At 37.9% G+C, this 112,940-nt stretch carries 125 protein-coding genes, 3 pseudogenes and 3 riboswitches; of the genes and pseudogenes, 26 read left to right on the forward strand and 102 right to left on the reverse strand.

Annotated elements, in window-relative coordinates; translation table 11 throughout:
• Positions 1–118 precede the first annotated feature (118 nt).
• The 3 genes from MLOOGBEN_RS12035 to MLOOGBEN_RS12045 all read right to left on the reverse strand — a co-directional run bounded on the left by MLOOGBEN_RS12035 (position 119) and on the right by MLOOGBEN_RS12045 (position 1,800).
• The gene (locus tag MLOOGBEN_RS12035; protein ID WP_179158505.1) at positions 119–784 is read right to left on the reverse strand and encodes a GntR family transcriptional regulator; all 666 of its coding nucleotides are present in this window, start codon (positions 782–784) and stop codon (positions 119–121) included.
• A 93-nt stretch (positions 785–877) separates the two neighbouring features.
• Positions 878–1,486 carry a spore protease YyaC gene (gene yyaC, locus MLOOGBEN_RS12040; RefSeq protein ID WP_179158506.1) on the reverse strand — a complete coding sequence of 203 codons (609 nt, stop codon included), beginning with the start codon at positions 1,484–1,486 and terminating at the stop codon, positions 878–880.
• Positions 1,487–1,617: 131 nt separating this feature from the next.
• Positions 1,618–1,800 carry a hypothetical protein gene (locus MLOOGBEN_RS12045; protein WP_179158507.1) on the reverse strand — a complete coding sequence of 61 codons (183 nt, stop codon included), beginning with the start codon at positions 1,798–1,800 and terminating at the stop codon, positions 1,618–1,620.
• 349 nt (positions 1,801–2,149) lie between these two features.
• Between MLOOGBEN_RS12045 and MLOOGBEN_RS12050 the strand changes: the two genes are divergently transcribed.
• Complete coding sequence (locus MLOOGBEN_RS12050) at positions 2,150–2,617, forward strand: GreA/GreB family elongation factor (protein ID WP_179158508.1); 468 nt, start codon at positions 2,150–2,152, stop codon at positions 2,615–2,617.
• A 78-nt stretch (positions 2,618–2,695) separates the two neighbouring features.
• Here the strand turns inward: MLOOGBEN_RS12050 and MLOOGBEN_RS12055 are convergent, their stop codons facing one another.
• A complete protein-coding gene (locus MLOOGBEN_RS12055; RefSeq protein WP_179158509.1) occupies positions 2,696–3,487 on the reverse strand; it encodes a DUF2935 domain-containing protein in 792 nt (263 codons plus the stop codon).
• A gap of 166 nt (positions 3,488–3,653) precedes the next feature.
• Complete coding sequence (locus MLOOGBEN_RS12060) at positions 3,654–5,780, reverse strand: glycoside hydrolase family 3 protein (RefSeq protein ID WP_179158510.1); 2,127 nt, start codon at positions 5,778–5,780, stop codon at positions 3,654–3,656.
• A gap of 191 nt (positions 5,781–5,971) precedes the next feature.
• Here MLOOGBEN_RS12060 and MLOOGBEN_RS12065 point away from each other — a divergent pair, with 191 nt between their 5' ends.
• Positions 5,972–6,880 carry a helix-turn-helix domain-containing protein gene (locus MLOOGBEN_RS12065; RefSeq protein WP_179158511.1) on the forward strand — a complete coding sequence of 303 codons (909 nt, stop codon included), beginning with the start codon at positions 5,972–5,974 and terminating at the stop codon, positions 6,878–6,880.
• Positions 6,881–6,940: 60 nt separating this feature from the next.
• Here the strand turns inward: MLOOGBEN_RS12065 and MLOOGBEN_RS12070 are convergent, their stop codons facing one another.
• The 10 genes and pseudogenes from MLOOGBEN_RS12070 to MLOOGBEN_RS12110 all read right to left on the reverse strand — a co-directional run bounded on the left by MLOOGBEN_RS12070 (position 6,941) and on the right by MLOOGBEN_RS12110 (position 15,783).
• Positions 6,941–8,101: a DUF4317 domain-containing protein gene (locus MLOOGBEN_RS12070; RefSeq protein ID WP_179158512.1), complete on the reverse strand. Its 1,161-nt coding sequence runs from the start codon at positions 8,099–8,101 to the stop codon at positions 6,941–6,943.
• A gap of 74 nt (positions 8,102–8,175) precedes the next feature.
• Positions 8,176–9,675, reverse strand: coding sequence for a DHA2 family efflux MFS transporter permease subunit (locus tag MLOOGBEN_RS12075; protein WP_179158513.1), 1,500 nt, complete (start codon positions 9,673–9,675; stop codon positions 8,176–8,178).
• A 246-nt stretch (positions 9,676–9,921) separates the two neighbouring features.
• Complete coding sequence (locus MLOOGBEN_RS12080) at positions 9,922–10,371, reverse strand: MarR family winged helix-turn-helix transcriptional regulator (protein WP_179158514.1); 450 nt, start codon at positions 10,369–10,371, stop codon at positions 9,922–9,924.
• Positions 10,372–10,430: 59 nt separating this feature from the next.
• On the reverse strand, positions 10,431–11,525 hold the full coding sequence (locus tag MLOOGBEN_RS12085) for an MBL fold metallo-hydrolase (RefSeq protein ID WP_179158515.1): 1,095 nt from the start codon (positions 11,523–11,525) through the stop codon (positions 10,431–10,433).
• A 199-nt stretch (positions 11,526–11,724) separates the two neighbouring features.
• On the reverse strand, positions 11,725–12,831 hold the full coding sequence (locus tag MLOOGBEN_RS12090; RefSeq protein ID WP_179158516.1) for a D-TA family PLP-dependent enzyme: 1,107 nt from the start codon (positions 12,829–12,831) through the stop codon (positions 11,725–11,727).
• Between the two features lie 48 nt (positions 12,832–12,879).
• Positions 12,880–13,404 carry a GNAT family N-acetyltransferase gene (locus MLOOGBEN_RS12095; protein ID WP_179158517.1) on the reverse strand — a complete coding sequence of 175 codons (525 nt, stop codon included), beginning with the start codon at positions 13,402–13,404 and terminating at the stop codon, positions 12,880–12,882.
• 101 nt (positions 13,405–13,505) lie between these two features.
• Positions 13,506–13,574, reverse strand: a pseudogene (locus tag MLOOGBEN_RS29795) (shikimate kinase); the annotation flags it as partial.
• Positions 13,575–13,764: 190 nt separating this feature from the next.
• The gene (locus tag MLOOGBEN_RS29210) at positions 13,765–14,508 is read right to left on the reverse strand and encodes a hypothetical protein (protein WP_256989065.1); all 744 of its coding nucleotides are present in this window, start codon (positions 14,506–14,508) and stop codon (positions 13,765–13,767) included.
• A gap of 212 nt (positions 14,509–14,720) precedes the next feature.
• On the reverse strand, positions 14,721–15,290 hold the full coding sequence (locus MLOOGBEN_RS12105; protein WP_179158518.1) for a YitT family protein: 570 nt from the start codon (positions 15,288–15,290) through the stop codon (positions 14,721–14,723).
• 133 nt (positions 15,291–15,423) lie between these two features.
• Positions 15,424–15,783, reverse strand: a complete 360-nt coding sequence (locus MLOOGBEN_RS12110; RefSeq protein ID WP_179158776.1) for a phosphatase PAP2 family protein — start codon at positions 15,781–15,783, stop codon at positions 15,424–15,426.
• A 166-nt stretch (positions 15,784–15,949) separates the two neighbouring features.
• On the opposite strand from MLOOGBEN_RS12110, the gene MLOOGBEN_RS12115 reads away from it, so the two are divergent.
• Positions 15,950–16,276, forward strand: a complete 327-nt coding sequence (locus tag MLOOGBEN_RS12115; RefSeq protein ID WP_179158519.1) for a hypothetical protein — start codon at positions 15,950–15,952, stop codon at positions 16,274–16,276.
• A gap of 115 nt (positions 16,277–16,391) precedes the next feature.
• A complete protein-coding gene (locus MLOOGBEN_RS12120; RefSeq protein ID WP_483296390.1) occupies positions 16,392–16,754 on the forward strand; it encodes an aminotransferase class I/II-fold pyridoxal phosphate-dependent enzyme in 363 nt (120 codons plus the stop codon).
• Between the two features lie 97 nt (positions 16,755–16,851).
• Here MLOOGBEN_RS12120 and MLOOGBEN_RS12125 read toward each other — a convergent pair whose 3' ends face one another.
• The 4 genes from MLOOGBEN_RS12125 to MLOOGBEN_RS12140 form a co-directional block, all read right to left on the reverse strand.
• On the reverse strand, positions 16,852–17,043 hold the full coding sequence (locus MLOOGBEN_RS12125; protein ID WP_179158520.1) for a hypothetical protein: 192 nt from the start codon (positions 17,041–17,043) through the stop codon (positions 16,852–16,854).
• Between the two features lie 142 nt (positions 17,044–17,185).
• A complete protein-coding gene (locus MLOOGBEN_RS12130) occupies positions 17,186–18,142 on the reverse strand; it encodes an alpha/beta hydrolase (protein WP_179158521.1) in 957 nt (318 codons plus the stop codon).
• A gap of 115 nt (positions 18,143–18,257) precedes the next feature.
• Positions 18,258–18,653, reverse strand: coding sequence for a hypothetical protein (locus MLOOGBEN_RS12135; RefSeq protein WP_179158522.1), 396 nt, complete (start codon positions 18,651–18,653; stop codon positions 18,258–18,260).
• Positions 18,654–18,715: 62 nt separating this feature from the next.
• Complete coding sequence (locus MLOOGBEN_RS12140) at positions 18,716–19,402, reverse strand: N-acetylmuramoyl-L-alanine amidase (RefSeq protein WP_179158523.1); 687 nt, start codon at positions 19,400–19,402, stop codon at positions 18,716–18,718.
• A gap of 177 nt (positions 19,403–19,579) precedes the next feature.
• On the opposite strand from MLOOGBEN_RS12140, the gene MLOOGBEN_RS12145 reads away from it, so the two are divergent.
• Positions 19,580–19,897: a hypothetical protein gene (locus MLOOGBEN_RS12145; protein WP_179158524.1), complete on the forward strand. Its 318-nt coding sequence runs from the start codon at positions 19,580–19,582 to the stop codon at positions 19,895–19,897.
• Between the two features lie 84 nt (positions 19,898–19,981).
• On the opposite strand, the gene MLOOGBEN_RS12150 is transcribed toward MLOOGBEN_RS12145, so the two are convergent.
• The 5 genes from MLOOGBEN_RS12150 to MLOOGBEN_RS12170 form a co-directional block, all read right to left on the reverse strand.
• On the reverse strand, positions 19,982–20,281 hold the full coding sequence (locus MLOOGBEN_RS12150; RefSeq protein ID WP_179158525.1) for a BC1872 family protein: 300 nt from the start codon (positions 20,279–20,281) through the stop codon (positions 19,982–19,984).
• Between the two features lie 93 nt (positions 20,282–20,374).
• The gene (locus MLOOGBEN_RS12155) at positions 20,375–20,986 is read right to left on the reverse strand and encodes a hypothetical protein (RefSeq protein ID WP_218781158.1); all 612 of its coding nucleotides are present in this window, start codon (positions 20,984–20,986) and stop codon (positions 20,375–20,377) included.
• Between the two features lie 311 nt (positions 20,987–21,297).
• The gene (gene pabB / locus MLOOGBEN_RS12160; RefSeq protein WP_179158526.1) at positions 21,298–23,040 is read right to left on the reverse strand and encodes an aminodeoxychorismate synthase component I; all 1,743 of its coding nucleotides are present in this window, start codon (positions 23,038–23,040) and stop codon (positions 21,298–21,300) included.
• Positions 23,041–23,436: 396 nt separating this feature from the next.
• Positions 23,437–23,967, reverse strand: coding sequence for a cupin domain-containing protein (locus MLOOGBEN_RS12165; RefSeq protein ID WP_179158527.1), 531 nt, complete (start codon positions 23,965–23,967; stop codon positions 23,437–23,439).
• Positions 23,968–24,056: 89 nt separating this feature from the next.
• Positions 24,057–25,082 carry a threonine aldolase family protein gene (locus tag MLOOGBEN_RS12170; protein WP_179158528.1) on the reverse strand — a complete coding sequence of 342 codons (1,026 nt, stop codon included), beginning with the start codon at positions 25,080–25,082 and terminating at the stop codon, positions 24,057–24,059.
• Between the two features lie 191 nt (positions 25,083–25,273).
• On the opposite strand from MLOOGBEN_RS12170, the gene MLOOGBEN_RS12175 reads away from it, so the two are divergent.
• On the forward strand, positions 25,274–26,620 hold the full coding sequence (locus tag MLOOGBEN_RS12175; RefSeq protein ID WP_179158529.1) for a TrkH family potassium uptake protein: 1,347 nt from the start codon (positions 25,274–25,276) through the stop codon (positions 26,618–26,620).
• Between the two features lie 47 nt (positions 26,621–26,667).
• Here MLOOGBEN_RS12175 and MLOOGBEN_RS12180 read toward each other — a convergent pair whose 3' ends face one another.
• From MLOOGBEN_RS12180 to MLOOGBEN_RS12200, 5 genes are all read right to left on the reverse strand, one after another.
• Positions 26,668–27,105 (reverse strand): SRPBCC family protein, encoded by a 438-nt coding sequence (locus MLOOGBEN_RS12180; protein WP_179158530.1) that lies wholly within the window; start codon positions 27,103–27,105, stop codon positions 26,668–26,670.
• 6 nt (positions 27,106–27,111) lie between these two features.
• Positions 27,112–27,885, reverse strand: coding sequence for an SRPBCC domain-containing protein (locus tag MLOOGBEN_RS12185; protein WP_179158531.1), 774 nt, complete (start codon positions 27,883–27,885; stop codon positions 27,112–27,114).
• 723 nt (positions 27,886–28,608) lie between these two features.
• Positions 28,609–29,274, reverse strand: coding sequence for an LbetaH domain-containing protein (locus MLOOGBEN_RS12190; RefSeq protein ID WP_179158532.1), 666 nt, complete (start codon positions 29,272–29,274; stop codon positions 28,609–28,611).
• Positions 29,275–29,395: 121 nt separating this feature from the next.
• Positions 29,396–29,899 carry a hypothetical protein gene (locus MLOOGBEN_RS12195; RefSeq protein WP_179158533.1) on the reverse strand — a complete coding sequence of 168 codons (504 nt, stop codon included), beginning with the start codon at positions 29,897–29,899 and terminating at the stop codon, positions 29,396–29,398.
• Positions 29,900–30,070: 171 nt separating this feature from the next.
• Positions 30,071–31,072: an LLM class flavin-dependent oxidoreductase gene (locus MLOOGBEN_RS12200; RefSeq protein WP_179158534.1), complete on the reverse strand. Its 1,002-nt coding sequence runs from the start codon at positions 31,070–31,072 to the stop codon at positions 30,071–30,073.
• A gap of 479 nt (positions 31,073–31,551) precedes the next feature.
• Here MLOOGBEN_RS12200 and MLOOGBEN_RS12205 point away from each other — a divergent pair, with 479 nt between their 5' ends.
• On the forward strand, positions 31,552–32,163 hold the full coding sequence (locus MLOOGBEN_RS12205) for a cell wall hydrolase (RefSeq protein WP_179158535.1): 612 nt from the start codon (positions 31,552–31,554) through the stop codon (positions 32,161–32,163).
• Between the two features lie 205 nt (positions 32,164–32,368).
• Positions 32,369–32,806, forward strand: a complete 438-nt coding sequence (locus MLOOGBEN_RS12210) for a DUF2383 domain-containing protein (protein ID WP_368737784.1) — start codon at positions 32,369–32,371, stop codon at positions 32,804–32,806.
• A 176-nt stretch (positions 32,807–32,982) separates the two neighbouring features.
• On the opposite strand, the gene MLOOGBEN_RS29215 is transcribed toward MLOOGBEN_RS12210, so the two are convergent.
• From MLOOGBEN_RS29215 to MLOOGBEN_RS12230, 5 genes are all read right to left on the reverse strand, one after another.
• A complete protein-coding gene (locus MLOOGBEN_RS29215) occupies positions 32,983–33,114 on the reverse strand; it encodes a hypothetical protein (RefSeq protein ID WP_256989066.1) in 132 nt (43 codons plus the stop codon).
• A gap of 136 nt (positions 33,115–33,250) precedes the next feature.
• Positions 33,251–34,078, reverse strand: coding sequence for a GNAT family N-acetyltransferase (locus tag MLOOGBEN_RS12215; protein ID WP_179158537.1), 828 nt, complete (start codon positions 34,076–34,078; stop codon positions 33,251–33,253).
• 164 nt (positions 34,079–34,242) lie between these two features.
• A complete protein-coding gene (locus tag MLOOGBEN_RS12220) occupies positions 34,243–35,280 on the reverse strand; it encodes a DUF3231 family protein (RefSeq protein ID WP_179158538.1) in 1,038 nt (345 codons plus the stop codon).
• A 229-nt stretch (positions 35,281–35,509) separates the two neighbouring features.
• On the reverse strand, positions 35,510–36,013 hold the full coding sequence (locus MLOOGBEN_RS12225; protein ID WP_256989067.1) for a CBO0543 family protein: 504 nt from the start codon (positions 36,011–36,013) through the stop codon (positions 35,510–35,512).
• A 194-nt stretch (positions 36,014–36,207) separates the two neighbouring features.
• Positions 36,208–36,633 (reverse strand): VOC family protein, encoded by a 426-nt coding sequence (locus tag MLOOGBEN_RS12230; protein ID WP_179158540.1) that lies wholly within the window; start codon positions 36,631–36,633, stop codon positions 36,208–36,210.
• Between the two features lie 158 nt (positions 36,634–36,791).
• Here MLOOGBEN_RS12230 and MLOOGBEN_RS12235 point away from each other — a divergent pair, with 158 nt between their 5' ends.
• Positions 36,792–37,178 (forward strand): tellurite resistance TerB family protein, encoded by a 387-nt coding sequence (locus tag MLOOGBEN_RS12235; RefSeq protein ID WP_179158541.1) that lies wholly within the window; start codon positions 36,792–36,794, stop codon positions 37,176–37,178.
• A gap of 43 nt (positions 37,179–37,221) precedes the next feature.
• On the opposite strand, the gene MLOOGBEN_RS12240 is transcribed toward MLOOGBEN_RS12235, so the two are convergent.
• From MLOOGBEN_RS12240 to MLOOGBEN_RS12265, 6 genes and pseudogenes are all read right to left on the reverse strand, one after another.
• Entirely contained in the window at positions 37,222–37,707 is a 486-nt protein-coding gene (locus MLOOGBEN_RS12240; protein ID WP_256989068.1) for an SRPBCC domain-containing protein, read from the reverse strand.
• A gap of 90 nt (positions 37,708–37,797) precedes the next feature.
• A complete protein-coding gene (locus MLOOGBEN_RS12245) occupies positions 37,798–38,328 on the reverse strand; it encodes a hypothetical protein (protein ID WP_179158542.1) in 531 nt (176 codons plus the stop codon).
• The gene (locus tag MLOOGBEN_RS12250; protein WP_179158543.1) at positions 38,255–38,827 is read right to left on the reverse strand and encodes a tetratricopeptide repeat protein; all 573 of its coding nucleotides are present in this window, start codon (positions 38,825–38,827) and stop codon (positions 38,255–38,257) included. The genes MLOOGBEN_RS12245 and MLOOGBEN_RS12250 overlap by 74 nt, the downstream gene beginning before the upstream one ends.
• Positions 38,828–38,853: 26 nt before the next feature.
• Positions 38,854–39,222, reverse strand: a complete 369-nt coding sequence (locus MLOOGBEN_RS12255) for a VOC family protein (RefSeq protein ID WP_179158779.1) — start codon at positions 39,220–39,222, stop codon at positions 38,854–38,856.
• Positions 39,223–39,351: 129 nt separating this feature from the next.
• A pseudogene (locus MLOOGBEN_RS12260) lies at positions 39,352–40,173 on the reverse strand (catalase); the annotation flags it as partial.
• Positions 40,174–40,227: 54 nt separating this feature from the next.
• The gene (locus tag MLOOGBEN_RS12265) at positions 40,228–42,330 is read right to left on the reverse strand and encodes a transglycosylase domain-containing protein (RefSeq protein ID WP_179158780.1); all 2,103 of its coding nucleotides are present in this window, start codon (positions 42,328–42,330) and stop codon (positions 40,228–40,230) included.
• Between the two features lie 215 nt (positions 42,331–42,545).
• Here MLOOGBEN_RS12265 and MLOOGBEN_RS12270 point away from each other — a divergent pair, with 215 nt between their 5' ends.
• Positions 42,546–43,556: a DUF3231 family protein gene (locus MLOOGBEN_RS12270; RefSeq protein ID WP_179158544.1), complete on the forward strand. Its 1,011-nt coding sequence runs from the start codon at positions 42,546–42,548 to the stop codon at positions 43,554–43,556.
• Between the two features lie 62 nt (positions 43,557–43,618).
• Here the strand turns inward: MLOOGBEN_RS12270 and MLOOGBEN_RS12275 are convergent, their stop codons facing one another.
• The 4 genes from MLOOGBEN_RS12275 to queC all read right to left on the reverse strand — a co-directional run bounded on the left by MLOOGBEN_RS12275 (position 43,619) and on the right by queC (position 45,894).
• Complete coding sequence (locus MLOOGBEN_RS12275) at positions 43,619–43,816, reverse strand: Fur-regulated basic protein FbpA (RefSeq protein WP_179158545.1); 198 nt, start codon at positions 43,814–43,816, stop codon at positions 43,619–43,621.
• 215 nt (positions 43,817–44,031) lie between these two features.
• Entirely contained in the window at positions 44,032–44,760 is a 729-nt protein-coding gene (gene queE / locus MLOOGBEN_RS12280) for a 7-carboxy-7-deazaguanine synthase QueE (RefSeq protein ID WP_179158546.1), read from the reverse strand.
• Positions 44,757–45,236, reverse strand: coding sequence for a 6-carboxytetrahydropterin synthase QueD (queD, locus tag MLOOGBEN_RS12285; protein ID WP_179158547.1), 480 nt, complete (start codon positions 45,234–45,236; stop codon positions 44,757–44,759). Before queD ends, queE begins: the two co-directional genes overlap by 4 nt.
• A complete protein-coding gene (gene queC, locus MLOOGBEN_RS12290; RefSeq protein ID WP_179158548.1) occupies positions 45,223–45,894 on the reverse strand; it encodes a 7-cyano-7-deazaguanine synthase QueC in 672 nt (223 codons plus the stop codon). Before queC ends, queD begins: the two co-directional genes overlap by 14 nt.
• A 214-nt stretch (positions 45,895–46,108) precedes the next feature.
• A riboswitch (PreQ1 riboswitch) is annotated at positions 46,109–46,155 on the forward strand.
• A gap of 127 nt (positions 46,156–46,282) precedes the next feature.
• Between queC and queF the strand changes: the two genes are divergently transcribed.
• The gene (gene queF / locus MLOOGBEN_RS12295) at positions 46,283–46,783 is read left to right on the forward strand and encodes a preQ(1) synthase (protein ID WP_179158549.1); all 501 of its coding nucleotides are present in this window, start codon (positions 46,283–46,285) and stop codon (positions 46,781–46,783) included.
• Between the two features lie 109 nt (positions 46,784–46,892).
• Positions 46,893–47,423, forward strand: coding sequence for a J domain-containing protein (locus MLOOGBEN_RS12300; protein WP_179158550.1), 531 nt, complete (start codon positions 46,893–46,895; stop codon positions 47,421–47,423).
• Between the two features lie 15 nt (positions 47,424–47,438).
• On the opposite strand, the gene MLOOGBEN_RS12305 is transcribed toward MLOOGBEN_RS12300, so the two are convergent.
• The 4 genes from MLOOGBEN_RS12305 to MLOOGBEN_RS12320 all read right to left on the reverse strand — a co-directional run bounded on the left by MLOOGBEN_RS12305 (position 47,439) and on the right by MLOOGBEN_RS12320 (position 50,517).
• Positions 47,439–47,864: an OsmC family protein gene (locus MLOOGBEN_RS12305; protein ID WP_179158781.1), complete on the reverse strand. Its 426-nt coding sequence runs from the start codon at positions 47,862–47,864 to the stop codon at positions 47,439–47,441.
• Positions 47,865–47,954: 90 nt separating this feature from the next.
• Positions 47,955–48,950, reverse strand: coding sequence for an aliphatic sulfonate ABC transporter substrate-binding protein (locus MLOOGBEN_RS12310; protein WP_179158551.1), 996 nt, complete (start codon positions 48,948–48,950; stop codon positions 47,955–47,957).
• A gap of 30 nt (positions 48,951–48,980) precedes the next feature.
• Complete coding sequence (locus MLOOGBEN_RS12315) at positions 48,981–49,742, reverse strand: ABC transporter permease (protein ID WP_179158552.1); 762 nt, start codon at positions 49,740–49,742, stop codon at positions 48,981–48,983.
• Positions 49,675–50,517: an ABC transporter ATP-binding protein gene (locus MLOOGBEN_RS12320; protein ID WP_179158553.1), complete on the reverse strand. Its 843-nt coding sequence runs from the start codon at positions 50,515–50,517 to the stop codon at positions 49,675–49,677. Before MLOOGBEN_RS12320 ends, MLOOGBEN_RS12315 begins: the two co-directional genes overlap by 68 nt.
• Before the next feature lie 330 nt (positions 50,518–50,847).
• Between MLOOGBEN_RS12320 and MLOOGBEN_RS12325 the strand changes: the two genes are divergently transcribed.
• Positions 50,848–51,033 carry a hypothetical protein gene (locus MLOOGBEN_RS12325; protein ID WP_045515772.1) on the forward strand — a complete coding sequence of 62 codons (186 nt, stop codon included), beginning with the start codon at positions 50,848–50,850 and terminating at the stop codon, positions 51,031–51,033.
• Positions 51,034–51,109: 76 nt separating this feature from the next.
• Here MLOOGBEN_RS12325 and MLOOGBEN_RS29595 read toward each other — a convergent pair whose 3' ends face one another.
• Positions 51,110–51,385 (reverse strand): aspartyl-phosphate phosphatase Spo0E family protein, encoded by a 276-nt coding sequence (locus MLOOGBEN_RS29595; protein ID WP_179158554.1) that lies wholly within the window; start codon positions 51,383–51,385, stop codon positions 51,110–51,112.
• Between the two features lie 292 nt (positions 51,386–51,677).
• Here MLOOGBEN_RS29595 and MLOOGBEN_RS12335 point away from each other — a divergent pair, with 292 nt between their 5' ends.
• Positions 51,678–51,962, forward strand: a complete 285-nt coding sequence (locus MLOOGBEN_RS12335) for a hypothetical protein (RefSeq protein ID WP_179158555.1) — start codon at positions 51,678–51,680, stop codon at positions 51,960–51,962.
• Positions 51,963–52,034: 72 nt separating this feature from the next.
• Here MLOOGBEN_RS12335 and cysI read toward each other — a convergent pair whose 3' ends face one another.
• The 16 genes from cysI to MLOOGBEN_RS12415 all read right to left on the reverse strand — a co-directional run bounded on the left by cysI (position 52,035) and on the right by MLOOGBEN_RS12415 (position 70,307).
• The gene (gene cysI / locus MLOOGBEN_RS12340; RefSeq protein ID WP_179158556.1) at positions 52,035–53,753 is read right to left on the reverse strand and encodes an assimilatory sulfite reductase (NADPH) hemoprotein subunit; all 1,719 of its coding nucleotides are present in this window, start codon (positions 53,751–53,753) and stop codon (positions 52,035–52,037) included.
• A gap of 28 nt (positions 53,754–53,781) precedes the next feature.
• Positions 53,782–55,584, reverse strand: coding sequence for an assimilatory sulfite reductase (NADPH) flavoprotein subunit (locus tag MLOOGBEN_RS12345; protein WP_179158557.1), 1,803 nt, complete (start codon positions 55,582–55,584; stop codon positions 53,782–53,784).
• Between the two features lie 423 nt (positions 55,585–56,007).
• Complete coding sequence (locus MLOOGBEN_RS12350) at positions 56,008–56,733, reverse strand: sirohydrochlorin chelatase (RefSeq protein ID WP_179158558.1); 726 nt, start codon at positions 56,731–56,733, stop codon at positions 56,008–56,010.
• 24 nt (positions 56,734–56,757) lie between these two features.
• A complete protein-coding gene (gene cobA, locus MLOOGBEN_RS12355; RefSeq protein ID WP_179158559.1) occupies positions 56,758–57,534 on the reverse strand; it encodes a uroporphyrinogen-III C-methyltransferase in 777 nt (258 codons plus the stop codon).
• Positions 57,535–57,564: 30 nt separating this feature from the next.
• A complete protein-coding gene (gene cysC, locus MLOOGBEN_RS12360; RefSeq protein WP_179158560.1) occupies positions 57,565–58,164 on the reverse strand; it encodes an adenylyl-sulfate kinase in 600 nt (199 codons plus the stop codon).
• 13 nt (positions 58,165–58,177) lie between these two features.
• On the reverse strand, positions 58,178–59,326 hold the full coding sequence (gene sat, locus MLOOGBEN_RS12365) for a sulfate adenylyltransferase (protein WP_179158561.1): 1,149 nt from the start codon (positions 59,324–59,326) through the stop codon (positions 58,178–58,180).
• Positions 59,327–59,408: 82 nt separating this feature from the next.
• On the reverse strand, positions 59,409–60,467 hold the full coding sequence (locus tag MLOOGBEN_RS12370; protein ID WP_179158562.1) for a sulfate permease: 1,059 nt from the start codon (positions 60,465–60,467) through the stop codon (positions 59,409–59,411).
• Between the two features lie 15 nt (positions 60,468–60,482).
• Positions 60,483–61,199, reverse strand: coding sequence for a phosphoadenylyl-sulfate reductase (locus tag MLOOGBEN_RS12375; protein WP_179158563.1), 717 nt, complete (start codon positions 61,197–61,199; stop codon positions 60,483–60,485).
• A gap of 68 nt (positions 61,200–61,267) precedes the next feature.
• A riboswitch (SAM riboswitch) is annotated at positions 61,268–61,369 on the reverse strand.
• Positions 61,370–61,528: 159 nt separating this feature from the next.
• Positions 61,529–62,302: a uroporphyrinogen-III C-methyltransferase gene (gene cobA / locus MLOOGBEN_RS12380; protein WP_179158564.1), complete on the reverse strand. Its 774-nt coding sequence runs from the start codon at positions 62,300–62,302 to the stop codon at positions 61,529–61,531.
• A 15-nt stretch (positions 62,303–62,317) separates the two neighbouring features.
• The gene (locus tag MLOOGBEN_RS12385; protein ID WP_368737785.1) at positions 62,318–63,154 is read right to left on the reverse strand and encodes a formate/nitrite transporter family protein; all 837 of its coding nucleotides are present in this window, start codon (positions 63,152–63,154) and stop codon (positions 62,318–62,320) included.
• A gap of 57 nt (positions 63,155–63,211) precedes the next feature.
• The gene (nirD, locus tag MLOOGBEN_RS12390) at positions 63,212–63,538 is read right to left on the reverse strand and encodes a nitrite reductase small subunit NirD (protein ID WP_179158782.1); all 327 of its coding nucleotides are present in this window, start codon (positions 63,536–63,538) and stop codon (positions 63,212–63,214) included.
• A gap of 18 nt (positions 63,539–63,556) precedes the next feature.
• Positions 63,557–65,950, reverse strand: a complete 2,394-nt coding sequence (gene nirB, locus MLOOGBEN_RS12395; RefSeq protein ID WP_179158566.1) for a nitrite reductase large subunit NirB — start codon at positions 65,948–65,950, stop codon at positions 63,557–63,559.
• Positions 65,951–66,168: 218 nt separating this feature from the next.
• Positions 66,169–66,369: a CLC_0170 family protein gene (locus tag MLOOGBEN_RS12400; RefSeq protein WP_179158567.1), complete on the reverse strand. Its 201-nt coding sequence runs from the start codon at positions 66,367–66,369 to the stop codon at positions 66,169–66,171.
• Between the two features lie 12 nt (positions 66,370–66,381).
• The gene (locus MLOOGBEN_RS12405) at positions 66,382–67,599 is read right to left on the reverse strand and encodes a Ger(x)C family spore germination protein (protein ID WP_179158568.1); all 1,218 of its coding nucleotides are present in this window, start codon (positions 67,597–67,599) and stop codon (positions 66,382–66,384) included.
• Positions 67,580–68,692: a GerAB/ArcD/ProY family transporter gene (locus tag MLOOGBEN_RS12410; protein WP_179158569.1), complete on the reverse strand. Its 1,113-nt coding sequence runs from the start codon at positions 68,690–68,692 to the stop codon at positions 67,580–67,582. Before MLOOGBEN_RS12410 ends, MLOOGBEN_RS12405 begins: the two co-directional genes overlap by 20 nt.
• Positions 68,640–70,307: a spore germination protein gene (locus MLOOGBEN_RS12415; protein ID WP_464868627.1), complete on the reverse strand. Its 1,668-nt coding sequence runs from the start codon at positions 70,305–70,307 to the stop codon at positions 68,640–68,642. The genes MLOOGBEN_RS12410 and MLOOGBEN_RS12415 overlap by 53 nt, the downstream gene beginning before the upstream one ends.
• Positions 70,308–70,523: 216 nt before the next feature.
• Between MLOOGBEN_RS12415 and MLOOGBEN_RS12420 the strand changes: the two genes are divergently transcribed.
• Both MLOOGBEN_RS12420 and MLOOGBEN_RS12425 read left to right on the forward strand, forming a co-directional pair.
• Positions 70,524–70,949 (forward strand): DUF6220 domain-containing protein, encoded by a 426-nt coding sequence (locus tag MLOOGBEN_RS12420; protein WP_218781160.1) that lies wholly within the window; start codon positions 70,524–70,526, stop codon positions 70,947–70,949.
• Positions 70,946–71,149 carry a DUF5957 family protein gene (locus tag MLOOGBEN_RS12425; protein ID WP_179158570.1) on the forward strand — a complete coding sequence of 68 codons (204 nt, stop codon included), beginning with the start codon at positions 70,946–70,948 and terminating at the stop codon, positions 71,147–71,149. The genes MLOOGBEN_RS12420 and MLOOGBEN_RS12425 overlap by 4 nt, the downstream gene beginning before the upstream one ends.
• Positions 71,150–71,168: 19 nt before the next feature.
• On the opposite strand, the gene MLOOGBEN_RS12430 is transcribed toward MLOOGBEN_RS12425, so the two are convergent.
• The 4 genes from MLOOGBEN_RS12430 to MLOOGBEN_RS12445 all read right to left on the reverse strand — a co-directional run bounded on the left by MLOOGBEN_RS12430 (position 71,169) and on the right by MLOOGBEN_RS12445 (position 74,746).
• Entirely contained in the window at positions 71,169–71,723 is a 555-nt protein-coding gene (locus MLOOGBEN_RS12430; RefSeq protein ID WP_179158571.1) for a competence protein ComK, read from the reverse strand.
• 29 nt (positions 71,724–71,752) lie between these two features.
• Positions 71,753–71,890, reverse strand: a complete 138-nt coding sequence (locus tag MLOOGBEN_RS12435) for a hypothetical protein (RefSeq protein ID WP_179158572.1) — start codon at positions 71,888–71,890, stop codon at positions 71,753–71,755.
• Positions 71,891–72,297: 407 nt separating this feature from the next.
• Positions 72,298–73,155, reverse strand: coding sequence for a gamma-glutamylcyclotransferase family protein (locus tag MLOOGBEN_RS12440; protein ID WP_179158573.1), 858 nt, complete (start codon positions 73,153–73,155; stop codon positions 72,298–72,300).
• Between the two features lie 220 nt (positions 73,156–73,375).
• The gene (locus tag MLOOGBEN_RS12445) at positions 73,376–74,746 is read right to left on the reverse strand and encodes an MATE family efflux transporter (protein ID WP_179158574.1); all 1,371 of its coding nucleotides are present in this window, start codon (positions 74,744–74,746) and stop codon (positions 73,376–73,378) included.
• A gap of 197 nt (positions 74,747–74,943) precedes the next feature.
• Between MLOOGBEN_RS12445 and MLOOGBEN_RS12450 the strand changes: the two genes are divergently transcribed.
• Positions 74,944–76,158, forward strand: coding sequence for an MFS transporter (locus MLOOGBEN_RS12450; RefSeq protein WP_179158575.1), 1,215 nt, complete (start codon positions 74,944–74,946; stop codon positions 76,156–76,158).
• A gap of 153 nt (positions 76,159–76,311) precedes the next feature.
• On the opposite strand, the gene MLOOGBEN_RS12455 is transcribed toward MLOOGBEN_RS12450, so the two are convergent.
• Positions 76,312–77,133, reverse strand: a complete 822-nt coding sequence (locus tag MLOOGBEN_RS12455) for a histidinol-phosphatase (protein ID WP_179158576.1) — start codon at positions 77,131–77,133, stop codon at positions 76,312–76,314.
• A 214-nt stretch (positions 77,134–77,347) separates the two neighbouring features.
• Here MLOOGBEN_RS12455 and MLOOGBEN_RS12460 point away from each other — a divergent pair, with 214 nt between their 5' ends.
• Complete coding sequence (locus MLOOGBEN_RS12460) at positions 77,348–77,782, forward strand: hypothetical protein (protein WP_179158577.1); 435 nt, start codon at positions 77,348–77,350, stop codon at positions 77,780–77,782.
• A gap of 29 nt (positions 77,783–77,811) precedes the next feature.
• On the opposite strand, the gene MLOOGBEN_RS12465 is transcribed toward MLOOGBEN_RS12460, so the two are convergent.
• Entirely contained in the window at positions 77,812–79,638 is a 1,827-nt protein-coding gene (locus MLOOGBEN_RS12465) for an APC family permease (RefSeq protein ID WP_179158578.1), read from the reverse strand.
• A gap of 137 nt (positions 79,639–79,775) precedes the next feature.
• A riboswitch (cyclic di-AMP (ydaO/yuaA leader) is annotated at positions 79,776–79,916 on the reverse strand.
• Between the two features lie 81 nt (positions 79,917–79,997).
• Here MLOOGBEN_RS12465 and MLOOGBEN_RS12470 point away from each other — a divergent pair.
• Positions 79,998–80,126, forward strand: coding sequence for a hypothetical protein (locus MLOOGBEN_RS12470; RefSeq protein WP_179158579.1), 129 nt, complete (start codon positions 79,998–80,000; stop codon positions 80,124–80,126).
• A 133-nt stretch (positions 80,127–80,259) separates the two neighbouring features.
• Entirely contained in the window at positions 80,260–81,579 is a 1,320-nt protein-coding gene (locus tag MLOOGBEN_RS12475) for a YheC/YheD family protein (protein WP_179158580.1), read from the forward strand.
• A 25-nt stretch (positions 81,580–81,604) separates the two neighbouring features.
• On the opposite strand, the gene MLOOGBEN_RS12480 is transcribed toward MLOOGBEN_RS12475, so the two are convergent.
• Both MLOOGBEN_RS12480 and MLOOGBEN_RS12485 read right to left on the reverse strand, forming a co-directional pair.
• Positions 81,605–81,847, reverse strand: a complete 243-nt coding sequence (locus tag MLOOGBEN_RS12480; protein WP_179158581.1) for a glutaredoxin family protein — start codon at positions 81,845–81,847, stop codon at positions 81,605–81,607.
• A 132-nt stretch (positions 81,848–81,979) separates the two neighbouring features.
• Positions 81,980–82,312 (reverse strand): metallophosphoesterase family protein, encoded by a 333-nt coding sequence (locus MLOOGBEN_RS12485; RefSeq protein WP_306430739.1) that lies wholly within the window; start codon positions 82,310–82,312, stop codon positions 81,980–81,982.
• A gap of 279 nt (positions 82,313–82,591) precedes the next feature.
• Here MLOOGBEN_RS12485 and MLOOGBEN_RS12490 point away from each other — a divergent pair, with 279 nt between their 5' ends.
• A complete protein-coding gene (locus MLOOGBEN_RS12490; protein WP_179158582.1) occupies positions 82,592–83,143 on the forward strand; it encodes a phosphatase PAP2 family protein in 552 nt (183 codons plus the stop codon).
• A gap of 32 nt (positions 83,144–83,175) precedes the next feature.
• Here the strand turns inward: MLOOGBEN_RS12490 and MLOOGBEN_RS12495 are convergent, their stop codons facing one another.
• The 7 genes from MLOOGBEN_RS12495 to MLOOGBEN_RS12520 all read right to left on the reverse strand — a co-directional run bounded on the left by MLOOGBEN_RS12495 (position 83,176) and on the right by MLOOGBEN_RS12520 (position 91,178).
• Positions 83,176–83,940, reverse strand: coding sequence for an alpha/beta fold hydrolase (locus MLOOGBEN_RS12495; protein WP_179158583.1), 765 nt, complete (start codon positions 83,938–83,940; stop codon positions 83,176–83,178).
• Positions 83,941–84,071: 131 nt separating this feature from the next.
• Entirely contained in the window at positions 84,072–85,355 is a 1,284-nt protein-coding gene (locus tag MLOOGBEN_RS12500; protein ID WP_256989077.1) for a YjiH family protein, read from the reverse strand.
• A 16-nt stretch (positions 85,356–85,371) separates the two neighbouring features.
• Positions 85,372–85,509, reverse strand: a complete 138-nt coding sequence (locus tag MLOOGBEN_RS28915) for a hypothetical protein (RefSeq protein ID WP_218781161.1) — start codon at positions 85,507–85,509, stop codon at positions 85,372–85,374.
• A gap of 30 nt (positions 85,510–85,539) precedes the next feature.
• Positions 85,540–86,547, reverse strand: coding sequence for an agmatinase family protein (locus MLOOGBEN_RS12505; RefSeq protein WP_179158585.1), 1,008 nt, complete (start codon positions 86,545–86,547; stop codon positions 85,540–85,542).
• Positions 86,519–87,817 (reverse strand): imidazolonepropionase, encoded by a 1,299-nt coding sequence (gene hutI / locus MLOOGBEN_RS12510; protein ID WP_179158586.1) that lies wholly within the window; start codon positions 87,815–87,817, stop codon positions 86,519–86,521. Before hutI ends, MLOOGBEN_RS12505 begins: the two co-directional genes overlap by 29 nt.
• Before the next feature lie 12 nt (positions 87,818–87,829).
• The gene (gene hutU, locus MLOOGBEN_RS12515) at positions 87,830–89,503 is read right to left on the reverse strand and encodes a urocanate hydratase (protein WP_179158587.1); all 1,674 of its coding nucleotides are present in this window, start codon (positions 89,501–89,503) and stop codon (positions 87,830–87,832) included.
• 190 nt (positions 89,504–89,693) lie between these two features.
• Positions 89,694–91,178 carry a helix-turn-helix domain-containing protein gene (locus tag MLOOGBEN_RS12520; protein ID WP_179158588.1) on the reverse strand — a complete coding sequence of 495 codons (1,485 nt, stop codon included), beginning with the start codon at positions 91,176–91,178 and terminating at the stop codon, positions 89,694–89,696.
• Between the two features lie 186 nt (positions 91,179–91,364).
• Between MLOOGBEN_RS12520 and MLOOGBEN_RS12525 the strand changes: the two genes are divergently transcribed.
• On the forward strand, positions 91,365–91,775 hold the full coding sequence (locus MLOOGBEN_RS12525) for a VWA-like domain-containing protein (protein ID WP_179158589.1): 411 nt from the start codon (positions 91,365–91,367) through the stop codon (positions 91,773–91,775).
• A gap of 170 nt (positions 91,776–91,945) precedes the next feature.
• Here the strand turns inward: MLOOGBEN_RS12525 and MLOOGBEN_RS12530 are convergent.
• The 14 genes and pseudogenes from MLOOGBEN_RS12530 to MLOOGBEN_RS12595 all read right to left on the reverse strand — a co-directional run.
• A pseudogene (locus MLOOGBEN_RS12530) lies at positions 91,946–92,227 on the reverse strand (gas vesicle protein); the annotation flags it as partial.
• A gap of 21 nt (positions 92,228–92,248) precedes the next feature.
• The gene (locus tag MLOOGBEN_RS12535; RefSeq protein WP_179158591.1) at positions 92,249–92,512 is read right to left on the reverse strand and encodes a gas vesicle protein K; all 264 of its coding nucleotides are present in this window, start codon (positions 92,510–92,512) and stop codon (positions 92,249–92,251) included.
• Complete coding sequence (locus tag MLOOGBEN_RS12540; protein ID WP_179158592.1) at positions 92,493–92,723, reverse strand: gas vesicle protein; 231 nt, start codon at positions 92,721–92,723, stop codon at positions 92,493–92,495. The genes MLOOGBEN_RS12535 and MLOOGBEN_RS12540 overlap by 20 nt, the downstream gene beginning before the upstream one ends.
• 2 nt (positions 92,724–92,725) lie before the next feature.
• A complete protein-coding gene (locus tag MLOOGBEN_RS12545; RefSeq protein ID WP_179158593.1) occupies positions 92,726–93,544 on the reverse strand; it encodes a GvpL/GvpF family gas vesicle protein in 819 nt (272 codons plus the stop codon).
• A 21-nt stretch (positions 93,545–93,565) separates the two neighbouring features.
• The gene (locus MLOOGBEN_RS12550; RefSeq protein WP_179158594.1) at positions 93,566–93,799 is read right to left on the reverse strand and encodes a gas vesicle protein GvpG; all 234 of its coding nucleotides are present in this window, start codon (positions 93,797–93,799) and stop codon (positions 93,566–93,568) included.
• A complete protein-coding gene (locus MLOOGBEN_RS12555) occupies positions 93,796–94,554 on the reverse strand; it encodes a GvpL/GvpF family gas vesicle protein (RefSeq protein WP_179158595.1) in 759 nt (252 codons plus the stop codon). The genes MLOOGBEN_RS12550 and MLOOGBEN_RS12555 overlap by 4 nt, the downstream gene beginning before the upstream one ends.
• Positions 94,551–95,453, reverse strand: coding sequence for a gas vesicle protein GvpN (gene gvpN, locus MLOOGBEN_RS12560; RefSeq protein WP_179158596.1), 903 nt, complete (start codon positions 95,451–95,453; stop codon positions 94,551–94,553). Before gvpN ends, MLOOGBEN_RS12555 begins: the two co-directional genes overlap by 4 nt.
• A 90-nt stretch (positions 95,454–95,543) precedes the next feature.
• Complete coding sequence (gene gvpJ / locus MLOOGBEN_RS12565) at positions 95,544–95,777, reverse strand: gas vesicle protein GvpJ (RefSeq protein ID WP_179158597.1); 234 nt, start codon at positions 95,775–95,777, stop codon at positions 95,544–95,546.
• A gap of 249 nt (positions 95,778–96,026) precedes the next feature.
• Complete coding sequence (locus MLOOGBEN_RS12570; RefSeq protein WP_179158598.1) at positions 96,027–96,833, reverse strand: hypothetical protein; 807 nt, start codon at positions 96,831–96,833, stop codon at positions 96,027–96,029.
• A gap of 255 nt (positions 96,834–97,088) precedes the next feature.
• Positions 97,089–98,393 carry a UDP-glucose dehydrogenase family protein gene (locus MLOOGBEN_RS12575; protein ID WP_179158785.1) on the reverse strand — a complete coding sequence of 435 codons (1,305 nt, stop codon included), beginning with the start codon at positions 98,391–98,393 and terminating at the stop codon, positions 97,089–97,091.
• A 1-nt stretch (position 98,394) separates the two neighbouring features.
• A complete protein-coding gene (gene galU / locus MLOOGBEN_RS12580) occupies positions 98,395–99,303 on the reverse strand; it encodes a UTP--glucose-1-phosphate uridylyltransferase GalU (protein WP_179158599.1) in 909 nt (302 codons plus the stop codon).
• A 137-nt stretch (positions 99,304–99,440) separates the two neighbouring features.
• Positions 99,441–100,217: a HipA family kinase gene (locus MLOOGBEN_RS12585; protein ID WP_179158600.1), complete on the reverse strand. Its 777-nt coding sequence runs from the start codon at positions 100,215–100,217 to the stop codon at positions 99,441–99,443.
• Positions 100,210–101,307 (reverse strand): glycosyltransferase family 4 protein, encoded by a 1,098-nt coding sequence (locus MLOOGBEN_RS12590; RefSeq protein ID WP_179158601.1) that lies wholly within the window; start codon positions 101,305–101,307, stop codon positions 100,210–100,212. Before MLOOGBEN_RS12590 ends, MLOOGBEN_RS12585 begins: the two co-directional genes overlap by 8 nt.
• A gap of 73 nt (positions 101,308–101,380) precedes the next feature.
• On the reverse strand, positions 101,381–102,463 hold the full coding sequence (locus MLOOGBEN_RS12595; protein ID WP_179158602.1) for a hypothetical protein: 1,083 nt from the start codon (positions 102,461–102,463) through the stop codon (positions 101,381–101,383).
• A 438-nt stretch (positions 102,464–102,901) separates the two neighbouring features.
• Between MLOOGBEN_RS12595 and MLOOGBEN_RS12600 the strand changes: the two genes are divergently transcribed.
• Positions 102,902–104,170, forward strand: coding sequence for an MFS transporter (locus MLOOGBEN_RS12600; protein WP_179158603.1), 1,269 nt, complete (start codon positions 102,902–102,904; stop codon positions 104,168–104,170).
• A gap of 56 nt (positions 104,171–104,226) precedes the next feature.
• Here the strand turns inward: MLOOGBEN_RS12600 and MLOOGBEN_RS12605 are convergent, their stop codons facing one another.
• Entirely contained in the window at positions 104,227–105,267 is a 1,041-nt protein-coding gene (locus tag MLOOGBEN_RS12605; RefSeq protein ID WP_179158604.1) for an ATP-grasp domain-containing protein, read from the reverse strand.
• A 159-nt stretch (positions 105,268–105,426) separates the two neighbouring features.
• Here MLOOGBEN_RS12605 and MLOOGBEN_RS12610 point away from each other — a divergent pair, with 159 nt between their 5' ends.
• On the forward strand, positions 105,427–106,104 hold the full coding sequence (locus tag MLOOGBEN_RS12610; RefSeq protein ID WP_179158605.1) for an SOS response-associated peptidase: 678 nt from the start codon (positions 105,427–105,429) through the stop codon (positions 106,102–106,104).
• A gap of 42 nt (positions 106,105–106,146) precedes the next feature.
• On the opposite strand, the gene MLOOGBEN_RS12615 is transcribed toward MLOOGBEN_RS12610, so the two are convergent.
• The 6 genes from MLOOGBEN_RS12615 to MLOOGBEN_RS12640 all read right to left on the reverse strand — a co-directional run bounded on the left by MLOOGBEN_RS12615 (position 106,147) and on the right by MLOOGBEN_RS12640 (position 111,192).
• Positions 106,147–106,641 (reverse strand): flavodoxin domain-containing protein, encoded by a 495-nt coding sequence (locus MLOOGBEN_RS12615; RefSeq protein WP_179158606.1) that lies wholly within the window; start codon positions 106,639–106,641, stop codon positions 106,147–106,149.
• 244 nt (positions 106,642–106,885) lie between these two features.
• Positions 106,886–107,554 carry a YfjL-like protein gene (locus MLOOGBEN_RS12620; RefSeq protein WP_179158607.1) on the reverse strand — a complete coding sequence of 223 codons (669 nt, stop codon included), beginning with the start codon at positions 107,552–107,554 and terminating at the stop codon, positions 106,886–106,888.
• 124 nt (positions 107,555–107,678) lie between these two features.
• The gene (locus MLOOGBEN_RS12625; protein WP_218781162.1) at positions 107,679–108,026 is read right to left on the reverse strand and encodes a metal-sensitive transcriptional regulator; all 348 of its coding nucleotides are present in this window, start codon (positions 108,024–108,026) and stop codon (positions 107,679–107,681) included.
• Positions 108,027–108,147: 121 nt separating this feature from the next.
• Positions 108,148–109,611 (reverse strand): alanine/glycine:cation symporter family protein, encoded by a 1,464-nt coding sequence (locus MLOOGBEN_RS12630; protein ID WP_179158608.1) that lies wholly within the window; start codon positions 109,609–109,611, stop codon positions 108,148–108,150.
• Positions 109,612–109,765: 154 nt separating this feature from the next.
• Positions 109,766–110,485, reverse strand: a complete 720-nt coding sequence (locus MLOOGBEN_RS12635; protein WP_256989069.1) for a GTP pyrophosphokinase — start codon at positions 110,483–110,485, stop codon at positions 109,766–109,768.
• A 47-nt stretch (positions 110,486–110,532) separates the two neighbouring features.
• The gene (locus MLOOGBEN_RS12640; RefSeq protein WP_179158610.1) at positions 110,533–111,192 is read right to left on the reverse strand and encodes a TetR/AcrR family transcriptional regulator; all 660 of its coding nucleotides are present in this window, start codon (positions 111,190–111,192) and stop codon (positions 110,533–110,535) included.
• A 260-nt stretch (positions 111,193–111,452) separates the two neighbouring features.
• Here MLOOGBEN_RS12640 and MLOOGBEN_RS12645 point away from each other — a divergent pair, with 260 nt between their 5' ends.
• Positions 111,453–111,614 carry a hypothetical protein gene (locus MLOOGBEN_RS12645; RefSeq protein WP_165979054.1) on the forward strand — a complete coding sequence of 54 codons (162 nt, stop codon included), beginning with the start codon at positions 111,453–111,455 and terminating at the stop codon, positions 111,612–111,614.
• 283 nt (positions 111,615–111,897) lie between these two features.
• Positions 111,898–112,074: a YuzK family famiily protein gene (locus tag MLOOGBEN_RS12650; RefSeq protein WP_179158504.1), complete on the forward strand. Its 177-nt coding sequence runs from the start codon at positions 111,898–111,900 to the stop codon at positions 112,072–112,074.
• Positions 112,075–112,113: 39 nt separating this feature from the next.
• Here MLOOGBEN_RS12650 and MLOOGBEN_RS12655 read toward each other — a convergent pair whose 3' ends face one another.
• Positions 112,114–112,851 (reverse strand): protein-glutamine gamma-glutamyltransferase, encoded by a 738-nt coding sequence (locus tag MLOOGBEN_RS12655; protein ID WP_179158611.1) that lies wholly within the window; start codon positions 112,849–112,851, stop codon positions 112,114–112,116.
• Between the last annotated feature and the right edge of the window lie 89 nt (positions 112,852–112,940).

A 112,940-nucleotide genomic window follows, 5' to 3' on the forward strand; every position in this document is an offset into this window, starting at 1 on the left:
ATTATATCAAATTAACGCGGTGAATCATTAAAGTTTATGAAAAAATAAAAGGCTGTCGAGAGTTTCTCGACAGCCTGGAAAGAGCTAGAATTAGCTCTTTCTTTATTTGTTTAGTTTCTTATCCCTTTTTAACAGATTCAATGTACGCCTTTCTAGCATTTTCAATATGAATTTTTGTAAGAAATTCTGCCATTTCTGTTTCTTGATTCACAATGGCTTCCATAATTTTAATATGCTCTTCCATTGCCTGTTCTGCTCTTCCGGTTTTTTTATGGCCAAGCTTTGCAAATGCTTTTATATAATCCGACAATCCACTTAGAATCTCAAATAATTTAGTGTTCTTAGCAGAACTATATAATAAATGATTTATTTCAAAGTGGATATCTGCGTAATCCGATTCTCTCTTATCCTGCAAGGCGGCTTCCACTTTTTTAATACATTCATTGAATTTACTTTTTGATACGTCATCTAACTTCTGAACAGCTAATTTTGCTGCCAAGACTTCAAGGGATGCAAGAATTGTAAATACCTCAATGATTTCTTTCTCAGAGATATCTGCAACAATTACACCTTTTCTAGGTACGGTTTTCACAAACCCTTGTGATTCTAAACGAAATAATGCTTCACGAATAGGAGTCCGACTAATATTCAGTCTTTCTGCCAGCTCTCTTTCCACCAATCGATCGCCTGCTTTGAACTCTCCTTCTAAAATAAGATCTTTAATGTGGATATAAACCCTCTCTCGAATCGAGATTAAATTATCCTCCGTCCAGTTACTTACCATTTTGACTCCCTCTTCCTACTCGGTATTCTTTATACCAATTATAACATTTTCTTGGAATTTTTCCCTAGCAGGAAGAATTTCAGATACACTTCTTTACGTTACTCGGTCATTTTGAAGGTTCTTACCATCAAATGCAGCCTTGATGATAATCTCCGTTACTATTTCTGCAAGAATCTTAACGGTATACAAACGAGTGCTATTTAAAGATTGTACCGGTGAGAGTGGGTCTAGATAATTGACGATTGCCTTCAAATGATAATTACCCACACTTGGTAATACGTTATTTACTGCGTTTCCAGGGATAAAGGCTCCCTCTTTAATAAAAACGGAACCTATTTTCCCTTCATCCCCCAAACAAGCGTCAATGCCAAAAATAAAAGGTTCATCATATGTTTTATGGATATCCTTGATAATTTTCTTTATATTTAGTGCATGAACGGGCTGTTCTAGTGTTCCATAAACTGGAAAAGGAATATTCTTTTCCTTCAGCATTGTGCCCACCATTGGACCGAGTGAATCGCCTGTGGACCGATCTGTTCCAACACATAAAAAGACTATTTCCTTAGAAGTTTGGCAAAGTACTTCCTTAAGAGTATTGGAAATTTTTTCAATTTCAGCTTCTTTCGTAGCTTTTCGTAGGGACATAATATTCGAACTTTCTATCCTGTCTTTATTTTTCCTTTTGAAAATATATGACCACATCTACATCCAACTCCTAAATTTTAGGATAGAGTGTCGATAAATACATTCTAAGGTAATTTTAGCTGAAAAATAAAAATATTTCATATGAAAAATATATTTTTTACTAAAGAATAATTTATTTTCTGGATTAATTAATATAATTGCCTAAAGTAATTTTTCAGTTCTTTTTCAGAAAGAATGATTTTCCCGTCTAATTTCATGGTTTGTAATACAAATTCTTTAACACCGATAAACTCTGATTCTGCTATAAGAAAGAAAATAGTGCCTTTCTTGTGAATACCTCTGTAGTTTTTAATTAATTTGTATCTTTTCATTAAATACCTCAATCAGTTTGATTGTAGTTATTTTACAATCTGTCGTTGAATCATACAAGGGATAGAGGCTGTATTTCTCGTTTGATATCCTTTGATGTAAATACCAAGTAACAAATGATTGGTATTCATGATATTTCCATGAATATATGTTAAAATAATACTAATATCTTCCATTCAGTAAAGGGGCTATAGTCCTCTCTATTGTACAGAAACAGCTGTGCCAATATTACTGTTGGCCTATCTGCTTTCTTTTTTGGAAGGTTTCATTTTTTTATTTAGGAGGATTTTATAATGAAAAATTTAATGAAGTTTTGCAAAAGGTTAAATCCTAGCTTGGGGGTTATCTACTATGAACCATAGTGCATATCAAGGTAGAGACTACTTCATTCAACAGTTAGTTTATATTGATGAAAACATCAAGGAGCTAACGAACCTTTACCTCTCATCCACCCCTATACCTGACCGTTTAAAACACTTTTTTAATTTATATGTATTAGAAGTTGAGGACTTATTAAAAGTACATCAAAAAAATAATCATATTTCATTTTTCCCTAAGGTATTAATTGGGACAAAGGTTACGGTACTGTATAACGAGGATAACGAAGCAGAGGATTATGTCATTTGTTACCCAGAACAATCGGATCCGGATACTGGTTATATTTCCTTCTTATCTCCAGTGGGCAGACAGCTTCTTTTTAAAAACATTGGTGAAAAGATTTCGTTAAAAATTCCAACCGGAGAACTTTCAGTAACGATTCAAGAAATTTCGTTTGTTGGCCACCTTTTAGATCAAGAAATACGAACCAAAGAGGCTTAAAAAATCGAAAGCGCTTCCAAATCACTAAAAACACAAACCTTCCACCTGTGCTAGGGGAAGGTTTGTTTTTATCGTTTGTTAAGCTTTAGTCAGACTAGCCTCAAACATATCAATGATTTCTAGGAATCTCGAAGCTTCCCTAAATGTATGGTCAGCTAAGAGCGGGTGAATGTTGCTCTTAATCCGACATTCTTCTATTAAGTCTCTTGCTGTTTTCTTGAAATCCCTTAATGAAGCAACAGATACTTTATTTTGGTTTAAAAATTGACTCAGTAATGGTTGGGTTTCAGATTGTGGCCGCATATAATCTAAATCAACTGCTTGGAACAACAATTTATCAAAATCATTACTAAACTCTCTCGCCTGCTCCACTAACTTTCTTTCAGAAGGATCTAAAAGGTGCCCGATAAACTTTGCATGGTCTGCCATAATCTTTAAGAAAAATACATTTTCTTCAATAATTGAATCAGGTGTCGGGGCTAATATACCTTCATTTAATTCTTTTAACCGATTCGCAAAATATGCCGCTTCTCTGCTAATATGGTCAATTAATAAAGGAAAATTGTTATGCCTGATTTGACAGCGAAGTGTTAAATCTAATATCTTCCTTTTATAGCCGTAAATTGATGCCGCGGCTTGATAAACCTCGGTATTAAAAGCTTGAACTTGACGTAAATCCGAATTGACCGTAAATCTAGAGAGCTTCTCCTCAATTCTTTCGAATAAGGCCATAAATTGCTGGGCTTCTTCAATTAATTGCTTCTGTTCATAGGTAAATCCAAGACTTAAAAATAAAGAATGTTCCTTCATAATCCTAGACCAAAATTTGATTTCGTCTAATGATCTAGCAACAATCGGATTTGCTGCCATTTTGTCCCTCCTCTTAAATACACTTCCTTCCCATATATATGAAATGAATGTTAGTCCTTATTCCCTAAGATCCCAACGGTAAAATTTTCCTTATGTTTATCCCTAATCAATCTGGCAAATAAAAAAGCTAAGGCAAGAAACCCTAGCTAGATTTTTTCCATTAATATTATTTATATGTTAAGCCATGACCAAGTTTATAAACATTACCATCACTGTCTTTATAAGCATAGGAAAGTCCTTCAGGCATAAATTTGTCCTTGTCATAGCCAGGTACATCATTTGGCGACACACAATCACCATTTTCATCGACAGCAATGACCTCTTCACTTGCTGGCAATGATAGTGGTAATACGCCCACTGGTTTGAATTGGCCAGCGATAACCTCAAATTGTGGCTTAAAGAAGGTATCATAACCCGCAATTAATGCATCTGCTAACGGTTCTGCATTTCCAACAATCCATGGCAATGTAACATTCACACTAATCACCACTTTACCGCCACTATTATGAAGGCTATCACACACTTCTTTTAGATGTTCGATTCCACTCAAAGTTGTTTCTTGATACTCACTACCATCTAAAGCTTTAATGGTTTTATCCTCGCATAATTCAAGTTCTAAAAGTCCAGGTGTTGCATTGAAATAGGATCCGGATTTTGGCTGCAAGAATAATATAGCTACATCTGCTTCATCATGGTTCTCCGTTAAAGTAAAGGTTCCAAGTTCTTGACATTCTTTCCTTGCTTGTTCTGTATAAGTAGCTGCAAGTTTTTGATCCTTATGGAAAACTTCTACATAAACCTTCTTATTATTCAGCTTTTCAGCACTTAAAGGCAATGTCTCATTTGAATTTTTAAGAACGGTTACAGATTTTTTATGCGCTGCATAAGCTGCTTCCCAGTGCTTTGGATTACTAACAACTTCAGTGGCTTGGTCAGGATATACATAAGTACGATCATCAAATATTCCTAATATAAACATTTCAGTAAGTAGTCGTACATTCGCTTCATTAATACGCTTTTCACTAATCCAACCTTTTTCAATTGCAATTTTCAGGTTTTCAATATCATTGGTATCTGCAACAAGATCTGTTCCGGCATTGATTGCTTTTGCAAAACGCTCCGCTTCACTCTTATCTTCAACGCCCCAGCTCATTTTATTTGTGATGCCACTATCACTATTGATATAGCCTTTAAACCCTAGTCCTTCTCGAAGAATACGTTGTAAGAAATAATGATTAAACGTAAAGCCGACCTCTTCGAATGGAATGTCTTCAGCTTCGAATTCTTGTACCACACTCTTACTTATACTTGGTATTGAATAATATGGCATTATGGAGGAAGTTCCATGTTCGACCGCTGCTCTAAATGGCGGTAAATGATATTTATCTAAACTTCCTGGAGTTGGGTACAGATTCCACTTTCCTTCAGCATAGTGAGGGTCAAATCCATTTTCCCTTGCACCACCGCCAGGGAAATGCTTCGTTGTCATGGCAATACTGTGTTTCCCTAATTCTTTTCCTTGGAATCCGTCTATGATACGGCCAATTGCATCTGATATAAACTCGGGATCTTCCCCAAATGTACCATATGTCCGCTGCCATCTTGGATCTGTAGCAGTATCGGCCATATACATGTAACCTTTTCTAATTCCAACGGCATCCCACTCATCGTGTGCAATTTGAGCAAATTCGCTAATAAGAGATGCATCCCCGCCATTTTTGATATCACCTTTCGCTGCAGCAGCAAGCCCTAACGTTCCTGGCCATGTTGAAAAAATCCCAACTGCATCATTCATACCAAAGATGGATTCACCATTTTCATTTCGTGAATTGGATGTGATTAAGCAAGGAATACCAAGACGAGTTCCCTCAGCAACTTCATTCATTTTATTAATCCATTCTGCCATTTGTGCTGGACTATGATTGTCTCTATGAATAAAGTGACGTAAATGCATATTTTCAATCGTATGTGTCGTTCCATATATTTTGGAAACGGCAAAGATATTTTCACCTTTTTCAACGATTGCCTCATCAAGCACACCATCATGACTTGTCTTACTCTTATCTTCTTGAGATAAACCCATTTTACGAGTATTAATCAGCATCATACCGATCTTTTCATCAATATTCATCAATGAGACCAGGTTCTCCGCCCGTTCTTTCGGACTTAAACGCCAATCTTTATAAGGTTCTAATTTCCCACTATTATTCAAATCCTTAAATTTTAACCCATCAACTTCAATGATTTTTTTGACCCTGACTTCTAATTCAGGTTGTTTGTGGTTCTTTTCCACATTAACGCCTCCTAAAATGGATCCATGACTATTGATTCAACAAAAAATACCCTTTTAATAGGGTGCTCAATTTTGGAATTATCATTATATCAATTACCTTAACAATGTTATAATAACAACAAAAAATGATAAATAAATATCATTTATTGCTAAAAACATTGTAATTGTTGCTATTAGAGAGGGCGACCTAAATGAAGCAGTCGATACATATCCCAGTAGTCAATCAGGCTTTTGAAATTTATAACTTTAGTCAAAAAAATCAATCCTATGATTTACTCAAAAAATATAACGAATCCGCAGAAAGATTTTATCAATTGGATCCTTTATTTCGCTTACACACTCACGATTGTTTGGAGATTCTGGTATTTTTAGGAGGAGATTGTGACTTTTTTTGTGAAGGAAAGACCTACACCCTTAGGAGAGGAGATATAGTAGTGGTGCCTCCTAATGCGGTTCATCAAGCAATCGTTAAGAATATCGATCACTATGAACGTATCATCATAAACATTAGTAATCGGTTAATGGCAGATTTTGAAACAGTTTCACCAGCTATGAATGAGAATATTGTTTTTCAAAAGACCCAAGGTTCTTATGTGCTACATCTGAATGAACCGAATTTTCAAGATATCATATCTTTACTCCATGAAATAACTCATAGAATAAAAAATGGTGAAGAAAAAGTTTCCTTCACCTTACAATATCTATTATTTCAAGTGCTTCAAGTCATATTTAATCCTGCAAGCAGGTTGCCAAACCTTAGTGACAAGGAAGAGCACAATGAAAGGTTACTGTCGATACTAGATTTCATTGAAGGACATTTAACAGAGCCAGATCTAAGTTTAGACAAGGTATCGAGCTATTTTCATTTAAATAAATACTATTTTTCTCATTATTTTAAAAAACACATGAACCTGCCCTTTTACCGGTATGTATCATTAAAACGGTTATCATTTGCGGTAACGATGATCAAACAAAAGCAGATCCCAATAGAGAAAATTGCTTTAAAATGCGGTTTTCCTGATTATTCAAGTTTTTACAGACTCTTCAAGAAAGAATACAATCTTTCTCCTAAGAATTTGCAAAAGGAATATAAAAATTAGGAATACGTCAATCCCCCATTGCGTTTACGCAGTCATTCACTGGGGGACTGACCCGCTGCATTAGTGTATTTCTGATTCTAATCTGAATCCTTCAACGATCACATCATCTTCGATTTCCAACAGTAAGCACCGTTTTCCTTGGAACATAATATATTTTACATGTTTCAAATCCATCGGGCTAAGGGATAAATTTGCAACCTTTGTTTCAATTTTTATCGATTTAGGAACTAAGTTGTTCGCTTTTAGCTCATGTTTTTCATCATCTACGACCGCTTTAAATGCATGTTCCACTTTAGCAGTATCTACATTTTCAACGCCGCTGACTGTTAAAATCCGTTCGATATCCCGAGAATCCAACATAGGTGCTTCACTTTCTTCATTTTCTTTATTCTCCTGGACCACCCTGTCTATTTCCTCATAGACGTTAGAAATAACCTGGGAATCTACTGAATCTCCGATTACTTTATTCAAAATTAATTCAAAGCTATCCTTTTCTTCCAAAGCGGTAATGATTTCTTCGCAATTAAGTACCTGTTCGATAAATGTCTCATCTGGTTGATTCGCTTTTCCTGCACAATAAAGGATATGGTTCACATCTGCCGCATTGTCATTAAAGGCAGGGAACAAAAATCCTGACAATGGCTGTGCTAAATTAATAATCGGATCAAAGGCGTTATTTGATCTAAATTCTCTTTCAATATAATCAAAAACTAACGCTTTTTTCGGCTGATCGGTTTTATTAAGGCTGCAAAGGATAAACTGGTTGGAATAAACCTCGTCATCTCCGCCTTCTCCGGATTCTGGATCCCGTTTTTTTGTCGCTTTTCGATATTCACCTCGGATAAATGTCACCACGGTATCAAATTCATAAACCGTATGCGCAAACATTTTCCCAACGATTTGTTGCATATTTTCTATCCAATCATCGGTTGTATCACTTTGCAATCCATCAAAGAGGATCATTTGGGTACTATCTTCTACATCCCGATGAAATTTCAGCTCAAATAGCTTGGCATCGAGAGCCCCTGTCAAAACCTTTTTGAAATTCATTAAAAATAATTCTTGTGACTCCTGATCTACCATTTCAAATGGTGAAATGACGGAGTGGTAAATCTCACCTGACTCTTTCTGAACATAAACATTTAAGATTTCTCGAATTTTCATTAGATCATTGTTTAATTTAAACTGCTTTCGGATATTAGCTATATCTTTTGCATTCATTTTCTCAACTCCCATCCCTGATTATACTGTTCAAAAAGAAAAATAGGAATACTTGACAATTTCTACACTTAAAATCAGTGCAACTGTTCTAAAATAGCATCAGATTTCTTTGAAATTGGCAAACTGTTTACAGTTTCTGTTGTTATTACTGCAACAGGAGATTTTTCTGTTACTGCACTTGGTTTTTTTACAAAGAAAGAACCTATTAACCCAACTATTGAGATCCCTGTAATAAAGTAGAAAGCATATTTAATTCCAGCCGCTAAAATTTCAGGCTGCGATGCATTAGGGAAATCCATTACATAACTGTTTTGTCCGCTAGTAAAAACAGTGATTGCAATCGCTGTACCAGCTGCCCCAGCTACTTGATTCAACGTATTCATAGCTGCTGATCCGTCAGCATATAACTCATGTGGCAGTTGATTCATTGCATTTGTTTGGGCTGGCATCATGACCATCGTTAAACCAAAGAATAAAATCATAAACGCTACAACCACTTGCCATGCCGGTGTTTGACTTGAAATAGTGGTAAGAAAAACAATATTTCCTATCAAGACGAAGATAAAGCCAATAATAGTAAAACGGCGTGCTCCGACTTTATCGAATAATGCTCCTACAATCGGTGACAAAATAAAGTTGACTGCATTACCCGGAAGTAATAAAAAACCAGCCATCGCAGCACTAAATAATAATGCTCCTTTTAAATACATAGGTAATAAAATACCAGTTGATAAAATAATCAAAATACCAAGGAACATCGTCAACGTTCCTAATGTGAACATTGGATATTTAAAAACACGTAAATTAACCATAGGCTGAGCCATATGATTTTGTCGAATTCCAAATGATACTAGTGCGATAATACCTACTAGGAAAGGTACCCAAACTTTGGGTGATGAAATAGCTACTTCAGCCATTGTACTCAAGGCAAAAATTAATCCCCCAAAACCGATTGTTGATAAAAGAATAGACGAAACATCGATTTTAGGTTTCGTGATTTCCGAAACATTCTCAATTTTAACTACAGCAACCAAGATCAACAAAACATAAGCAATGGCACTAAACCAGAAAATATATGGCCAGCTCAACGTACTAATAATAACACCCGAAAGTGTTGGTCCTAAGGCTGGAGCTAATGTAATAACAAGACCCATAAGCCCCATTACCACTCCACGTTTCTGAATTGGGAAAATCAGCAGCATCACACTCAACATAACAGGTAATAAAAGACCAGTTCCGATTGCTTGTACGACACGACCAAGTAATAAAATACCAAAACTGAAATTTAACGCTGCTAAAATTGCTCCTAACAACGAAATAACAAGTCCCCCGATAACTAATTGTCTTGTCGTAAACCATTTCATTAATAGTGCTGAGACTGGCACTAAAATTGCTAATACCAATAAATAACCTGTTGTCAGCCACTGTGCAGTTGTTGCGGCGACTTCAAATTGTTCCATAATATTTGATAATGCCATATTCAACGCTGTTTCACCGAACAATCCTGCAAAAGCACCTAACATTAAGATAAATGCCATTGTTTTAGGATTTTTAACTTGAATTTGTGTACTCATAACTATCTCCTCTTTTATTTAATTTAAAACTCTACGAAATTGCGAACCTGCTAAATATATCAAATTTTTTCTTTCTATGTCAACCGAGTTGACAAAATATAATATTTACGTTATTATCAACTTAGTTGACGTTTTATATTAGGAGCGAACAAAAGTATAATCTTGGAGATTTGGTTATCTATTCCTCACATGGCATATGTAAAAAAAAACCACGCTCTGTTACACAAAGCGTGGGTTATCACATTATTAAATATTCCAATCTAGCTTTAATATTTCTTTTAGAATACTTACTTGATCAGCACCTATTTTTTCAGCAATTTTATTCTCAAGCTGAGCCTTCAGGGCCTCGTTTTTTTCGTAGCATTCCTCACCTAAAGCTGTTAATTGGATACACTTTTCTTTCTTATTGTTTTCGACATTTTCAACTTGTACTAATCCTTTTTCCGAAAGTTTATTGATAAACTTATGTATCGCCTGACGAGAGATTTCTACATTTTTTGTAATGTACGATATGTTCGGCTTTCTTTTATAAATCCTAGCCATGATATACCATTCAGAATTTGAAATATGGATCTCACTTTGATTATTCCATGATGTTTCTGAAATTTTCCGGACTAAACTATGCCGTTCACTCAATAGATCAATCAGATCTAAATTTTGTAATTCAGAGTTTGAAATCAAATGTTTCACTCCCATCCTATTCTACATCAACTACTATACAAAATCCCAAATAACATGTCAATTTGGTTGACATCTTAGAGGGTTTTCCACCAGGTTTTAGGAGCAAGCAGGATACCATTTAGAAGTACGGTTTCTCCTATAGTTGGAGCTATTATATTTACTTCTTTCTCTTCGGCCGCACGTATTGCACGTTCTACTGGATCTGTCCAGTTATGATACGCCAATGTAAAAGCTCCCCAGTGAATCAGCATCAAGTTTATACCTCTTACATCAAGATGAGCCTGAACGGATTCTTCTGGCTGCATATGGATTGCTGACCAGCGTTTATCATATTGGCCGCCTTCCATTAAAGTGAGGTCAAAAGGACCGTATTTTTCACCGATTTGCTTAAAGTGCGGTCCGTAGCCGCCATCTCCACTTGTATAAATTCTTTGATTTTCTCCAAGAATGACCCAGCCGTTCCATAAGGTACTATTTCGATTGAACAATCCCCTGCCGGAAAAATGCTGAGATGGAACGGACGCAATCGTTAAACCATCCCATTTAACTTCATCCCACCAATTGCATTCCTTTATTCGGTCTTCTTTTACTCCCCACTTCATTAAATGCGCAGCTACACCAAGCGGGACAATGAAATGACCCACTTTATTTTTTAACCTGATAACGGATGGATAGTCCAAATGATCATAATGGTCATGTGTGATTAACACAACATCGATATGTGGTAATTTCTCAATCACATATATGAGATCTTCACTATAACGCTTGCTTCCAACAAACGTGACGGGTGATGGTGACGGTCCAAACATCGGATCAATTAGGATTTTCATTTTGTCTAATGTAAGCAGCATCGTTGAATGTCCAAACCACGTCAAGCTGTCTTCATCACTGTGGATCTTGTTCCAATCAAAAGAGATCGGAATAGGAGTATTGGGACTTCGATCCATTTTTCCTGTTAAGGAATCTTTGATTAATGAAAGAATGGTAGATAGACCCATCTTCATTTCAGTAGGACTTTGATTGACAAATCTCCCATTTTTATTATGGTCGAAATAACGATAACGTTCACGATCCTGCTTACTAGGGCTGCCCCCAAACGTCGGGTGTAATGTAATAAAAAGTATGATACCAAATGCTAGTACTCCTAATATAACAAGTAGATATACCATTATGATTGTTGGTCTCCCTTCAAGAACACTTATCTCTTTTCCTAATGAATTTCAGATGCATCCTCTCCCATCATAACTAACGAGGTTTTATCTATCAAATTTATCAATAGTTCTTGTTTATATTAAAAAAATAAACACTGTCCATGTTTTAAGGACAGTGTTAGGTTATTAGTTACTTTTTTTCCACCGCAGCAAAAAATTATTTAACCATTCCTCTAGCGTCGACTTTCCATACGTCGATTACCTGTCCATTTTCATGAACCACATACTCTTCAAACTGATTGACGACAGGACAGGCATGGTTTGGAATGATTTGTACTTTATCATTTAACCTTAAATTGGTTTCTTCCTTGAAAACTCCTACACCGTGCTCTTCAGATAATCGGTCAATGGTTACTTCAGGGTGTCCAATGATCTGGCCGAACCCGCTAACAGTCTGATTACCATGTGCACCCTTGTCTAAACATAAAGACTTACTGCCTGTATCAAAAATAATCCGATCCTTATAGACACCCACCACGGATGCTAGTAGAGTTACTGCACAATTCTCTATGTTTGTCACACCAAGACCTACTTGAATGGCATCGAAAAACGCTGCATTACCTGGCCTGATTTCTGTTACGCCAGGTACCTTTCCTGCAATCTTGAATGTTGGTGTAGAACCAACACTGCGAACTGGTATCGGAATGCCAGCTTGTTCACATTCCTTTGCACTTTCAACCACTGCCAGCCCTTCCTGCAGGCCTATGTTTTCAATTTCCTCATAGGTTTTGGCCGCATACGAATGTCCAGCATGTGTAAAAATCCCTCCTAGTTTAAGCTTTGAATGAAGCATAATTGCCTTTGCTAAAAGAACTGCATCTTTCCCAGGTTCAACTCCACATCGATTGAGTCCAGCATTTACTTTGATCCATACTTCTAATGTAAAAGGTGTATGTTCTAGTCCTCTTTGTAAATAACATAACGATTCAGGATTGTCTACGGATACTTTCAGTTGGACTCCTTTTTGTAATAGCTTTATTAAGCTATTAATTTTGTCTGGACTTGAAATCGGATAGGCAATTAATATATCCTTAATCCCGCCTGCAGCCATTACTTCTGCTTCACTAATTTTAGCCGTTGTTATTCCCACTGCTCCTGCTGCTACCTGCAACTGGGCTATTTTCACAGATTTGTGTGTTTTAATATGAGGGCGATAAGATACACCCTGTTCATTTGCAAAATTAGCAATATCACTTATATTCTTTAACAGCTTTTGATGGTCTAGCAGCAAGGTTGGACTGTCTAATGTTTGAAAGTTGGTCATGACTTATACATCCTTTATTGTTTCCTTGATTTTAGGTTCTTCTATTTATTAAATAAATACTTTCTCCATTCGGATATCAAACCACATTTTATCCGCCCAATAAGTGAAATTTTCAATACGTCCGATTTCCTTATATCCTAACTTCTTATAGAGCTTTTGAGCCTGAGTATTAAATTCAAATACTCCTAACTCAATTCGCTTTAGTCCCTGCTTTTTTATCTCCGCCTCTAAATATTGGATTGCTTGATAACCAATCCCTTTTCCTCTGCCTTCAAGCTCTCCAATTGTAATACCAATCCAGGCTGTACCTCCTTCTTTTTTGAAGAGATACTTTGGATCAACTGTATAGTTCATTTCTCCGATTAATTGATCATCGAGGTAAATCAAATATATGTGATGGTGATCTAATCTTTGTTTTAAGTCATCCAAGGTCATGGTATCCCTGCGTTCCAATTCAGCCTTATTTTTATTGGGACGTGTTAACGGAATTAATACCTCATCATTATCCCAGCGGTTAAAAACGTCTACGAGCGTTTCGCTAGGTTCTATTACTTTGATAAATTTTAAGTTCATGATGGTCTCCCTTAATCGTTATAATTTGAATTTATCTTTGATGACTTTGGCCACTTCTTCTGCACTCATGTACGTATTGTTTATTTTTAAATATTCCTCTTTTTTGCTAATTCCTGACCAACCGTCATTTTCCCAACAGCCTGCGGACCAAATATCAAAACAAATTTCATATTTCCTCCTAAAAAAATTCAATATTACTATAATGATATTAAATTCTCTCTCTAAAATACAATTCCTTCTTTTTTTGATTATATATGACTTCCATTTGTTTTTTTACATAAAAAAAAGGCGCTACCCTAATGGATTTGCACCTGATGTTAATATTGTTTACAAACGGTGTTCACTTTGAACCATTTAATTTTAAAACATCTCATTAATTTCCCAAGATTCAACAGTTACATATGCGGTCTGCGGATCCATTCCATTACCCATTAAATAGGTTATTGCAGCTACTTCCTGTAATGCATGTGCAAATGACGTATGTTTTGCTTCATGCAATCCATATTTTACAAAAGGAGCAATACTATTTAACACATGTGATTTCATATGAGGGTATAAAGGTTTTATATCTTCCTGTAATTGCTCTGTTATTTGACGGCACAGTTTATCTAATTCCTCTAAGCTTTCATTGTCAACAAGGATAGATAACTTTGGTTTCATACTGTTCCAATTTGAATAAAGGTTATGACTCCATTCCAACAATTCTTCTCGGTATTGTTCTCGTTCCTCCATAACGATATTTCGTTCAGATTCAAGCTCACTCTCCTCTTGAAGAGCATCTGTTTCTAAACAATCTTCAGGTATTTGCTCTTCCCAGTCCAAACGATGGTCAGTTTCCATTTCTATCTCGTCTTGATACGCATTAGATTCACGGTAAAACAAATCTAATTGTTCATATAAATTTTTAGCTGTTTCATAATCATCGAGGTCCGCGTTTATGCTTCCCAGTAATTTGGCTTTTAATTGGCGGCAGGAGTCTTCCCAATCCTTTTTACTTTGGTAATTAAAAAGTTCTCGATTCCTTTGATTCATACTCTCCCAATTTAACTCAGCGATTTTACACCATTCCAACAAATCATCACGGTATTGTTTTGGCTCATTCATTTTGATACAATCCCCCACACTGTTTGTTTTTTATCATCCTACAAAGGAAATAGAAATATCTCACACCTTTGAATAACCACAATCTCATACTATGTACCGCGTTTGTCCCAAGATTAGACGTTAACCCATAGGCACAACGAATAACTTCAGTAATTTAAAGAACTGTAGTAATTATATATATATTAGCCGTTCCCTTTTGACTTATCACTGGTTCAATATTTCTTTTCAATCAGAAAAGTTGTTATGCCAACAGTGGTTATAGCGACACAAGAATAAAGGAAGCTGTCCGTTTTCAGTATACTAAAACCTGCTAAAACAATAATTCCATCGATTAGTATAATGACAAGTGCTAAATTTAAAGAAAACCTTCCAGAAATGATTTTTGCGAGTAAGTCCGTTCCCCCTGTACTCGACTTATACCGCAGCATCAAACCAACTCCTGTTCCAATGATGACTCCTCCTATTAACGCACTACCAAGCTTAGAAATGATAAATTGATGACGAAGAGGTGAGAGTAAATCAATAAATAAAGAAGAGACCAACAATCCCTGCAAACTGCTAAGAAAATAACTTTTCTCACTCAGTATTGACAATACACAGATTGGGGCACTCAAAGCGATCATGGTCATTCCTGTCTGAAAATGATAGAAATAATGAAGGATTAGTGCAATTCCTAGGATTCCACCATCAATTAAATGATTAGGCACAAGAAACCCGTTTACTCCAATTCCTAATAGCAAACTGCCAATAATAGTGGCTATAAATTTCTGAAAAATAAACATCACCTTGTCCTATCTTTTTAATCTATAATTATGTAACCAATTTGGAATTCAGAAGCATAGATAAATATAAGATTAGGGAGATTACTTCCAACGACCCAATGAAAAAGCGATGATCCTTTAAGCATCGACTTTTTTACCTTAATTTTACATTTTGCGTTCTTAGTACTTTTACAACCATTTCTCCGATTTGCCTGCCTAAATCTAATCCTTCATCGTTATCTACTTTAAAATGGACTCCTGCATATAGACGAGATTGAGCGCTTAATTCCATTCTTCCCTTTATTTCAGATACCTCTTCGGGAAAAAAATAACTTAATAGAACCTCTGCACAACCTGCCACAGTTGCGTGTGCAGAGGGATAGGACGGAAAACGAGGGGTGGACAAAAAAGGAGATAGGTCTTTGCTATATTGGTTTGGACGTGCCACGTCCCAAAGGTATTTAGTATTTTGCTCGCATACATCATCCCCCCTTTTTAAAGGTTTCTTAGTTATTTATGAAAAATGACCCATATTTCCACATATCACAACGGAAATTTCAAACCTATCAATTTCTTGGACTATGCCTGCAATCAAAATGTAAATATTCTGTCACTGTAATAGAGTTGATGTTAGGAGATTGAAAGTATAAACTTTACCTACTAATTAAGGAGTGATTAAGTTGAATACAATAACCGTAGATAAGCTGACATTTAAGAAAAAATTATCGATGATTGAGCAATTTGCAATCAAAGATTTCCTTTTTAAATGGGTTGGCAGACCAGCAGAAGGTATAGATGAATATCTACCACTTGAATACACAGAATGTGTCTTTGCGAAGATGGAGGCAATACAGGAAAAAGCTTTTGTGATAAATGGGAATGAGCATTTCCGATATGCGACCATTACAGAGGCTAATCAAATGGTAATCGGATTTTTAGATTGGAATAATGAGTTAAAGCATAGAGTCCTTTCTCTAGATGAGGTTTTAATTGGTAAGCACTTTTAGTTGCTTACCTTCTTAAACACTACGCTTCCCACAACGCCCAGATACCCATATTATGTCCTCCCCCTTCAGTCCCTTCCATCGTATAAATTCTTGAATTGGTTTCAACAATCTACCAGTGTTTAAATCAGCAGGAATCAAAACATATGATTTAATGGCAGATCAAAATGGAATTAATCCCAATGATATAACTGCATTGTATAAAAAACATAGAATCCGAATGATTTTTTTAAACCCTATTTTTCAAAATCCAACCGGTACATTAATGTCTGAAGAAAGGCGCAAAAAGGTTATTGAATTATCATCTGAATATGGAATTCCCGATGTTGAGGATGATCCTTACAGTCTAACCTCTTTTACAGGAGAAAAATTCAATTACTTGAAGAGTCTATTAAACGGGGAGTCATTTATGTACCTGGATCAACAATGGGTTCAGAAAAAGGATTTGTCCGTTTTACCTTTTCTCGGGAAAAAGAAGTAGATATTAAAGAAGGAGTAAGAAGGTTTGCGGATGCTTTAAAAGCTGTTTACAAGAAATGAAAAGGATCAGGATTTATTCTGATCCTTTTAAACATTGTCTAACTCATCCAAATGTAGATTCCTAGGGAAACTAATGCTATAAAAATAATCACCACATATATTAATGTTAAATTGGTTGTATTCCTTTTTGTGGAATCGCTATAGTTATCATCAGGCTTCCCCGTTAACGCCAGGGTTAAAACCACAGCAACAATTAAGATTAAAACGACTAAAATAGATAATATCTCCATGATACACCTCGTATATTTTTGTTCTATTTACTATATAATCATACCGCAACTGGAACTATTCTTAACCATCCAATTCCTACAAATTTATCTGTATACAAAAAAGCGTAATGGAAGTAACTAATCCATTACGCATGAGTTATTTTTAGATACTTACTGATTCAGGTTGAGGCTGTAACGCTTTTTTTAACGCTTGAACATATTCATTTCTTGCTTGTTTCCCTATTTCTGAAGTGGGATTTAATAGTTCAAAACCATGGTAAGCACCAGGATAGAGATGGAATTCCACAGCTACTCCTGCTTGCGCTAATTTTGCCACATATTCAATCGTTTCATCACGGAACGGATCTAATTGACCAACACAAGTAAATGTTGGCGGCAGGTTAGACAGATTTTTTGCACGAGCAGGTGCCGCATATGGTGAAATTTCTCCGTTTGCATGTTCGCCTAAATACATCCTCCAGCCTGCTAAATTGTTGCCACGATTCCAGATGGCACGTTCGTCTGTAATTTCATAGCTAGAAGGTGTCACATTACGGTCATCTATCATCGGGTACAGTGGCATTTGGAATGAGATGGCTGGCCCCTTGCGATCACGAGCTAGCAGACTTAGAGCGGCGGTCAATCCACCCCCTGCACTTTGACCCGCGACGGCAACACGCGATCCATCAATCTTCAGATCATCCGCTGCATTTGTCATCCATACCAAAGCCGCATAACAGTCCTCTAGTGGCGCCGGAAATGGATGCTCAGGAGCAAGGCGGTAATCCACGGATACGACAACACACTGTGCTTCCTCAGCAAAGAGTTGGCAGTCGCCATCAGAGCCATCCGCATCCCCTAACACGTATCCACCACCATGGATGAACAACAGTGCTGGAAGTTTTTCCGTCTTTACCGATGCAGGTTCATAAATCTTAACCTTCATATCCTGGCCATCACCACCAGGTATAGTGCGCGTTGAAATGTTAACGCTTTCAAGTTTTTCGATTGGAATGGCGGGAGCTTGTCTAGCTGCCTCCAATCCCTCGGGAAGATTTAGCGGTGGGAAAACAGTAAGTATTTCTTTTAATTCTGGTGCAACTCTACTAATAAAATCCATTCAAAAACCTCCTATTAATACATAAAACTATTTTACTATGAATAATCATTGCTTGCACAGTAATAATATGCTGTTCCATATAAAGTTATAACTTACTAGAAGACTTTTTTACCTATTAATTTCTTACCTTCTTTAAATCAATAAAATCCAGTTTTTCCACCGAATGATTCTTTTCCTTCCAAATAATAAATAAGAGTAGTTTAGACTCCTTATCATAATAGGTACACTCATTTTTACATTCATAAATATAATATCCATTTTCATCTAATGATAGTAATCCACTTTCATAATGAGGATGAATGTTAAAATTGAAATTCTCGATTTTTTCGCTCCCTTTATACTTAACTTCAATCCGATAACTACTATTAAGTCCTTCTATTTTTGCATTTATCGTTATAAGCCAATTCTCATCCTCACCCATATAGGTAACAGTTTTCCCTCTTAGCATCACTTCATAGAAAGAAACTAACAGGACCAATATAATAATAGACCAAATAAGCTTTTTTCTCATAAAAAAACACCTCTTTATATGAGATGTAAAGTTAAATATATTTATGACTGAAAACGTGTTTGTTATACAATTATTGCTTGATATCCTTTTGCTTTCAACTCTTCCACTAAGCTTTTTGCGTTATCGATATCTGAAAATGCCCCCACTTGTATGCGATAAACCACATCAACTGTAGATGAAACTGCTGGTTTCTTTTTCAGTCCATACTGGGCAACAAGTCCATCCACTACCGATTTCGCTGCTTTTTTCTGATACTCTTCTGTCCTCATTTTTATAGCTTCGTTATGATTTGTCATAAATGCGAATTCTATTAATATTGCCGTCATTTTCGTTTCTCTTACCATTTGGAAATCCGCGGCTTTTATACCACGATTACGAAATCCTAATTCTTTCACTAGGTTAGTTTGTATTTTTTCAGCAAGAGCCGCAGCCTCTTTTGGCTTTGTTGTGTACGTATACGTTTCAGTACCACCAGCATTGTTCCATCCAGATCCGTATGCATTGAGATGGTAGTCTATATGAACATTTGCACCCCAGCCATTTATTAGTTCGCATCGTTTTTTTAACGGAATATCACTTTTCCCAGTTGAATCATCAATCCGTTTTTGAATGACTCTTTCATAATTTTCTAGTTCCAACATCACAAGCTTCACAATCTCACTTGTAACCTGCCATTCTTTATATCCATCAGGTGACTGCTTCCCTGGTGTGACAAGTGCATGTCCTGCGGCATGCGTTATTTTTATCATATAAATATCCTCCCTTTTACAAATCCTATTCTTCCACCTTTTATATATAGATAAAATACAAAAAAGGACAGGGACTGAGAAAATCTTTTATTAAACCTGTTATTTTTATCACACCTACAGCGATTCTATGAATGTAAAATTAAAGTGAAACATCAAAAATAGGCAGGAGGTTGTTTTTTGTTAAAAATATTTATTTTTGTTCTGATTCTAATTACTTTGGTCTTGTTGAGTATGTTTATTGATGGTGTGATGGAGTTACATAAGAAGGAAATGGAAGAGAAGAAAAATATCATAAGAGAAGGAATGGAAGGTTATTTGGATAGAACCTTTGGATTTGGCAATGTTACTATTTTCAAATCCATCTTTGATGCTGAAGGCAACACCAGGTACTTAGTGTATTTACCTAAATATGAATGGTTTAAAGCTCCTAAATACGAATGGTATGAAGTCTATTCAACAAACAGCGGATATAAGCATCAAGCAATAAAGGGATGATATCAAAAGCCCAATGCTCGAAATTCAACTCGAGTCATTGGGCTTTTGAGACGATTTGTCAGTATAAATAATACTATTCTCTTTTTAAAACCATTCATCCGCAATCGTGCTATTATCGGCGAGAGAGAATGCTGCATTCGTGATGGCTTTTGCTAACGTATCACCGTTTTCACAAACTGTATTAAAACAAACTTCATGTTCCCCTTTTGCTGTATAGGTATATCCGAAACTTTTTAATCTTTCAACGATTAACAGTGCATGGTCTAGGTTTTCCTCTGGGCTAAAGTCATATATGAAAACACCCTTTTCTGGATCATACCATCTATCCCATCGATTTAGTTTCCAACCTAGTATTCTACGTGCGATTACCTCAGTATTGTTCATGTGCCAATTACCTCTTTTACTCTAGATGATTATATTTTATCATTTCAAAACGTTACAAGCATCATGAGGATGTGACAATCAAAATAAAATGGCTCAGACAATAGAACTAAGCCATTTCAATCTATGAGAAAAAACAGCTTTTTCCTTAACGGGAATACATTGCTTTTCTGCTTTAATTTCAGTTTGGTAATCTTTTAGCTTTCCTTCATAAACTATTTGAAACGTAGAAACACATTGCAAATCATGTGGAGCTATTAGTGAAATAGGCTTTTGAAAATGAATGACAGTAGATTCCTTAAGTAAATAGGCAACAAATTGAGAACAGAAGAAAGCATTGTTTCTTTTTACTGGCTTATTAAACATAACACCGAATAATCCTAAAAAGTTATAACGATAATGTTTCTTTTTTGTCTCAATTTCTTGTAGGTAGTGATTCAACTTTTGGATTTGACTTTCTGTTACGGTAATCGAATAAATAGCACAGTCTGCTTGTTTAAATAAACCTTCCCTAACATCTTCCTTTACAAACCCTCCAATAAATGGATTTCGGGCTGTTTTTCTCCCAAAGCTGTATACCTCTGATAAATGATAATCAAAGGCTATTGAAGCATGATTATATGGTTTTTTCGTATATAGCTTGATTAATTTTGTTAATAAAGAACCCGTATCCGTTAAAAGAATATAAACCTCTTTTTGTACTATCATCATTAGCCTCCTTAAAAGATGCTCCAGAAAACTTCTCTATTTATACTATATATACAGAAACTTAAGAAATGTTTTATAGAATCCTTAAGATATTCTTAAACTTTTAAGAGGAATTATTTGAAATAGATTAAGTGTAGGACCTAAAAAGCCGATTGATTTTTAAGTAAATCAATCGGCAATATAAGATACATATAATTAAAACAGTTTAACAAAGACGCATTTATAAACCCACTCTATCGCTAGACACTGATTGATACATAATATCACGCTTATTACGTGTATTTCAATGCTTGTTTATTCCAGATTATTGATTAGATTATTTGAACCTCTTTCCATTTTCGGACACTATTGATAAACCAGACTCTTGTTGCCTTATTCAAATCTGATTTTGTGAGTGTTCTTTCATGTATTTCCCCAATTTGTATTAATCTATCACGAAAAGTTCCAGCCAATAATCCACTTATTACCGGAGGGGTCCACAAGATGCCTTCAATTTCTAAAACGATGTTGCCATTTGTAAATTCAGTTAATTCACCTTCTTGATTCCATAGCAGCACATCGAAAGCTTCTGCAGGCTTTTGTTTTTGAAAGTTTGTATAAATCTCGCGATTGGTTGTTTTATGATACAGAAATGGATTGGTTTTATCAACTGGTTCACCCGCTAGGGTTACCTTTAATAGGGCATTCCCTTGAGTGATTGTCTGACCTTCAATCGTCAAATCTCCATTTTTCGCTATCAGTACTCGAACCTTTAACAACCCGGTATGATTTTTATCCCCAAACTCTTTTAAGGATCTCTTTATTTTTTCACCTTGGTATCGAAACCCAAAATACCGAGCTGAATTCTCTAACCGTTTCAGATGCTCTTCAAACAAAAAATAATCTCCATTTTCAAGCAGCAAACTTTCCAATAATTGAAATTCAGTCGGTTTTTCTTCTAACAGCTTTGCTTTCGCAAGAATCTCATGGTATTCCCCTTCCGATGTCGAATCCCAAGTAATTCCTCCACCAACACCATAGACGGCATTTCCTGTTTGATGGTCAATTAGAACTGTTCTGATAGGTACGTTAAAAATGGCTTCCTTATTTGGGGTAATATAGCCAATCGCCCCGCAATATACTTCACGAGGTTCATTTTCCAAGTCTGCAATGATGTTCATTGTACTTATCTTTGGTGCTCCTGTAATCGATCCGCATGGAAAAAGAGCTTTAAAAATCTCAACAATGCTTGTCGTTTCCGAAACCTTAGCTGAAATCGTAGAAGTCATTTGATGGACTGTTGGATACTGTTCAATTTCGAAGATTTTTTCAACATTAACAGTGCCAGATTGAGCAATCATCCCAAGATCATTACGCAGTAAATCGACAATCATAAGATTTTCTGCACGATTTTTCTCCGATTGAACTAGCCAATCTGCGTTAGCGGTGTCCTCAGCAAAAGATGCTCCCCTCTTTATTGTCCCTTTCATTGGACGAGTCGTAACTTTTCCTTGATCCAAGTGAAAAAACAATTCTGGTGAAGCGGACAAAATACTTTGTTTGCCCGTATGTATATATGCACAATAATTAGAGTTTTGCGCGTGCCTCAACCTATTATAAAAAGCTAGCCCATCCCCATTAAATAGTGAATGGAGTCGGATGGTATAATTCGTCTGGTATGTATCACCAAACTGTATGGAATTTTTTATCGAGGTAATCCCTTGATTATACTCGTCCATCGATATAGATGGTTTCCACTCCGATACGGTAAATTCTCCTGAACTGCTTAGATGAGAACATTCAGGCTCTGAAAAAATACCAAACCAAAGCAAAGGAAACGAACCCCCACTATTGACCTTAAATGCTGGGTCAAAGGCGGGAGCACTTTCATAGGATAGGAATCCAGCAGCGTAATATCCTTTATCAACAGCTTCTTGAACAAGCTGGAAACTAGGTATAACATCTTCCACCTTGGAAGCGGTAATCACACTGACCGGGTTTTGAAAAATTAATGGTTTTATATTTCCGTTAGAGTCTGCAAATTCAAATGCTAATAGAGGTTCTTTTTGTTCCATGCTTTTTGCCTTCACCCTTAAGTTTTCTGATTTTTAAAAGAAAAGAAACCTCTTTCAGTTTATTTTTCCTTGGTACTATCGTCAACTGTTTCAACTAATTCCTCTGCAACACGGTAGCAAAGGTTGGTTGGACTTTACTTGGTGTAAGTGATAATGCTGGTCAGCCAACTATGAAATATCCTATAATTGACAAAAAATTTACAATTCAACAACTCTGTCTTAACAAATCTCTCCTATACTGAGTTTAATAGGAAGTTTTTGGAGGGAGGATGCAGCATGCGCGAGTTCATGTTTAGAATCGTCATTTTGATTCCGATTTGCACCTTTATGTGATAAATCCTAAAAACATTAATTAAACCTATTCCTCATAGAACCCACACTAATATACCTCTATGTTTATTCCATCGAACTTGGCAGCTGTTTATAAGCTAACTTCATGATGATTTCTTTATGTTGCGGATATTTTCCAAGAAGTTCTTCCTGTGTAAACATTTCAAAGTCTTGAAATTCAAATCCCGGTGAAACCATACATCCCACTAGAGAACATGTATCCTTTTCCGAAACGGATGAACCAAATATCGAATTTTTCCTTACTAATGCTTGTGGGACTTCGCCAGCATCAAGATTCATTCCTAACTTTATTTCCTGAAATATTCCAGCTTCATCAATAACGTGAATGCTTAAAGAACTGCCACCGTGATAGTACCAAAGTTCATCTGAAATGAGACGGTGAAAATGGGACACATCTTCAGAGGTTAAAAGAAAATAAATACTAGTATAAAGCTTACGGGAACCTTCGTAATTAACGGATAATTCGTTGTCACTAATATGTTCTTCCGACTTAAAAGTTTCTTTGTAATAACCGCCTTCAGGGTGTGGAGAAAGACCTAGTTTAGACACCCATTTATGTAAATCATTAATATGCATTGAATAAATCCCTTCATTTCGTAAGTTATTAAGTATACGCCTCAAAGTAAGGAGGCTTTCTTCAGTTGATTTTGATTCTATAATTTTGTTTAGAGCAGTCTTTTCAATTCCTCAATAAGGCTATTAACCTCTTCCTCTTTTGTTGCCCACGATGTTACGAAGCGAATCGCGGATGAATCAGAATCTACCTTCTCCCAAATATGAAAAGCATAGTTTTTTTGCAGCTCTGTAATGATTGAATTTGGCAGTATTGGGAATATTTGATTAGAAGGTGAGTGGGTCAGAAACTTGATATTCGCGCTGTTGAGTTCCTCTCTGATCAAGCCAGCCATCTTATTCGCATGGTTAGCCAAATCAAAGAACAAATTATCACGAAAAAGTTCAAGAAATTGTACGCCCATTAGCCTTCCTTTTGCTAGAAGTGCTCCTTTTTGCTTTATATGATAACGAAAATCTTCTTTTAAAGAATCCCGACAAATCACTAATGCTTCACCAATTAATGCCCCATTCTTGGTTCCTCCAATATAGAACGCGTCAACTAGTTTAGGAAGGTCACTCAATTGTAGATCATTTTCCTCCGAACACAATGCCGAACCAAGTCTCGCACCATCCATATACAATATAAGTTGGTTGCGTTGGCAGAATTCATGTAAATCCTGAAGTTCGCTTTTGGTATAAATGGAACCAATTTCAGTAGAATTTGATATATATACCAGCTTTGGCTTTACCATGTGCTCATCCGGATGACCGCCGAGTACTCCCTGCAAATCGGTTGGTGCAAGCTTTCCATCTTTCCCCTCTACAGATAGTATTTTATGACCGGTTGCCTCGATGGCGCCTGTTTCATGTCCGAGAATATGTCCGCTGCTAACGGCAATTGCCGCTTCATGTGGTCTAAGGAATGCAGAAATCGCGATTAGATTGGTCTGTGTTCCGCCTGAAATAAAATGAATATCTACGTTATTGCTCCCTATTTTCTCCTTTATTCGTTCCATTGCTTCCTTCGAATATCGATCCTCGCCGTACCCTTCATCTTGTACCAGGTTGTTTTCTAGTAATGCATTCAAAATTCTAGGATGTGCACCTTCACTGTAATCGTTCTTAAAGCTATACATTATATTGCCTCCATTTTCACAAATTATATCTATTGTAATCTATCATACCAAGATTGCAGACAGTATTTCAAAATAAAGACGCTTGTTTACCAATTGAAAACAACCAAAAAATGACTACCAGCTCAGCATTCTTTTTGGTATTATTACCAATATCAGTTCTTGACTATGGATTATAAAGGGAGACCAAAATAGTGGATATTTATAAAAGAAAAGGGAATTTGATTAAATTTCATCCTGCACAAATACTTGTATTGGGTTTTGGAGCTTTAATATTATTGGGGACTTTTCTTTTTATGCTGCCGATTGCTACTTATGAAGAGGGACGTGGGCTAAGCTTCATTGATGCTTTATTTGAGGCTACCTCAGCCGTTTGTGTAACCGGTTTGGCTGTTGTCGATACGGGAACAACCTTTACCTTGTTCGGTGAGATTGTTCTCCTTTGCTTAATTCAGATTGGCGGCTGGGGTTTTATGACCACCGGTATATTTATGTTCATTGTCCTAGGGAAAAAAATCGGATTAAAGGAACGCTTACTGCTGCAAGATTCATTAAATGTATTTTCTCTTGCGGGTGTTGTCAGCTTAGTCAAACGGATCATTCTTATTACATTTATTGTTGAATTCTTGGGGGCTGCTGCTTTAGCGATTCGCTGGTCTTTTGACATGCCGCTTGGGAAAGCCATTTATTATGGAATCTTCCATTCAATATCCGCATTTAATAATGCTGGTTTTGGTCTAGAACCTGATAGTTTAAGTAAATGGGTTGGTGACCCTGCGGTAAACATCGCCATCACTACTCTTTTCATTACAGGGGGGATCGGCTTTACCGTTATTCTAGATTTATGGGCTAAAAAATCATTTCGTAAACTATCCCTGCACTCTAAAGTGGCACTGCTCATGTCACTCTTTTTAAATATTGCAGGATTTCTAATTATCTTAATTTCCGAATATAGTAATTCGGCTACGATTGGAAACCTTGCGTTTGAAGATAAACTTTGGGCTTCCTATTTTCAAGGAGTCGTAACTAGGACTGCTGGTTTTAATACGATTGATATTGGGGCCATGAATCTATCGTCTCTTGTTTTTATGATGGCACTCATGTTTATAGGTGCATCATCTGGATCAACGGGTGGTGGAATTAAAGTAACAACCTTTGCCATTATCATTCTTGCCTTTTGGGCGGTCGTGACTAATCGGCACAACGTGAACCTGTTTAAAAGAAGAATATCATGGGAATTGGTGAATAAATCTTTATCAATCGTAGTAGCTGCTATATTTTTTATCTTTCTAATCTTCTTTTTACTAACTTTTACAGAAAAAGCTGATATGAGTAAACTCCTATTTGAAACCATTTCAGCCTTCGGAACGGTGGGATTGTCGGCAAATTTCACACCAGAACTATCCCCATTCGGAAGGGTTTTGATTACCATCATGATGTTTATAGGAAGACTCGGCCCCTTAACTATGGCATTTGCTTTATTAAACCCTCGAAAAGAAGCTAAGGTTAAATATGCAGAAGAGAAAATATTAATTGGATAATACGAAAAACACCGTTCATTTTGATTTGACGGTGTTTTTCGTATTTATTAATTATTTTCAAGGACTTCTTTAATTTTTTTTAAATCCTTCATGTTAGCTTTCCTCATCATTGTTGACATAAATGGGGAGAATAACTTACTAAAACCAGTCGAAATTCCTTTGTTTCTTAAGGTCATTTTCGTTCGATTGGCATCCATCTCTTCCCATGTATAGATTGTTTCCATCGGAAAAGGTCCTTGAGCCGTTTTCATTACTAGTTTCTTTCCTGGAATTAGTTCAACAATTTCATACACATAAGCAAGTTCTCGACCAAGAAACTTCGCTTTAAAAGCAACTTGAGAACCTATCGTGAGTGGTTTGGGTGTTCTCCACTCCGCTGATTGGATATTTACATACCATTCTGGAGCATGATCAGGGTTGGATGCATATGCAGATACATTTGAAATCGGACGGCTAATAATTATTTCTGTTATTACATCTACCATCTCAATTTACTCCACTTTGTTTTCTACGTAATTTTTAAGTAAGGTTCCAAGAAGATAGTTCCACCCTTTGGTATGTTCTTGTTCCCATTGTTCTTGGATTACTCCTGATGCCGTATGAGAAAGCTGAAGCACCGTTCCACCTTCTTTTTCTTGTAGACGATAGGTATAAGCACTATTTACCGCTCCTTGCATTCCAAGGTGACCAAATAGGCGAATTTCTGCAGGAGCGTTTACATAGTATACATTCCCCCATATGGCTCCTTCCTTTTCTCCCCATTTTTCAATAAATTGCCCACCTGGTACTGGGTCAAATGTAAAGTTAGAGTCTACACCTTTGGGAGCTATACGAAATTCCCACCAATCCTCTACATTTTCAGTTAATGCTTTAAAAACTTCTTCCCGAGATGCGTCTATAAATAACTCTTGCTCAATACGAAATTCACTCATTTTTTCTTTTCCTCCTTTTTGTTCTACTGCCGATCGTAACTTCATTAGAGAATTGGCTGTTGGCTGCATATATTTACCTACCCAGCGGTTGTGCATTTCCTGGAGAGGTACCGCGTTAAGAAAGTTACGTTTATACTTACCTTCACGCCTAACTAACACCAAATTGCCTTCCTCTAATATCTTTAAGTGCTTCATAATCGCATACCTAGTAACTTCAGGAAAATATTCGTCTAGTTCACCTGTTGTTCGTGGCGATTGCTTGAGGATATCGAGTATTTGCCTTCTGATTGGATGTCCCAATGCTTTAAATACGGTTGAAAGTTCTTCATCCATTCCAACAACCCTTTCATCAAGGTTAGGTGATTTTAAAAAACACGTTACTAAAAGGTCACATATCTTTCAAGTGACCTTATAGTAACATGTTTTAGAATAGCGGTCAAGAAATCCATAATATCCATATATACTTCTACTCGTATCAGACAAAAAAACAAACACCGACCATTTGACGGTGTTTGTTTATTCTATCATTTTTTCTATGTTTAATTACAAACTTGCTTTAGATGGGTTCTCTTAAGCAATAAAATCTTTACTAATTAAATTCACATGGGCTTTTTGTCTTAGTAATCTTAACTTCTGTTTTTTCGTTAATCTTCTCCAGAACTTTACTTTAAAATACATATAAAGACCTCCTAAAAGTACCTCTATTGTGGCCCTGACAAAGATAAGTCTAGACATTTTTCACACTTTTACTCTATCCAATTCTACATGATTTATAGTTTCGTTTAATTATTGTTGAATGTTCTTTCATTTTACCAAACAAAATATTTATAAGTAATTGAAAGATTCCGACTAAATAATACTGAATATTACAAAATTTACTGTAAACTTTATTATTAAAGGAAGATAAAAAAAGATATTATCAAAAACCACTCATTAAATGTCGAAATATACAATAAAAATTTTTGATAAAATATGTCAATACTGTGAACTATTAATTACAAAAAAAACAATCTTGTAGTACAAATATTTAACATACAAAAAAGAATCTATTTTACCCTAACAAGCTAGACCGCATGAACATTTATTTTTCCCAAAATACAAGGAATAGGTTGCAGGAAATTCTGAATTAACCCGCTGCACTTCTTTAGCAAATTCCTCTTCTGTTTTAGGCACAGCGGCTAATACATTTGCTTTTTCCTGTGTGTCGACGTTTGCACCGGGTGGTACAAAGCTATTTGGTTTAAGTTCCACACCATTGGTAACCACCGCACCGGACGAAATATAGCTTCCTTCCCCAATAATTGCATTATATACGATTGCTTTAAAGCCTATAAAAACATCGTCATCCACCCGGCATGGTCCATGTACCAAGGCACCATGAGCACAAGAAACTCGGTTCCCGATATATATGGAGTACATTTTGCTGTTCTTTTCAAAGTATTTATTTTTTAAACCATGGAGAATGACACCATCCTGAAGGTTACTATTCCTTCCAATATAAAATGGCGTCCCTTCATCTGCTCGTATACTTACAAACGGCCCGATATAAGTATTTTTCTGAATCGTAACATCCCCTGCCACAAACGTAAAGGGACTCAGGAATACATGATTATGAATACTCGGAAACTTTGGATGCGGATTCACCGAAGTCGGGGGATTATAGCCAATATAGTAACTATAAAGATTATATGGTCCATTATGATATCCAGATTGATTCCACAAAAGCTACCCTCTCCTTTATTTTCTAAATACTTAAAATGTATGTTTGTAAATAGCAGTCATACACAAAAAACTGCATAAAATGGAGAAAATGTATAAATGGTGCCTGTCACCGTAGAATCCCTTATTTACTAGGACTCTGGCTATTTTCATTTTTTTCATCAGTGTTTATTGGTTGCTGTTGATTGGTTTTGAAGATGTCTTTGGATATGGCGTTTAGTTTGTTTACGAAGCGGTTGAATCCAAATCCAACAAAGAAGGCAAAGCTTATTTGTGCGTAAGGGGTATCTTCGAAGTCGACAAATTCGATGAGTAAGATTCCACTTTGAATTAAGGTGACTGCCACAATCGCTGTTCCGGTTGCGAAGATTGGATAAAAGATATACATAATCCATAGTCTATAGTCATTCAATTCATCTTTCATATAGTGGGAACAGAACATGTACAAATGCCGTAATGAACCGCCAATGGATCCAGCGAAGAAATAATACAAGAAAATTTTGATATCATCAATAAAGGGAAACTTTTCGTCTAAAACTCCTGTCCAAACTACACCAATAGCTATAAAACTCCCGAAAAACAGTAGTGAAAGATATAGTAAAATACCGGCCTTTAACCAATTATTCACCCAAATCACCCCGCTAGTAATATTGCATCCTATGTAGTAATGAATACTGGCGTGACTAATTTGGCTTTCAAGAGCCCACTCATTGTTATTTTGCTAAATCCTAAATGAGCACAAAAAAATGACGTTTGTACAACGTCATTTTTTTCATATTGAATACTGGAGAGTACAGAATTACTTGCCTTCTACAACTTCTTTAAATATTTCATAAGAACGTTTTTGTTTTTCAGGATCATACATGTAAGACACTGCCATGATTTCATCCACAGCGTAGTGATCTTGAAAACTGGTTAGCTGCTGACGAATTGTTTCTTTACTTCCTAATAAAGTCACGCTGGACATGGACTTCGCCATTTCTTCTTCCATCGGGTTCCAAATACCGTCCATGCTTTCAACCGGCGGTTGTAATGGATTACGTGAACCACGGACCACATTTAGGAAAAACTGCTGCATGGTAGTTTGTTGATATTTCGCTTCTTCATCGCTTTCTGCTGCAATGACATTCAGACATACCATCATATATGGTTTATCTAGATACTCAGATGGCTGGAACCTCTCCCTATAAATCGAAATGGCTTCTCCCATGAATTTAGGTGCAAAATGTGAAGCAAATACATATGGCAGACCTAAGCTTGCTGCTAAATATGCCGAATCTGTGGAAGAACCCAGAATATAAATTGGAACATTGGTTTCAACTCCAGGATAGGCTCTCACATAACCTTGATGCTCTTCTGGTCCAAAATAGGTAAGTAACGCCTGAACATCCTCAGGGAATGTATAAACTGAATCATTTTTTGAACGCCTTAATGCACTGGCTGTCATCATATCGGTTCCAGGTGCACGTCCCAGTCCAAGTTCCACTCGATTTGGATAGATGGTTGCCATTGTACCAAATTGTTCCGCGACGACAAGTGGTGAATGGTTTGGCAGCATTATTCCGCCGGAACCTACCTTAATTGTTTTGGTATGTTCCAAGGTATGTTTGATTAATATCGGTGTTGCTGAACTGACAAGAGTCGGAGTGTTGTGGTGCTCGGCAATCCAGTACCGCTGATAGCCCATTTCTTCCGTTGCTTGTGCAAGTTGCACCATTTCCTCAATCGCTTGTTGCGAATTCTTTCCTTCACGGATTGGGGCTAGATTTAAGACTGATACAGGTATATTAATAGTTCCCATTATTTAAGTTAGTCCTTTCTTATTAAAGGGTATATTTCTATAGTAACAATAGAAATTCAGGAAACAAACTTATATGCTTTGGCCACATGGTTTACTTAGATTATCCTTTGTAACTTGTAAATAAATGATTCATATCGATATGTGAATTTCATGAGAACTACATTTTCATTACCATCACGAGTTTGTGCTTCATGAACCCTTTATGAGGACCACTTTTCCATTTCCATCACGAGTTTGGGCTTCATGAACTCTTCATGAGATCCACTTTTCCATTTCCTTCGAAACTTTGGGCTACATAAACAATCTTCCTACCTTCCACCCTATTAAATTCCAGTGCAAACTCTACCAATATGGTATTTACTACTAAACTCTAGAATTCAAATTGTCTTATCCATGTAACTTAACTGTAATACTATTCTATTTTTTAAACTCATAGAAATAGATTTAGATACATTAAACCAACTTGGAGGACTAGAATTATGAAAAAGTTAATTTCGTTAATTACTCTGACTGCTTTACTATTATTTGCTTCCCCTGCTTTTGCTTATGACGTAAAGTCTGGGGACACGATGTCAAGTATAGCAAGAGGTCATCATTTAACCTTACAAGAACTAGCAGACGCTAATCCACAAATTTCAAACTTAAATCTAATTTACATAGGTCAAAAAATTAATACTCCTGAAACTGCTAGGCAGAATGAACCTATCCAAGAAAAATCTTTGAACATCAGTCTCTCAGACTCTGAAATAGATTTACTAGCAAGATTGGTAAGAGCTGAGGCACAAACGGAACCATTAGAGGGGAAAATTGCGGTAGCTTGTGTAGTACTGAACAGAGTCGAAAGTCCTCAATTTCCCGATACCCTTAAAGAAGTCATTTATGCCCCAGGTCAATTTCAACCTGTAAAAAATGGTCAAATCGATATGCCCGCCGATGAGGAATCCATTCAAGCTGTAAAAGCAGCTCTTACTGATCAACGTCAATTAGCACCAGGTGCATTATTTTTTTACAATCCCGCTATCGCCACAAGCCGATGGCTCGATTCCAGAGCAACAACGCAAGTAATAGGACAACATGTCTTTAAAAAATAGCTCTGTTATTATTCATTGTTGATTTTCGTGTAGATTAGCAGAGCCTAAAAAATAAACAAAAGGGCCAGCATTGGTCCTTTTACCTTTAGAAGATAAATCCCATAATGAGTTCCGTAAAATTACTTTTCCATTAATTATGTATGAGTTACTACCAAAACTCGAATAATATAACCTAGTATCGTGTCAAAATAGAATGAAAGGAAGTGTGGATTTGTCGTCAAATGAAGTCATTATTGAGGAATTAAATACTTTATTAAGAGGTACCTATATGGGTATACGTTCTTTTGAACACTATATCCAAAAGGTTGAGGATGAAGAATTAAAGCGTGTCTTTCAATTCATGCAGCAGGACGTAAAGCTGAATGCGCAAAAACTCTCTGAGAGAATTCAAAATTTGGGCGGCATTCCTGCGGACGGTGAAGGGTTCTCGGGCTCTATGCATAGTTTTATGCACAATGCCATGCTCCCAAATGATTCAATTGAAATAATTGAGGATGCTTTGAAAGGCTTAGATCAATATGGAGTTCAATATTCTGAGGAACTTGTTCGTGGCGACCTTGATCCCAAAAGCAGGCAAATTGCGGAAGAAGTCATTGATACAAGTCGAAAGCAGATTGAGAAGTTGCGGCATTATCTACAATAAAATGACAAAAGAGGTTTTACAATACCTCTTTTTCTAACAACAAATGCCACTCCTAATGCAATACAGATGGACTTCGCCCAGCTTTTTATCTCATTTATTTCTTTTTTTCCAAAAAGAAAAGCCGTCTTAACGACAGCTCCGTTTAATATTAAGAACATGCATTCAGCATTTATGTCCTAAAACCAAATTCTTTTATTATAATCATATTCATAAAGATCCATATTATCATCACTTTCTTTATTTGGGGCACACTCTTCACAAGGTTCTTCCGACTGGTTATGTTCACATTGTGTTAATAAAAGTTCCATGGTTTGTTTCCCCTCTCCTAGTTCTTACTATTATTATAATGTAAACGTTTTCAATTGTCTGCTATTATTTTCTGGAAATTTTATCTTTTTATAATAGAATAGACTAAAATTACAGAGGGGCTAGGAACCCCCATTTTTATAATTTTACCTTATAGTAATCCTGGGAATGATAGCTTCTAAATCCGCATGATTCATAGAGTTTTAACGCATGCGCATTTTTAGCCTCTACCTCTAGAAATATAGACAACCCTTTTTCGTCCTCCACTTTTACCACTTTCGATAGTGCTTTTCTGCCGATCCCTTTCCCTTGGAGCTCTGGAAAAATGGAAAATCCATATATCCAAGACTCACCATTCATTTCGGAGAGACGCATTTTTCCAGCAATTCTACCTTCTGCTTCAATTATTAATCTTAGATCTGTATCAAGGTCTTTTGTTTCCTGCTTGTACTGGCGTGCTTCCTTTTCATTTAACCCAAAGCACTGGACATCGAGTTGTATTTCCGCTTCCAAATCTTCTTCCGAAAAAGACGGTCTTATCGTAACTGAAGGATTTTCAGGTAACTCTGTTTTTTGCCATTTCATTTGATACTCTACCATCGACAAGCTGCAAGGGATGTTCTTTAAAAACTCCTTCGCAGAATGGGATTCGGTTGGAGCATTTAACAAAATGGTTCTAGCTTCTCGTTTTTTTGCTTCCTCAAGTGCATCCTCTAACAGCTTTGAAAATATCCCTCTTCTGCGGTAATCCGGATGCACCATCCCGCATATTTCAACCTTATTACCAAAATAATAGCTTCCAAGAAAGCCAACAAGTTTGCCATCAGCATAATGAAAAAAGTCTTCCTTGCGATTTACAGCCCTGCTTTCCAGCATGTCAAAATTAAGCTTTAATTGAAGTCTGCCTTCTTTCTCGCAAATCTCCTGAAGCGTTTTTATTTCATTTAATTTTTCTTTCGATAACATCCACGAACACCTCTGTTTATTAATTGTGGCTTTCCACAATCAAACATTCTACCTTCAAGCCTCATTCACCTTTTTTTTAAAAATATTCAGATGCATATTATAAATAGACTAAATTAAGCTAGGCTTTCATTAGCCTAGCTTTTTTGCTGTATTCAATAGCTTTTTTATTTATCGTGATTTTTACTTTCAATGCCTTCCTTGTTTCCTTTGGATAGTGCTCTACGGTCTATTGCTTTTGGCGGCTCTTCCATCCAGCCATTTTCTATCATTAAATTCGCACCATCTTCTGCATATCTAACAAGTTCGCTTGCCATTACGATATATTTTTCAGCAATATCTGCTCTAGATGTGACGCTCAAAGCCGTCCCATAAAATGCAATCGCAATTTGGGAAGATAGCTGGACCTGATACATCATCCATTTATCTGAAAATGGCGATGTAGTGGAGCTTGTAACATGGGATTGCCAGGACATTGGTGAATTCAACATTTCTTCACGAAAGATTTTACCAAATGCTGCGATATGTTTATTGGATATCTCCGTACCCCTATTTATATATTGTCGAACTTTTTTAGAAGCTGCTACTTGGCTGAACCCAACCTTTAATGCCACATGCATATGCATTTTGTTCATATTAAAGGTAATATCTCCTATTTCAATCCCCGTTAAGGGACGCTTCTCCCCAAACCAGCCCGCTAAAAAGCTTTGATGTTTAATAAAGTCAATATCTTTAGCAGGAGTAAGGACAGCTGGTCTTGTATATAGCCCTTTCGTCAGCATCGTATCAATCGTTTTCTCAAAGAGCATCATGGTTTCAGTATTACAAGAAATATAGTATTTACGAAGATCTGCTCGGATGGAGGTTCCGACTGATAGAGCGTACCCTGTCAGCCCTTGAAGTACCATTATGTATATATAGTACAGATAAAATGGATCCTGAAACAGGCGGGGGGCATGAATGTTTACATCCTCTTCCGTAAAGCCTTTTGGGATGGAAATGCCTTCACCCACAAAATACTCTTTTACCTTTTCTACATGTCTTTCTGAAAGCACAAGTGAATCTTTATATATTTCAATGATATCTTCGTCTTCTAAGTGCTCAAGCGCATACTTAATAAAGCAAATGGACATAGAGTCAAACATGTATTGTGTCCATAAACTGGAAACCTCTGGAGCGGTTAGTGAAATTCGAGTTGAATCCATATCACTCTTCCTTTACATTTAAAAGATTTTCCAATATTCAAATAAAGCTACTTTGAAGACAAATTCTCACGATCAATTGCTTTTGGTGGTTGTTCCATCCAAGCGTGGTTAATCAAGATATTTACCCCATCTTCTTCTGTTGATGGGTTTCATTAAATCCATGTTAAATCCCCTTAACCTTCATTTTCTTTTAGTTTTTACATCCTAGCAAAATATATTCGATTGTCAATCAATAAATGGGAACTTTAAAGTAAATGACAAAGAATAATATGATTGGAATGGAGATGAGTAAAGCTGCAACTTGGTGTTTATAATGTAGAAGCAGCATGGAAAAAATGATTATATTGAATAAAACGGACCATCCCATTGCCCAACCGTGGTGATGAGAAACTAAGTCTAGGTAACGTAAATTTATGTATTCTACCAAAGAATATAACGTAACCCAGAAGAAGATCCACAAAACAACTCTAATTGGATCCTTAGGGACATTTCCTAGATAAATTATTACAGTGGCGGGATAAGCAACAAACATGATTAATAATGAAATAGCTAAATGGTTAGGCAGCAGATTTTGACCAAAGACCGTCTCCTTGTACTCCCACATTAGATAATCTTTACATAGAACATTATAAAGCAAATCACCAAACCAAAAGAATAAAATGGTGGAATGATATTTAATCCAGTTTTTCCAGTCCCCCCATTTCATACCAGCAAGGAGAAAAAGACTACTCAACAATAAATGCACCTTATCAACTCCGTTTTATATAACCATTAAATTATTTCGGCTAATTTATTATTAACTGGAAATAAATTGGATATTCATTCATTAGGTAATTGACTATGAAGGCAGACTTTTTAATAAAAAAAAACGTCTCTGCAATACAGAAACGCTTCCATACACTATTTTTCAATTAGCATGTTAAAGTTTCATTTACCCTCATTACAAAAGAAACTCTCTTTAAATTTGGGACTAAGTTCACTCCACACATCGAATTTATTTCCATCTGGATCATAGAAAACAAAGTTTCTCCCGCTATGTCCTCTGTCTTCGATTTCTCCAATTCTTATTTCATCTTCCTTAAACACCCTATGAATGTCTTCTAAAACATTTACTCCATCCACTTCAAATGTAATGGAAAAACATTCTTCACCGTATGTATTAATAAAGTTTGCGCTCTGATTTATCTCTGCCTTTACTAGAAATACACTTTGATTAGCAAAATTTAAAATGGCTTTGTCTTCATCTCTATAGTTTAAAATAGCTCCTAATTTGCTTACATACCATTCTGATGAAATTTCTACATTGCTTACTGGTAAATAGGTAGTACCAATCCTAAGTAATTTACCTTCCATGTCACACTCTCCTTTCATTAGAAAAAATTACTTGTCTATTCATCTTAAACCTTAATTTTCCTTTTTCAACCAATTAAACATTAGACAAATGGTATCTAAACTTGGTAAGATGACTAATAACATAATTACATTTATTATTGATAAAGGAGCTACACAAAATGTTTTTGACAAAGCTTCACCAAGAGGAGAAAGAAGCGTTTCTAGAGTTAGCCTATTTAATGGCAACCATTGATGGGAAATTTTCGGTATTTGAAAATCCAGTTATCGTTAAGTATCAAAAGGAAATGGAACTTGAGGATTATAAAATCAAAGGCTTAGCGATAGATGATATTCTTAAGGTTTTTAAAGAGGAACGCTCCAAACATATTGTACTAATTGAAATCCTCCGCATTGTTTATTCAGATGGAATCGTTCATGAAAATGAACAAAATTCTATTCGTTTAATTAAAGAACACTTTGGTTTCGACGCCAATAAGTATGCCACTTTCAAGGACTGGATCGTTGGAATAAAAGAATTAGCTAATTATCCTGAGCATGAAGCATAATGTTAATGACTAAGAGCAACGTTACTGACGTTGCTCTTTCGTATTAAACTTTTCGTCCTTTTCTTAAAAGATAGAGGTTCTTCTTCATTTCTTTTTCTAAGCTCTGAAAGAATTTCTCTATCCCCTTGTTTGCTCCGCCATTTAGGATACGTTCTGCTGCCCCAGAAAGAGTGCCCGTGACATTAACTTCCGCCTGGATGTTGAGCTGTGTACTTCCTTGGTGATCACTCAAGAATAAATCCGCTTTGCCACTGACCTCTCCTAAATTACCTTTTCCTTTCAGATTTATATGATAATAAGAAGGTGACTTTTCTTTCTCCAGTTTAACCTCGATTGTAAAAACATCCTTGAGCGGCCCAATGGTAATCTCCATTTCTACTTGATATAATCCCGGTGAGCTTTGAACAAAAGATTGACAGCTAGGGATTGCATTCCGAAGTACCTTTTCATCCTTGATGTATTTCCAAACAATTTTCCTCGGCAAACCAAAAATATGCTGGTACTCAATTTTCAGGAGTATCCCCTCCATCTTTCCAAACTCTTCAAGAAAATATATCTATTTTAACTAATATTCATGTCACAAATAAATATTCGAAGGGACAGCCCTGTTATCGCATATTTAACGATATTCAATTTCATCGTCCACCCGATACATAATATAAAATGGATACGATTCATCATAATAATAAGCGGCTTCCTCTTGAAATCTTGTCCGTTGTATAAACGAAGGAAACCCTCGATTACTCATTCGGTTTCTCAACCTATTCACAGATTGTATATAGGTGTTTGGCCGAATCGTATCGACAACAGAGAAGTCATGCCTTGTTGCAGGATGCTCTTCTGAACTTTTAATTAGGAAATAACTGAGCATGTATCCTTGATCCTGTGTAAGAGAAACTTCCTCGCCATTAAAGAGTGCAATAATCGTACGATCACTAAAATATAATAGTAATGTTTCAGGAGGGGGAGATGAAATTAACTTTTCACATTCCGCTTTTGAGCAAGTGTCTGTCACATCTCTACTAATCTTATAAAACGCATTCCGCAGCAAATATTTCTCATTTTCCAATAGTCTGCTAAAAAGTGGTGATAACTCCTGCTTCGGAATATCTTGTATTTTTGCAAACGGTAAATGTCTCATTTTTTTCATACGTTTCCTTCGCAATTTGCAATGCGCAATTGGTTAAATACAAATGGGCATTTAACTGCTGCTGTTCATTAAGTTGATAGAGATGCTGTTTATGGTATTGATCATGGTCTAATGCCTGTTGAAAGTACTGTATGGCTTTAATATAATCATTAAACTTATAGGACAAGAAACCTAGTCGATAAGCTGCCAAGGGATTTCCTTTATCATATTTTAAGGCTTCCTCCAGGCAGCTTCTTGCCAAATAGTCATCCTTTTGGTATTCCGTTTTTAAATAGGTACCATAATGAATGAGACAGTAAATCAATTTCCTTTTTACATAATCAAGCGAACTTTGAACATCCTCATTGTGCTGCCGGACAAGCTGGGAGAGTTTTCGGTACATTTCCTTATACAAATCAATTTTCATAGAATAATTAGAAAAGCCATGCTCCTCTTCCTGCTCATTCAATTCTTCTTCAATCTCTTCTAATTCTTCAATGGTTTTATCTCCTAAACTCATTTTCGTCCCTCCCCCTCAATGAAAGATTAGATCCACTCAAGAATCTCAATACGGTTACCAAAAGGGTCCGCTGTATAAAAACGATTTGCCCCCGGAAGGTTATCATCTTCAATCACTTCTATTCTGTTAACCAATAAATGTTTTTTCAAAGCTTCAATATTTTCTACTTTAAAAGCAGGATGTGCTTTTTTAGCTGGCACAAAAGGTTCCTCTACACCAATATGAATCTGCGTTTTTCCATATTGAAACCAAACACCGCCACGTTTTTTTAGTTCTTCTGGTTTTTCCATTTCCTCAAAACCTAAAATATCTATAAAAAACTTCCTTGCACTATCTTCACAGCCTTTTGGAGCGGCTAATTGAATATGATCAATGGCTTTAAAACGATACATAATGAAACTTCCTTTCAAAAAAAGTTTATTATATACAATTTTCGCCACAACTTGATAAATTCCTTCTACCATTTACCTACAACCTTTTTATAATAGAATGACCGAACTTATATCAAGTCCGGTCAAATATCATTAATATGGATCTGCTTCATGTCCCATTTGTTGTGCCTGGTCGGTCGCCTCATCTGCGTCAGCTGTGCTGGTATGAGTTGTTTCCTTCCTCATTTCCATTGCTTTATCTACGCCGTCTCTTACCCGTCTTCCATAATCCTCGTCGGCATTGGTAAAATAATCAATCATTTTATTTTGGATTTCTGGTCTACATACTTTGAGTGCTTCAACAAGATTGCTTATGAGCTCCTCTCTCTCCCAGTCCTCAAGGTTCCTGTACGTATCGCCTGCTTGACCAAAATCATTGGTACGGTCGATTGGTTCACGAACCAATTTGTCATTATAGTGCGGTTCATGAACTTTCCCTATTTGTTCAGCTTCCTTCAAGCCTCCGATAACAGAAGGCTCATAGTTTACGTGTGGATTTTGATCTGAATCCACATGATAAGACATTTGACCGCCGCGCTGATTAGTCGCAACCCGCTTCTTAGGAGCATTAATGGGAAGTTGTAAATAGTTTGTGCCTACGCGGTATCGCTGTGTATCGGAATAGGAAAAAGTTCTGCCTTGCAGCATTTTATCATCAGAAAAATCCAAGCCATCAACCAATACACCTGTACCAAACGCTGATTGCTCCACTTCATTAAAATAATTTTCGGGATTTTTGTTTAGAACCATTTTTCCTACTTTTAAGAAGGGAAACTTATCTGTTGGCCACAATTTAGTATCATCTAATGGATCAAAGTCCAATTCTGGGTGGTAATCATCACTCATGATTTGTACGCAAAGCTCCCACTCTGGATAATCACCATTCTCAATGGCTTCGTACAAATCCTGAGTAGCACAAAAAAGGACTGGTCTATTCTTTAGACCAGTCCTTCATTCACTTAGAGGAAATTATTCATCCTCATCCTCATCTTCGTCCTCATCTTCGTCTTCCTCTTCTTCATCTCTTTCTTTATCCTTATCCTTTTTCTCCTTATTTTTTTCCTTGCCCTTCCCCTTGCCTTTATTTCTCTCTTTATCTTTCTTTTCTTGTTCTTTCCTAGCTTTTTCCTCTTTTTCTTTTATCTTTTTCATTTCACTTTTATATTTTTTCTCAACGGTTGATAAATCAAATTTTTCATCAGAAAGCTCTGATTTTGATTTCGCTAAGATCTCTTTAAAAATAACTGGAGTGGTTCCACTGCTTGATGTGGCTAGGTAATGATTCTCGTCAGTTTGATCGTAGCCTAACCACACCGCTCCAACAATGCCGGGTGTATAACCGACAAACCAATGATCCTTAGTTCCTCCGTCATTCGCAAATGGCAGCTGGGTCGATCCTGTTTTTCCTGCGATATCAAGGCCCTCCAGGAATGCCTTTTCCCCAGTACCTTCTTTAACAACACCTCTTAGCATGTAGGTGATTTTTTGTACCACTTCTGGTTTGGTCACTTCAGTTGATTTGCTTTTCCATTTTGCAATGACCTTTCCATCAATATCTTCTATTTTTTGGATAGAATGTGCCTCTACCATCGTTCCATTATTGGTAAAGGTGGAATAGGCTTGTGCCATTGCCAGCGGAGAGGTCCCTTCGTGCATACCTCCGAGAGCAATCCCAAGTGCATTGTCTTTTTCATGTAAAGGAATACCGAATTCCTCCACTGCCTTCGTTCCCTGCTGTAAACCAATTTGATTTAACAACCAAACAGGGGGAATATTATACGAATTTACGACTGCGTCATACATTGTTACCTCGCCTCGATATTTTTTATCAAAATTCTTTGGCTGGTAACCTCCAAAATCTAGCGGTCTGTCTTGTAATAAATCAAAAACTTCATAGCCTTTTTCTAATGCAGGAGTATAAACAGCCAATGGTTTCATAGTTGAACCCGGTTGTCTAACTAATTGCGTCGCTCGATTAAATCCTAAAAACGTATGTTGGCCACGCCCGCCGACAAGTGCTTGAATTCCTCCACTTTTAGGATCAATGAAAATAGCTCCGCTTTGGAGCAATTGATCGTTTTGACTCGCCGGAAAAAAGTTATCATTCTGATATACTTCTTCTGTTCCCTTTTGAATCGTAGGATTTAATTCTGTAAAAATATGAAGTCCGCCCGATAGAATTTCATTTTTGGTAAGCTTATATTTCTCCATGGCTTCCTGGATAATATGGTCCACATAATAAGGATATTTGCCATCATACTCGTCTTCCACTTTTTCTTCATTTAACACAACTGGCTGTTCTTTGGCTTTTTCAACATCTGCTTGAGTAATATATCCTTCCTTTTCCATCAAGAATAAAACAAGGTCTCGTCTTTCAACTGACTTATCCATATTCTTAAATGGTGAAAGAATCGAAGGAGCCTTAATTAACCCAGCAAGCATCGCTGACTCACTTAAAGTTAATTCACTAGCATTTTTTCCAAAGTAAGTCTTGGCAGCACGCTGAATTCCCCATGCACCCTCTCCAAAATAAATCTGATTCAAATATCTCTCGATGATTTCATCTTTAGAGTAAGTACGTTCAATCTTTTTCGTAATGATCAACTCTTTGACCTTACGTGTATATGTCCGTTCATGTGTAAGGAATGCATTTTTTGCAAGTTGTTGCGTAACGGTACTCCCACCTGCAACAATGTCACCGCTCAACATATTTTTGAAGAATGCCTTCATAATCGCAAAGTAATTGATACCATTATGCTTATAAAAACGTTGGTCCTCCGTTGCAATCACAGCGTGTATGACTTCTTTTGGAATTTGTTTGAATCCTACGCCTTCAATACTTGAATTGGAAATCTTACTGGCAATTTCCCCATTTTGATCATAGATAATCGTTGGCTGAGGCGCCGGCTTATCTAATTTACTCACATCGCTAGTCCAAATAAAGATATTTACAAGGAGAAGACCACATAAACCAGCAACAATTCCTGCCACAAATAATTTCTTTACCATTCCTTTTGCAAGAAACTGTCTCCAATCCCATTTTGACGCTTTTCTTTGCTGTCTTCGTTCCATTCGTCCCACGTCTTATACCACCTTCAACTCTACTAACTCTAATATCATTTTACATATTGCTTCATTTTAAAACGAAATCCACCAAAGTTAATGAGAAAAAAGCCTTACATTTTATAGTTCCAAACGCTCAATATTCAAAAAGGTACACCATAGATACATATAATCATTAACTATGGAAATGATGGTATTAGGGATTCAATTTTTGGAGGTAGTGTATGGATAATGGTAAGAAAGTAAAGATCACATCCGCCGAATTAGCTCAGCTCTGGGCGCAATATATGAATGACAGTGGAAGTATTTGTGTCCTTAGTTATTTTTTAGAAAAGGCTGAGGATCAAGAAATATCATCTGTTATTGAATTCGCTTTACGTTTATCAGAGACACATATTGAAAAATTAACAGCCTTTTTTGATAAAGAGGATTATGCTGTTCCCTATGGTTTTAAAGTAGAAGAAGATGTTGATTTATCTGCTCCAAAATTATATTCAGACAGCTACGTCCTTCATTTTATCCATCAAATGTCGAAGATTGGGCTAACCAATTATTCCGCTAGTGTCGCCTCATCAACAAGAGCAGACATTACCGATTATTATATGGAATGCTTGTCTGAAACCATGCAATTATACAAAATATCAAGGGATGTATTATTAGCAAAAGGTCTTTACGTAAGGTCACCTTCTATCCCTAACGAGAAGGTTGAATTTGTAAAAAAACAAGCTTTTCTTTTTGATGTTATTGGTGAAAAAAGACCATTAATTGTCGCTGAAGTAGGCAATCTATATGCGAACACCCAGCGTAACATCTTAGGTGTGGCTACCCTGATTGGATTTAGTCAGGTTGCAAAAGACAAGGAAGTTACCAAGTTTTTTCTTAGAGGAATCGATATTGGCAAGAAACATGTAAAAGTATTTGGAGCAAAATTAGAGGAATGTAATCTCCCTGTTCCGGCATCTCTTTCTGCGGAAATAACGTCAAGTACTGACTACACATTTTCCGATAAACTGATGATGTTCTTTACGACTGGGTTAATTTCTTTAAGTATCGGTTATTACGGTACCGGTGTAGCTCAAAGTCCTCGGATGGATTTGGGCGTCATGTATAACAGATTATCTTTGGAAGTTCAATTGTATTCAGAGGATGGCTCCAATATCATGATACATAATAAATGGCTGGAGCAGCCACCTATGGCGACGGACCGGGGAGAATTAGGATCTACAAATACCTAATTCATTAGTGAAAAAGCCGGACTAAACAGCCGGCTTTTTCCTGTGTCTAAGTATACAGCTCATTATTGCAGCTGTTGGTTTTCTTGTTCCATCTTACCCTTAACTGGATTTGTTTCCGTATATTCATATTCCCTTTCAAGGTCACTTAAAGTCCATTCATACAGGTGTCGATCTTCTTTTTTGAACACACCGATTTTAAGCAGTTTATCTATAAGAAATTGCCTTCTTTGCTGTACAGCGTTTCTAAGTATATTTTTCATATACAGGCACCTCCAAAATATTTACATCCCTGACTCCACATCCGATTTTAAACCGTTGTTTATTCTGCGTCTGTCGAATATTGGAAGATTTACCCACTCTTAATTCAAATTTCATCTTTATTTAATAAACGATACAAAGATGTATTTATTTTAATGGATTAGCATAACACCTGAACAGAAAAAACCCACCTAAGTGAATAGGTGGGCCATACTATTTAAACACCGCGTTTATTACCCCAAAGCAGGGCATGAAGTTGTGGGAGTACTTTGACATTGTTTAATTGACTGTCTTCGACTACCCGATTAACCAGCCACTCATATTTATCCAGCAGCTTTGGGATCAATTCTTGATTATTACCATTCATGATATCATCATTCCCTGCTTGCAGATAAAAAGGAATGCCTTCGTACCTCTTATGAACCATTCTCGCATATTCCAGATCAGCTTCATCGAAAATAACGACCTTTAAACTAACATTATTTTCAAACTGATTTTCGTCAAGATTAATAAAAATCGAATCTAATATTTCAAAATTTGTTTCCATCATTGAACTTGGCGGTTTAGGGGAAATGGTAAGTTCATCGATTTTTAAAAACCAATCCTGCCATTTGCTTCCCTGAGTTTCAATTCCAATCTTAATCTGCTTTTCTTTTAATATATCAATCAGTGAATCTAGGTGTTTCAATAGTGCGGGGTTTCCCCCTGAGATGGTTACAAAGGAGAACTTGTCTCCACCAAGGGAATGTAATTCATCCCAAATTTCTTCCGCAGTCATTTGCCTTATATCGTCTTTGGCGCTGCCGTCCCAAGTAAAGGCAGAATCACACCAGCTGCAGGAATAATCGCAGCCCGCGGTTCGGACAAACATCGTTACTTGGCCAATGACCATCCCCTCGCCTTGAATTGTGGGGCCAAAAATCTCAAGAATTGGAAGTTTTCTCATTCTTCCATCCACTCCCTTCTTGCCTCTGCATAGCTGGCAGGCGTTTCAAAAAGGCGGACAAATTCTACTCTTGCGCCGTGGAATTGCTCCTTGTTCTCTTCTTTAGCTAATACTTCTTGCATTTTTTCATATATCCAAACCACGATATTTTCAGCGGTTGTATTCATCGGCGGCAGTGTTTCATTTAGGTAACGATGATCAAGGTGAATTTCTATTTCATTTTTCCAAATTTCCTTGATATCACCAAAATCCATCATCAATCCTCTGTCATCCACAAAACCGCTTATTCCAAAGATTACTTTGTACGTATGTCCATGGAGATTCTTACATTTTCCTTCATAACAATGTAAGTGGTGTGCTGCATCGAAGGTGAATTCTTTACTTACCAAAACACGCTTTGTATGATACTTTAATTCTTTACGCTGAATGTCTTCATCCATTTTCTGAAGTTTATCGACGATTCTAAAGCCGTACATTTTTAGTCCTCCCACTTAGAAAGTCATCGAGTCCGCGTTTTCTTAACACACAGGCTGGACATTCTCCACAGCCGTCAGAAATAACGCCATTGTAGCAGGTTAAGGTTTTTTCACGTACATATTCAAACGCATTTAATTTATCCGCTAATTCCCACGTTTCCGCTTTATTCAGCCACATTAATGGAGTGTGAATAACAAAGTTATCATCCATGGATAGATTCAAGGTAACATTAAGTGATTTGATAAAAATATCACGGCAATCTGGATAGCCGCTGAAATCTGTTTCACAAACACCCGTCACTAAATGCTTGGCACCAATCTGACGAGCTAACACTCCGGCAAAAGTAAGGAACAAAAGGTTTCTTCCTGGAACAAACGTTGAAGGTAGTTCACCATCTTCGCCGTCTTTGACTTCAATATCAGGGCGTGTTAACGCATTGGGTGCAAGCTGGTTCAATAAAGACATATCTAATATATGGTGTTTGACACCTAGTTCATTGGCAATATTTTTGGCACACTCTATTTCTAAACTATGCCTCTGATTATAATCAAATGTGACTGCTTCCACCTCTTTAAATTGTTGTATTGCCCAAAATAAACAGGTAGTACTGTCCTGCCCGCCGCTAAATACGACAATGGCTTTTTCATCTTTTAACATATTTAAGGAAACTCCTTCCAAAATAAAAAAAGCCGTACCCCAAGATAGAAGTACAGCTTCATCTTAGTTTTTTTAACGAGGGGTGCTAGAACCTCTATTCGTTTATGCTGTTAGTATAATACCATAAAAAAAATGAAAAAAGGAACCATAATTTTTTATTTGACGTTTTTGCTGATGTCCTATATCATATGGAGAAGATAATACCCGTACTTATACGGGAGAGGTTCATAGCTGATACCCTCTATAAAAAACTATGGATACATGACTCTATGCCATGTCCATACCGGACGTGGCTTTTTGTTTTTTATCCTTGTGGTTTGGTATAGAATGCTGGCTAGTACTCTCCTTCTTAAAAAGTGTTGGGATACATTTTAATGGGGGTTTTTTTATGTCTGGCCGCAGCCATGAAGAAGGTTTAAAGGATTTAACACTATTAGGTAATCAAAATACACAATACTCGTTTGAATATGCACCAGAGGTTTTGGAGGCAGTCGATAATCTTCATCCAGAGCGTGATTATTTCGTAAAATTTAACTGTCCTGAATTTACTAGTCTTTGTCCGCTTACGCATCAGCCAGATTTTGCTACGATGTATATTTCTTACATCCCGAATCAAAAAATCGTTGAGAGTAAATCTTTGAAACTCTATTTATTCAGCTTCAGAAATCATGGTGATTTCCATGAGGATTGCGTCAATATTATCATGAACGATTTAATCAAGCTTCTAGATCCTCGATATATTGAAGTTTGGGGGAAATTCACTCCACGCGGTGGAATTTCCATTGACCCATGGTGTAACTATGGGAAACCAGGTACCAAGTATGAAGAAATGGCGACTTTCCGTTTGATGAACCATGACCTGTATCCAGAAAAAGTAGATAATCGATAATTGAAAACTATTTTTAATACAAATTAAATAGTCTTGTAAACCTGTAACGTTTTCCATATGATACATTGAATTTAGTAGACACTAGATGATGGAAGAATGAGTTGATTATATGTTAAATGTTAAAGAAGTTACAGAACGGCTTAGGCTTGAGGGAATTACAAATAGTGAACAGGTTGTCATCCGCTGGATTCTTGATGGAAAAATCAAGGCTAGAAGAACCAAGCACCTTAATCTAGAATACTCGATAAATCCTGTTGATTTAGCATCTTTTATTTTGGAAAAGAAGATTGAGGACAAAACGAAGAAATATGGGATAGATTTTCATCAGTGGGAAAAAACATTCCACGAGAATCAAAAATTCAAAGAAGAAATTGAACAGTTAAAATCCTCGATTCGGATTGAACAAGCAAAAAATAGGTCTTTAAAAAGGATGCTAAAAGCTGAGTACGCTCTTTCCGACTCTCCACCTTTGACCCTTAACTCCTTATTGGGTTTAGAACCCAGGGCAGATATGGAGATTGTCAGGAAGGAATACAAGAAAATATTAAAGGCCCTCCATCCTGATAGAGGCGGCGACGAACGACTATTTAAAGTGTTTTATGACCACTATGAAAAGGTAAAGGATCCAGCTGCGCGCTGAATCCTTTTTATCTTTTTATAAAACTTGATTCCCTTTTGTTCCGTTAATTGAATAGCTTGCTACTATGTTTGCACTTAATGAGTGAGATACGGAGCAATATTTATCTTTCGATAATTGAATCGCGCGGACTACCTTTTCTTCCGGCAAATCCCCCTCTACTAAGTAATGAATATGAAAATCAGTAAATTTTTTCGGTTCGGTGTCTGCCCGCGTTCCTTCTACCTCCATTGTAAATCCAGTCAGTTCTAATCGCATTTTTTTCAAAATCATCACGATATCGATTCCTGTACAGCCTGCAAGCGAGTATAGGAGCAGTTCTGTTGGTCTAGGACCGCTATTTTGTCCGCCAACTTCTGGTGCTGCGTCCATCCTTAAATCATGCCCTGAAGGTGTTGTACCGGTAAAGGCCATATCCCCTGTCCAGTAAATAGTTGATTTCATTTCATCGTCCCTTCCACTTTGTACTTTCATCCTTATTTTACCTTAAAAAAAGGTTTTGAACTCATAATTGAGTCCAAAACCTTTTCTATTTTATTTAAGTAATGACAAATCGATAAGTCCTTTAATATCACTGCTTGGAATATATCCAGCTTCTTTACTGATATCTGCCATTTCTTGAATCACTTGTTCATTGACATCAGTTGTCACAGCTAAGCGTGAAAATGCTGCGTCCACTTCCTCTTTGTTTAACTCTTTACCAGTAAGGTCCTTTAAGTGCTTGATGACAATTTCTTTACTTTCATCTGGATTGTCCTGGATGAATTTTACCGATTTTTTGTGAGCTTCCAAATACTTCTTAGTTAAGTCCTTGTTTTTCAAAAAGTCTGCTCTAGCTGCAACTACGGTATTGGTTGATTCTTTACCCCAAGCGAACTCATCCCAGTCAAGAAGCAATTTTCCATTTGCTTGGTTTTCCAGTACATATCCCCATGGCTCCTGAGTCGCTGCCGCATCCACTTGTTTTTGGATGAAAAGAGAAACTGTATCAGCTGGAGCTGCAGCGAATAAATCTACAGTACCTCCACTTGTTTTTGCTGTTAAGTCTGCTTCTTTTAGCGCTTTTCGGAGCATGACATCCTGTGTGCTTCCGATAACTGGAATCGCAACTTTCTTACCATCTAAATCAGCTAATTTCTCAACACCGCTTCCTTCAGCTGCAACTAGAACAGCTCCACCATTCACAGCACCGGATATAAGGTGGTATTCCTTATTTTTCACATAAAAGTTAAGTAATGGACCAGGTCCAACAGTTCCAACGTCAATAGCCTTTGTTGCCATTGCTTCCATAAATAGTCCGCCGTTTGAAACTGTTTTTGTTTCAATCGTTACATCCTTACCGAAAGCTTCTTCAAAATAACCTTTTTCCAGTGCAACAATCGTTGCAATATGCGTTAAGTTTGGAAAATATCCAATTTTAACGTTTTTCACCTCTCCGCCTTCACTTTCGTTGGAAGATTGAGCACAACCACTAAGCAATCCAATAAACAATACAGTGATAAATAAATAAAGTATAGATTTTTTCATCATTTTTTCTCTCCTGGCTATTTTATATTTTTATTAAGATCTATTTCGAATTCCCCATTTTACTTCTACATTGCGTTCGAGCCTTGAAAAAACAACATTATCCACAATGGTCCCGATAATCGCAATGATAATCATTACAGAAATAACTAAATCCATTTGTCCAAGTGAACGGCCCATTTCAAGAAGTTGTCCAAGTCCTCCTCCTCCGCCGAGAAGTTCCCCCGCCATCAGTGCGCGCCATGAGAATGCCCATGCAATCCGCAGACCTGAGATAATCTGTGGAACAGAGGCAGGCAGGATTACGGTACGTAGAAAATGAAATCCACTTGAACCATACACCTTAGCAACACGCTGATAAAGCTGAGGGACATTCTTAAATCCACTTGTTGCGTTAACTGTCATGGTCCATGTTGCTCCGATAGTTACAATAAACAAAATGGAAAAATCGTTTAACCCAAACCAGATGATTGCTAATGGAAACCAGACAATACTTGGAATTGATTGGAGCGCAGTTACGACAAATCCAAGTGTATCCTCAACAAGTTTATAACGCCAGATGAAGTACCCTAATATTAATCCGACAATAATAGCAATCGTAAAGCCGAGTAATATCCGTCCAATACTTTTACCAATTGCTAGTGTAATTTGACCACTAAGTAAGCCGTTAAAAAGGGTTTCCAATACCTGACTCAGGCTGGGAAACATAAAATCGGGAAGGCTGGAAAATCTAGATGTGACTTCCCATATCACCGCTATCACCGCGATGAAGATGATCCGTCTTAAAGCTGTAGTCATCACCCATTTCCTCCTTCAATACTTTTTCAATTTCATCTTGTAATATTGATAAAATTCGTTGTTCCGTATTTAATGTAACACTGTCCGGTGTTACTCCATCCTTCATCGTTGGCACGGGAATGATTTCTTTAATCCTCCCTGGACGAGTGGCAAATACGACCACTTCCTCTGAGAGCAGCACCGCTTCTCTGATATTGTGTGTGATAAAAAAGATGGTTACTTTGGTCTTTCTCCAGATTTCAAGCAATTCTTTATGCAGCACCATTCTAGTTTGTTCATCCAATGCCGAGAAAGGCTCATCCATTAACAAGATATCAGGCTCCATTACTAACGCCCTAGCGATTGAAACCCGCTGCTTCATTCCACCTGATAATTCGTGAGGATATGAATTTACATAACGGCTGAGGTGAACCATTTTTAATACATCAAGCGCCTTGGCTTTCGCCTCTTCTTTTGGCATGTTTTTAAGATTCAAACCATAGGTTACATTTTCTAATACGGTCAGCCATGGAAACAAACCTGCTTCTTGGAAAACTACTACTCTTTCAGGTCCAGGTTTTGTAACCAAGTTCCCATCGACACGGATTTCGCCGCTATCGGCTTTGTCGAGACCAGCAACCAGGTAGAGCAACGTAGACTTCCCACAGCCAGATGGTCCCACAATCGAAACAAAACTACCTTTTTTAACATTTAAATTTATCCCATCTAGAACTTTCACGTTTTCTTTTCTATCATTAATAAAGCTTTTTTCGATAGAATCTATTGTTAAATACATCTAACGTCACCTCTTTTTTAATCCCAAGTAAATCTATTGGTTTTATTATATTACAAACAAAAGGTAAGTCAACTATTATTCTATTAATCCGCAAAATTTTTCCGGTATTTCTTACTAATTTACTGAATATTTAAATATTTTTCTACAATTGACAAGCAATCTAAATGGATTTCCGTCGTTATTTGCAAGAACTTTACTATTTCTAAAAGAATCTGGTGATTCATGTAGATAAGTTTTTTACAGTTCATGCAGGAGAAACTCATACGTTTCTAAAATTAGTAGAGTAGACGAAAGCTAGTCTAATGAATAAGTTGAAAGGTGGTCATTGCCATGAGCCAAGATATTACCCTACAACAAATTGCTGAAGGTGTACCAAAGACACTATTAAATGCATCTGATAGAGACATTGAAGGATTCCAAAAAATCATCGAAGAAACGATAAAATTAAGAGAAGCACATAGAAACCTTCAAAAGATGGTAAAAAGTTTTTCTACTTCTACGATTCAGCGAACGTAAGTATTTTTGAAAAGAAAAAAGACCCATCCTTGGCGAAGGGCTGGGTCTATACATACCTTATAAAGAAAATCATTCATCAATAGAATCTATTACCTTTATAAGGAGATATAAATTTGTAAGGTCTTGATACTAATTTGACAAAATACTGTATAACCGAAACAAAATCATCTAGAAAAAAGGTGGAATTTGACATACCCTGATTTAGGGTTAACCTTCTATGTTCATTAAGAAGGTTATCTAGTTCTTGACTGCAAATTATCGTTTCTTTATTAGACAGTCCCTTTGTCATACCAATTTTGATCATTTCGTCTCTCTTCTCATTTATTGCCTCTTCTAAATCTACTATCCTCATAACAAAAACACACCTCTAACTCTATTAATTACCAAGATGCTTTAATATATTAGTCACGAAAAGTATTATAGCATGTATTTAAATCTATTAAATCGTTTCGATAAAACAAGTTAAAATATGACAAAACTAGACGATTTTTAAAATTTCAGACTATTCTATAAAGTTATTTCCGATAAATTCTGGGTGTTTTTGTATGTTGAAAGCAAATCAGGCGAATACTTACCATATGGTTATTATTGGTTTAGTTTGATTTATTAGACAGTTTTTGTGAAGAAATCAGGAGGTATAGATCATGCTTTATGAAGAATATGAATTATTGCTGAAAAAGACTGTTGCTGTTGCACCTGAGTGGATTATAAGCGACATCCAGGACATTCTGAAAAAAGATGAAGGAAAACATATTGGGGTTAGTTATGTCATTTCACAGCTAAATGATAGATATTCTTTTAGTCTCAGACACATTTTGTCTGCAATGGATTTTTCAAGTGAATGGACTAAGGTTTCAAGAGAACGCCTTAGTTTTATTGATAATAATATTGATGTCGTTGTGGCATTGTATTATGACCTTAAAGACTAAACACGAGAAATTCTATATCAATACAAAAAGGAACACCAATTCCTTTGAATTGGTGTTCCTTTTATTTTTACTTTATTCATGAAAATTTGTGCCGTCGGTTGTAGCTTGGACTATGCCTGCACGAATGACGAAGTCTCCGAAGTGCTCTTCTTGCTCTCGTTCTTTAGCGTAACGGGAAAGTATGACACGCAGTTCGCTCAGGATTTCTTCTTCACCGATATTTTCTCGGTACATTTTGTTGAGTCGGCTGCCGTCAAAAGCCGCTCCTAGGTACATATTATATTTTCCTACAGCTTTACCCATAAAAGCTATTTCTCCCAGTCCAGGACGCGCACAGCCATTTGGACAACCTGTCATACGGATGGTAATTTCTTTATCCCTAAGACCATTTTCATCTAAAATGTCCTCAATTTTATCAATAAGTTTTGGTAAGTATCTCTCTGCTTCTGCCATTGCTAACCCACATGTAGGAAGTGCAACACATGCCATAGAACTGCGGCGAAGTGCAGAATAGTGACTGCCATCCGTTAAACCATATTGTTCAATAAGTTCATTAATTTTTTTCTTCTCTTGGTTTGAAACATCTGCAATAATTACGTTTTGATTAGCAGTTAAACGGAATTCACCTTTATGAACTTTTGCAATTTCTTTGAGAGCTGTTTTTAACTTATAATCATCCGAATCTGCCACTCGGCCGTTTTGGATATAAAGGGTATAATGCCATTTTCCTTGAACGCCTTTTACCCATCCGTAACGGTCGCCATTATCATCAAAATGATATGGTTTTGCTTCGCCAAGACTCCAGCCAAGACGAGCTTCTAATTCTTCCTTGACGGTTTCTAATCCTAGTCTGTCAACGGTGTACTTGAACCGGGCATTTTTTCGCTCGGAACGGTTTCCGTAATCGCGTTGAATGGTAATGACTTTTTCTGCTACATCTTGAACCTGCTCTGGTGTACAGAAGCCGATTACCTTAGCAAGCTGCGGGTAAGTCTCTTTATCTCCATGTGAACTTCCCATACCTCCGCCAATTGCCACGTTAAAACCAATAAGATTTCCGTCTTCTACAATCGCAATTAAACCAAGGTCTTGTGAAAAGACGTCAATATCATTTGAAGGCGGAACGGCAATGGCAATTTTGAATTTACGTGGTAAATATAGCGATCCATACATCGGTTCAACATCATCCACTTCAGGACTGCCAGCTACTTTTTCTTCATCAAGCCATACTTCATGATAGGCCCTTGTTCGCGGTAATAAATAATTACTTAAATGTTTTGCCCATTCGTATACTTCCATATGAATTTCAGATTGATAGGGATTTGAGGTACACAATACGTTACGATTGACATCGCCGCAAGCAGCAATGGTATCCAATAACGTAGAATGGATTTCCTGTATCGTATTTTTCATATTCCATTTTATTATCCCGTGCATTTGAAACGTTTGACGTGTTGTCAGTTTTAATGTTCCGTTACCATTTTTGTCAGCCAGCTCATCCATAACCAGCCATTGGGACGGTGTCGCAACACCGCCAGGCAGCCGAACACGTAACATAAACTGATAGGCAGGCTCAAGTTTTTGCTTTTGACGCTCATTGCGGAGATCTCGGTCGTCTTGCAAATAGCTGCCATGGTGTTTCATTAGACGATTATCATCGTCTGGAATTCCTGCACTGATTCGATCAAGCATGACTTCTTTTAGTGTTCCGCGTAAAAAGTTACTCTCTCTTTTTATTCGCTCTACATCACTTGGCGCGCCTTCAGGTGCCTTTAACTTTTGCTTCACCATTTATGAAAAATCTCCTTCCACTACTGTATCAATATACATCGCGCTGGTATCGTTTTTGCTGCTGCATGTCTGCTAGATAGGCTTCTGCCTCTTCTCGGCTCAAGCTGCCCTCTTTTTCAATTATTCCAATTAGCGTTTGGTGTACGTCATGTGCCATATGTTTCTCATCACCGCAAATATAAACCACAGCACCTTCTTGAAGCCACTGGAACAATTCCTTGCTTTGTTCTAGCATGCGGTGTTGAACATAGACTTTTTCTGCTGTGTCCCGGGAAAAAGCAACATCCATTCTGGTTAACACGCCATCTTTAAGCCATTTTTGCCATTCTGTTTGATATAGGAAATCTGTCACAAAATGCTGGTCTCCAAAAAACATCCAAGACTTACCCTCTGCTCCTATTTCCTCGCGCTCTTGCATAAAAGAACGGAATGGTGCCACCCCTGTTCCTGGTCCAACCATAATAATTGGAGTTTCAGGATTCACTGGGAGTTTGAAGTTTTCATTGTGCTGAATATAGATTGGTACACTATCTCCCGATTGCAAGCGATCTGCGGTGAAAATAGAACAGACACCTTTTCGGTCACGACCATGTGCATGGTAACGGACAGCCCCGATCGTTAAATGGACCTCGTCAGGATTTGCAGTTAAGCTGCTTGCAATGGAGTATAAGCGTCCAGGCATTTTTCTAAGAATCGAAACAAACTCTTGAGGAGAGCTATTTACTGGGCCAAATTCACGAACCACATCGAGTAAATCATGTCCTTCAAGATAGGCTTTTACTTTTTCACTATCTTTTAACAGCTCCTCTAAGTCGCTGTTTGCAGTGAGTTTTGCTGCTTTTTCAAGTAGCGGTTTTGTTAATGTAGTAATCTCATAATAGGTTGATAGTGCATCTTTTAATGAAAGAACTTCACCTTGTTTATTAATAGACACACTTTCTTCTGGGTTCCATTTCAATTCTTCAAGAAGCAGGCTAACCAGCTCTGGGTCATTTTCCGGATAGATTCCAAGACTATCACCTGGTTGGAAACTAATTCCAGAACCTTCAAGTGATAACTCCAGGTGTCTCGTTTCTTTGTTAGAGCCTCGTCCGTTTAAGTTTAGATTATCAAGCACTTCTGCTCTAAACGGATTGGTTCTAGAGTAGGTAGATTCTGCCGTTTGTGTAGATGCTGCCTGTGTTAGTGCAGGAATTCCATCCTTTGCTTCACCAAGGCTGTTAATGATTCCTTCAAGCCATTCTGCTGCCGGTTCATCATAATCGAGATCACAATCGAAACGTGGATAAAGTCGGGTGCCCCCTAGTTCCTCCAAACGAGCATCAAATTGTTTTCCTGTTTGACAGAAAAACTCATAAGAGCTATCGCCAAGGGATAAGACTGAAAAGTTGAGTTCCTCAAGCTTTGGAGCTCGTTTTCCATGTAAAAATTCGTGGAAAGTTAGCGCATTATCCGGTGGATCACCTTCCCCGTGTGTACTCACGATAATAAGTATATTTTTTACCTTTTTTATATTGTTAGGTTTAAAATCGCTCATAGCGGAAACAGTTACTTGGAACCCTTTCCCCTCAAGTGTCGAGCTGGCCTTTTTTGCTAAGCCTCTTGCATTACCTGTTTGTGATCCGTATAGAATGGTTACTTCTTTTGATGCTGTACCATCGGCTGTTTGCTGGCTTGGCACGCCTAGCACAGAAGGAATTGGCGCTTGTGCAGCACCAGCAAGATACCCACTCAACCAAACTTTTTGTGATTCAGTAAATGTCGGTAAAAGACGATTTAGGAGTTCCGTCTGCTCCTGATTAAACGGACTGTTCATTACCTGAAGTTGCAACGTTATCCACCTCACTATGGAATATAAACTTATCATACAGTATTTTTTAGAGGCTGTTAGATATTAATTGGTCTATTTCTTGACCCAGTTCTCTTTTTAAAAGTTATAGTTACCCAAATGCTTTTTGTAGTTAGCTTTCGGGCACTATAGAACCTCTAGATTGACCCAAAGCTCTTTTTTTAACAGGGTTCGGGCACTCCAGCATCTCTGCATTGACCCAAATTCCCTTTCATGACAGGGTTCGGGCACTCCAGCACCTCTGCATTGACCCAAATTCCCTTTCAGGTCAGGATTCGGGCACTCCAGCACCTCTGCATTGACCCAAATTCCCTTTCATGACAGGATTCGGTCACTCCCGCATTTCTGCATTGACCCAAATCCTTTCTGCACCCAGCTTTCGGTCACCCCAACCAATGATAGACACTACTCACCAACCGCACGTTCAAGTACGATATCTTCAATCACGGTATGCTTACTTAAAGCTGGAGTACAGAGAATCCTCTGACCTTCTTTTTGACGGGATCGAACGATTTTGTTTAATTCTGCAAGCAGGAGTCCGGTAAATAACATATAGGGAACAACAATTACCCGACCCGCAGCACCTTCCGAAATTTTCTCCAAACCCTCATTAAGCTTCGGCTCGGTTGCTGCTAGATAGCAAACAGATACCCTTTCAGGTCCAAGCCGTTCCCCAAGACCATCCGCAATCTTTCCAAAATTCACGTGGACATCAGGGTCACTGCTGCCTACACCGACAATCAATAACCTGTCTGTATTGGTCACCTCACCTGCAGAATCCCTAATTAACTCTGCCACACCATCAAGAATAACATCTTGTACCCCAAAAGGATTCTTTATTTTTACCGGAATAGTAGGATATTTGGCAATAAAGGGAGACAAAGCTTCTGGAATATCCCGTTTTATATGTCCCGCTGCCAAAAGAAACAGTGGAACAACGTCAATCTCCGTTGCACCCCGCTCGACACATGTTTCAAAGCCTTCTTCAATCAGCGGCTCTGTGAGCTCTAAGAAACTCAGTTCTTGTATTGGAACGTCAATTCGTGCCTTTACTCGTTCAATAAAAGCCTGTATCTCGACCGCCCCTTTTTTCGAACGAGTACCGTGGCCGATATAAAGAATTGCTTTCATATAAAAATGTGCTCCCTTCTGCTGTTACCGGTTGGCGGCTGGAATATTGGCTAAAATTTCTTCTTGAAACCAATTCAATTTTTTGTGTAAGGTTACTACCTCCCCAATCACGATCATACTTGGATTGGTAATCCCCTCTCTTTCTACCACTTCTTCAATCGTATCAAGTGTGCCAACTACTGTCCTCTGGTCGCTTAAAGTGCCCCAATGGATCAAGGCAATTGGGGTCTGCGGTGATTTCCCATTGAGCAATAATTGTTTGGTTATCACCTGAAGATGAGATACGCCCATGTAAACACAAATCGTATCGACTCCCTTTGCCAAGTGTGACCACTGGTGTTCTGCACAGACATCACCAGCCTGATGACCGGTAATAAAGGCGAAGCTTTTACTTAAGGTACGGTGGGTCACAGGAATTCCTGCATAAGCGGAAGCCGCTATTCCAGCCGTGATACCTGGAACAATTTCAAATGGCACGTTATGCCTAGCACATTCCTCTGCTTCTTCACCGCCGCGGCCGAAAACAAAAGGATCTCCACCTTTAAGCCGTACCACGTTATATCCCTTTTTGGCATATTTCACCAGGAAATGATTAATGGTTTCCTGCTTCATTGTATGATAATGTGGAAGCTTGCCGCAATAGACAAGTTGCGCTCCCTCTTTCGCATTCTCCAAAAGTTCAGGATTTACCAGCCGATCATAGAGGATGACATCAGCTTGCTTGAGGCAGCGTAACCCTTTTACTGTAATTAAATCTGGATCTCCGGGACCCGCACCTACTAAAAAAACCTTGCCAACCATTGATCAACCATCCTTTCTTATCGACTCATATTAGAGAATGTTCTTTTCTTGAAGGTAGCCAAAGATTTGATTAACTGCCTCTTCGACTGTTAATAGATCTGAGCGAACCGTAATTTCTGGGTTTTCCGGTGCTTCATATGGGGAATCAATCCCAGTAAAGTCCTTTATTTCTCCACGGCGAGCCTTAGCATATAGCTGCTTTGGATCACGTTTTTCACATTCTTCAATTGGACAGTCAACAAACACTTCAATAAACTCTCCTTCTTGGAAAATGGATCTGACCTGATCGCGATCGGAACGGAATGGAGAAATAAATGCTGTTGTTACAACTGCACCGCTATCTACAAACAAGTTTGCTACTTCGCCAATTCTTCTGATATTCTCTGTCCGGTCAAGGTCGGAAAAACCGAGATCCTTGTTTAATCCATGGCGGATATTATCACCATCTAGAACATATTCATTAATCCCCTGCCGGTACAAAGCGCTTGATACCGCGTTTGCTATTGTCGATTTTCCAGAGCCTGATAGACCTGTAAACCATAGCACACAGCTTCCATGGCCATTTTGAACATGACGGTCGGATTTGGTAACTGCACTAGCGTGCCATGTAATATTGGTTGCTTTAGTCATTATTTTCTCCTCCTTAAACCGTCGTTTCTTCTTTCATGCCTTCTATTAACACTTCAACAACCTCTTTACGGCTGAATGTGGATGGTGGAAGCTGACCAGCACGAAGCAATTCTCTTACTTTTGTTCCAGATAGAATGACTCGGTCTTCATTGCTATGCGGGCAGGTTTTGTCAGAAGCCATTCCTTCACATTTTGTGCAATAGAAGCTATGTTCAAAGAATAATGGCTTAATGCCAAGCTCCCCATCAGGGAATTCATTAAAAATTAATTGGGCATCGTAGGTACCATAATAATTACCAACACCTGCATGGTCACGGCCGACAATAAAATGCGTGCAGCCAAAGTTCTTACGGGCAATCGCATGGAAAATTGCTTCCCTTGGTCCTGCATATCTCATTGCCGCTGGGTGGACACCAAGCTGTACACGTTCTCGTGGGTAATAATTTTCAAGAAGGACACGATAGCTTTTTAGGCGAACATCAGCTGGGATGTCATCAGACTTTGTTTCACCAACAAGCGGATTCACGAAAAGTCCATCAACGGTTTCAAGTGCAGCTTTTTGAATATACTCATGGGCACGGTGAATTGGGTTTCTTGTTTGGAAGCCTACCACCGTTTTCCAGCCTTTTTCTTCAAACAATGCACGTGTTTCCTTTGGCTCAAACCATACATCACTAAAGACACCTTTTTCTGGTTTTTTAACAAGAGTTACGTCACCAGCTACATAAACAGGTCCTCTTTCATAAAGTCGCTTAACTCCTGGATGCGCCGTTTCAAGGGTTTTATATACCTCAACTGCTTCCCTGTCTAAGTTCGGTTCATACCATTCTGATACGGTAATTACCCCGTATACCTCTTTGTTAAAAACAAGCTTGATTTTCTCCCCTTCTTCAAGGGTTGCGGCTGTTTCATAGGAAACAGGGAGTGTAACGGGAATGGACCAGATGGTGTTATCTGCAAGACGCATATTCTCCACTACGTTTTCATAATCAGCTTTCCCAAGGAAACCCGTTAGCGGACTAAATAACCCAACACCGATTAACTCAAGGTCACTTAGAGCAATGGCGTCGATTTCAAGTTCTCTTACAATGGATGTTACATCATAATTTGGATCAAATGCTTGGATAAGTTTACCTCCATGAGGTGCTGGTAAAAATGACAATAGAATCAAACCTTTCTACATTTAAGTTAAGTTTTATTATTAAACTCTTTAAAAAAAGAGATTAAATCAGTGAACTATCAAGCTACTTTTCTACAGCTTCTGTTACAGGTTGATTCGATTTTTTCATAAGTGACAAAACACCGAATACGGAGATTAAGACACCTGCCATCGCAACAATTGGATAGAAGTTATGCTCTATCAGCATTTGGATAAGTGTGTAAGAAAGCACCATGGATAATACAGGTGATACGATCCACACAGTTAGCAGCTGAACCACTATACCCTTTTTTAGAACTGACTTGCCATGTTTGGCAAAGCCAATACCGATAATCGAAGATGTCGTGATTTGTGTCAGTGGCACAGGTATGCCGAAGACAGAGGCTGCCGTAACTATCGCTGCTCCTGTCCCAGAAATGACACAACCCTCTTCCAGCCGAAGCGTGGTAATTTTCTTTCCATTCGTTTCGAGAACACGATGGCCTAACAGAATCGCACCAGCTGCAACAAAAAGCCCGCCCCAGAAAATACCGTCACTTGTAGACATGATGTCAGCACCGACTAGCGGTCCTACAGCATTAGCGACATTGTTCATTCCCGCCGAAAAGGCTTCAAATAATCCCATACAAACGACAAGAACTGAAAGATACGGAACGGCTTTTGGCGCTTCCATCCAGCGTTTTAGCGTCCTGTTTTTTAATAGCTTAGTAGAAATGATGGCGATTATAAATGCTGCAACAGGAGTTAGCAGCCAAAAGACCATAATCCATGCCAAACTGCCGACAAATACTGATTGATAGACAATTCCGGCACCAACGACGGATCCTACTGCTACTTCACTTGTTGAAAGTGGAATCCCGAAAATATTTGCTAAAAATAACGCTAGCGCAGCAGATGCTAAAACAATAAGAGCTATGGGTACGGTAAAGGTACTACTCGGAACAATCCCGCTGCCAATCGTTTTCACCACTTCCCCGCCGCCAAGCCAGGCACCAAGAAAAACGGTAATACCGCATAAAATCAATGCCAGCCTTTTATTAACTACACCTGCTCCGTAGGAAATCCCCATCGAAGCTGCTGCACCACTAGCACCAATATTGAATGCAAAAAATAATCCTATGATAACCGCAATAATTGTGAGCAAACTATAAGCCCCCTTTTAGGATGTGTGCAAGCCACACTCCGTCTTGCCGCTTCCCGTCCAGCGTCCTGCACGTGAATCACCGTCTGCCGAAACAGGCTGTGTACAAGGAAAACAGCCGATACTAGGGTAATTTTGATCGTGCAAGGTATTGTAAGGGAGATCTTTTTCCTTGATATAGGACCAAACTTCATCCCAAGTCCAGTGAATCAACGGACAGATTTTAATGTTTTGAAACTTTTCATCTTTATTTAGGAATTCTGTGTTTGCTCTTGTCGGCGATTGTTCTCTGCGAAGTCCTGAAATCCACGCTTGTTTTGCCGTTAGTGTCTCCCTTAATGGAATCACTTTACGTATATTACAGCATTGGTTAGGCTCCCTCTTCCATAGCGCTGATCCATATTGTTCACGTTGTTCATCTAAGGTTAGCTTTGGAAGTTTCCGCTCAATTTTCAATGAAGGAAACCGTTGTTCCATTTTATTAATAACCTCATAGGTTTCCGGAAAGTGTAATCCTGTATCCAAGAAAACGATATGCGCATCTGGCTTCACCTGCTGGATGAGGTCGATTAATACGATCGCCTCTGCACCAAAGCTAGATGCATAGACAATTTGTTCTTCTGGATATGAGCTGTAAGCCCACTCCAGTACCGATTTTGCTCCCTTCGTTTTATTCTCGGTTGGGAAAGAACCTGATATTTGACTCCAATTTTCATACGTAACTGGTGTAGTCATGTCTATAAACCTCCTTTGTCCATCAAAAAGCCTTCCCAAAAAGGAAAGGCATCTCACGTTTGTTTAACGCCTTATCTTCCAAAATGAAGTTCATTTTGCTGGAATTAGCACCTTACACAGCAGGTTGCCGGGCTTCATCGGACCAGTCCCTCAGCCTCTCTTGATAAGTATTTGGTAATTGTTGAGATTAATCCTACCATACCAATAGGATTTGTGTAAATAAGAAAATATAAAATTTAGAAAAATTATTTTTCACACTTTTACTACATCAAAAAACAAAAAAACGTCCTGGACTCATGTACCCCCAGAACGGTTTATTTGCTACTACTTTAAGCCATGGTTGCATAGCTTTCTTTATTCACTTTTGCTCCTATTAAATTTATTTTTTCACGGAAGGTGACGACTTCTCCAACAACGATCATGGCAGGATTTTCAATTTCCTCTTTTTCAACTATGTCTACAATAGAACTCAACGTTCCTGTTACGGTACGCTGTGCACTTGTTGTCCCTTGCTGTATGATCGCAACAGGGGTCTCTGCTTTTTTACCATGCTTCATTAATTCCTCGCAGATATATGGGAGATTTGTCATTCCCATGTAGATAGCCAGAGTATCTACAGCTGTTGCTAGACTTTTCCAATTTATGTCGTCAGGTTTCCCCTTTGGCTTGTGACCCGTTACAATAGCAAAAGAGCTTCCTAATTCACGATGAGTGATCGGAATTCCAGCATAAGCAGGAGCGGCTACTCCTGCTGTTATCCCGGGAACTACTTCGACTGGCAGACACTGTTCAACCAAAGCTTCTACTTCCTCAGCTCCGCGTCCAAATACGAAAGGATCTCCACCTTTTAATCGAACAACATTTTTCCCCTGTTTTGTGTATTTGACTAAAAGATGATTAATGGTTTCTTGCTGAAGTGTATGGTAATTCGGTTTTTTCCCACAATAAATGAGATGGCAATCTCGTTTTGCTTCCTCTAAAAGCTCTGGATTAACCAGCCGGTCATAAAGAATCACGTCTGCTTTCTGAATACATCGTAACGCCTTAACTGTTATTAAATCAGGGTCACCAGGACCTGCTCCAACGATATATGCCTTTCCCATAATCATCCCTCCTTCTTATCGCTGTGTACTCGGTATCACCGCCTTCGTTTGTGGCAGTTCTAGAATATTTTGCGATTCTGTCTTTTTATGAGTGTAATAGAGCGCCATTCCTGTAAAAAGAACACCGCTGACTAAATTCCCAATTAGTACGGGGATTTGATTCCATACCCACCAATCTGTAATTGTGACATCCGCACCCAGTATCATACCAGCTGGAATGACAAACATATTCACCACTGCGTGCTCAAAGCCCTGGGCAAAAAAGATTAAGATTGGAAGCCACATTGCTGCAATTTTCCCAATGACAGACTTCGTGGTCATAGCCATTACCGCACCAAGAGTAACCATCCAATTACAGAGCATCGCTTTTACAAATACGACCATCAAGCCTTCAGAACCAAGACTTTTGTACCCTAACGTTTTGGCTTCGGCCACTGCGAGGATTTTTGCTGCAACAGCATGGTTGGTAACTTGACCAAACTGTGTGACTGCAATGATATATAGAATGGCATACATAACTGCTCCTAGAACATGCCCAATAATGACCCAAAACCAATTTTTCATCATTTGTGCAGCTGTAGCTTTTTTCGCCATCACCGCAACAGGAATTAGTGCGAAACTACCAGTAACTAATTCCAACCCAAGTAGAATGATAATGACAAAAGCAGCTGGAAAAAGTAATGCTCCGACAATTCCTAATCCTGTTTGGACCTCTGCAGTAAAAGCTAATGTCGTGCCAAATCCGAGCAATGCTCCACCTAGAGCTCCGCGGATTAGTAAATCCTTCACTGGTAATTTTGCCTTAACCTCACCTGCCTGAATCATACTTTCCACAACTTGATTTGGACTCACAATCGCCAAGGTATCACTCCCCATATTTTTTCAGATTCGTTCACTATGAATCTCTTATCAATCCCTTATTAAGATATAGACTTGATCCCCTTTGACTTCAACTGGATAGGACTGAACGCAGCCTACATCTGGCGCCTGGACTTTGCCGTCCTTTACGCTGATTTTCCAATCGTGCATCGGGCAAAATACATATTCACCGCTTAGTATCCCTTCGGCAAGGACGCCGCCTTTATGGGGACAGCGGTTCTCAATAGCTCGGATTTCCCCATTTTCCAATTTAAAAACAGCAATTTCCCTACTTCCGATGGTGACTGTTTTCCCTAACTTTTGCGGTAAGTCTGCAACTTCCCCGATGAACACGCTGCGTAATGTTTTTTCCATTATCCCCAACTCCCCCAATCGTCATATTTTTACAGTCTGATATAAGTCTCTTAAGAGATTTTTATTGTGAATCGCTTCTTTCCATGGATCTTGAACCACAGACAAAGCCTCATCAATTCGATTATTGTATTCCTTCACCATTAACTCATCGGATAGGACTTCTCTAATATGCTCTAACCCTAAGCGGTCCACCCAAGCGGAAGTTCTTTCTAAATATTTAGCACTTTCACGATAATATTGGAGGAATGCCCCAATCATTTCTACCAACTCATCTCCTGTTTTGAACTTGAACAACAGATCCGCTTCGCGTAAATGAGTCCCTCCATTGCCGCCAACATACATTTCCCATGCACCTTCTACACCGACAACCCCTACATCTTTAATTCCGCTTTCTGCACAGTTACGGGGACAGGCTGACACAGCCATTTTCACTTTATGAGGAGTGTTTAAGCCTTCAAATTTCCTTTCTAGTCTGATTCCCATCCCAATTGAATCCTGGGTGCCAAACCGGCAATAATTTTCCCCTACACAGGTTTTTACTGTGCGAAGTCCTTTAGAGTAAGCTGACCCCGATGGCATATCGAGTTCTTTCCAAATCTTTGGCAGGTCCTCTTTATTCACTCCTAGCAAATCGATTCGCTGACCACCGGTGACCTTAATCATGCCAACCTTATATTTATCCGCCACATCGGCAATTTTTCGTAAGTCCCCGGAGGTTGTAACGCCGCCATACATTCTTGGAACAACGGAATAGGTCCCATCCTTTTGGATATTCGCATGCATTCTTTCATTGACATACCTAGCTTCTTTTTCGTCTTGGTAATGCAGCGGATCAATCATTCCTAAATAATAATTAAGAGCTGGTTTACATTTCGAACAGCCATCTGTTTTCCACTCCAGCACGTTCATTACCTCGCGAATATGTGTCAGCCCTTTTTCACGTATTTCTGCCAAGACCTCATCTCTTGAGAATGTCGTACAGCCACAGATTGCTTCCTTTTGGTCTGCCTTATATTGATCACCAAGTGTACAAGCAAGTAAATCAGAAACAAGTGATTTACAACCTCCACATGAACGGGATGCGTTCGTACAGCCTTTTACCTGGTCTACTGTCGTTAATCCATTTGCTATAATTGCCTCTACAATGTTACCTTTTGTAACACCGTTACATCCGCAAATAAGCTCTTCATCGGACATACTTGCCACCAGATTTACTTCAGACTCAACACTTTGTGCAGATTCTAAATATTCCTCAATGTCCGCTTTATTTTTGATAAAATTAAATAATTTGTTCCCATCCTTCGTATCACCAAACAAGACTGCTCCGGCAATTTTTCCATCTTCAATTAAGACCTTTTTATAAGCACCATGCCAATCATCGTAGGTTTTATATACTTTTGTACCCTCATCCTCATTGATTTTCCCTGCTGAGAAAACATCTACACCGGAAACCTTTAATTGAGTGGACAGGACTGACCCTTGGTAGCCTTCATCCTGTATCCCACAGATTCTTTTTGCTAACACTTGTCCTTGTTGATATAACGGTGCCACTAATCCATAGGCAATCCCGCGGTGCTCGGCACATTCCCCAACAGCAAACACATTCGGGACTTCTGTTTCTAAATAATCATTCACTAGGATTCCGCGGTTAACGGGTATTCCAGCTTCTAGGGCCAAAGCGACATTCGGCTTAATTCCAACGGCCATTACTACTAAATCAGCTTTAATATTGCTGCCATCAGAAAACTTTAATCCTGTAACATGCTTTCTCCCGGTAATTTCTGCGGTATTTTTTTGTAAAATAAAGTTCATGCCCTGTTTCTCTAATTCTGCTTGCAGTAACTTCCCTGCCGTTCGATCTAATTGACGCTCCATTAAGTAATCATAAATATGAATGACATCTACCTCCATCCCGAGGTTAAGAAGCCCTCTTGCTGCTTCCAAGCCTAGTAACCCGCCGCCAATCACTGCCGCCTTTTTATATCTTTTTGAATATTCAATCATTTCTTCGCAGTCTTTTATATTCCGAAACGCCTTAACCCCTGCCTTATCTGCACCAGGAAGTGGAAGCATGAATGGGTTAGAACCTGTTGCAATAATTAATTGATCATAGGGCTCTATTCGTCCTTTTTCAGTGCTCACTCTTTGTGTTTTCGTATTAATGGATGTAACACTCTCTCCGGGATAAAATCTGATCTTATTATCTTCGTACCATTCCCAATCATTTAAAGTGATGTCACTCACCGAAGTACCACCCTGCAGCACCTTAGATAACTGAATTCGGTTATAATTCGGATAAGGCTCTGTGCCAAAAATCGTAATTTCAAAACCATCTGGGTTAATTTTCAACACTTCTTCTACAGCTCTAACCCCTGCCATACCATTCCCTATGAGGACGAGTTTTTGTTTTACCATGTGAACACCTTCCTTGTTTGATTTGAATCATCTGAATTATTTATAACATTGTGACAACTTCATTAACATGAGTTTGAAAGGTTATCTAACACATTATTTCAACGCTTTAACCTGATAAAGTGTGTTATAAACCCTTATTTCACAGTCGTGATAACGGATACATTTTTATAAAATTCCATAAAAAAATTGGACCTCAAAATTGAAGTCCAAAAACAAAATCACCACATGAAACGGGTGTATATAAAATCCGCAGCAATTAATCCAAAGCCAATAGAAATATTGATCCATCCTAATAATTTTGAAACTGTCTTTTCTTTTTTCAAGGAAGCATTTCGACATGCCTTTACATCAGTAAGAAGGATTAATCCCCCTGTCACCCAGCAGATTACGATTACATAATTTAAATATCCAATATACATCAAAGAAACTCCTTATTTAGATTTCATACCAACGCGGTGAATATGGGAATCAACCATTATATCAAACGTAACAGTCTGATAAATTTCATCCCATTTTTCCTTTGTTTTTACGTTTTTGTTCCAATATTGTGGAAATTTAGCTCGAAAGTGTTCACCAAACCCAAAAATATCAGATTTTGTTTTTTGCGTCTTAGCAATTAATTTTTCAATCGATTTTTTTGTGTTTTTTGATGCTTCCTTTTCAATTTTTTTCAGGATCGCAGAATTGGAGAGCTGGATTTTCGCACTTTCCTTTTCATCTATCTCACTTTCATACTGTATTTTAATAGAGACATGCGGTCTGCCATTATTAAGTGTGACTTTCGTTCTTGTTTTCCGGCTAACAGCCCTTACTAAAACAGATTCATTCCTGCCAGGCACCTCTACAAAGGCTCCATACCCACCTCTGCCGATTCCTCGTACTGCCATAAAAACACCTATTTCTAAAGGAGATGTCTTTCCCACCATCTTATCACCATGAAAATATGCAAGACCGTTAAGTTGGATGGTAGACTTTTCTTTTAGTGCTAGATAAGGCAGGTAAGTCTCCTGCCCTTTACTAGAGTAAAGGGTCCAAAATAGACCAATGAAATTGGGTGGAAATTTCCCTATTGCCGTTAAATTATCCACTATATCTGCTAAATATAGGGATGGAACACGTTCCAGTTCCGGAGTTAAATTCATATATTTTGAAGCTGATTCTTTCGATACCACTAGAGAAGCAGTTCTGCGAATTTCAGGATTACGTCTAAGAAAATCATTAAATTGGCTTGTTCCTCCACTGGCTATTTCCTCACTGAGGACAATAATCCGCAGATGTCCTAGAAAAACTTCATCCGCAACTTCCTGCTGCAAATTAAGCATGGCATCCTGAAAGGTATGACCCACGACTTCTAAAACCAAAACTGGTTTTACCGAACCCCCAGTCTGCTGCGGACCTAGAGGTATTCTACCAGGAATCGCAATTTGCGCCGTAACCTTGACCATATCTTCATCTGGAATCGGAAACTTTTTTCCCAAATGAGAGATTTCATCTTCCTTTTTTCGCTCTTCCTCACTCGCTTTATCAATTCCAATTGCCAACACCGTTGCCCTTTTTTCAATTTCTTTACTATCCCAACATCCAGAAAGTAAGGGAATAAGAATAAAAATGACGAACATAACTTTTCCTTCACGATGATTTTGCCACATTTTTTTTCCTCCTCCAACTCCTGAGGAAATCTATACATAGTAGTAGAGCTGGATACATAATGGTTATTAGCAAGCCTGCTCTTCCAATGTATTGAATAATCTCATACATATGTAAAACATTTTGCGGCAGCATCGCCAAAAAAAACACAAAAGGCAGGATAAAATAGGAAAGCATTTTATGGTCCATTAGTCCGAAAAGCTCTTTAATGGAATGGATGGTAAAATAGTAACTTGAGAATAAAGTAGTAAAGACTGCCAGTACCCATACGGCTAAAAAGATAATATCCAACCTTTGGAGGATATTCCCTGGTATTGCAGTCGTCCGAGCTAGTTCTAACGTAGGCCAAAAGATTTGTTTGATTTCTTCCGGACCAAAAATAGCCACCGTTGCAATGACAATTAATAGGTATAACCCCCCTGAAACCAAAATACTCCAAAAACTAGCTATCATTGCTTTCTTTGGCGATTTCATCGAGGGGATAATCATGGTAATAATAAATGACCCCTGAAATAATGCTGAAATAGTTAGCATTCCACCAGCCATACCTCTAAAATCATTTCCTAAAAATATAGGACGCAAATATAGTGGATTTGCATTTTTCAATGAAAATGCAACCACAATTAATACAGGGGCCAATATCATAGGTACATAAAAATTGTGTATGTAGGAAAAGACATTGATATTATTCCTACAACTAATGGAAGCCAGTAATAGCATGACTATTACTGTAACCTCCAGTGGCGTTTCTCTTAAAACAGCCGTTACCACAACTGCACCAAATTCCCGTGCTGCCAATCCGGTTAAGATAAGAAAGAAGAAAATGACAAAGATGCTAAAGATTTTGCCCAGCCATTTACCGATAATATCTTGACTGTACGTAATAATGGTTTTTTGAGGATGGCGAACCCCTAGATATGTTAGGATGAATAATCCAAAAGCAGCCAATGCAATTCCTGTTAGAGTTACAAACGGGGCACTCGTTTCACCTGCTCGGACTGCAAACAACGGTAAAGGAAGAACTCCTACCCCAATAATGGTACTAATTAAGATGGTTGTTGCCTGAAGTGTTGTTATCTCCTTTGGATCCCCCATTTGATGTATCCTCCCGTTGATCATTTCCAACTTTATTGTGTTCTAAAATCGTATTGTCATTTTGACCCAATCGATCTTGATTGGCAGGTTGAAGAAATCCAGGTCTTTTTGGCATCCACCACAAAGGACTGCGGATAATGACATCCTTCATCCCTTGATAATTCTCTGGGGAAACAGGTGCCATATACGGAACACCAAAAGATTTTAATGACAGCATGTGATTAAAAATAAAGATGACTCCAACCATTACACCGTATAATCCAAAAATCCCAGCTAAGATCATGATTGGGAATCTTAGCATTCGGAGGGCAAACGCAGCCGTATAGGTAGGTGTCGCAAACGAACCAATCGTGGTTAAGGCAATCACTACAACGGTTATCGGACTTGATAATCCCGCTTCCACTGCCGCCTGGCCTATTACCAGTACGCCAACAATCGATAATGCTCCCCCTACTTGTTTTGGAAGACGGACAGTGGCTTCTCTTAAAATTTCCATCGCAATTTCAATCGCTAATACCTCAATAACTGCTGGATATGGCACTCCAGCACGACCACCAGCAACCGCGACGGCAAATTCCGTTGGTAGCAGTTCGGGATTAAAGGAAATAAGGGATACATATAGGGATGGAAAGATAAGTGAAAATACCAAGGCCAAAATACGAGCTAGCCTTACAAAGCTACCCATCAGAAATCTTGAAGAATAATCCTCCGGTGTTTGATAGAATTGATTAAACACAACCGGAACCACCAAAGAAAATGGGGAACCGTCGACTAGGACGGCCACTCTACCCTCTACTAAATTGGCAACCGTTTTGTCTGGTCTTTCTGTCGTCTGGGTCTGGGGAAATGGTGAAAAAGGATTATCTTCAATAAATTGTTCTAGATACCCTACATCAAGGATCACATCAATATCAATCTCTGATAGTCTTTTTTCCACCTCTTTGATAACCGTCTCATTTGCAATCCCTTTCAGATAACAAATCGCAACCGTTGATTTGGTTAGGCGCCCAATTTTCATCGTCTTCACTTGGAAGTCTGGTGTTGGAAGTCGATACCTTAATAAGGAAATATTCGTTGCGATACTTTCGATAAATCCCTCCCGTGGCCCTAAGATAACCTGTTCCGTTTCCGGCTGGGCAATGGCTCTCTTTTCTACCTTTCGTGTTCCTATATGAATGGCTTCCTTTATTCCGTCAATAAAAATGACTGTTTCCCCACGCAGCATCAACTCTATTAATTGATCAAGACTTTCCCCAATTTTTGCCTGACTGTGATAAAGAGTTTCAGTTAAGATGAGATCGATTAATTGGTGCAGAGGTTTCTCTTTTCCCACTAAATGCTCAGGTTCATACATTAAGGGCCTTAGAATATCCTTATTGAGAACATCCTGATTAATCAAGCTTGAAAAATAAATACTGGCTGCAGGGAATTTGCCAAAAATCTTAAAATGTTTTATTTGTAAATCTACGTTATTACCTAGAATTTCTTTTACTTCCTTCTCTGTCTCCATTAACGAGGTAGAAGCTGGTGTGTCCCCCTTTTCCTCAACCAAATTACTCGGAGTCAACAATTGTGGTTTTTTGATGTTGCGTTTCTTTGTTCGAAATAAGGACACACTTCCACCTCCTACTTAATAATTTTTACCTTTTTACCAATTTTATTCCTCACTTCCCTTTAGTAAACAAAAATACCGAATAGCCCCATTTCGCGAATTGAAATTTCTGCATTTAAGACCAGAGACTTAGAAAAGGTTACGTCCGAGGCTCATTATTTAGCTTTCGTTTCATTGCTAAACTATTAATTGAAAATACTGTTGAAAGGGGAACATGATTTGAAGAAAGATGAGATTTCAACTAGAAATCGTATAGGCAGTATCAGTTTTGCATTGCTGTCGATTTTATTTTTAATTTGCATACTTGTTCAAGTTTTCTTTGCGGGTTTGGCCATCTTTGTTAACCCTGTAAATTGGACAAAGCACACAGGTTTTATCCATTTATTTGAATTTATTCCTATTCTTATGTTCATTATCGCCTTTGTTGGAAAATTACCACGCTGGGCAATTGGACATAGTGCAGCATTATTTGCTGTCATTTTCGTTATGTATTTCACCGCCAATATAACATCTGCTATCCCTTGGGTAGCTGCTCTTCATCCAGTTATCGCTTTCATTCTATTTTGGATGTCTGTTAAGAATGTCCCACGGGGATGGAAAATGGCTTATAAAAACAAGCAAAGTGAAGGGGTTGTCAGACTATGAGGACACTACTAATTTTCATTACTGGTTTTGTACTCGGTTTGATTCTAACTGAACTGATTAATATTTTTGGCTTCTTGTTGTATAACCAGACCATTGGGCTAAAGTTTTTCCCGATATTAATGGGGATCGGATTAGCTGGCATGGATTTTCAGCTTCGCTGGAAATCAAAACTTCCTAATTTTAAGAGCAGCCTCCGGTAAGAAAGCTGCTCTTATTGTATTATTTTTTCTCAAGGCTGAAGTTATTTTCTTTTTGTTTTTTACAAATATAATAGCCCTTCTTTGGTTCCACATAGAAAAATATCGGAAATCTTAGATTTTTAGAAATGGTTTCTTGAAGCTCAATAGCCTTATGACGTCTAGTGTTAAAGGCTCTTTCTGTCATATCAATTAAGATTGTGTGACCATAACTCGTTAATACTTCTGTCTGATTGACTCCAACACGCTTGGTTGTTTTCACATGAATAAGTGAAAACCAAATGCAGTTAGGGCACTTCATATTCTTTGTTGGAAACAATAAGATGCCCATTTGCGGATTGACACTAATAGGGTGCATCCTCATTGGTGAAAGTAAGTATTTAGAACTACGTCTTGCTCCTAGGAAATCCGAGCCCATATGTAATAATGTTTCCTCGATTACTGCTGTTGGTGTCTTTTTTACGAGGAAGGTTTCTTCCCCTTCGATTACTCTTGACCATAATTCTCCTCTATCACTGAACTCACCTGTAACTAGAACCGTCTTTTCATTAAGTAAATGCTTATCTCTAACATCCATAAATTAGTTACCCTCTTCTCTAATTGTGGTTATTGATTTTTTTTAGAATAAGAGTATACTAACGATAAAGTTGTATACTCAACTAGCTTTGCCCTTGGGTATCGTTCCGGGAAGATCATTACCCGAGGGTGATTCTTTTGTACACCGCTTACATCATACATTTCCACAAAATCCCTCCTCAAAATAAGTATATTTTACTAGTTTATATATGTAAATCTATTATAGAATAATTATTTTTATGTCTTTTATGCCTGCACTCCTATGATTGTTACCACATATTGACGTGCGTTTGTTTTATAAGTATAATGATTGATTCTTTATTAACAACTACTCAATTTCTCAGTATGACGTGGCTCTACAATTAATTTAATCACGTATATTTTAACTTTTCTCTCGTTTTAGATCTTCCTGAACACCTTTCAAAATGGCTTTATCGCGTGTTAACTGAAAATTCATTTATACACAAAAAATACTTATTTACTGTTTATCTGAAATAATCTTACACTTTAGCTGAAATAATCTTACACTTTAGCTGAAATAATCTTACCCTATTGATAGAGTAAGATTATTTCAGCTACTTTAGTTTACATAATAATTTTATGTGTTCCTTCAATTCTTCAAAATAAGATTCACTTAAATATCCAGTGCCGCCGCGAATGATTTCCTCAGAATAATGGACCGGTGGTGCTGTTTCTGCCTCCTTATTAACCACGATAAAGGTCAATACATCATTATATAAAGTTCCATTTATGGTGAGATCAACGAAAGCCGGCCGGTAAAGACGTGACCCTACCCCTTCTCTACTATAAAGATAGGAAACACAATTTACTGGAATCTCATACACCTTGCCTTCAACGATTCCACCTTCCTCTACAATGTCAGCTCGACCGCCATCATGCATATTTACAGAATAGCGTAATGTATAGCCATGTAGAATGCCGGTGCCTGTCACCTTTTGAAAATAGTGATCAACCTGTGCCTTTTTAAAACGTGCGTCATCCATGCAGCTTCCATAGGCAAAATAAAGGATTGAGTCTTGATTGAGGAAGTGATGCTCCTTCCAATCACCAGAGTTAATGGGAGTTTTCAACATATGCTCGTTGTGGTCTGCAATGATGTACACATATGCTTGGGATTTCCCCCTGTCAGAAGTGATAACCTTCTTCCTACGATTATATAAATTATCCATACAATCAGCACTGTACCCTTCCAACTCATCCAACCTCCGCAGCTGTTCCTCTGTAACAAAGTACAATTCTCCATAAACCACATCATTGCTTGATTGTTGTAAGGCTGGATAGCCAAAACCAGTATCAAATAACTTCCCTTCCGTCCATGCCTGCTCAGCAACAAGCTCCGCTTCCTTCAACAAATAATGATTCCGTTCATGCTTCCTCAACGTTCCATAAACAAAAACAGAATATTGCTCCATAATAGCCACTTCCTTCTATCTAAGATTAAGAATAATATCATTATCACATATCGACAATGACAACATTGTCATTTTTTTGTCAAGGTGACACCTAAAATGTGTTCACCGGCCGTGGACACTGTCCTCCGCAGGCGGACAATCGGACCAGAAAAGTCCTCATCACACTGAAGGGGTGATGAGGACTTTTCTGGAGGTTACTGTTGTATTATATTGTAAATGATTATACGGCTTCTAGTTTATGTGTGTCTATGAATTTTCGTTTTTGAATGTAGATGAGTCTCCATGATAAGGCGATTCCTGCGGCCAATAGACCTACAGTAAGTCCCAGCCAATATCCGGTTGCTCCTAGATTTGTAAAGTTCGCTAGTCCATATCCAACTGGCAGACAAATTAGCCAGTATGCAATTAAGGTCATGATAAAAGCAAGGTTTACATCTTTATAGCCCCGTAATGCTGCCTGTGCTGTGGCTTGAATGGCATCACTGATTTGGAAGAACAACGCAAAGATCAAAAAGTGTGCCGTTAAGTTGATGACTTCTGCTTCATTAGAGTAAAATCCAGCAACTTGATAGCGGAAAAGTACCACTAATACACCGGTAATAAGAGCAATTAATATAGCCAAATAGATTCCAAGCCAGCTATAGGTTTTCGCGTCCTTATACCTTCGGGCTCCTACTTCATACCCCACAAGGACCGTTTGTGCCATCGAAATGCTAATCGGAATCATATAGAGAAAAGAAACAATATTCAATGCGGATTGATAGGCCGCGATTGTCGTCACGTTAAATTTACTTAATAGAATGGTCACGACAGCAAACATACTTGTTTCAAAGAACGTTGATAATCCCATTGGGACACCAATTTTCAATATTTCCTTACACTCAGTCAATGAGAACTTTTTCAGATTCTGGAAAACATAAAAGCCTGAAAAAGGTTCCTGCTTTTTTACTATAAACAAAGTCATTCCTGTTATTACCCAATAAGTGATGGAGGTAGCGTAACCAGCACCTGCCCCGCCTAGTTCCGGGAATCCCCAATGTCCAAAGATTAACACATAGTTCAAAAAGAAATTAATGGGTAAAGACAGGAGCAGGATGTACATGACTACCCGTGTTTTTCCTAATGAATAGATAAAGGACCTAAGCACGTTAAAGATAAATAGAGGAAGAATTCCAAAGCTTAGTCCTACTAGATAGTCAAAAGCTGTTTTCTGTACTTCTCTCGGTAGATTCATTTTAGCTAATATTGGATTTAAAAAGAAAATTCCTAGTACAATCACCACAATAGCTATCATGAAGGACAGATAGAGACCATGCCTTACAACTGAAGCAACTTCCCTGCTTTTCTTTTCCCCAAAGCGCTGAGCTGCAATCGGCGAAACCGCAAGCAGTATTCCACTAATACCCATAAATATCGGACTCCAGATTGACGATCCAATCGCAACAGCGGCTAAATCGGAAGAATTGTATTTACCCGACATAATGGTGTTAAAGAAGACCATCGAAAACATTCCAAGCTGTGTGATTAAAATGGGAATTAACATGACAAAAATTTGTTTTGTCTTTTCCTTTAACGTAAAAGTCTGATTCATATATATTACTCCTAGAAAAACTGACATATACAAGCCAAATATTCATTATACTTTATTTTGGCTATATTTACATGAAAAATATTATGTATCACGAGGTTAATATTGTCGGTATTTTTTCAAAAGAATTATATAGAAATTTCGGATGCCGTAGTATAATATTATCGTAATTGATTAATAGAGAAAACTGGTGAAGATTCGTGCGCACATTTAATGAAAAGATTAGTATTTATCATGGCATGGTTTCTACCATTGCCATTAACCTTGCCGGGAACTTTTACCCCATCTTTGCTATCTCGATTCTTGGAGCATCCAATTATCAAGTTGGATTGATTAGTTCACTTCCTCCTTTCATTGCACTCCTGATGACAATTCCTGCAGCTATTCTCTTAAATCGTTTGGAGACGCAGAAAAAAACAGTTGCGATGGCAGTTTTATGGGCTCGACTATTATTTATACTCCTAATAGGAGTTGTTTATTTCTCCTCCACTTACCAAGCGTGGGCATTCTTGATCATTATCGCTTTCATGAATGTACCTGCAACAATATCTAACGTTGGCTGGCAAACATTAATTAGCGGTATGATAAAGGAAGAACGAAGAGGTGCTTTTTTTAGTGATCGTAACCGGCTATTAACCATTGCCGGCATGATTTCCACACTAGTCATTGGGATTATTATGAAAAACCAAACCAATAATGCAACCGCATACCAGTGGTTATTTTTCGCAGCCTTACTTTTTGGCTTACTCGAAGTATTTTTCTTAATGAAACATAAAGAAACAGTCCGGCCCGTCCCCAATACAAAAAAATCATCGATGGACTGGTCTATTTTTAAAGATCATGGTTATAAATGGTTCCTGATTGCGGCACTCTGCTTTAATTTCACTTGGCAGATGTCATGGGGAATATTCAATATTTACCATGTCAGAATCGCAGAAGCGACCATCCTTTGGATTAGCATCTTTTCAGTAGCTTGTCAATTGGTTCAAATCTTTTCGTTCCCCTTGTGGAAGAAATGGGCAGAGGAAAAATCTAATACCCTCATGCTGGTGTGGGCTGCGCTAGGGATGGGACTTGTTCCCTTCTTAACGATTCTGTCTACTAACCTATTCTATTTAACAGGTGTTCAAGCACTATCCGGATTTTTTATTTCCGGGGTTGTGCTCTTATTGTTCAACCTTTTGTTGGAACAATCCCCTGCCGAAACGAGAACGTATTGTATCACAACCTATAATGTACTCTTATCATTTGTCGCCTTTATAGCCCCTCAGATTGGTATTATGCTGTTAGAAGGTTTAGGCATACAAAAATCAATGGAGTTAAATTCCATTATGAGGATAGGCAGTGCATTTGTATTTCTACTCATGTATTCTCGTACTCGAAAATTCACAAAAACAATGTTATTAAAAAGCTAGTAAACTTTTCTAGCAATTGGCATTTTCCGTATCACTAACTTGAAATACTAGTCCGAACAGTATCCAAAAACCGAAAACAAAAACATAAACAAGAAAAAATGTAATGGAATCTTCGTCCATTACATTGGTGCCTGTCACCATTTATTCACTTATTCATATATTGACTGCATATCTCTTTTTCGCTTTAAAGTAAACCCATTCTTTGAAGCCTATTTCTTTGAGTCGAGCATGAACTTGTTCGAATTCGTCCCCGACTCGGTGTGGGTCGTGGGCGTCGGAGCCGAAGGTGACTTTTACTCCGTGATGGAGTGCCATCTCTAAAATGTCATGGGCTGGATACCAGCCTCCAACGTATTTCGTTTTTCCTGAGGTGTTGATTTCGATAGCGATATCACATTCTGCAATGACCTTTAAGGTGTGCTCAACTGCTGCAGTTTGAATGTTTGAAAAGTCAGGATAATAGCCCTTCATTGCGTCAATATGGCCCAGTATCTGAAACATACCGCTGCGAGCAGATTGCTCAATTAAAGAATAATAGGTTTCTTTCGTTCGTATTTGTTCTTTGGAGCTAAGGCCCTCCCAGCGGTTCTTATTAAAAATGCTTACTCCATCCACTTGATGAACAGATCCAATTATATAATCAAAAGGATATCTGTCAAAATAAGGTCGATAGTTTTCTACCTGCTCAGGAAAGAAATCTGCTTCGATTCCTAAAAGGACATCAATTTTACCAGAATACTCTTTTTTTAACCTTAAGACTTCTTCAACATATTCCGGAAATTGACTGGCTGCCATCGTTATATGTGGAAAAGGATGATCTTCTTCACTCGAGAAATAAGGTGTATGATCGGATATCCCGATGACATTTAAGCCCATTTCAATACCGGATTCAATATAATCACGAATGCCTCCCCTGGCATGCCCGCACCGGTCATGATGTGTATGTAAGTCAAATTTTACTCTTGTTTTGCTCATTTACTCTTCACCTCTAACTCATATTTACCCATATTAAGGAACTTTCATTCTTTTCCTTTTCCTTTTCTTCTTATCATCTCACATTATAAATAATTGACTTCCCCTTAAACATTCAATTCTCGCAGCTAAAACTCCTTTTTATTCACCCCTTGTCCAATCCAAAAGACAAGCTTTTTCATATATATAATTATTAAATAATAATGTGAGGTGTTTTATGGAAAGTTGTGATTGTCGTGCAACCTTATCCGCTACAGCCGTACCAGTTGAAACCTTAATTAATCGTTTTCCCTCCAGCGGCATGATTACGGTATCTGCACGAATTTGTACTGTTAATTGTTCAGTCAAAAACAGTTATATTTCCATTCTTTATGGTGACCATCAAGATCAAAACAAAAGCTTTGTTTTTAAATCAGTGGTATCTGGGTTACCCACATGTGAACCTGTTTCCGGTGGCGGTATTGGTATGATAGTGTCAGCTGAAGGAGAGGCCTCTGGAGTCCTCTTTAATGACAATGCAATACTATCCAACATACATTTTCTCCATGAAACTATTATTGGTAATGCCATTTGTTCTATTTCATTAACAGCTAACGGGCAGACCTTTGAGGTGCCGGGATGTATCTTTGGTCATGCTGAAAAACTAAATTGAGCAGCTCCCGTATCGGAGCTGCTCTTTTATCATTTTTTTAAATGATATGGCACGGTTGTGATGATAACGTTTCTTTTATATAGCAGGTATGCTTTAATTAGTAAGCTTGATTGATTATGCAGGATGTTATGCCAGCCTTTTTTAGGTATGAATTGTGGAATGATGACCGTGACCCTGTAGTTCGCTTCACTAGCTTTATGCTGTACCGTATCAACAAATTTAGTCAATGGCTGTATGATACTCCTGTAATGCGAGTGCAGGGTTACGAGCCTAATATCAGGCTGCCACTTATTCCATTTTTCTTCGAATTTCTTCTCATCATCTCGTTCAATGGAAACATAGACGGCGAGCACTTGATCCGCTCCTAGAGATTTTGCGTAATTAAGTGAATTTTCTACCACTAGTGTAATTCCTGCTACAGGAACAATAATTACGTTCCCTTTGATTGGAATTGCAGGTTCGTCGGCATTTATTCTTAGTTGTTCACCCATGGCCTCATAATGCTTTCTAATTCGGTAAAAAACGATAACAATGACGGGCAAAAATACCAATACCGGCCAAACCTGGGCGAACTTAGTTAAAAAGAACATAATGGTAACAATAAAGCAAATCACTGCACCTAAGGTATTAATAAATAGCTTAGCCTTCCAGCCCTGAGGCTTTTCACGAAGCCATTTTAACATCATTCCCGTCTGTGACAACGTAAAAGGAATGAATACTCCAACCGCATATAGTGGTATTAAGTGCTCAGTTTGACCTTTAAAAAATATAATTAAGAGGATGGAAGCTAAACCTAGGACTAAAATTCCATTTGAATATCCTAACCGGTCTCCTCTTATTTTGAACATTCTTGGGATAAACTTATCGTTTGCTAAATTTACTGCCAGCAAAGGAAAAGCTGTATACCCTGTGTTGGCGGCAAGTATTAAAATCAAAGCCGTAGTCCCTTGAATAAAGAAATACATAAAATTCCGCCCAAATGTTTGCTCTGCAATTTGTGAGACTACTGTAACCGTTTCATTTGGCCTAATTCCATAATAATAAGCTAAAAATACAATTCCAGAAAATAATACAGCAAGTAATCCGCCCATTGCTGCTAATGTTTTTGCAGCGTTATTTGGGGCTGGATCTTTAAAGTTCGGAATTGCATTCGAAATCGCCTCAACTCCTGTAAGTGCTGAACTTCCTGAAGCGAAAGCCCTCAAAAGCAGAAATAAAGAAATCCCAGCAATAGGTGTACCAACAGGTGTATGCAATTCCGCTGGAACCTGACCTGTTACGATATTGTACATACCTACACCAATCAAAATGAATAAAGCGAGGACGAATAAATATACAGGATATGCTAAAATAGAAGCAGACTCTGTTACACCCCTTAAGTTTAATGTTGTAATAAATAACACAAAGACAATCGCTATACCCACATTATGGTCGTGTAGTGCTGGAAAGGCTGATGTTATGGCATCCGTTCCAGCTGAAACACTAACTGCTACCGTTAAAATATAGTCAACAAGTAGTGAACCTCCCGATATCAGCCCATAATTCACACCCAAATTTTCCTTTGATACTACATAGGCTCCTCCGCCATGAGGGTAGGCAAAAATAATTTGTCGATAGGATAAAATTAACGCCAATAATAAGATTAAAACCCCGATTGCGATTGGAATGGAATACCAAAAGGCAGCCGCACTAATAGTCACCAACACAATCAGGATTTGTTCCGGTCCATACGCAACCGATGATAAAGCGTCAGAGGAAAGAATTGCCAACGCTTTTGTTTTATTGAGCTTTTGTTCCCCTAATTCTGTTGACTTTAAAGGTCTGCCGATTAAAAATCTTTTGACTGAAGAAACCACTTTTTCCACTCCCGAGAAACTATAAATTGTGAAAAACTTTCTATTACCTTACTAAATTGTCAAAAATGCACAAAAAAATGCCTACAAGTCAAAGTAAATAGACCTGTAGACATGTATGCTCTGTCAACAAGCTCCACCTTCCTTCTCATTAACGCTTACGAGGTTAGCTGTCGGATTCGGGCCATTGAGTAGCCCTACCTATTAAAGGATTCACCCCTTGGATATACTATCCATATGAATGGTTCCCCCGCACCAATTGGTCTCAGCGATTTAGAAATATGAAACTGTGATTATCATACTCCTGTGTTTATCAAATGTAAATTAAAATTTTTAAAATAAAAATATGATTGGAGAAATTTATGTCTAAAGAGAAAAAGCCGTTATTGACTGATGAATTTTTAGATGAACTTGCAAAAGAAATCAATGAAATATACGGTCCTCCAGATGAACAAAATGATAATACAAAGAATGATGAAAAAGATAATTAATCCACCATTCCATATTTCCGTATAACAATAGTACACTTGTCCAAATTGTTAGAATCCCTCCCATTTTAAAGACAAACTTGATGATTAGTACATATAATAACGTATCCAGGATTTATGGTTGGGAGGAATATAAATGGATAATGTTATTCTGCTATCGAGAAACACCACTAACAGTGGGATATTGACTCTTCATCCCAAATTAGCAGAATCAATGGGAATTACTCAAATTACAGCTAGAAAGATCAGATTTGGAGCAAAAACCTATCAATCTATTGTAGAAATTTCTGATGAGCTACCCTTGAATGGGGCAAGCCTATCTGAAGATATTTTGGACATGCTGAACATACCTCAGCATTGCAGTCTTGAAATCAAGCAGCATGGAAACGAAATACAAATAGGACCCTTTATAGGTTTACTTGCTGGTTATTATCAAAGCTCCATCAAGAAATACCTTGAACAACTACGAGATTATGTTTTCCTTTATCATGAGATTAAAGGTGCAATACTTGTCTTTTCTCTTGACCATGTTGATAAAATCAATCATACAGCGAAAGGATATCTTTATAATCCACGAACAAAACAATGGGAAGAAGGTACCTACCCCTATCCTTCAGCTATTTTTGTGATGACATCTTCTGTAAGCTCTGCGTGGATACAGCATTTCAAATCAGTCATTGGCGATGTCATTTTTAATGATTTCTTTCTATCTAGATTGAGTATTCACAAGAAATTAGCAAGTTCAATTGGTGTAAAATGTTACCTGCCCGATACGATTCTTTATGGTTCTCCTCAAGATCTGTACTACTTTTTAAAGAAATTCCCTAATTTAACAGTTAAACCACTTAATAACGCGAATCGTTCGGTCATAAGAGTATACTTAAAAAACTCGAACTCTCTCGTTATATCTAATCTGAGAACCTTGGAAACTAAGAGTTTCAAATTTAATAGTCGGGATCAAGCCTATTCCATTTTTAAACAATATTTTAAAGATGGAGAATATTTGATTCAGGAATCGATTGATGTAACAGGTTATCGAACGATGTCAATTCGAATCATTACTGTTAAAGATCAAACGGGTCAGTGGAAGGCTATAGGCTTGTTTACCCGAGGAGATCAATCTGGAGAGAATGAAGGTAAATTATTGCCTTTGGTTAAATTTCAAAAAGAGATGGTATCAGATTTCTTGCAGCAAAGTGATTTGTATGCATCCCTAACCTATCAGGAATTAACCCATATTGCTATTGACACAGTCAAAGAAATCGAGAGCATGGGGGTACATTTTGCGAATGCAGCTGTAGATATAATAATTGGAGAATTAGGCGATATCTGGATTTCAGAAATCGATTACTTCAATCCCTCACACGAAATAGCACTAGTCGCAGGTTATCCGAACCTATACTATGAAATCTTAAAAACCAATATGCTCTATGCGAAAAAGCTAGCAGGTTTTTAACAATAACAAAAGAGCTAACCAAAAATTAGCTCTTTTTTGCTATTTCCATTATTTCTTTCAGTTCGTTTGTAAAACCTTTTACAGCTTTATTTCCTAACACCGTTACCGGAACACCTAAAAAGCCATATTTCTCAACTTCTGTTTGAAAATCTGTGTTCGTTGAAATATCCCTCACCTCAAAAGGTATGCCTTCCTCCGTAAGGACTTTTTTGACCATTGTGCACTCTATACAGTCATTTGTGGTATAGACGATAATCCCTTCAGCCATTGTTTACCCTCTCCTTCCATTCGTAGTTACTCTTCATCAAAATATAAAAGTTCTGCTGCTATTTTATCACTTATGGTGATCACCCCGAAAGAATACTGCTTCTGTCTTCTCTTTTCAGTTGGCAATCCTGGGTTAAATACAATCTACTTTTTCACCTTTAAAGGCTTCAATGGCACGTTTTTCCGTTGTTTTTCCTTTACCATGTCCATGGGTAATACCAATTTTAATCCCACATACTTCTACTATTTTTTTAAAAGATAACAATTCTATTATTTCTTGGCCATCTACATTTCCATATACACCTTCAACTCTTGCATATGACTGTAGCGCTTTATATACATCAATCGTTGTCCAGTCACCTGCATGAATAATCAAATCAGCATCCTTCAGTTGTTCTAATAATCTAGTTGGTAGTCCCTTTTTTCTCTTTGGTAAATGCGTATCTGATATTACGACAATATTCATACTTTTTCCTCACTATTTTCAAAAACAGCAATATTTTATTAGACACAATACATGAATATCCTTATTTCAAATCTTTATTATGACAACATTAAATGACATAAGAACTCAGGAAATGTCTGTTCTTGCGCTTTCCCGAGAAATATAAAAAATTTCCCGAATTGTCAAATGAATCATTGATTCTCCAATTAAGTTTATTATCTCTCATCATAGAGAAACCGCTTACATAATAATTTCTTTTAAGGCAAAAATATTGTCAGCATAATAAAAGGAGGCATCATTTTGGACGACAAAATATTTAGAACACTAAATCAATTCACTGGCAGGAATCGTTTTGTTGATATATTTATGATTATAATTTCTAAGAAACTCCGATATTTTTTTGCGTATTTTTTGGTAATTATGTGGTTTCAAAATAACTTTCATAAAAGAATCACATCACTTGCAGGAATTTCTGCAATTATTACATTACTGCTCACTAGTGTTATTAAATTGGTTTATTTTAAGCCTCGACCATTTTCAAAGAAACGGGTAAATCTATTAGCTCCTGTTCCTTCAGAAAAGGATTCATCATTTCCAAGTAAACACACAACCCTAGCATTTGCCGTAGCAATTTCAGTTCTTTTTTACAAGCGCACATTTGGTTGTATCTTGTCCATTTTAGCTTTCCTAGCAGGTTTTTCTCGTATTTGGATGGGACAGCATTATCCTTCTGATATTATTGGCAGTGCTATCATTGGAAGTATAGTTGCTATAGGGGTAAACTTTTCATCAAACTTTTGGGATCCATTTATTAACCGAGTTATCTATACCTACAATCGTTTTTTTCTTTAAATTAACTTTAGCTTCCTTACGTATTTTTCTCGTTATGTAAGGACAAAATCGATAATCAATTTGTTTAATTCTCTCGCTGCTTTTGTAGGTATTTGATGTTTTTCCTTATCAATGAACCTTAAATCACTGCATGGCAATTTTTCTTTTAAGAGATTCGCATACCGATGAAATGATTTGTCTTTCTTCCCATAGACCATTAATATGGGAAGATCGATATTTCCTAATTGATTTGTACAATTATATTTTAAACTATATTGGTAATATTGATTAATATTTCTGGCATTACCTTTAACTGCTCCATTGTACAATTTTCTAAACGTCTCTTTTGTATCGGAATTGCCCCATGTAATCGCCTGCGCCAAAAAAGAAAATGTCCTAGGATTTGTAAGTTTAACCGCTAAAGAAATCCTTTTCCTCAAATAAAAATCGCTAACTTCCGACATTCCACTTACCAAAATACTTCCTAAGGATCTGTCGGAATAAGTCAGCATAAATTCTAAGGCAATAGAAGCTCCTGTCGAATACCCGCACAGAAATGCTTTTTCTATACCTAAATGATCCAGCAAACGTTTAATGTCTTCCACAATTAACGGATAAGTTATCGATTGAATTGAGAACTGACTTCTGCCATGGCCTCTTATATCAAAAGTAATAACTTTAAAATCCTGAGAAAGTCCATCCATTTGATAACTGAAATTTTCACTCGTAAGTAATGGAGGATGGATAAAAACGATGGGAGTTCCATTTCCTTTAACATGATAATATAGGCTGACACCTTTTCCAACCAGCTTTGGCATTAATTCGAACACCTCAACAACAATTATTAAACCACTAAACTTGAATCTAATTAAATTTCCTTTTGTTATTATGTATCTTTTCATAATAAAAAAAACTGTTCCTCTATAAAAAAGAAACAGTCACAACCCTATTATAGAATTAAGAAAGCTATAGGTGCTGTAAGAAGAATCGTGAATACTACCCTTTCGAACCAAATGACGACGAGTTTTCCAATCGTAAGTGGAATTTCTGTCGATAAAATACATGGTACTACAGCTGAGAAAAAAATAATCGATGATACCGAAACAACAGCGATAACAAACTTAGTAACAATGGCTGCCTTGGTAACTAATAGGGCCGGCAAGAACATTTCTGCGATTGAGACAGCGCTTGCTTTTGCGGCCAGCATTGGGTCTGGTAATTGAACGAGTGCAGTGAATGGATAAAAAAGATAACCCAGCCAATCAAAAACAGGTGTATATTCTACCAATATAAGTCCAAGTAACCCAACTGACATAATTGATGGCAAGATACCCATAGTCATGATAAAGCCATCCTTAAGGTTGTCCCAGATATTTTTACCTAAGCTCGAAGATTGATTAGCGGTGACCATCGCTTCTTTCCATGCTGTTTTAACACGGTCTTTCTTGATAATGACCTCTTCATCACCCTCCATATCCTGGTAATAAGAGTCACTAATTTTATTTAGCGGCCAGATTCTAACAGTAATAGCAGTTACGATGAAAGTCACCACAAAGGTAACCCAAAAATAGGCGTTCCAAACCTCCATTAGATTCAATGTCTTCGCGACAACGATCATAAAGGTTGCAGAAACAGTAGAAAAACCGGTTGCAATAATTGCTGCTTCTTTTATTGAATATTTACCTTCTTTAAAAACACGGTTGGTAATTAAAAGACCAATGGAATAGCTTCCTACAAAGGATGCTACAGCATCGATCGCTGATCTCCCCGGTGTTTTCCAAATTGGCCTCATGACAGGTTGCATGAATATTCCGATAAATTCAAGCAAACCATATCCTACTAATAAAGCCAGAAAAACAGAGCCAATTGGTACTAACAGTCCGACAGAAATTACCAGCTTGTTAAAAAGGAATGGTGCCATATTAGGATCAAAAAACCATTTTGGACCAAAATTAAATACAAGCATAATAGCAGCAACAAGTCCAAATATTTTCAGAAATGAAAACACTGTGGTGACTACATTTTTATTCCAGGACTTAGTCACAAAAGGATATACTGCACCTAACAATATGACCAGTAATGCATAATAAGGTAAAACATTTGGGACCGCAAGTTGAATATAAGAAACAAAATGATCCAGCATAATAGAAGACTTTCCATTCAAAGTAACAGGTACAAAAAATACAAAGATACCAATCGCACTAAAAACAAAAAACTTCATGACATTCAACATATTACTATTCTGTAATTCAGGCTGCTGCACCTGCTGTAACGGTCGATTTTCCATACCCAATCCCCCTTGTTCGAATAAATCCCCTTAGTTCCGTATTCGCACCCGACAACTGTCCACCTAGGGTGGACAGTTGTATTTTAGTGGTGCCTGTCACCAGAGCTAGCAAACGGATATAACCCGCTATCTATCTGCTAGCACTTTGTCGGAGCATGACTCCTGTTAGGAAAGTTAGGAATACGTGTGTTCCGAGTTTGACTGTTGGCTGGACGTGTGTGTCTTTTTGTGGATCCAAGCAGACGATGTCCATTGCTTTTGCTTTTGGATGACGACCAGCTGCTAGTACCCCTTCTAGCAGTTCTTCTGTTGTCATGCCCCCCGGCGTTGATGCCGGTACCCCTGGAGCATAGGCTATGTCTAACACATCCATATCTACAGTTAAATAAATGGTATCCACTTTAGAAGATAACTCCTCTAAGCAATGTAAAACGAGTTCTTCTATTCCCTTTTTCCGTGCTGTTCGAAGTGTGAAATAGTTGACTCCTTTTTCATCTGCATACTGTTTTAAATCCTTTGTATTAAAAAATCCATGGAGACCAATGTTGTACATATTGTTGCCTTCCACCACACCGCTCTCGATTAAATTGCGCATCGGTGTTCCGTTAGATGGCCCATTATCCGACATATCCCGCAAATCAAAATGGGTATCAAATTGCAGGATTCCTATTTTTTCTGATGGCTTGGCCTTGTGCATTCCTTTCACCATCATCGCTGTAATCGAATGGTCTCCGCCAATGGCACACACCTTCGAATTTTGGAAATGACCATGAATAGCAGCTGAGGCTTCGACAATTTTTTCATGACACTTAGAAATATCCGTAACATGCATAGGAACGTCCCCTGCATCAAGTGCAGTCATTTCAGACAATTCGACATCATCATCTAGATTATAAGTAGCAAAGCTACGCCATGAGCGTCTAAAGGCTTCGGGAAACTCAGATGCACCTGAAGCACTAATCGATGAACGGGACAAAGGAACACCGAGGATGACTACCTCGGCTTCCTTGCTCTTATTAGGGTCGGTCAAAGCAGTAATTGGCTGAATCCATTCATGAACCTTCAATCCTGTCCCATTTTCAGGAGGTACCCACATAAAACTAGAAGGATTAATTTTTGGATAGAGAAAGCTCTTCATGTAATTGACCTCCCCTAACAACTACCTTCCCAGACTTCACGACTGTTTGCGTATGATTAACCCCATAAGAGTATTGAAGCTTCATATAATTATCGACATTAAAAATCGTAATATCCGCCTTTTTTCCAACTTCTAAACTGCCAATTTCCCTGCCGCGATTAATCGCATGTGCAGCATTGATGGTTGCTGCAGTGATCACTTCTGCAGGTGTCATCCCCATTTTCAAACAGCCAAGATTCATAATAAATGGTAATGACACAGTCGGAGAGGAGCCAGGGTTACAATCGGTCGATAATGCAACAGGAACCCCAAGGTCAATCATTTTACGACCGTTTGCCGATTCCGCCATTAAAAAGTAGGCTGTCCCAGGCAGCAACACTGCGACCACACCTTTTTCAGCCATCGCTTTCATTCCCTTTTCAGACGCTCTTAATAAATGGTCTGCAGAAATCGCCCCTACCTCGGCAGCTAACTCTGCCCCTTCATAGGGCTCAATTTCATCCGCATGGATTTTCGGCATCAGACCATGCTGCTTCCCTGCCTCCAGGATTCGCCTTGATTGTTCAGGGGTAAATACACCATGCTCACAAAATACATCATTGAATTCTGCCAATCCCAGCTCCGCTACCTTTGGTATCATTTCATTAATGAGGAGCTCCACAAATTGATCAGGCTTCTCTTTATACTTTTTTGGAACGGCGTGAGCGCCCATAAAGGTAGGAACCACATCGATGACATGCTTTTCATTGAGCAATTTTGCGACTTCAAGCTGTTTAAGCTCCGTTTCCCATTCCATTCCATAACCACTTTTGGCTTCGACAGTTGTTACACCGTGACGCAGGAATTGATTTAAGCGTTCAAAGCTTTCTTCAAAAAGCTCTTCACGAGTGGCTGACTTAGTTCTTCTAGTTGTTGCGTGAATCCCGCCGCCGCTATTCATGATTTCCATGTAAGTGGCACCTTGCAGCCTCATATTAAACTCATTTTCCCTGCTTCCAGCAAAGACGAGATGAGTATGAGGGTCTACTAGTCCTGGTGTTACAAGCTTTCCACTTGCATCGACAATCTCCGCTTCACTAAGTCGGTCTTGATATTTTTCAAAAAGTACCTCATCTTTTCCTACAGCACAAATGACTCCGTTCTCAATCCAAACACTGCCATTTTCAATCATACCAAGCTCTGACATCGCTTCCTTTACAAGGGGAGCCTGTGAACTCCCCTGTAATGTCACGATCTGAGAAGCATTTCTTATAAAAATTGGCTTACCCAACTGTATCACCTCTTAATCTTGATTTAGCATTGGCATTTTAATGCCTTTTTCTTTCGCAGTCTTAATCGCAAGCTCATAGCCTGCATCGGCATGACGAACAACACCCATCCCAGGATCTGTTGTTAATACTCGTTGCAAACGGACTTCTGCATCCTTGGTTCCATCCGCAACAATGACCATTCCGGAATGCTGAGAATAACCCATTCCTACGCCTCCGCCATGGTGGAGGGAAACCCAGCTGGCACCGCCAACGGCATTGATCATCGCATTTAGGATTGGCCAGTCAGAAACGGCATCACTTCCGTCCTTCATTCCTTCTGTTTCTCGGTTAGGGGATGCCACTGAGCCTGCATCTAGGTGGTCACGACCAATAACAATCGGCGCCGATACTTCACCGGAGGCAACCAGGTCATTAATGATTTTTCCTAAGCGGGCACGATCTCCATATCCAAGCCAGCAAATACGAGCAGGCAGACCTTGAAAGCTAATCTTTTCCTGAGCCATTTTTACCCATTTATATAGGTGCTCATCATCCTTAAATTCACGCAGCAGGACTTCATCAATTTTTCGAATATCCTCAGGGTCTCCTGACAATGCTGCCCAGCGGAAAGGCCCTTTTCCTTCGCAGAATAATGGACGGATATAAGCAGGAACGAAGCCAGGGAAATTAAAGGCATTTTCTACTCCCTCATCCTTTGCCACCTGACGAATGTTATTTCCGTAGTCAAAGGTTATAGCACCTTTTTCCTGCATCTTCAGCATAGCTTTTACGTGGATGGCCATGCTTTGCTTCGAAAGTTTCACATATGTTACAGGGTCAGTTATTCTAAGAACCCTTGCTTCTTCTAAGCTATAACCAACTGGAACATAACCATTTAATGGATCATGAGCAGAAGTTTGATCTGTTAACACATCCGGGATAAACCCTTTTTCAATCATGATCGGCAGCAACTCAGCAGCGTTTCCTATCAAACCGATTGATAATGCCTTCCCAGCTTTCTTTGCCTCGATTGCAAGATTAATAGCCCCTTCTAAATCGCTCGTTTTCACGTCAAGGTAAGCGGTTTCAATTCTGCGATCCACTCTAGTTTCATCAACATCAATCGCAAGGCATACACCATCATTCATCGTTACCGCTAATGGCTGGGCGCCACCCATGCCGCCGAGACCAGCAGTTAATGTAATGGTATGTTTTAGTGATCCACTGAATTCTTGACGTGCAAGCTCTGCGAACGTTTCGTAGGTTCCTTGGACAATTCCCTGCGTTCCAATATAGATCCAGCTGCCTGCAGTCATTTGTCCGTACATCATTAACCCCTTTTTATCTAGCTCGTGGAAATGCTCCCAGTTCGCCCAGGCAGGAACTAAATTAGAGTTTGCCAGCAGCACACGAGGTGCGTCCTTATGTGATTTGAAAACGGCCACAGGTTTACCTGATTGAATTAACAATGTTTCATCACTTTCTAATTCAAGTAGAGATTTAACAATAGCATCGTAGGATTCCCAATTACGTGCTGCCTTCCCAATTCCACCGTAAACCACTAAATCCTCTGGTCGCTCTGCTACTTCTTGATCAAGATTGTTCATTAACATTCTTAGTGCAGCCTCTTGAATCCAGCCTTTAGCATGTAATTCTGTTCCTTTATAATTCTTAATTACTCTTGATTTAGATGTACTAGCTTCCATACTATTCACTCCTCTATGTCTTTTATCTCTCCTTTATTATAAAAATAAAATCTTCTGAAAAATACAAATCAATCATTAGAAAATTAGCACTATTTATCTGTATAACTAGTTTATTTTTAGCCTATAACTATATTATTTTTAGAAAAGTATAATTTTATTAGAAAAAATAAGACTCGCTATATTCTGAGTCTTATCCCTTTTCATTCATCCGATATTCTCTCGGTGATACTCCGACTACCTCTTTAAAGATTCTGCTAAAGTAATTGGGATTATGAAATCCCACCAACAGCGCTATTTCCTTTATTGGCTTACTGGATTCAAGCAAGTACCTTTTCGCTTCTTTCATTCTTATAGCTGACAGGATGTCCGTAAAGCCTCTGCCTGTTTTTGAAATTAGCAAATGACTGAAATAAGATGGATTTCGGTCGACATACCTTGCCACATCCTCTAGCTTTAGATCCCTGTTATTGAAATGGGACTCAATAAAGGCAATCCCCCGCTCTATGAGGTCTTGTTTGAACATCTGAGGATTAGAGCCTGCTGCTAAAAATAACTTTTGAACAAATAAGATTAAATTTTGTACTGACCGATAGAGCACACTATCATACAAAATGGAATGGAAGATATGGCGGTACTCTTTTTCGTAATTTTGCTGTTCATTTAAATCGTAGGTCTTCATAAATCGTCTTATTTGTGCTAAGATGCTCGTCAGCCTAATTCTTACCAATCCCGGATCCGGATATGGATCTTCCCATTGGAGAAATTCATCGTAAAGCCATTTTTTTATACCTTCTATATCATGATTTGCTAGCATGTCCACCCAAACCCTTTGTTCAGGGGGAGCCAAAAAAGGATCGATATGTATCCATTCGGGAGTATACTCAAACTCCATAATTTGCCGATAGCCACGATAATAGGTTAACTCCATCATGATTTGTGTTTCTAAAAATTTTTCATTGAGACTTACATGTGGTGATTTTTCGTTACGCACCACTACCGCGAGTGGGTCAGAGAATTCCTCTTCCCACTTTCTCATCGCCTTTTGACATTGTTCTTTGATATTTTGGCAAGTTTCTTTAAATAAAAGAACGACCTTATCGTTTAAAGGGAATATTCCATGAATTTCTCTAAAAGGATAATCTGTAAAAAAGGAATAAAGTACATCAAGGTTCTTTGTATTTTCAATTTTAAACGCAGCAATTTTATAGTCCGCAGAAACTGTGCGTTCAGAAATAAACAGTGCCTCATACGATAAGTCCTTATAAAACTGTGTAGGAGAAGTATTTTTCTTATCCTGTTTTTTATCAAGTGCTTTTGTTGCTTTTTGATAAGCAGCTTTCATCTTGGTGGCAGAAAACGGTTTAATCATTAAGTCTAGGGCTTGAAGGTCAATCGCTAAGTGAGCTTTTTCAAAGGTAGCCTCCGCACTTGTTAACAGCAAAATAGGTTGATAGATTTGCATTAATTCTCTAAAACCAGACCAATTATCACTGCTAACCATATCCAGTTCTAATAAAATGATATCCGGTGACTCTTTCTCAAAAGTAACAATAAAGTCTTGATAATTGGAGGCTAATAGTATTGTGGACACAGGTATGGAGGATGATTTTAACAGCCATTTTAATCCCTCTCGTTCATTTAAATCGCGGTCTGCAATCAGCCATTTCCCTTCCATTAAGATCGCTCCCATCTAAAAATAGTGCTACTAATATAATAAAAGTATACATCCTATGTGAAAATCTACAACTATTTTCCGTTTAAATATCTTATACCTAAAATGAAATAATTTTAATCGAATTCATAGGTTCATTATGCGCATAATAATTTTTGTGACTACTGAAAGAGAGGGGAAAAACTAGGGATGAAATGGCACAAAAATTTACTAAAAATCATACAGGATCGTCAAGGTAAAAAACTTGCATTGGTCGTCGATACCTCAACAAACGAAACGAAAATTGATCTTATCGCAAATATTGTAACTTTTTTCAAAGAACTAACTCCTGAAACCACACTCGTCCAAGCTGATTTTAAAATACGAACTACAGAGCCCATTACGGAAGGATCAGAAATAAAGTACTACACACACGGAAAAGCTTCCTATACCTTGGCACTGGAATGGGCAGAAGAGGAGAAAATCGAGACGGTTTTCTATATTACTGATTTAACCGGCTTTCTACCAGAAGACATGCAAGTTCCCTATGAAGTATATTGGCTAGTGCCGACGGAATTTGTTCCTAAAGCACCGTTTGGAAAGGTAATGAAAATCGTTTAGAAAAAAAGCACATTAAAAAGAGGAGTAAACCTCCTCTTTAACAATTTTTTGAATTATGATGAGCTCTCATCCAAGTGAACGGGGGATGAATTCTGAAAAGATGATGACGAGCTTTCTTCATTCAAAATGGCAATGGGTTGCTCCTTCATTGGAAGTGGTAATGTATTTTTCTCGACCAGCTGTTCTAATCGATTAATTCTTTCGTGTAATTGAGCACGCTCCTTTTCCGCCATTATCCCTTTTGAAGAATAGTATGGATCCTTTTCCCACCAGTCCATTCCTATCTCTCTAGCCTTGTCTACCGATGCAACCAGCAGCCGAATTTTTATGGTTAATAAATCGACATCGGCTAAAGATATTTTAATATCACCAGCGATGACAACTCCTTTATCGAGAATTTTTTCAAGAACATCGAGTAAATTCGATGATTGCGGCGGGTGATGAATGGGCATATGATCCCTCCTTATCGGAGATTAAAGCAGTTTTCCTAAAGGTCCCAATTCAATATTGAGATCCTCATTTTCTAACCCAAAAACCAGCTTTAATTCTTCCATTTTTTCTTCAAGCCTCATTAATGTTAACCCTAATTCTTCAATTTGCTCATCAGTTAATGAATCACTTTCCACTCTTCGCATCGCCTGCCTCTCCATAAGCTGACGGAGAAGTTCAATAATCGTAAGAACTAATTTCGCTAACCCTTGCTCGACCTGATTAGAATCAAGTGGTAATCTCTCCATCACCTATAGCCTCCCCAACAATTTTTCGCTCGTATGATCCAAAGGCACTCTCAATCGACGAAATTAGCAGCTTAAGATCCACAACAATTAAATCGATATTGGCAACCGAAATTAATATCTCACCACTAACCACAACACCAGTATCAATGATTCCATCCAGGAGATCCAACAGCGTCATTTCTTTATTTTGAAAAAGATGAACCTGTTCCATCGTTAATTCTCCTTTGAAAAATGATAAGGCGGCCAGGGTCCGCTAACTTGAAAGGTGCAGCCTGCCTTAGCAAATTCTTGTTCTAGATCATGAATTTGATATAGAAAATGTTCCGAATTCTTTTTATTAATAAGAAAATCACAGTTTACAATCATTTCATCCTTTCGTTCGGTTATTTCTCTTCCCCAGTTTTTCCGGAGCCTTGCCTCTTCGAAAAATGACTTTAACGTTTGCTCAATCTGGTGCCACCACTGGGATTGTTCTTTTTCTAGTTCATCTGTAATCAGCTGATTTAGCCTTTTCTTCATAATAAATTGCTTTCCCTTTGGCATAGTGGCGATATTTCCTTTTAACTCTAGTACCGTTTGATTATGATTTACCACATAGGAAAATGACTGCTCAGGGTTACAATATATTTTTAAGTTCCATTCTTGTTTTTCTTTCAATCGATTAAGCTTTTCGAGAATCACATCATATTGTTCATTAAGTAAACTTTTTAAATTTTCTTCTTTTTGAAAAATCGTACAAAATGACATTGGTAGGATGGTAAATTGGCTATGAATGGCTAATATACATTCATGATGATGAAATGCCTTCTCCTTTAACCACTCAGGGTTCTTTAATTGAAGGTCAATACGCTGCTGGGAAAAATTCAGGGGATTAACTGGGGTAATTACTGCACCAAGTTCTTTATAGGGAATGACTGAAGCTCTCTTTTGATCAATCCCAATAATGGATGGAACCTCTGTCTTTTGTAGTTCCTCCTTAAGGATGACACCATACAAATAGATAAAATCGGTTTCAACCGTTGTATGAGCCATAACTACCTCCTCCTTTAAAACTTAATACTCGTTCTTTTCACGTTCTTTGGCTATTCTGTATCTGTTAAGTAATTCCTGCTCTCGTTCCATATAGGCTTCTTCATCAATTTCTTCCATATCGTACATCATATGCAGTTCGATCAACTGTTGCTGTATATATGTGAGATCATACAGCTCTTGATCCACTTCTTCTTGAATTTTTTCACCTAGTTTAATGATCGAACGAATTGGCAGAGTAAATAATTTAAATATCATAATTTCCCTTCAATCCTTAAGCGGATATTCACAAAGTTGTAAGCAGGCCATGGTCCAGAATACTTAAACTCCGCTTTATCCTTCCATATTTCATAAAGATCATTTACCTTTTTATCAAAGGATTCTTCGTTTTTGGTATCAATTAGATAAGCTGCATTTAACAGTGTTTTTCCTGGTATGGTTTTATTTTGCTTACCAGCTTCTGCTAGCTCTAATAAGGATTCAAAAATATCCGTTGCTGCTTTCTCCTCCAAATTGAGAATAAAATTTTGGGCTTGCTCACCTAGTTGGATCTGTTCATAAAATGAAGCAGGATCAGCGTGGTCTTTCTTCTTGGTTTTCCACTCATTTAATATCGGGTTATTCCTCATCTCCTGCTCAAGCCATTCTTTCTTCGGAATTACTTTTAAGCCTACTTCCATTTTGTTTTCTAAATGCGAAAACAATTTTTCAAATTCCTCATTTAGATGTTCCATTATTAAGTGAACATCATTTTTGGAGTGAAATACATTTCCAAAACTGAATGGAATGACGCTATATTGTTTCATTACTTCAGTGATTGTTTGTTGATGGGCCATAAGATTCTTACGAGTGGGTAAAACCTCTTCCGATACTTTGGATACCACCATTGCCACATTTTCGAAATGAATGGTATAAACACCGCTTATTCTATCATTTACATTAACGGTTCCAAATTTCTTAGGCGTTTTTTCTCGTATCGCACAAAAAATGTACACACCCTCTTGTGTACTCATTTTTTTTCTTCCCTTCTTAGAATTTCCTTTAGTATGAGTTCCTTTATTTTCATAGGTGGCTGTTTCGGAAGGATTTGAGTCATTGGTCTTATTAATACATCCATACAAAGTACCTGATAGCGGATATTTTCAGCTATCATTTCAATCTTTGACTTTTTTGCAATAGCCGCAATCATTAGTGAAGCTCGTAAACTAGGACAAAATCCATTACCATACGACCTTAGGTTGGTAACAAGCCTAACCACTTCAGTTGCCTCATGCTGGTTTAGTCCTGTTTTTTGCTTAAGAATTTCTATCTCTGTTTCGTGATCGCAGGAATCTAACTGGATGGTAATCAGTCGATCTAAGAGGGCGTCCTGGGTATGAAAGGTACCAGCATACTCATCTGGATTGCTTGTAAAAATGATTGAAAAGTCAGGATGACATTTTATAAATGAGTCTTTTCCATTGCTATATAGAGGCAGAACTTTTTCCTCTAGTAATGATAAAAATATATTATTCGTTTCCGGGCGGGAACGTGAAAACTCATCATAAATCACCACATGTCCATTTTTTACTGCTTCAATAAGTTGACCTTGGACCCAAACAGGTTTAATTTCTTGCTCTTTCTTAAATACAGTGTGGATATAATTATCGATTATCTCTTTTTTTCTCACTCCAGAATAATGGCCTAATAGGTCTTTGTTGGACAATTCATGATGACCACGAATAATCGTAACCTTCCTCTTTAGTTGTTTCGCAATAAATAATGCTAAACTTGTTTTTCCAACACCTGTTGGTCCAACAAAATGGACAGGAAACCCTGCTTGCAAATATTGAAGAGTTCTTGTAATGATGTCTTCAAAAAAAGGTGTAGTTACAAACTCACAGGTTCCATTTATTTTATCTAACGGATTCAACATTTTTCCTCCTTAAGATTGAAGTTTCGTTAAAAAAGGAGCCAAGGCACAGTCTAGCCTTGGCTCCTTCGATTCTAATTCAAAACACGACTAGGACTCTTCTACAAAATGATGATGTTCATGATCTTTAAGAAGACCAACTGCCTTTGCATATCTTAACCATGTATCTACACTGGCAATAACAATACGGGCATCAATTGTCAAAAGCTCAATTCCTACTAAAGAAACACGAGCCCATAAATCAATGACAACACCCTTATCTAAAATACGGTCAATAACCTCTGCTAAGCTTGAAGAGTCTACACTTTTTTGAATAGCAGCCATCTAATCCCCTCCTTCCAATGACTGTAGCTAAAGAGGGAGTGTTATAAATTATTCTTATTTTCTATTCCATGTGACACTCTCTCATCTTTTTCACCATCAGCCGCCTTCGTTATAAAAAAACGATTACTATACTATATGAAAACCCTTTTATTTTGAGTGGACAAGTACTTTAATTTGACATCTTTTTTAAATAAAAATGAGCCTTCAACTTTTTGAGGACTCATTCTCATAAAGGTATTCTATTGTGGTCTATCCATTTTTTACAATTTTTGATGGATTGTTGACTTTATATAAGACTGCCGTATCGACGATGAACTCTTCTTCTACATCCTTACCTTTGGCCAGTTTCTTCTTTGTCACTTTTCCGTCAAATTCCAGCTGATCTCCTGGTACCAATTCGAATTTTTTTAGTGTTTTACTGTGGCTGCACCAGGCGAGTCCAATTTCAATGGGTGGCTCTTGTATAACTTGGACATTTTCGAGAACGACGACTTCATCATTTTCTTCATTAAACGGGTTGTATGTAAGGGCAAACTGTTTGACACTCGCTGTGAAATGGACCTTATCTGCTGGCAGTTCAATTTTCGGTTCTTTTTCTTTTTTAGGTTTTGTTGCCTTTGGTTTTTTGGATTCAGCTTGTATTGCTGGTTTTGGTTCAGGTAATTCTTCCTTAACCTGAGTCTCTGTAACTTGATCTGGTGTACTGAAATCCTTCTCCTCAACCATCAGCATACTCTCTCTGCCAAAACTGGATGCCTGCATTTCCTTTAGGAAGGCAGGGTTGATACAGCTCAAATTACCGTCCTGAAACTCTATTACAAGCGTGTTAAACTCGTCAGACTTTCCGTACGATTCGTACCCCTTAATCGTCACCACACGCTGATAATTCCTCTCCTTAAACCAAAACTCCCGCTTCGCCTCCTTCGCAGACGAAAGCCCCCACTCCTTCAACTTTTCACGGTAATGCTCATCATCACGAAACCCCTCAAAATCCCCTTTAGGAGGAACATAACGAGTCAAACTACTCCGCTCCAACTGCTCATGCTCAATAACCATCTTTCCACTCCTTTCAATGCTTACACTTCCAATGGTGACACTTTCAAGGGTGAACACCTTTCAGGTGTCACCTCGGTGACAGGCACCATTCATGTACAAATGTCCGTCTCCAGTGGACACTCTGCTATTAACAAGTAAATTCATTATGTATTTTTAGTTGCAACCTTTTTTATTGTATCAAAGTTTGCTGCTATTGAAAAAAGTTTAGGCATGATTTTTGCAGTCAAATATCTTCGCAAGAATCATGCCTGGTTATTATATAATGATTGGTGGTTTTCCTACTGGATAGTATTCTACTGAAATACATTCACGGATTTTCTCTTCCGAAAGACAGTTTCTGCCGTCGAAAATGATCGGTTCTTTCATATTCCATATCATTTCAGCTACATCTATACATCTAACCTCGTTCCACTCGGTGACAATAAATACGGCGTTCGCTTCTGAAATGGCTTCATGAATGGAACCAGCATATTTAATGGTATCTCCGATAATTTTTCTCGCATTTTCAGTGGCAACGGGGTCGTACGCAACGACTTCTGCTCCTAATTTTGTTAATTCCACCGCAATCGGAATAGACGGTCCTTCTCTCATATCATCTGTTTCTGGTTTAAAGGCTAGACCTAGCATCGCAATTTTTTTGCCTTTTAATTCTCCAAATCGCTTTAATGCCTTTGTTACCAACAATTCTCGCTGATATTCATTAATGGCAATGGTCTCTTTTAATAACGGAAATTCAACGCCATTTAACCCAGCGGTATGCAGCAATGCTTTGACATCCTTTGGAAAACAGGAGCCTCCATAGCCGATCCCAGCGTTCAAGAACGCTTCACCTATCCTCTTATCCTTGCCCATTCCTCTAGCAACATCTTGTACATCTGCACCGACTGCTTCGCATAAATTGGCAATTTCATTAATATAACTAATCTTCGTTGCTAGGAAAGCATTCGAAGCATATTTTATCATTTCAGCACTTCTGGTACTTGTTAAAAGCATTGGCACATTTAATGGTCGATACATCTCTTGAATTTTCCCTGCAGCCTCTGCACTTTCCGAACCAATAATGATACGATCAGCTTTCATCGTATCCTGAATAGCAGAACCCTGGCGGAGAAATTCAGGATTCGACACCATTTTCACCTTAAAACCACACAGGTCTTCCATCATTTTTTTGACAAAATCAGTCGTTCCAACTGGCACCGTACTCTTAATAACAATGATGTTCTCAGGAGTTATATGGGAGGAAATATCTTTTGCAGCTTGTACAAGAAAGGAAAGGTCTGCTGCACCTTTATCACCTTGAGGCGTTCCAACCGCAACAACAATGGTTTCTGCGTCAGCTAACGCGTCATTAAGAGAGGTTGTAAAGTGTAATCTGCCTGCAACCATATTAGAAGTTAGTATTTCTTCAAGACCAGGTTCATAAATGGGGGAAATCCCTTTACGTAATTGATTAATCTTTTGTTCATTAATATCTATGCATGTGACATGGTGACCGATTTGTGATAAACAAACACCTGTTGACAGCCCTACATAGCCTGTACCTAAAACGGCAATCTTCATATCAATCATCAATCTCTTTCTTATTATTTTGACCGGTTTCATTCTCTGTTACTTCTTGCAAATAAGCTAATACAGATTCTCGGATATCCTCCCGGCTTAATGCGAAATCAATGGTGGCCTTAATAAAACCAAGTTTATCTCCGATATCATAGCGGCTCCCCTCAAAGTTATAAGCAAAGACTGCCTGGTGTTTATTCAGTTCATTGATGGCGTCAGTCAGCTGTAATTCATCCCCTCGACCCATTGGAATTCGCTCTAAGATTTCAAATATCTTTGGACTTAATACATAGCGTCCCATAATCGCAAATCTCGAAGGAGCCTCTTCAATGCTGGGTTTCTCAATAAGAGAGTCAATATGAAATAAATCCGATTCAATCATCGTCCCCTTTGGCTTAATAATTCCGTATTTGCTGACATCTTCTTCTGATACCGTTTGAACGGCAACAACCGAACTATTATAATATTCGAAAACATCGATGACCTGCTTTAGACAGGGAATTTCCGACATAACGATATCATCACCAAGTAAAACCGCAAATGGTTCGTCGCCAATAACGCTTTTCGCACAAAGAATAGCATGTCCAAGCCCTTTTGGTTCTTTCTGGCGGACATAAACGATATTTACTAAGTTTGATATTTTTTGAACTTCCGCTAACATATCAAGTTTGTTCTTTCTAAAAAGTGTGTCTTCGAGTTCATACGATTTATCGAAATGATCCTCAATAGATCTTTTACCTCTGCCGATGATGATGATAATTTCTTCAATCCCAGAAGCGACAGCTTCTTCCACAATATATTGAATGGTTGGCTTATCAACTATCGGCAGCATTTCTTTTGGCTGTGCTTTCGTGGCTGGCAAAAATCGAGTTCCGAGGCCAGCTGCTGGAATAATGGCCTTACGGATTTTCATATGTTGCCTCCTTTCATTTTCTTCTTAATCCTTTATATGCAGATGGACAACCTCCGGTCACGTCAGGAACCTAGCAAAATCGTTTTAAAAGACCTTTTCTAAAAAATAAAACTCCCTTTACAAAATAGCCAAGGGAATCATTTATTTTGTTCATGTATTGGCCGATAAACTCTTTTTATAAACCTTTCCATCAGTTTTTTTAGTATTCTTTTACGACGTGTGTGCAGTGTACTAACAATCGCTTTTCTTTCTTCACTCGTAACCTGCCAATCTTCTGGAATAATCGCTACAATTTCTTCTATTAAATGAATGGGCAGCGTTTGAATGATTTCTAGCTGCTCGTTAAACTCCTCCTCATTCTCGATAAAACATGCCATTAATTGATGAGTTGCACTTTTTAAAATCGTAATCGGCAGTGATTCGATATCTTGCAGTGTCCAGTCATAGGAAGCGAACACTTCAGCATGATCGATAATCCACAAGCGATAGGAATTCGGGGTGTCATCGCATAGAATGATATTTTTCCTAGTTCGATCACGATTGCACAACCAGTAATCAAATAAAATAACACCTGCTAGGTTTTCTTTGTTTGAAATAGCAGGAACATTGGTCACTTGATGTCCATCATAACAGTCTGGTACGTAAAGACTAGCAAATTGAAACTGTGTTTGAGTCATTTGAGAAAGTTCAGGGTATTGTGAGGAAAACTCCTGGGGGATTTCTACTAATTGTGCAAAAGGGATGGGGAGACCAAGGTACCGTGCTAGGCAATAGGCGACCCATTCATTTGCCAACGTTTTTTCAAATCCAGGCTGGAAATACTTCACAACATAGTCTCGTCCATCATTAAATGTTATCAAGTGAGCATTTGACTTTCCTTCTAGTGTTTTCTTGTAGGCGACTGGTTTAATCATTCCCGGCCCTCCCCCCTCCTATTTTTTTCAATAAATCAACATATTGTTCTGCCACAACCTCTATCGCGAACTTTTCATGGACGCGCGCAATCGCAGCCTTTGACATTTGTTGATGGAGGCTTGGGTTATCCAAAATACCCGAAAGTTGATTGACAGCATCCTCTACATTTTGACCACGAAATAACATACCATGTTCACCGTGGATAACCAATTCTGTAACCGGCGCCATTTTTGAAGAAACTACTGGCACACCACAAACCATCGATTCAATAAAGGTATTTCCAAAGGATTCGGTCTTAGTAGTTGCCAGCGTACACCCGCCTGATTGGCGAATTTTCGCATATACCTGCGGCATTTGCTGATAAGGTATCACTGGAAACCATTTAACAATATCCGTGAGGTTTTCCTCCTCCCATTTGGCTCTAAATTCCTCCCGCTGCACACTTTGTGCACCGCCAATCACCCAAAATTCAACATCATCACGCTGACCTTTTATTAGCTTCGCCACTTCTATTAACATTTGCCAGTTTTTACGTTTATCCAATCTGCCAATCCAGCCAATAATTTTTTTACCGTTTGGAAGGACCGGTTGACTGTCATAATTTATCTCTTCGTCATTCAAAGCTCGGTAATATGACGTATCGATGCCATTATAAATCACATGTATCGGAATCTCATCTGTTAGAATGGATACCAATCGTTTTTGATACTGTGAAGGTACAATAATGGCTTTGGGATTTATCCCTCTGAATGATTTTAAATGAGGCTTAAGCTTAATCAGTTCTGGTGTGCGTGCCTCTACCAGTACTGGACCTTGATAGTTTGCTTTCTTAAGCCACTTAAAAGCAGCACCCGTGTCAACAACAATAATGGCATCATAATGATTGTCTTTAATAATCTTGATAATCTCAAGTTCATCCTTTGTCAAATAAACGGGAGCGACATCTTCCATAATGTGAAGCCCTCCATGATCGGTAGTGTATAAAAACTCTGTATCAATTCCATGTTTCTTAAAATAAATCGAGCGATTGCGCCAGCCGGCATTCACCCCGCCAACTGTCAGCAGACGCCAGATTACTAATACTTTCATAATGGTTTCTCCTCGTTTTCATTAGGCTCCTCCCCACCCCTGTTAGGTCACTAGGTTAAACCCTTAATGTCGTTTAACGACGTTTTTTATCCTTGCCTTTGTTCTTGCCTCGCTTATCGTCACGGCGGTTGCGATCATCGTATCTATCTCCCGAGTAGTATTTCCCTTTACCACCCTTAGCGCCTTTGCTGCGACGCCCTCTATCGCCCTCGAAGCTTTTCCATCTTCTGGCGTCACGATCCCCTTTGGAGTTTCTATCTCCTTCGAAACGTCTTTCACCCTTGTAACCTCTATCACCTTCTGGATACCTTGACTCAAAACTTTGTTCGAATTTGTCCCAATATTCATCGATTTTTTCCATTACTTTTTCTGGATCTGCCCCACGTGCCAGCATCGTTTTGATCCATTCTTCCTTGAAAACCTTATGAACGAGACCCTGGAGGAGCACCACATAGTTTTTCTCATCCGCTGTTGTCAATAAACTATTACTCAGATTTTTGACTTTATTCTTATCGGGTTTCTGCGGGAGAAGTAACGCCGTAATTTCCCTTGAGATTTCCTCCATTCGGATGTAATGGAGCCACTCTGCATATAATTCCGGTGCCATTTCTTGTACATGTGTCATAAAGATTGCTTTGTTTTCTTCCCCTAAGGATGTCAATAATTTACGTGGGTATGGATAGACCCTATCACGCCAAATGGTTCTCGCTACGTCGATTACCTTTAGACTGCCATCAGACTGTAGGTAAATTTGACGCTTATGGTGGTCAATTCTCTCATATCCAATTTCTTTAAATGTAATTAGCATTTCAATTAATTTTGCTGAAAGTGCCTCTGTTAATGGCTGGGATTGTAAATACTCGCGTAAATCAACACCCCGGATAATTTCCATCACAATATAGAGAGGACCTTTCCCATAGAGCTTAGGAAATAGAGAAGTCTGCTGTCCAAGGGATAGAGCATAATATTCGCGATCGCAATCCTCGGTATTCCCGAACACCTTTACGCAGATGTCATCCGATATTTGAAATACTGCACCTTGGCGTCCTTTTCCCATCATCACTAACGGTGTGTTATTAATCACTTCCACATCGGCATTAACAAGGTTTGTTACTTTAATGTTTTGCATCCATTGTTCTAAATTCTCAATATACATATATATTCACTCCTTTCTTTCCAAGTTGGCAGCTTGATTTCATATTTTGACAATATTCATTTTGATAACCAGCTTGTCTAATCCTAAACCCTATAAATTTACTGCCTATTATATTAAATTCAATTGATGTATAAAGTGTTAAGGCAATTGACTATAAAAAGAAAAATGTATAGTTAATTCTACCTTTCCAAAAACGAAGAAAGCCGGGTCCTCAAAAGGAACTGGCTTTTTTCAATAGCATTATTACCATAAGTGTTAAAATTATTGAAAAATTAACAATTAACCCCTCTAGTTATTGTACAATTGTTATAGAAGCTACACTCTTTAAACGGTGGTATAAATAAATGGATGGACTATTGTAAAAGTTGTGATAGCTCCGCATATATTTGTGTAAAAGAGGTGTACATTTAGTTGACAATTAAATAGGAGGTACTCACTATGAGTCGATTGACGAAGCAAGAAAAGAGCTGGGTTTTTTATGATTGGGCCAATTCTGCATACTCCATATTAATTACAACAGCCATCTTCCCTTTATATTTTAAAGCAGCAGCAGATGGTGCAGGTCTTGCGGGTTCTACCTCTACGGCGTATTTGGGATACGCAAATTCCTTTGGGACTCTCCTCGTTTCCATTTGTGCACCGATTTTAGGAACGATTGGAGATTTTAGGGGCTTAAAAAAGCGATTATTTACCTTTTTTGTTATTCTAGGGATTGCCTTTACGGCTCTATTGGCAGTTGTTCCCAGTAACCAGTGGCTCATCCTCTTAATCTGTTATATTGTTACCGTCATTGGTTTTGGAGGAGCCAATATCTTTTATGATGCCTTCCTTGTCGACGTAACAAGTGAAGAACGGATGAATAAGATTTCCGCCCGCGGGTTTGCGATGGGATATATCGGAAGTACCATTCCTTTCATCATCGGCATTGCTCTTATTCTATTATCACAACAAGGGATTCTGCCCTTATCTGTAACTGTCTCCACGCAAATAGCCTTTGCAATCACGGCGATTTGGTGGGGAACCTTTACGATTCCAATGTTAAAAAATGTGGAACAGGTCTATTACGTCGAGCGGGTAGCAAAACCGATTTCTACCAGCTTTAAAAAAGTATTTCAAACTCTTAAAAGGATAAAAGCTTACCGTCCATTATTTCTTTTCCTTATTGCTTATTTCTTTTATATTGATGGGGTTCACACGATTATAACTATGTCTACTGCCTATGGAACCGATCTTGGTATATCATCTACAAATCTATTAATCATTCTATTTGCCACACAAGTAATTGCAGCTCCATTCGCTATGTTGTATGGAAGACTGGCAGATAAATTCACAGGAAAAAGAATGTTATTAGTTGGAATTTTTATTTATATTATTATTTGTATCTATGCTTATTTCATGAAAACAACCTTAGATTTCTGGATTTTGGCGATGCTTGTAGGGTCCTCCCAAGGTGGAATCCAAGCACTTAGCCGCTCCTACTTTGCGAAGTTGGTTCCAAAGGAAAATGCAAACGAGTTCTTCGGATTCTATAATATTTTTTATAAATTTGCTTCCATCCTAGGACCAGCTTTGGTCGGTGTAACTGCCCAAATAACAGGTAATACAAACGCAGGAGTATTTAGCTTAGTTATTTTATTTATCCTTGGCGGCGCAGTTTTACTGCGCGTCCCAGAAACCACTGAAAAAATCGAGGTTATTAATAAATAATGACATAAACAAACAACGCCTTGGGAAATCACCCAAGGCGTTGTTTATGTTAAATGTTACGCAAAAAGATCTTTTTCAAGAATCATTTCCTTCTCTAGATGACTAGCCCGAATTCCAAATTTAGGCTTCAATTGACCGATTTCTTCACCTAGCAAGAGTTTTATCGCTAGGTACGGAAGGTTCAGGCCTGTTAAACAGCTAAAATGCATGCCGCCGCTCATTCGAGGATTGATTTCGAGCAGTTTAGGGACACCCTGATTATATTTAACCTGAATATTAAAGATGTACGGTATATGGTAGTGTTGATGAAACCGCTGGGCTAGTTGAATAAGCTCATGATGATCTAAGATTTCTCTTATCCTTCCTTCCCCTTTCATCCTTGGTATCGCAGCGTACAGCTGTTCATTGGATGCAACACAATCTATGCTGAATTCCGGACCTTCTAAATACTCCAGCACCATTAAATCTGGGAAAACCTCTTGCTGGCTTAAAATTTCACAAGCGTATTGATATGGAAGACGGCGGCTGCTTGCCCTTCTAAACAGCTGATCAATACTTTCAATCTTATCCTCAATAACGCGAAAACCAGTGGCGCCTTCACCCACAACAGGTTTAAAACACACTGTATGTCCCTTATCCTTCAAACATTGATAGGCAGATTTGAAATCATTTATATTATTAACCACATAAAAATCTGGTATCGAAACAAGTTTTGCCCCAGCCTCTTCCTTTTGCAGGATGGAATAGTAGGCAGCAGCTTTATTATCCAATGTCTCCATCAATTCCGAATCTGGACATACCAGCACCTTTACACCAATCGCCTCAAAATCAGTAACCCTTTTTGAGATTGTGACATTTTCTTTTCTTGGGATGAAAATATCAATCTGATGCTTCCGGCAAAACTCTAGACAAAACTCAATATATTCCTCACCTGAAACGGTGGGTTCTGTAAAGGCATAATCACAATACTGCAAATAGAGAGCGTCCTTATTTGAATGAGTGCCAAAAATCTCAAACCGCCGCCCCTCCTCATTTCCACGAATCAACTCCATAAAATGCGTAACCGTCGTAAACCACCTATTAAACCAAATTCTCATACGGAACCTCTTTCTCGTTGAATTCTTCAAACTAAAAACCTTAAACATTATTCGCCTATAATTTCCATTTTATACATTTTACTATATAATTCGATGAATAAATGGTGATACAATGTATAAATGGTGACAGGCACCGGACAACCAAAGGGGGTATTGTACATGTGTGGACGGTTTACGTTGACGGCTACGGTTGATCAGTTGATTGATAGGTTTGATGTGGAGTTTTTTCTTCAGGAGGAGGAGTATTTGCCTAGTTATAATGTGGCTCCTTCGCAATCGGTGTTAGCGGTGATTAATAATGGAACTCATAATAAGATGGGGTTTCTGCGTTGGGGATTAATTCCGCCATGGGCAAAGGATATGTCTATTGGATATAAAATGATTAATGCGCGTGCCGAAACTTTATCTGAAAAACCAAGCTTTCGGAATGCCTATCAGAAAAAACGCTGTTTGATTGTGGCCGATAGTTTTTATGAATGGAAAAGAATTGATAATAAGACTAAAATTCCGATGAGAATTAAGCTCAAATCAGATGAATTATTTGCTATGGCTGGTCTCTGGGAGAATTGGAAGTCCCCCGAAGGAAAATCAATTTATTCCTGTTCCGTGATCACCACAAGCCCGAACGAGCTGGTTCAAGATATCCATGACCGGATGCCTGTAATCTTAAAACCTGAAGATGAAAAATATTGGCTTGACCCTTCCATAACAGAGACTAATAAGCTTCATCACTTGCTTAAACCACTTGAGCATAATTTAATGGAAGCCTATGAAGTGAGTCCTCTTGTTAATTCACCCAAAAATAATTCAATCCAACTGATTCAAAAAATTTGTTAAGCCCCAAAAAAATACCTGACCCCACGGAGGGTCAGGTATTTTTTATACATGAGCAAAGGTTGCATTAATTTTCATTACAAAGGTCATGATTGCCGTTGTATCTAAATTCGAAGTATCCTCAGTAACACCACTCACTTTTTTAACAATTTGCCTTTCAATAAAATTCATTTTACTTACTAGGAATTCTCCCCCAAAAATACCGTTTGCGATTGAAACTTTCCTTAATTCCTCTGGAAAGGCGAGATCAAATTGCTCAATAGCTGTTTCGCCATCATGCCAGCAGCAAAGAAACAAGCCCAGTTTTTTGGTTAACAACTCATCATGATGCTTGCCGATAAAATGCTTTATTTTCCCTTGAATACTGCCGGCATGGATAGAGCCGCCGATGATTACGAAGTCATAATCGCTTACTTCAAATGCAATTCTATCCCTTTTTAAATCGACAGCTAAGACTTCTCCTTCCATCCACTCACTCAGTAATTGGACAGCTTTTTCTGTAGTGCCATGAGATGAGCCATAAACAATCAATGTCTTCATAAATCATCCTACCCTCCATGGAAAAATTTTCACCTTCAAATCACCCAAAACTGTCTGACCTTTTGATGTTACCTTAATTATAATGCAGCAATAATAAATATCCGGGATAAATATTGGCAATATTTCTACAATTCAATCCCAAAACAACTCAGTCCTAATGTGATGCGTATCATAAGGAATAAAAAAACTCTATAAATTATTATAATAGAAAACTTGAAAAATAGTGCCACCCTTTATAGGAGCACTATTTTTCGATGATATTCCCTTCTTCCGTAATAAAAACGACCTTAGCCTGTTCATTCAGTTCATTTTCATAATATCTTACCTCGATTAATACAGGGAAACGAGCCTCTTTTAAAAATTGACTAAGTTTCTTCATTTTCTTTAATTCGTTATTTTGGTTTATTTTTGACCAATTTGTTTTTATATCTATAGGAATAGAGGTAGAGAGGATCGATACATTTATTTCTTCATAGGTAGGAATTTTCGAACCAAAGATTTCTCCTTTGTCTTTGATTTGCAGTGCTTTAAACATTCCTCCGTCCAAATCCGGAAAAAGTTCTTTAATTTGAGCTTTAAGGTCGGTTGCTAACTCACTATCCCACATAACTTTCGGATAATTATCGGAGTAACCACGCGGAGAATCCACATCCTGCTCAATGATAAATAAGAGGTTTGAATGATTCTTAGGATAGGCATATCCTTGGTAGGTTTCGCTTAAAAAATTGTAATTAATTTTCGTAAGGACAAATTCAGCTTGATATTTTTTTGTTATATAGTTCTGCATATTTCCTTCATGATTCTCTTTTCCCCAAGGTGTCCCGTAAAATACTGTATAAGCATAAAAGCTAAAAGTCAGAATGAGTCCTGTAAATACCATTAGGATGATCTTTGTTGCCTTTATATTCCTCACCCCCCTAGAATTATCAGAATATTATAACTATAGTATTCTTCACCGGTTTTTCTTATTCCTTCTATTAAAAACAATAAAATGGAAAAAAAAAGACGTACAAAAAGTACGACCTGGAGGAGGAGCATTATTTCTTCATTAATTTGTGAATCGTAACCAGGACCTCATCTAAAACCTCATTGTCCCCTTCTTGAATTCTATCAAGAACACACGATTTTAGATGGCCTTCTAACAGTATTTTTGCAACGCTATTAAGTGCCGATTGCGTGGCTGAAATTTGCGTAATCACATCATCACAATAAGTATCCTTTTCAATTAATCCTTTAATTCCACGAATTTGCCCTTCAATTCGATTAAGTCTCGTAACAAGATTACTCTTCACCTTATCGGAATGATGGCTTTTTCGGTGGCTGCCCTCAGTAATGCAGCAGGAATCATTATTCATTTCTTCATCATTTTCATGTTCAAAAGACATTCCATCACCTCATTTTCAATTATTATATCATACCCCCCTATCGTAAGGCGATGCACAACTTTACTCCTGAAAAAGAAAAAAACTGACACGTGAATGTCAGTTTTCTTTTTGACCAAAAGCATCAGCCTGTTTTTTCAACTGATTCTTTTTCAGGATACTTATACTCATGTTCCCAGAAATCAGCATCTTTGATACCCAATTTAACAGGATCAAACACGGGATCTTTTCCATCCTTCAACTGAGCTTCATAGTCTTTAAGAACTTTTAGGGCAGGTTTGGTTAATAAGAGAATAGCGATAAGGTTTAGCCAGGCCATTGCCCCAACCCCAACATCCCCTAGTGCCCATGCGAGACCTGCTTCTTTTATACAGCCATAGTAAACCATTCCTAGGATAACAAATTTAAGGACATATTCCGTCCAACGATTCTTATTTTTGAAAATATAAGCAAGATTTGTTTCCGCCATATAATAGTAAGCCATGATGGTTGTAAAAGCGAAGAACAATAGAGCAATCGCTACAAACGGTGCACCAAACCCTGGTAATACGGATTCAACTGCCGCTTGTGTGTAGCCAGGACCGGCTTCAACTTCGGTAAGGTTTGTAACAATCGGTTCTTTTCCTTCTGGTGTGACATTATACATTCCAGTCATCAGAATCATAAAGGCAGTTGCCGTACAAACAAACCAAGTATCAATATATACAGAGAAGGCTTGCACAATTCCTTGCTTTGCAGGGTGTGATACTTCCGCTGCTGCAGCAGCATGAGGTCCAGTACCCTGACCTGCTTCATTGGAATAAATGCCTCGTTTCACTCCCCAAGATATAGCGGCACCTAAAATTCCCCCATAAGCTGCATTTCCGCCAAATGCACTAGAAAAAATTAAAGAAAGGACTTCTGGTATTTGAGAGAAATTTGCAAAAGTAATGATTAGAGCCACGATTATATAACCTGCAGCCATAAATGGTACAATAAATTCAGCTGTACGTGCGATCCGTTTTACACCACCGAAAATAATAATGGCTAACACTAAAATTAATACAATACCTGTAATACTTGTATTGATTCCAAAAGCATTATCAATACCGACGGCAATACTATTTGCCTGTACCCCTGGTAAAAGGGCACCAGTAGCAATAACTGTAACGATGGCAAATAATACAGCGTACCATTTTATCTTTAAGCCTTTTTCTATGTAATAGGCCGGACCCCCGCGAAATTGGCCGCCTTGTTTAGTCTTATATACCTGTCCGAGAGTGGATTCGATGAAGGCTGAACCTGCTCCTAAAAATGCAATTAACCACATCCAGAAAACTGCACCCGGACCCCCAAAAGCAATCGCAGTCGCAACACCAGCAATATTACCTGTTCCAACTCTTCCAGACAATGCAAGGTTTAGCGCCTGAAAGGACGATATTCCTGCTTCAGATTTTTGACCTTTAAACGTTAGCCTAAAAATATCCTTCATATGCCTGATTTGAAGAAACCTAGTTGATACTGTATAAAACAATCCTACCGCTAAACATAAATAAATTAGTGCCTGACTCCAAATAATTCCATTTAACCAATTCACAATTTGTTCCAAGTAAATCCCCCTTTTATCTTTGATGTTTTCTATTATATAACAGCTTATCTATAAAATAAAAGAATTTTTTGTTTTTTAAAAATATTTAGATTAATTTGTTTTTTAAACAAACAAAAAGCCTACTACAGTAAAAAATGTAATAGGCTTTCTCATTTTATTTGATTCCGAGTTTTTCTCCCATAAATGTCTCTATTAATTTTAATTTGTTGGTTCCGATCCCCATAGACTGTAGCATAACCTCAGCATCGTCAGCTTGTTTCATTTTCTTCATTTCCTTATGAAGATTTTCCATTTTATTATCTAAAAGTGCGGCCATTTCGGCTGTAGTTTTTAATTCATCAAGCATTTTTCGTGGAACTTCTTTATTATATTTATAATAAATTTTATGTTCTAAGCTTGCCCAAAAGTCCATGGCAATGGTACGAATTTGAATCTCAACACAGGTTAATTCCTCACGATCGGACATGAAAATCGGTATTTCCAGAATCATATGCAAGCTTTGATAACCATTGGGCTTTGGATTTTTTATATAATCCTTATATTCTAATATACGAATGTCTTTCTGATTCGCAATCATCCTGCTTATTTCATAAATATCGGAAATAAAGGAACAGGTTATTCTCATACCTGCTATATCTTTTATATTTTCCTTAATACTGTCTAGATTGAATTCGATACCTTTTCGCTGAACTTTTCTAAAGATGCTCTCAGGTGATTTTAATCGTGTTTTAACATGTTCTATTGGATTATAATCATGAATATAATTAAATTCATCTTTAAGTATATTAATTTTTGTCGTCATTTCATCTAAAGCAAATTTATAAGCCATCATAAAACGAGTCAATTCAATTTTGATTGCTTTTAAATCCTTCATATCAAGGGTCTTTTCCATAGCTATCGCTTACATCCTTTCGGAAATCGTTACTCTTCTTTTGTTACAGTTCCATTTGTCCGTAATTGTTTCATGACTTCTGGTGGAAAAATTATACGGCACATCACCTTAGCTACTTCACGATAATCTGTCTGATTCCCACAGTGTTTCATTTTCTCATGGGCATGCTCGGCCAAAATCATCACCGACCACGTAACGGTATTTAAATCTAAATCGTTCCAAGTTAGATCATTATCGTAAGCCCTTTTTAATCCAGAAAGAATCCTAGTAAAAATCTTTCGTTTTCCGGCTGCTAATACCTCTGCAAACTCTGTATCCTTAGCCAATAATTCAGGAAGCAATCGCTGCAAGCCAATTTCCTTCAGACGTTCATCATGTGATTCTAATAGGGAAGCTAACGTACTTTCTGGATCTGAAACCCCCCATTTTGGTTCAGGCGGCATTAACATCTCAATTTGATCCTCTAACAGAGACATTAACAGCTGTCGTTTATCCGAAAAGTACCGATAAAAAGTCCCGGTTGCCACCCCTGCATGTGCGGCGATTTCCTTTGCCGTTGTATGCTCAAAGCCTCTTGAAACAAATAATTCATGACCACTTTTCAATAATAAATCTCTTTTTATTTGCGCACGTTCCTGCTTAGGAATTAGGGGAAACTCACCAACCAGCTGTTCTTCTCGGTCTGACATTTTTCTCACCTCATACCTATTATACCACAAAAAATAAATATTGAACCATAGTTCATGTTTCCATTGACAGACTCTCTTTGACATGCAATACTTGAACTATAGTTCATGTTATTCCAATCTATGTTCACACCCCTTGGCAGTCGATTGAAATAACATGAACAAATTATTTATTTTTTGATTTTCTGAGTCTTTTTACTCGCTTTTTTTGGTTTTATTCATTTATAATATTCTATAATTAACTTTGGAAGGTGTTGATTAATATGGCAAACCAATCTGATAAAAAAGATATCTCAATCAACTCAAGCGTTTCACTAAAGGGAATTGTAAAAGCCATTTTCAACGATACCGTACACGTGCAAATTGGCGGCAAGATTATTACACTGCCAAAAGCTGATTTCATGTTAGATAAATCTATGAATTAAAAAGATTTTTATTCGCGACCCATTACAAGAAAGCCCATTGCTGCACATGCAATGGGCTTTCTTTTGCATGTATGACAACATTACAAGCTCTTATTGGGAGGATATGGCTTCTATTTTAAGAACGTAAGAGTTATATTCACGAGTATCCACCTCACGAAAGCTGACCGCCAGATATGCTGTTTTTTCGACTTTGTATGGAAATATTTGCAGTGCTATCATTGTAATTGTGTTACCCATAAAGCCGTTAAAACGGTAAAAACCGGAGGGATTCATTATCCATTATTTGAAACTAAAGTATACAAATGAAATGGAAAAAGCGATGTTGAGTGCACACGGGGTATGTTATGAAGACTATAAACGAAAATTAAATGTGAGAATGGAAGTTGAAAAGCGGCGTGAGCTGGATTATTTAATCAGCAAACGGCTTAGCGCCGATTTTGACGGAAGAATACACGGTTGATATATAAGAGGAGCTTCCATTTCGGAAGCTCCTTATTCTTTAACGTAATAGGTTAATCGTTCTATAATTTGGCCTTGTGATCATGCGCATAAGATAAGAAGATTCCGTAGAATTCTCTTTTCTCTTTCCATTTAAGAAGTTAATGATGGTCTTAGAATCTCTTATTCCAATTCCATGTCCAAAGAATTTATCATTACCAAAAAAGATTACATTTTCGGCCCTCCACCACGGCTGTTTTGGGTCAAAATCTGGATTTTTGAAATGTAAGACATCACCAATGATGAAATCCTCCCCATCTTTTTGATAAACAGGAAGATCCTCGTCAAATTGCCAATCCATTAAATAAAGACGCCTGAAGTACGTATTAAATGCCCTTGGACCAATTGTATAGAGTACAGCGATGTATAGGACGATTGCAATAGCTGTAGCGCATTCAAAAGCATATAACTTCCCATTTTTCACTATATCCTCAATTCCTTCTGAGGGATTGAACCCCTCACGCAAGAGAAAACCTCCGTTCGGCAATCGATACCAGTACTTCCTGTTCGGAAAGGAATATGTGAAAGTGGTAAACTTTGCACCGCTTTTATCTAAAGCGGTTGCGGCTTTTATCGTATTCTCTCGGAATAGTAATTCAAACTTCAGTTGTTGAAGAGACGTGTAATAATAAACCACAGGATAACTTGCCATTTGTTTCAAAATTGTCCTTTGATCACTATTAGTTATTTCTTTTTGAAGATCCTCAAGCTTTACAATTGCACCATTTAAACTTATCATTTGATACCTCCTTTCTACACCATATGACCCTATTCCTTGTTACATGCAGGAGGGAGACAAGAAAATAGCCAAATCCCGCACTAAGGACC

It is taken from the genome of Bacillus sp. EB106-08-02-XG196, from assembly GCF_013396335.1.
In the GTDB taxonomy this organism is placed as follows: Bacteria; Bacillota; Bacilli; order Bacillales; family Cytobacillaceae; genus Neobacillus.

What these genes read in the sequence shown, in the direction of transcription:
- MLOOGBEN_RS12595 (WP_179158602.1), bottom strand. Translation starts at nt 102,463, where the DNA reads ATGTATATTGAGAATTTAGAACAATGGATGCAAAACATTAAAGTAACA.
- MLOOGBEN_RS12170 (WP_179158528.1), bottom strand. Translation starts at nt 25,082, where the DNA reads ATGTATAGCTTTAAGAACGATTACAGTGAAGGTGCACATCCTAGAATT.
- MLOOGBEN_RS12505 (WP_179158585.1), bottom strand. Translation starts at nt 86,547, where the DNA reads ATGAAGAGCTTTCTCTATCCAAAAATTAATCCTTCTAGTTTTATGTGG.
- MLOOGBEN_RS12555 (WP_179158595.1), bottom strand. Translation starts at nt 94,554, where the DNA reads ATGAGTACACAAGAGGGTGTGTACATTTTTTGTGCGATACGAGAAAAA.
- MLOOGBEN_RS12585 (WP_179158600.1), bottom strand. Translation starts at nt 100,217, where the DNA reads ATGATTAAACCAGTCGCCTACAAGAAAACACTAGAAGGAAAGTCAAAT.
- MLOOGBEN_RS12205 (WP_179158535.1), top strand. Translation starts at nt 31,552, where the DNA reads ATGAAAAAGTTAATTTCGTTAATTACTCTGACTGCTTTACTATTATTT.
- MLOOGBEN_RS12575 (WP_179158785.1), bottom strand. Translation starts at nt 98,393, where the DNA reads ATGAAGATTGCCGTTTTAGGTACAGGCTATGTAGGGCTGTCAACAGGT.
- MLOOGBEN_RS12180 (WP_179158530.1), bottom strand. Translation starts at nt 27,105, where the DNA reads ATGGTAGATGTAATAACAGAAATAATTATTAGCCGTCCGATTTCAAAT.
- MLOOGBEN_RS12265 (WP_179158780.1), bottom strand. Translation starts at nt 42,330, where the DNA reads ATGGAACGAAGACAGCAAAGAAAAGCGTCAAAATGGGATTGGAGACAG.
- MLOOGBEN_RS12445 (WP_179158574.1), bottom strand. Translation starts at nt 74,746, where the DNA reads ATGAATCAGACTTTTACGTTAAAGGAAAAGACAAAACAAATTTTTGTC.
- MLOOGBEN_RS12245 (WP_179158542.1), bottom strand. Translation starts at nt 38,328, where the DNA reads ATGAAAAAAATGAGACATTTACCGTTTGCAAAAATACAAGATATTCCG.
- MLOOGBEN_RS12125 (WP_179158520.1), bottom strand. Translation starts at nt 17,043, where the DNA reads ATGGAGATATTATCTATTTTAGTCGTTTTAATCTTAATTGTTGCTGTG.
- MLOOGBEN_RS12590 (WP_179158601.1), bottom strand. Translation starts at nt 101,307, where the DNA reads ATGAAAGTATTAGTAATCTGGCGTCTGCTGACAGTTGGCGGGGTGAAT.
- MLOOGBEN_RS12320 (WP_179158553.1), bottom strand. Translation starts at nt 50,517, where the DNA reads ATGTATTTAACAATAGATTCTATCGAAAAAAGCTTTATTAATGATAGA.
- MLOOGBEN_RS12410 (WP_179158569.1), bottom strand. Translation starts at nt 68,692, where the DNA reads ATGGGGGATCCAAAGGAGATAACAACACTTCAGGCAACAACCATCTTA.
- MLOOGBEN_RS12635 (WP_256989069.1), bottom strand. Translation starts at nt 110,485, where the DNA reads ATGAAGGATTTAAAAGCAATCAAAATTGAATTGACTCGTTTTATGATG.
- MLOOGBEN_RS12400 (WP_179158567.1), bottom strand. Translation starts at nt 66,369, where the DNA reads ATGTATATTGGATATTTAAATTATGTAATCGTAATCTGCTGGGTGACA.
- cobA (WP_179158559.1), bottom strand. Translation starts at nt 57,534, where the DNA reads ATGGTTGGCAAGGTTTTTTTAGTAGGTGCGGGTCCCGGAGATCCAGAT.
- cysC (WP_179158560.1), bottom strand. Translation starts at nt 58,164, where the DNA reads ATGACTAAAGCAACCAATATTACATGGCACGCTAGTGCAGTTACCAAA.
- MLOOGBEN_RS12520 (WP_179158588.1), bottom strand. Translation starts at nt 91,178, where the DNA reads ATGGAAGGGAAATGGCTGATTGCAGACCGCGATTTAAATGAACGAGAG.
- MLOOGBEN_RS12220 (WP_179158538.1), bottom strand. Translation starts at nt 35,280, where the DNA reads ATGGATTCAACTCGAATTTCACTAACCGCTCCAGAGGTTTCCAGTTTA.
- MLOOGBEN_RS12270 (WP_179158544.1), top strand. Translation starts at nt 42,546, where the DNA reads ATGGATAATGGTAAGAAAGTAAAGATCACATCCGCCGAATTAGCTCAG.
- MLOOGBEN_RS12425 (WP_179158570.1), top strand. Translation starts at nt 70,946, where the DNA reads ATGAGGACACTACTAATTTTCATTACTGGTTTTGTACTCGGTTTGATT.
- MLOOGBEN_RS12185 (WP_179158531.1), bottom strand. Translation starts at nt 27,885, where the DNA reads ATGGATGAAGAACTTTCAACCGTATTTAAAGCATTGGGACATCCAATC.
- MLOOGBEN_RS12640 (WP_179158610.1), bottom strand. Translation starts at nt 111,192, where the DNA reads ATGTCAGACCGAGAAGAACAGCTGGTTGGTGAGTTTCCCCTAATTCCT.
- MLOOGBEN_RS12615 (WP_179158606.1), bottom strand. Translation starts at nt 106,641, where the DNA reads ATGAAGACATTGATTGTTTATGGCTCATCTCATGGCACTACAGAAAAA.
- MLOOGBEN_RS12200 (WP_179158534.1), bottom strand. Translation starts at nt 31,072, where the DNA reads ATGGGAACTATTAATATACCTGTATCAGTCTTAAATCTAGCCCCAATC.
- MLOOGBEN_RS12130 (WP_179158521.1), bottom strand. Translation starts at nt 18,142, where the DNA reads ATGGATTTTATTAGTAGAGTTGCACCAGAATTAAAAGAAATACTTACT.
- MLOOGBEN_RS12500 (WP_256989077.1), bottom strand. Translation starts at nt 85,355, where the DNA reads ATGTTGAATGTCATGAAGTTTTTTGTTTTTAGTGCGATTGGTATCTTT.
- MLOOGBEN_RS12300 (WP_179158550.1), top strand. Translation starts at nt 46,893, where the DNA reads ATGTTAAATGTTAAAGAAGTTACAGAACGGCTTAGGCTTGAGGGAATT.
- queE (WP_179158546.1), bottom strand. Translation starts at nt 44,760, where the DNA reads ATGAGAAAACTTCCAATTCTTGAGATTTTTGGCCCCACAATTCAAGGC.
- MLOOGBEN_RS12085 (WP_179158515.1), bottom strand. Translation starts at nt 11,525, where the DNA reads ATGGTATATCTACTTGTTATATTAGGAGTACTAGCATTTGGTATCATA.
- MLOOGBEN_RS29210 (WP_256989065.1), bottom strand. Translation starts at nt 14,508, where the DNA reads ATGAATGAGCCAAAACAATACCGTGATGATTTGTTGGAATGGTGTAAA.
- cobA (WP_179158564.1), bottom strand. Translation starts at nt 62,302, where the DNA reads ATGGGAAAGGCATATATCGTTGGAGCAGGTCCTGGTGACCCTGATTTA.
- MLOOGBEN_RS12055 (WP_179158509.1), bottom strand. Translation starts at nt 3,487, where the DNA reads ATGGCAGCAAATCCGATTGTTGCTAGATCATTAGACGAAATCAAATTT.
- MLOOGBEN_RS12140 (WP_179158523.1), bottom strand. Translation starts at nt 19,402, where the DNA reads ATGATAAAAATAACGCATGCCGCAGGACATGCACTTGTCACACCAGGG.
- MLOOGBEN_RS12430 (WP_179158571.1), bottom strand. Translation starts at nt 71,723, where the DNA reads ATGGATGTTAGAGATAAGCATTTACTTAATGAAAAGACGGTTCTAGTT.
- queD (WP_179158547.1), bottom strand. Translation starts at nt 45,236, where the DNA reads ATGTACGGCTTTAGAATCGTCGATAAACTTCAGAAAATGGATGAAGAC.
- MLOOGBEN_RS12135 (WP_179158522.1), bottom strand. Translation starts at nt 18,653, where the DNA reads ATGAGAAAAAAGCTTATTTGGTCTATTATTATATTGGTCCTGTTAGTT.
- MLOOGBEN_RS12460 (WP_179158577.1), top strand. Translation starts at nt 77,348, where the DNA reads ATGGAAAGTTGTGATTGTCGTGCAACCTTATCCGCTACAGCCGTACCA.
- MLOOGBEN_RS12645 (WP_165979054.1), top strand. Translation starts at nt 111,453, where the DNA reads ATGGCAAACCAATCTGATAAAAAAGATATCTCAATCAACTCAAGCGTT.
- pabB (WP_179158526.1), bottom strand. Translation starts at nt 23,040, where the DNA reads ATGGAACAAAAAGAACCTCTATTAGCATTTGAATTTGCAGACTCTAAC.
- MLOOGBEN_RS12610 (WP_179158605.1), top strand. Translation starts at nt 105,427, where the DNA reads ATGTGTGGACGGTTTACGTTGACGGCTACGGTTGATCAGTTGATTGAT.
- MLOOGBEN_RS12150 (WP_179158525.1), bottom strand. Translation starts at nt 20,281, where the DNA reads ATGAACAATACTGAGGTAATCGCACGTAGAATACTAGGTTGGAAACTA.
- MLOOGBEN_RS12090 (WP_179158516.1), bottom strand. Translation starts at nt 12,831, where the DNA reads ATGACCAACTTTCAAACATTAGACAGTCCAACCTTGCTGCTAGACCAT.
- MLOOGBEN_RS12600 (WP_179158603.1), top strand. Translation starts at nt 102,902, where the DNA reads ATGAGTCGATTGACGAAGCAAGAAAAGAGCTGGGTTTTTTATGATTGG.
- MLOOGBEN_RS12070 (WP_179158512.1), bottom strand. Translation starts at nt 8,101, where the DNA reads ATGAATGCAAAAGATATAGCTAATATCCGAAAGCAGTTTAAATTAAAC.
- MLOOGBEN_RS12095 (WP_179158517.1), bottom strand. Translation starts at nt 13,404, where the DNA reads ATGAACTTAAAATTTATCAAAGTAATAGAACCTAGCGAAACGCTCGTA.
- MLOOGBEN_RS12215 (WP_179158537.1), bottom strand. Translation starts at nt 34,078, where the DNA reads ATGTTATCGAAAGAAAAATTAAATGAAATAAAAACGCTTCAGGAGATT.
- MLOOGBEN_RS12155 (WP_218781158.1), bottom strand. Translation starts at nt 20,986, where the DNA reads ATGATAGTACAAAAAGAGGTTTATATTCTTTTAACGGATACGGGTTCT.
- MLOOGBEN_RS12605 (WP_179158604.1), bottom strand. Translation starts at nt 105,267, where the DNA reads ATGAGAATTTGGTTTAATAGGTGGTTTACGACGGTTACGCATTTTATG.
- MLOOGBEN_RS12080 (WP_179158514.1), bottom strand. Translation starts at nt 10,371, where the DNA reads ATGGGAGTGAAACATTTGATTTCAAACTCTGAATTACAAAATTTAGAT.
- MLOOGBEN_RS12035 (WP_179158505.1), bottom strand. Translation starts at nt 784, where the DNA reads ATGGTAAGTAACTGGACGGAGGATAATTTAATCTCGATTCGAGAGAGG.
- yyaC (WP_179158506.1), bottom strand. Translation starts at nt 1,486, where the DNA reads ATGTGGTCATATATTTTCAAAAGGAAAAATAAAGACAGGATAGAAAGT.
- MLOOGBEN_RS12335 (WP_179158555.1), top strand. Translation starts at nt 51,678, where the DNA reads ATGCTTTATGAAGAATATGAATTATTGCTGAAAAAGACTGTTGCTGTT.
- MLOOGBEN_RS12440 (WP_179158573.1), bottom strand. Translation starts at nt 73,155, where the DNA reads ATGGAGCAATATTCTGTTTTTGTTTATGGAACGTTGAGGAAGCATGAA.
- MLOOGBEN_RS12350 (WP_179158558.1), bottom strand. Translation starts at nt 56,733, where the DNA reads ATGAAAGCAATTCTTTATATCGGCCACGGTACTCGTTCGAAAAAAGGG.
- MLOOGBEN_RS29215 (WP_256989066.1), bottom strand. Translation starts at nt 33,114, where the DNA reads ATGGAACTTTTATTAACACAATGTGAACATAACCAGTCGGAAGAACCT.
- MLOOGBEN_RS12275 (WP_179158545.1), bottom strand. Translation starts at nt 43,816, where the DNA reads ATGAAAAATATACTTAGAAACGCTGTACAGCAAAGAAGGCAATTTCTT.
- MLOOGBEN_RS12045 (WP_179158507.1), bottom strand. Translation starts at nt 1,800, where the DNA reads ATGAAAAGATACAAATTAATTAAAAACTACAGAGGTATTCACAAGAAA.
- gvpJ (WP_179158597.1), bottom strand. Translation starts at nt 95,777, where the DNA reads ATGGCTGCTATTCAAAAAAGTGTAGACTCTTCAAGCTTAGCAGAGGTT.
- MLOOGBEN_RS12235 (WP_179158541.1), top strand. Translation starts at nt 36,792, where the DNA reads ATGTTTTTGACAAAGCTTCACCAAGAGGAGAAAGAAGCGTTTCTAGAG.
- MLOOGBEN_RS12250 (WP_179158543.1), bottom strand. Translation starts at nt 38,827, where the DNA reads ATGAGTTTAGGAGATAAAACCATTGAAGAATTAGAAGAGATTGAAGAA.
- MLOOGBEN_RS12075 (WP_179158513.1), bottom strand. Translation starts at nt 9,675, where the DNA reads ATGAGTACACAAATTCAAGTTAAAAATCCTAAAACAATGGCATTTATC.
- MLOOGBEN_RS12230 (WP_179158540.1), bottom strand. Translation starts at nt 36,633, where the DNA reads ATGGAAGGTAAATTACTTAGGATTGGTACTACCTATTTACCAGTAAGC.
- nirB (WP_179158566.1), bottom strand. Translation starts at nt 65,950, where the DNA reads ATGGTAAAACAAAAACTCGTCCTCATAGGGAATGGTATGGCAGGGGTT.
- MLOOGBEN_RS12495 (WP_179158583.1), bottom strand. Translation starts at nt 83,940, where the DNA reads ATGCCAAAGCTGGTTGGAAAAGGTGTCAGCCTATATTATCATGTTAAA.
- cysI (WP_179158556.1), bottom strand. Translation starts at nt 53,753, where the DNA reads ATGGTGAAGCAAAAGTTAAAGGCACCTGAAGGCGCGCCAAGTGATGTA.
- MLOOGBEN_RS12240 (WP_256989068.1), bottom strand. Translation starts at nt 37,707, where the DNA reads ATGGAGGGGATACTCCTGAAAATTGAGTACCAGCATATTTTTGGTTTG.
- MLOOGBEN_RS12305 (WP_179158781.1), bottom strand. Translation starts at nt 47,864, where the DNA reads ATGAAATCAACTATTTACTGGACAGGGGATATGGCCTTTACCGGTACA.
- MLOOGBEN_RS12375 (WP_179158563.1), bottom strand. Translation starts at nt 61,199, where the DNA reads ATGACTACACCAGTTACGTATGAAAATTGGAGTCAAATATCAGGTTCT.
- MLOOGBEN_RS12625 (WP_218781162.1), bottom strand. Translation starts at nt 108,026, where the DNA reads ATGTCTTTTGAACATGAAAATGATGAAGAAATGAATAATGATTCCTGC.
- MLOOGBEN_RS12050 (WP_179158508.1), top strand. Translation starts at nt 2,150, where the DNA reads ATGAACCATAGTGCATATCAAGGTAGAGACTACTTCATTCAACAGTTA.
- MLOOGBEN_RS12540 (WP_179158592.1), bottom strand. Translation starts at nt 92,723, where the DNA reads ATGGAACAGGTTCATCTTTTTCAAAATAAAGAAATGACGCTGTTGGAT.
- queC (WP_179158548.1), bottom strand. Translation starts at nt 45,894, where the DNA reads ATGTTAAAAGATGAAAAAGCCATTGTCGTATTTAGCGGCGGGCAGGAC.
- MLOOGBEN_RS12535 (WP_179158591.1), bottom strand. Translation starts at nt 92,512, where the DNA reads ATGGAGAGATTACCACTTGATTCTAATCAGGTCGAGCAAGGGTTAGCG.
- MLOOGBEN_RS12655 (WP_179158611.1), bottom strand. Translation starts at nt 112,851, where the DNA reads ATGATAAGTTTAAATGGTGCAATTGTAAAGCTTGAGGATCTTCAAAAA.
- MLOOGBEN_RS12525 (WP_179158589.1), top strand. Translation starts at nt 91,365, where the DNA reads ATGAAATGGCACAAAAATTTACTAAAAATCATACAGGATCGTCAAGGT.
- galU (WP_179158599.1), bottom strand. Translation starts at nt 99,303, where the DNA reads ATGAAAATCCGTAAGGCCATTATTCCAGCAGCTGGCCTCGGAACTCGA.
- MLOOGBEN_RS12485 (WP_306430739.1), bottom strand. Translation starts at nt 82,312, where the DNA reads ATGAATATTGTCGTAATATCAGATACGCATTTACCAAAGAGAAAAAAG.
- MLOOGBEN_RS12105 (WP_179158518.1), bottom strand. Translation starts at nt 15,290, where the DNA reads ATGTTTATTTTTCAGAAATTTATAGCCACTATTATTGGCAGTTTGCTA.
- MLOOGBEN_RS12570 (WP_179158598.1), bottom strand. Translation starts at nt 96,833, where the DNA reads ATGGTTATTGAGCATGAGCAGTTGGAGCGGAGTAGTTTGACTCGTTAT.
- MLOOGBEN_RS12165 (WP_179158527.1), bottom strand. Translation starts at nt 23,967, where the DNA reads ATGCATATTAATGATTTACATAAATGGGTGTCTAAACTAGGTCTTTCT.
- MLOOGBEN_RS12545 (WP_179158593.1), bottom strand. Translation starts at nt 93,544, where the DNA reads ATGGCTCATACAACGGTTGAAACCGATTTTATCTATTTGTATGGTGTC.
- MLOOGBEN_RS12310 (WP_179158551.1), bottom strand. Translation starts at nt 48,950, where the DNA reads ATGATGAAAAAATCTATACTTTATTTATTTATCACTGTATTGTTTATT.
- hutU (WP_179158587.1), bottom strand. Translation starts at nt 89,503, where the DNA reads ATGGAAGCTAGTACATCTAAATCAAGAGTAATTAAGAATTATAAAGGA.
- MLOOGBEN_RS12470 (WP_179158579.1), top strand. Translation starts at nt 79,998, where the DNA reads ATGTCTAAAGAGAAAAAGCCGTTATTGACTGATGAATTTTTAGATGAA.
- MLOOGBEN_RS12325 (WP_045515772.1), top strand. Translation starts at nt 50,848, where the DNA reads ATGAGCCAAGATATTACCCTACAACAAATTGCTGAAGGTGTACCAAAG.
- MLOOGBEN_RS12065 (WP_179158511.1), top strand. Translation starts at nt 5,972, where the DNA reads ATGAAGCAGTCGATACATATCCCAGTAGTCAATCAGGCTTTTGAAATT.
- MLOOGBEN_RS12455 (WP_179158576.1), bottom strand. Translation starts at nt 77,133, where the DNA reads ATGAGCAAAACAAGAGTAAAATTTGACTTACATACACATCATGACCGG.
- MLOOGBEN_RS12405 (WP_179158568.1), bottom strand. Translation starts at nt 67,599, where the DNA reads ATGTGGCAAAATCATCGTGAAGGAAAAGTTATGTTCGTCATTTTTATT.
- MLOOGBEN_RS12550 (WP_179158594.1), bottom strand. Translation starts at nt 93,799, where the DNA reads ATGATATTTAAATTATTTACTCTGCCAATTCGTTCGATCATTAAACTA.
- MLOOGBEN_RS29595 (WP_179158554.1), bottom strand. Translation starts at nt 51,385, where the DNA reads ATGAGGATAGTAGATTTAGAAGAGGCAATAAATGAGAAGAGAGACGAA.
- queF (WP_179158549.1), top strand. Translation starts at nt 46,283, where the DNA reads ATGTCTGGCCGCAGCCATGAAGAAGGTTTAAAGGATTTAACACTATTA.
- MLOOGBEN_RS12475 (WP_179158580.1), top strand. Translation starts at nt 80,260, where the DNA reads ATGGATAATGTTATTCTGCTATCGAGAAACACCACTAACAGTGGGATA.
- MLOOGBEN_RS12315 (WP_179158552.1), bottom strand. Translation starts at nt 49,742, where the DNA reads ATGACTACAGCTTTAAGACGGATCATCTTCATCGCGGTGATAGCGGTG.
- MLOOGBEN_RS12480 (WP_179158581.1), bottom strand. Translation starts at nt 81,847, where the DNA reads ATGGCTGAAGGGATTATCGTCTATACCACAAATGACTGTATAGAGTGC.